General features: G+C 64.4%; 101 protein-coding genes, 2 tRNA genes and 2 pseudogenes (1 of these 105 running past the window's edge). 64 read left to right on the top strand and 41 right to left on the bottom strand.

Annotated elements, in window-relative coordinates:
* From B4394_RS22740 to B4394_RS22725, 4 genes are all read left to right on the top strand, one after another.
* A protein-coding gene (locus B4394_RS22740; protein WP_078316367.1) for a non-ribosomal peptide synthetase crosses the window boundary here: on the top strand, positions 1-119 show its 3' portion. 4,258 nt of this gene lie to the left of the window's left edge; the window shows 119 of its 4,377 coding nt (coding positions 4,259-4,377); its start codon lies beyond the left edge, outside the window; its stop codon occupies positions 117-119.
* Entirely contained in the window at positions 116-1,405 is a 1,290-nt protein-coding gene (gene mbtG / locus B4394_RS22735) for an NADPH-dependent L-lysine N(6)-monooxygenase MbtG (protein WP_078316368.1), read from the top strand. The genes B4394_RS22740 and mbtG overlap by 4 nt, the downstream gene beginning before the upstream one ends.
* Complete coding sequence (locus B4394_RS22730) at positions 1,386-1,601, top strand: MbtH family protein (RefSeq protein ID WP_078312266.1); 216 nt, start codon at positions 1,386-1,388, stop codon at positions 1,599-1,601. Before mbtG ends, B4394_RS22730 begins: the two co-directional genes overlap by 20 nt.
* A gap of 67 nt (positions 1,602-1,668) precedes the next feature.
* Complete coding sequence (locus B4394_RS22725; RefSeq protein ID WP_286142350.1) at positions 1,669-2,472, top strand: class I SAM-dependent methyltransferase; 804 nt, start codon at positions 1,669-1,671, stop codon at positions 2,470-2,472.
* Here B4394_RS22725 and B4394_RS22720 read toward each other — a convergent pair.
* From B4394_RS22720 to B4394_RS22665, 12 genes are all read right to left on the bottom strand, one after another.
* On the bottom strand, positions 2,469-4,217 hold the full coding sequence (locus B4394_RS22720) for an ABC transporter ATP-binding protein (RefSeq protein WP_078316348.1): 1,749 nt from the start codon (positions 4,215-4,217) through the stop codon (positions 2,469-2,471). The genes B4394_RS22725 and B4394_RS22720 overlap by 4 nt on opposite strands.
* The gene (locus B4394_RS22715; protein WP_078316347.1) at positions 4,217-6,814 is read right to left on the bottom strand and encodes an ABC transporter ATP-binding protein/permease; all 2,598 of its coding nucleotides are present in this window, start codon (positions 6,812-6,814) and stop codon (positions 4,217-4,219) included. Before B4394_RS22715 ends, B4394_RS22720 begins: the two co-directional genes overlap by 1 nt.
* 92 nt (positions 6,815-6,906) lie before the next feature.
* Positions 6,907-8,202, bottom strand: a complete 1,296-nt coding sequence (locus tag B4394_RS22710; RefSeq protein WP_078316366.1) for an MFS transporter — start codon at positions 8,200-8,202, stop codon at positions 6,907-6,909.
* A 74-nt stretch (positions 8,203-8,276) separates the two neighbouring features.
* Entirely contained in the window at positions 8,277-9,185 is a 909-nt protein-coding gene (gene thpD, locus B4394_RS22705) for an ectoine hydroxylase (RefSeq protein WP_078316346.1), read from the bottom strand.
* Positions 9,182-9,574 (bottom strand): ectoine synthase, encoded by a 393-nt coding sequence (locus B4394_RS22700; RefSeq protein ID WP_078316345.1) that lies wholly within the window; start codon positions 9,572-9,574, stop codon positions 9,182-9,184. Before B4394_RS22700 ends, thpD begins: the two co-directional genes overlap by 4 nt.
* Before the next feature lie 29 nt (positions 9,575-9,603).
* On the bottom strand, positions 9,604-10,881 hold the full coding sequence (ectB, locus tag B4394_RS22695; protein ID WP_078312272.1) for a diaminobutyrate--2-oxoglutarate transaminase: 1,278 nt from the start codon (positions 10,879-10,881) through the stop codon (positions 9,604-9,606).
* A 28-nt stretch (positions 10,882-10,909) separates the two neighbouring features.
* Positions 10,910-11,371, bottom strand: a complete 462-nt coding sequence (gene ectA / locus B4394_RS22690; RefSeq protein WP_286142348.1) for a diaminobutyrate acetyltransferase — start codon at positions 11,369-11,371, stop codon at positions 10,910-10,912.
* Positions 11,372-11,692: 321 nt separating this feature from the next.
* The gene (locus B4394_RS22685) at positions 11,693-13,336 is read right to left on the bottom strand and encodes an FUSC family protein (RefSeq protein WP_078316344.1); all 1,644 of its coding nucleotides are present in this window, start codon (positions 13,334-13,336) and stop codon (positions 11,693-11,695) included.
* Positions 13,337-13,339: 3 nt separating this feature from the next.
* Entirely contained in the window at positions 13,340-13,963 is a 624-nt protein-coding gene (locus B4394_RS22680) for a MerR family transcriptional regulator (RefSeq protein ID WP_078316343.1), read from the bottom strand.
* An 86-nt stretch (positions 13,964-14,049) separates the two neighbouring features.
* On the bottom strand, positions 14,050-15,258 hold the full coding sequence (locus B4394_RS22675; protein ID WP_078316342.1) for a Dyp-type peroxidase: 1,209 nt from the start codon (positions 15,256-15,258) through the stop codon (positions 14,050-14,052).
* A 2-nt stretch (positions 15,259-15,260) separates the two neighbouring features.
* Positions 15,261-15,725, bottom strand: coding sequence for a copper chaperone PCu(A)C (locus B4394_RS22670; RefSeq protein ID WP_078316341.1), 465 nt, complete (start codon positions 15,723-15,725; stop codon positions 15,261-15,263).
* 6 nt (positions 15,726-15,731) lie between these two features.
* Positions 15,732-16,448 (bottom strand): FadR/GntR family transcriptional regulator, encoded by a 717-nt coding sequence (locus B4394_RS22665; protein ID WP_078316340.1) that lies wholly within the window; start codon positions 16,446-16,448, stop codon positions 15,732-15,734.
* Between the two features lie 135 nt (positions 16,449-16,583).
* Between B4394_RS22665 and B4394_RS22660 the strand changes: the two genes are divergently transcribed.
* Positions 16,584-17,801, top strand: a complete 1,218-nt coding sequence (locus B4394_RS22660) for an MFS transporter (RefSeq protein WP_139360397.1) — start codon at positions 16,584-16,586, stop codon at positions 17,799-17,801.
* A gap of 11 nt (positions 17,802-17,812) precedes the next feature.
* On the opposite strand, the gene B4394_RS22655 is transcribed toward B4394_RS22660, so the two are convergent.
* The 4 genes from B4394_RS22655 to B4394_RS22640 form a co-directional block, all read right to left on the bottom strand.
* Positions 17,813-19,921, bottom strand: coding sequence for a RecQ family ATP-dependent DNA helicase (locus B4394_RS22655; protein WP_078316339.1), 2,109 nt, complete (start codon positions 19,919-19,921; stop codon positions 17,813-17,815).
* An 88-nt stretch (positions 19,922-20,009) separates the two neighbouring features.
* A complete protein-coding gene (locus B4394_RS22650) occupies positions 20,010-21,494 on the bottom strand; it encodes an amino acid permease (protein WP_078316338.1) in 1,485 nt (494 codons plus the stop codon).
* Positions 21,495-21,664: 170 nt separating this feature from the next.
* Complete coding sequence (locus B4394_RS22645; RefSeq protein WP_078316337.1) at positions 21,665-22,108, bottom strand: SRPBCC family protein; 444 nt, start codon at positions 22,106-22,108, stop codon at positions 21,665-21,667.
* Between the two features lie 274 nt (positions 22,109-22,382).
* Positions 22,383-23,729 carry an HNH endonuclease signature motif containing protein gene (locus B4394_RS22640; RefSeq protein WP_078316336.1) on the bottom strand — a complete coding sequence of 449 codons (1,347 nt, stop codon included), beginning with the start codon at positions 23,727-23,729 and terminating at the stop codon, positions 22,383-22,385.
* A gap of 205 nt (positions 23,730-23,934) precedes the next feature.
* Between B4394_RS22640 and B4394_RS22635 the strand changes: the two genes are divergently transcribed.
* Entirely contained in the window at positions 23,935-24,390 is a 456-nt protein-coding gene (locus B4394_RS22635) for a MarR family winged helix-turn-helix transcriptional regulator (RefSeq protein WP_139360391.1), read from the top strand.
* On the opposite strand, the gene B4394_RS22630 is transcribed toward B4394_RS22635, so the two are convergent.
* Both B4394_RS22630 and B4394_RS22625 read right to left on the bottom strand, forming a co-directional pair.
* Complete coding sequence (locus B4394_RS22630) at positions 24,387-25,868, bottom strand: flavin-containing monooxygenase (RefSeq protein WP_078316335.1); 1,482 nt, start codon at positions 25,866-25,868, stop codon at positions 24,387-24,389. The genes B4394_RS22635 and B4394_RS22630 overlap by 4 nt on opposite strands.
* 43 nt (positions 25,869-25,911) lie before the next feature.
* The gene (locus B4394_RS22625; RefSeq protein WP_139360396.1) at positions 25,912-27,045 is read right to left on the bottom strand and encodes a PrsW family intramembrane metalloprotease; all 1,134 of its coding nucleotides are present in this window, start codon (positions 27,043-27,045) and stop codon (positions 25,912-25,914) included.
* 239 nt (positions 27,046-27,284) lie between these two features.
* On the opposite strand from B4394_RS22625, the gene rpsA reads away from it, so the two are divergent.
* On the top strand, positions 27,285-28,736 hold the full coding sequence (gene rpsA / locus B4394_RS22620) for a 30S ribosomal protein S1 (RefSeq protein WP_078292702.1): 1,452 nt from the start codon (positions 27,285-27,287) through the stop codon (positions 28,734-28,736).
* Positions 28,737-28,882: 146 nt separating this feature from the next.
* On the top strand, positions 28,883-30,079 hold the full coding sequence (coaE, locus tag B4394_RS22615; RefSeq protein ID WP_078316333.1) for a dephospho-CoA kinase: 1,197 nt from the start codon (positions 28,883-28,885) through the stop codon (positions 30,077-30,079).
* A gap of 2 nt (positions 30,080-30,081) precedes the next feature.
* Here the strand turns inward: coaE and B4394_RS22610 are convergent, their stop codons facing one another.
* A complete protein-coding gene (locus B4394_RS22610) occupies positions 30,082-30,747 on the bottom strand; it encodes a TetR/AcrR family transcriptional regulator (RefSeq protein WP_078312285.1) in 666 nt (221 codons plus the stop codon).
* 364 nt (positions 30,748-31,111) lie between these two features.
* Between B4394_RS22610 and B4394_RS22605 the strand changes: the two genes are divergently transcribed.
* The 4 genes from B4394_RS22605 to B4394_RS22590 all read left to right on the top strand — a co-directional run bounded on the left by B4394_RS22605 (position 31,112) and on the right by B4394_RS22590 (position 38,692).
* Positions 31,112-31,507 carry an MmpS family transport accessory protein gene (locus B4394_RS22605; RefSeq protein WP_286142344.1) on the top strand — a complete coding sequence of 132 codons (396 nt, stop codon included), beginning with the start codon at positions 31,112-31,114 and terminating at the stop codon, positions 31,505-31,507.
* Entirely contained in the window at positions 31,504-34,458 is a 2,955-nt protein-coding gene (locus B4394_RS22600; protein ID WP_078292699.1) for an MMPL/RND family transporter, read from the top strand. The genes B4394_RS22605 and B4394_RS22600 overlap by 4 nt, the downstream gene beginning before the upstream one ends.
* A gap of 839 nt (positions 34,459-35,297) precedes the next feature.
* Complete coding sequence (locus B4394_RS22595) at positions 35,298-35,714, top strand: MmpS family transport accessory protein (protein ID WP_078312287.1); 417 nt, start codon at positions 35,298-35,300, stop codon at positions 35,712-35,714.
* The gene (locus tag B4394_RS22590; RefSeq protein ID WP_078312288.1) at positions 35,711-38,692 is read left to right on the top strand and encodes an MMPL/RND family transporter; all 2,982 of its coding nucleotides are present in this window, start codon (positions 35,711-35,713) and stop codon (positions 38,690-38,692) included. Before B4394_RS22595 ends, B4394_RS22590 begins: the two co-directional genes overlap by 4 nt.
* Before the next feature lie 138 nt (positions 38,693-38,830).
* On the opposite strand, the gene B4394_RS22585 is transcribed toward B4394_RS22590, so the two are convergent.
* From B4394_RS22585 to B4394_RS22570, 4 genes are all read right to left on the bottom strand, one after another.
* On the bottom strand, positions 38,831-39,307 hold the full coding sequence (locus B4394_RS22585) for a DUF5078 domain-containing protein (protein ID WP_078312289.1): 477 nt from the start codon (positions 39,305-39,307) through the stop codon (positions 38,831-38,833).
* 61 nt (positions 39,308-39,368) lie between these two features.
* Positions 39,369-39,779 carry a hypothetical protein gene (locus B4394_RS22580; RefSeq protein ID WP_078316332.1) on the bottom strand — a complete coding sequence of 137 codons (411 nt, stop codon included), beginning with the start codon at positions 39,777-39,779 and terminating at the stop codon, positions 39,369-39,371.
* A 41-nt stretch (positions 39,780-39,820) separates the two neighbouring features.
* The gene (locus B4394_RS22575) at positions 39,821-40,819 is read right to left on the bottom strand and encodes a Gfo/Idh/MocA family protein (protein ID WP_078316331.1); all 999 of its coding nucleotides are present in this window, start codon (positions 40,817-40,819) and stop codon (positions 39,821-39,823) included.
* A complete protein-coding gene (locus B4394_RS22570) occupies positions 40,812-41,336 on the bottom strand; it encodes a ribonuclease FAU-1 family protein (RefSeq protein ID WP_078316330.1) in 525 nt (174 codons plus the stop codon). Before B4394_RS22570 ends, B4394_RS22575 begins: the two co-directional genes overlap by 8 nt.
* 69 nt (positions 41,337-41,405) lie before the next feature.
* Between B4394_RS22570 and uvrB the strand changes: the two genes are divergently transcribed.
* On the top strand, positions 41,406-43,565 hold the full coding sequence (gene uvrB, locus B4394_RS22565) for an excinuclease ABC subunit UvrB (protein WP_078316329.1): 2,160 nt from the start codon (positions 41,406-41,408) through the stop codon (positions 43,563-43,565).
* Here uvrB and soxR read toward each other — a convergent pair whose 3' ends face one another.
* Positions 43,566-44,018: a redox-sensitive transcriptional activator SoxR gene (soxR, locus tag B4394_RS22560; protein ID WP_078312294.1), complete on the bottom strand. Its 453-nt coding sequence runs from the start codon at positions 44,016-44,018 to the stop codon at positions 43,566-43,568.
* Positions 44,019-44,064: 46 nt separating this feature from the next.
* Here soxR and B4394_RS22555 point away from each other — a divergent pair, with 46 nt between their 5' ends.
* The 3 genes from B4394_RS22555 to B4394_RS22545 all read left to right on the top strand — a co-directional run bounded on the left by B4394_RS22555 (position 44,065) and on the right by B4394_RS22545 (position 47,609).
* Positions 44,065-45,513, top strand: a complete 1,449-nt coding sequence (locus B4394_RS22555; protein ID WP_078316328.1) for an MFS transporter — start codon at positions 44,065-44,067, stop codon at positions 45,511-45,513.
* 13 nt (positions 45,514-45,526) lie between these two features.
* Entirely contained in the window at positions 45,527-46,984 is a 1,458-nt protein-coding gene (locus B4394_RS22550) for a M20/M25/M40 family metallo-hydrolase (RefSeq protein WP_078316327.1), read from the top strand.
* A 184-nt stretch (positions 46,985-47,168) separates the two neighbouring features.
* A complete protein-coding gene (locus tag B4394_RS22545) occupies positions 47,169-47,609 on the top strand; it encodes a universal stress protein (protein WP_078312297.1) in 441 nt (146 codons plus the stop codon).
* A gap of 27 nt (positions 47,610-47,636) precedes the next feature.
* Here the strand turns inward: B4394_RS22545 and B4394_RS22540 are convergent, their stop codons facing one another.
* Positions 47,637-48,314, bottom strand: a complete 678-nt coding sequence (locus B4394_RS22540) for an MBL fold metallo-hydrolase (RefSeq protein ID WP_078316326.1) — start codon at positions 48,312-48,314, stop codon at positions 47,637-47,639.
* A 154-nt stretch (positions 48,315-48,468) separates the two neighbouring features.
* Between B4394_RS22540 and uvrA the strand changes: the two genes are divergently transcribed.
* The gene (uvrA, locus tag B4394_RS22535) at positions 48,469-51,423 is read left to right on the top strand and encodes an excinuclease ABC subunit UvrA (protein WP_078316325.1); all 2,955 of its coding nucleotides are present in this window, start codon (positions 48,469-48,471) and stop codon (positions 51,421-51,423) included.
* A gap of 10 nt (positions 51,424-51,433) precedes the next feature.
* Entirely contained in the window at positions 51,434-52,915 is a 1,482-nt protein-coding gene (locus B4394_RS22530; protein ID WP_078312356.1) for an AMP-binding protein, read from the top strand.
* Here B4394_RS22530 and B4394_RS22525 read toward each other — a convergent pair.
* The 4 genes from B4394_RS22525 to B4394_RS22510 form a co-directional block, all read right to left on the bottom strand.
* Positions 52,872-53,132 (bottom strand): hypothetical protein, encoded by a 261-nt coding sequence (locus B4394_RS22525; RefSeq protein ID WP_078316324.1) that lies wholly within the window; start codon positions 53,130-53,132, stop codon positions 52,872-52,874. The genes B4394_RS22530 and B4394_RS22525 overlap by 44 nt on opposite strands.
* Before the next feature lie 32 nt (positions 53,133-53,164).
* A complete protein-coding gene (locus B4394_RS22520; protein WP_078316323.1) occupies positions 53,165-54,484 on the bottom strand; it encodes an alpha/beta hydrolase in 1,320 nt (439 codons plus the stop codon).
* A gap of 133 nt (positions 54,485-54,617) precedes the next feature.
* The gene (gene lysX / locus B4394_RS22515) at positions 54,618-57,890 is read right to left on the bottom strand and encodes a bifunctional lysylphosphatidylglycerol synthetase/lysine--tRNA ligase LysX (protein ID WP_286142343.1); all 3,273 of its coding nucleotides are present in this window, start codon (positions 57,888-57,890) and stop codon (positions 54,618-54,620) included.
* Between the two features lie 85 nt (positions 57,891-57,975).
* The gene (locus B4394_RS22510) at positions 57,976-58,326 is read right to left on the bottom strand and encodes a DUF1844 domain-containing protein (RefSeq protein WP_078316321.1); all 351 of its coding nucleotides are present in this window, start codon (positions 58,324-58,326) and stop codon (positions 57,976-57,978) included.
* Between the two features lie 287 nt (positions 58,327-58,613).
* Between B4394_RS22510 and infC the strand changes: the two genes are divergently transcribed.
* The 6 genes from infC to B4394_RS22480 all read left to right on the top strand — a co-directional run bounded on the left by infC (position 58,614) and on the right by B4394_RS22480 (position 61,860).
* Positions 58,614-59,228, top strand: a complete 615-nt coding sequence (infC, locus tag B4394_RS22505) for a translation initiation factor IF-3 (protein WP_078312304.1) — start codon at positions 58,614-58,616, stop codon at positions 59,226-59,228.
* A 30-nt stretch (positions 59,229-59,258) separates the two neighbouring features.
* Positions 59,259-59,453: a 50S ribosomal protein L35 gene (gene rpmI, locus B4394_RS22500; RefSeq protein WP_005058702.1), complete on the top strand. Its 195-nt coding sequence runs from the start codon at positions 59,259-59,261 to the stop codon at positions 59,451-59,453.
* A gap of 68 nt (positions 59,454-59,521) precedes the next feature.
* A complete protein-coding gene (gene rplT, locus B4394_RS22495) occupies positions 59,522-59,911 on the top strand; it encodes a 50S ribosomal protein L20 (protein WP_005058700.1) in 390 nt (129 codons plus the stop codon).
* Positions 59,912-59,943: 32 nt separating this feature from the next.
* Positions 59,944-60,696, top strand: coding sequence for a TrmH family RNA methyltransferase (locus B4394_RS22490; protein ID WP_078316320.1), 753 nt, complete (start codon positions 59,944-59,946; stop codon positions 60,694-60,696).
* Between the two features lie 66 nt (positions 60,697-60,762).
* On the top strand, positions 60,763-61,719 hold the full coding sequence (locus B4394_RS22485) for an oxidoreductase (RefSeq protein ID WP_078312306.1): 957 nt from the start codon (positions 60,763-60,765) through the stop codon (positions 61,717-61,719).
* Positions 61,720-61,789: 70 nt separating this feature from the next.
* A tRNA-Cys gene (locus B4394_RS22480) sits at positions 61,790-61,860 on the top strand.
* A 66-nt stretch (positions 61,861-61,926) separates the two neighbouring features.
* Here B4394_RS22480 and B4394_RS22475 read toward each other — a convergent pair.
* The 3 genes from B4394_RS22475 to B4394_RS22465 form a co-directional block, all read right to left on the bottom strand.
* Entirely contained in the window at positions 61,927-62,481 is a 555-nt protein-coding gene (locus tag B4394_RS22475; protein ID WP_078316319.1) for a hypothetical protein, read from the bottom strand.
* A 10-nt stretch (positions 62,482-62,491) separates the two neighbouring features.
* Positions 62,492-63,094, bottom strand: coding sequence for an MspA family porin (locus B4394_RS22470; protein WP_078292678.1), 603 nt, complete (start codon positions 63,092-63,094; stop codon positions 62,492-62,494).
* A gap of 481 nt (positions 63,095-63,575) precedes the next feature.
* A complete protein-coding gene (locus B4394_RS22465) occupies positions 63,576-64,691 on the bottom strand; it encodes an oxygenase MpaB family protein (RefSeq protein ID WP_078316318.1) in 1,116 nt (371 codons plus the stop codon).
* 230 nt (positions 64,692-64,921) lie between these two features.
* On the opposite strand from B4394_RS22465, the gene B4394_RS22460 reads away from it, so the two are divergent.
* Positions 64,922-65,932: an adenylate/guanylate cyclase domain-containing protein gene (locus B4394_RS22460; RefSeq protein WP_078316317.1), complete on the top strand. Its 1,011-nt coding sequence runs from the start codon at positions 64,922-64,924 to the stop codon at positions 65,930-65,932.
* Between the two features lie 54 nt (positions 65,933-65,986).
* A complete protein-coding gene (locus tag B4394_RS22455; protein ID WP_078316316.1) occupies positions 65,987-66,721 on the top strand; it encodes a rhomboid-like protein in 735 nt (244 codons plus the stop codon).
* On the opposite strand, the gene B4394_RS22450 is transcribed toward B4394_RS22455, so the two are convergent.
* From B4394_RS22450 to B4394_RS22440, 3 genes are read right to left on the bottom strand one after another with little or no spacing between them, the layout of a single operon-like run.
* Positions 66,678-67,181 carry a methylated-DNA--[protein]-cysteine S-methyltransferase gene (locus tag B4394_RS22450; RefSeq protein WP_078312311.1) on the bottom strand — a complete coding sequence of 168 codons (504 nt, stop codon included), beginning with the start codon at positions 67,179-67,181 and terminating at the stop codon, positions 66,678-66,680. The two genes, B4394_RS22455 and B4394_RS22450, sit on opposite strands and share 44 nt — an antisense overlap.
* Positions 67,178-68,659, bottom strand: coding sequence for a DNA-3-methyladenine glycosylase 2 family protein (locus B4394_RS22445; RefSeq protein WP_078316362.1), 1,482 nt, complete (start codon positions 68,657-68,659; stop codon positions 67,178-67,180). Before B4394_RS22445 ends, B4394_RS22450 begins: the two co-directional genes overlap by 4 nt.
* Positions 68,660-68,709: 50 nt before the next feature.
* On the bottom strand, positions 68,710-69,135 hold the full coding sequence (locus B4394_RS22440; RefSeq protein ID WP_139360386.1) for a DUF6653 family protein: 426 nt from the start codon (positions 69,133-69,135) through the stop codon (positions 68,710-68,712).
* Positions 69,136-69,219: 84 nt separating this feature from the next.
* Between B4394_RS22440 and pheS the strand changes: the two genes are divergently transcribed.
* From pheS to B4394_RS25845, 13 genes and pseudogenes are all read left to right on the top strand, one after another.
* Positions 69,220-70,275, top strand: coding sequence for a phenylalanine--tRNA ligase subunit alpha (gene pheS, locus B4394_RS22435; protein ID WP_139360385.1), 1,056 nt, complete (start codon positions 69,220-69,222; stop codon positions 70,273-70,275).
* Positions 70,275-72,749, top strand: coding sequence for a phenylalanine--tRNA ligase subunit beta (gene pheT / locus B4394_RS22430; protein ID WP_078316314.1), 2,475 nt, complete (start codon positions 70,275-70,277; stop codon positions 72,747-72,749). The genes pheS and pheT overlap by 1 nt, the downstream gene beginning before the upstream one ends.
* A gap of 252 nt (positions 72,750-73,001) precedes the next feature.
* Positions 73,002-74,045 carry an N-acetyl-gamma-glutamyl-phosphate reductase gene (gene argC, locus B4394_RS22425; RefSeq protein ID WP_078316313.1) on the top strand — a complete coding sequence of 348 codons (1,044 nt, stop codon included), beginning with the start codon at positions 73,002-73,004 and terminating at the stop codon, positions 74,043-74,045.
* Positions 74,046-74,074: 29 nt separating this feature from the next.
* Positions 74,075-75,161 (top strand): annotated as a pseudogene (locus B4394_RS22420) (bifunctional glutamate N-acetyltransferase/amino-acid acetyltransferase).
* A complete protein-coding gene (gene argB / locus B4394_RS22415; protein WP_078312315.1) occupies positions 75,158-76,027 on the top strand; it encodes an acetylglutamate kinase in 870 nt (289 codons plus the stop codon). Before B4394_RS22420 ends, argB begins: the two are co-directional and overlap by 4 nt.
* Positions 76,024-77,214, top strand: coding sequence for an acetylornithine transaminase (locus B4394_RS22410; RefSeq protein WP_078316312.1), 1,191 nt, complete (start codon positions 76,024-76,026; stop codon positions 77,212-77,214). Before argB ends, B4394_RS22410 begins: the two co-directional genes overlap by 4 nt.
* Entirely contained in the window at positions 77,211-78,149 is a 939-nt protein-coding gene (gene argF, locus B4394_RS22405) for an ornithine carbamoyltransferase (RefSeq protein WP_078312317.1), read from the top strand. The genes B4394_RS22410 and argF overlap by 4 nt, the downstream gene beginning before the upstream one ends.
* Positions 78,146-78,634, top strand: a complete 489-nt coding sequence (locus B4394_RS22400; RefSeq protein WP_078312318.1) for an arginine repressor — start codon at positions 78,146-78,148, stop codon at positions 78,632-78,634. The genes argF and B4394_RS22400 overlap by 4 nt, the downstream gene beginning before the upstream one ends.
* Positions 78,635-78,644: 10 nt before the next feature.
* Positions 78,645-79,853, top strand: a complete 1,209-nt coding sequence (locus B4394_RS22395; protein WP_078292666.1) for an argininosuccinate synthase — start codon at positions 78,645-78,647, stop codon at positions 79,851-79,853.
* On the top strand, positions 79,850-81,259 hold the full coding sequence (argH, locus tag B4394_RS22390; protein WP_078312319.1) for an argininosuccinate lyase: 1,410 nt from the start codon (positions 79,850-79,852) through the stop codon (positions 81,257-81,259). Before B4394_RS22395 ends, argH begins: the two co-directional genes overlap by 4 nt.
* Positions 81,260-81,268: 9 nt before the next feature.
* Positions 81,269-82,042 carry a hypothetical protein gene (locus B4394_RS22385; RefSeq protein ID WP_078316311.1) on the top strand — a complete coding sequence of 258 codons (774 nt, stop codon included), beginning with the start codon at positions 81,269-81,271 and terminating at the stop codon, positions 82,040-82,042.
* Complete coding sequence (locus B4394_RS22380) at positions 82,039-82,665, top strand: hypothetical protein (RefSeq protein WP_078316310.1); 627 nt, start codon at positions 82,039-82,041, stop codon at positions 82,663-82,665. The genes B4394_RS22385 and B4394_RS22380 overlap by 4 nt, the downstream gene beginning before the upstream one ends.
* Entirely contained in the window at positions 82,662-83,246 is a 585-nt protein-coding gene (locus B4394_RS25845; protein ID WP_232783322.1) for a hypothetical protein, read from the top strand. The genes B4394_RS22380 and B4394_RS25845 overlap by 4 nt, the downstream gene beginning before the upstream one ends.
* Before the next feature lie 2 nt (positions 83,247-83,248).
* Here B4394_RS25845 and B4394_RS22370 read toward each other — a convergent pair whose 3' ends face one another.
* Positions 83,249-84,571, bottom strand: a complete 1,323-nt coding sequence (locus B4394_RS22370) for a hypothetical protein (protein WP_078316361.1) — start codon at positions 84,569-84,571, stop codon at positions 83,249-83,251.
* Positions 84,572-84,750: 179 nt separating this feature from the next.
* Here B4394_RS22370 and B4394_RS22365 point away from each other — a divergent pair, with 179 nt between their 5' ends.
* The 3 genes from B4394_RS22365 (at position 84,751) to B4394_RS22355 (ending at position 88,518) form a co-directional block, all read left to right on the top strand.
* Positions 84,751-87,723, top strand: coding sequence for an acyl-CoA synthetase (locus tag B4394_RS22365; protein ID WP_078316309.1), 2,973 nt, complete (start codon positions 84,751-84,753; stop codon positions 87,721-87,723).
* Positions 87,724-87,824: 101 nt separating this feature from the next.
* On the top strand, positions 87,825-88,304 hold the full coding sequence (locus B4394_RS22360) for a hypothetical protein (RefSeq protein WP_078312325.1): 480 nt from the start codon (positions 87,825-87,827) through the stop codon (positions 88,302-88,304).
* A gap of 10 nt (positions 88,305-88,314) precedes the next feature.
* Entirely contained in the window at positions 88,315-88,518 is a 204-nt protein-coding gene (locus tag B4394_RS22355; protein ID WP_078316308.1) for a Trm112 family protein, read from the top strand.
* On the opposite strand, the pseudogene B4394_RS25280 reads toward B4394_RS22355, so the two are convergent.
* Positions 88,508-88,609, bottom strand: a pseudogene (locus B4394_RS25280) (TetR/AcrR family transcriptional regulator); the annotation flags it as partial. The gene B4394_RS22355 and the pseudogene B4394_RS25280 overlap by 11 nt on opposite strands.
* 19 nt (positions 88,610-88,628) lie before the next feature.
* Between B4394_RS25280 and B4394_RS22350 the strand changes: the two are divergent.
* Genes B4394_RS22350 through tyrS form a run of 3 tightly spaced genes read left to right on the top strand, consistent with a single transcriptional unit; the run spans position 88,629 to position 91,611 of the window.
* On the top strand, positions 88,629-89,246 hold the full coding sequence (locus B4394_RS22350) for a DNA-3-methyladenine glycosylase (protein WP_078312327.1): 618 nt from the start codon (positions 88,629-88,631) through the stop codon (positions 89,244-89,246).
* Positions 89,212-90,264, top strand: a complete 1,053-nt coding sequence (locus B4394_RS22345) for an ADP-ribosylglycohydrolase family protein (protein WP_139360384.1) — start codon at positions 89,212-89,214, stop codon at positions 90,262-90,264. Before B4394_RS22350 ends, B4394_RS22345 begins: the two co-directional genes overlap by 35 nt.
* 12 nt (positions 90,265-90,276) lie before the next feature.
* Positions 90,277-91,611: a tyrosine--tRNA ligase gene (tyrS, locus tag B4394_RS22340; protein ID WP_078316306.1), complete on the top strand. Its 1,335-nt coding sequence runs from the start codon at positions 90,277-90,279 to the stop codon at positions 91,609-91,611.
* Between the two features lie 6 nt (positions 91,612-91,617).
* Here the strand turns inward: tyrS and B4394_RS22335 are convergent, their stop codons facing one another.
* The gene (locus tag B4394_RS22335) at positions 91,618-93,276 is read right to left on the bottom strand and encodes an ABC-F family ATP-binding cassette domain-containing protein (protein WP_078316305.1); all 1,659 of its coding nucleotides are present in this window, start codon (positions 93,274-93,276) and stop codon (positions 91,618-91,620) included.
* A 365-nt stretch (positions 93,277-93,641) separates the two neighbouring features.
* Between B4394_RS22335 and B4394_RS22330 the strand changes: the two genes are divergently transcribed.
* The 18 genes from B4394_RS22330 (at position 93,642) to B4394_RS22245 (ending at position 111,044) form a co-directional block, all read left to right on the top strand.
* Positions 93,642-94,289, top strand: coding sequence for a hypothetical protein (locus tag B4394_RS22330; protein ID WP_078312360.1), 648 nt, complete (start codon positions 93,642-93,644; stop codon positions 94,287-94,289).
* Positions 94,282-95,286, top strand: coding sequence for an HAD-IIA family hydrolase (locus B4394_RS22325; RefSeq protein WP_139360382.1), 1,005 nt, complete (start codon positions 94,282-94,284; stop codon positions 95,284-95,286). Before B4394_RS22330 ends, B4394_RS22325 begins: the two co-directional genes overlap by 8 nt.
* 49 nt (positions 95,287-95,335) lie before the next feature.
* Entirely contained in the window at positions 95,336-95,545 is a 210-nt protein-coding gene (locus B4394_RS22320; protein WP_078303231.1) for a hypothetical protein, read from the top strand.
* Between the two features lie 2 nt (positions 95,546-95,547).
* Complete coding sequence (locus B4394_RS22315) at positions 95,548-96,354, top strand: TlyA family RNA methyltransferase (protein WP_078312332.1); 807 nt, start codon at positions 95,548-95,550, stop codon at positions 96,352-96,354.
* Entirely contained in the window at positions 96,354-97,307 is a 954-nt protein-coding gene (locus B4394_RS22310) for an NAD kinase (RefSeq protein ID WP_078312333.1), read from the top strand. Before B4394_RS22315 ends, B4394_RS22310 begins: the two co-directional genes overlap by 1 nt.
* 2 nt (positions 97,308-97,309) lie before the next feature.
* Entirely contained in the window at positions 97,310-99,079 is a 1,770-nt protein-coding gene (recN, locus tag B4394_RS22305) for a DNA repair protein RecN (protein WP_078316304.1), read from the top strand.
* Positions 99,080-99,241: 162 nt separating this feature from the next.
* Entirely contained in the window at positions 99,242-100,426 is a 1,185-nt protein-coding gene (gene steA, locus B4394_RS22300) for a putative cytokinetic ring protein SteA (RefSeq protein WP_078312335.1), read from the top strand.
* 7 nt (positions 100,427-100,433) lie between these two features.
* Positions 100,434-101,378 (top strand): copper transporter, encoded by a 945-nt coding sequence (locus B4394_RS22295; protein WP_078312336.1) that lies wholly within the window; start codon positions 100,434-100,436, stop codon positions 101,376-101,378.
* Between the two features lie 143 nt (positions 101,379-101,521).
* Positions 101,522-103,216, top strand: coding sequence for a CTP synthase (gene pyrG, locus B4394_RS22290; RefSeq protein WP_078312337.1), 1,695 nt, complete (start codon positions 101,522-101,524; stop codon positions 103,214-103,216).
* On the top strand, positions 103,209-103,853 hold the full coding sequence (locus B4394_RS22285) for an NUDIX domain-containing protein (protein ID WP_078312338.1): 645 nt from the start codon (positions 103,209-103,211) through the stop codon (positions 103,851-103,853). The genes pyrG and B4394_RS22285 overlap by 8 nt, the downstream gene beginning before the upstream one ends.
* Positions 103,850-104,797 (top strand): site-specific tyrosine recombinase XerD, encoded by a 948-nt coding sequence (gene xerD, locus B4394_RS22280; RefSeq protein WP_078312339.1) that lies wholly within the window; start codon positions 103,850-103,852, stop codon positions 104,795-104,797. Before B4394_RS22285 ends, xerD begins: the two co-directional genes overlap by 4 nt.
* A gap of 116 nt (positions 104,798-104,913) precedes the next feature.
* A complete protein-coding gene (locus tag B4394_RS22275; RefSeq protein ID WP_078312340.1) occupies positions 104,914-105,795 on the top strand; it encodes a ParA family protein in 882 nt (293 codons plus the stop codon).
* 26 nt (positions 105,796-105,821) lie between these two features.
* Positions 105,822-106,688: a segregation and condensation protein A gene (locus B4394_RS22270; RefSeq protein ID WP_139360379.1), complete on the top strand. Its 867-nt coding sequence runs from the start codon at positions 105,822-105,824 to the stop codon at positions 106,686-106,688.
* Positions 106,685-107,455, top strand: coding sequence for an SMC-Scp complex subunit ScpB (scpB, locus tag B4394_RS22265; RefSeq protein ID WP_078312342.1), 771 nt, complete (start codon positions 106,685-106,687; stop codon positions 107,453-107,455). The genes B4394_RS22270 and scpB overlap by 4 nt, the downstream gene beginning before the upstream one ends.
* Before the next feature lies 1 nt (position 107,456).
* On the top strand, positions 107,457-108,197 hold the full coding sequence (locus B4394_RS22260; RefSeq protein WP_078293940.1) for a pseudouridine synthase: 741 nt from the start codon (positions 107,457-107,459) through the stop codon (positions 108,195-108,197).
* Between the two features lie 8 nt (positions 108,198-108,205).
* Positions 108,206-108,880, top strand: coding sequence for a (d)CMP kinase (gene cmk / locus B4394_RS22255; protein ID WP_078316360.1), 675 nt, complete (start codon positions 108,206-108,208; stop codon positions 108,878-108,880).
* Positions 108,877-110,277, top strand: a complete 1,401-nt coding sequence (gene der / locus B4394_RS22250; RefSeq protein ID WP_078312344.1) for a ribosome biogenesis GTPase Der — start codon at positions 108,877-108,879, stop codon at positions 110,275-110,277. Before cmk ends, der begins: the two co-directional genes overlap by 4 nt.
* A gap of 200 nt (positions 110,278-110,477) precedes the next feature.
* Positions 110,478-111,044, top strand: a complete 567-nt coding sequence (locus tag B4394_RS22245) for a LysM peptidoglycan-binding domain-containing protein (protein ID WP_078312345.1) — start codon at positions 110,478-110,480, stop codon at positions 111,042-111,044.
* An 87-nt stretch (positions 111,045-111,131) separates the two neighbouring features.
* Here the strand turns inward: B4394_RS22245 and B4394_RS22240 are convergent, their stop codons facing one another.
* A complete protein-coding gene (locus B4394_RS22240; protein ID WP_078316359.1) occupies positions 111,132-112,496 on the bottom strand; it encodes an HNH endonuclease signature motif containing protein in 1,365 nt (454 codons plus the stop codon).
* A 162-nt stretch (positions 112,497-112,658) separates the two neighbouring features.
* On the opposite strand from B4394_RS22240, the gene B4394_RS22235 reads away from it, so the two are divergent.
* Positions 112,659-112,735: transfer RNA gene (locus B4394_RS22235), tRNA-Pro, on the top strand.
* Between the two features lie 348 nt (positions 112,736-113,083).
* Here B4394_RS22235 and B4394_RS22230 read toward each other — a convergent pair.
* Positions 113,084-114,778, bottom strand: coding sequence for a potassium channel family protein (locus B4394_RS22230; protein ID WP_078316303.1), 1,695 nt, complete (start codon positions 114,776-114,778; stop codon positions 113,084-113,086).
* A 125-nt stretch (positions 114,779-114,903) separates the two neighbouring features.
* Positions 114,904-115,242, bottom strand: a complete 339-nt coding sequence (locus tag B4394_RS22225; RefSeq protein ID WP_078316358.1) for a P-II family nitrogen regulator — start codon at positions 115,240-115,242, stop codon at positions 114,904-114,906.
* Positions 115,243-115,343 lie beyond the last annotated feature (101 nt).

Genomic DNA, 115,343 nt, shown 5'->3' with positions numbered 1-115,343 from the left:
GGCCGTCCATCGGAACGCTGTGGCGGGCGATCCCTGAGGTGCTCGATCGCTCGGAGGTTGCGGAGCTGCAATCGATTTGGCACGAACAGCTGGGGATTCTGGCGAAGGAGCTATGGTGACGTCCACATTGGCAGTGATAGGCGCGGGCGCCAAGGCGGTGGCGGTTGCCGCGAAGGCGGCCGTGTTGCGTGAATGCGGTGTCGACGTACCCGATGTGGTGGCGATCGAACGTCAGCAGGTCGGTGCGAACTGGCAGGCGTGTGGCGGCTGGACGGATGGACAGCACCGGCTGGGGACGAGCCCCGAAAAGGACGTGGGTTTCCCGTACCGGTCCGCCGTGGTCCCGGGGCGCAACGCCGAGATCGATGCCCGGATGATGCGTCTGAGCTGGCAGTCCTATCTCATCGCCACCGGCCAGTTCGCCGAGTGGGTTGACCGCGATAAGCCCGCGCCGACGCACAAGCGCTGGGCTGACTACCTGACGTGGGTGGCCAATACGGTCGACATGAAGGTGGTTCAGGGCGAGGTAACCGGCCTGTCCATCGATGACGACAGATGGGTGGTGGGTACTAACGACTGTTCCATCGCCGCGGACGCGGTGATGGTGACGGGGCCCGGACAGCCGGAACGTTCGGTACTGCCCGAGCATCCGAATGTCCTGTCGATCGCCGAATTCTGGCGTCGCTGTGCCGGCTCAACACGTCTCACCGCCGAACGCGTCGCCGTGATCGGCGGGGGCGAGACAGCCGCCTCAGTGCTCAACGAGCTTTTCGGACATCGAGTTTCGACGATCACCGTCATCTCTCCCGGGGTCACACTGTTTACCCGCGGTGAAGGGTATTTCGAGAACGCACTGTTCAGCGATCCGACCGGGTGGCTGCACCACACCATGGAGGAACGACGCGACGCGTTGAACCGTACCGATCGCGGAGTGTTCTCGGCCCGTGTCCAGGAGTCGCTGCTGGCTGACGACCGTATCCGCCATCTGCGCGGACGCGTCGCCCATGCCGTCGCCCTGGAAGATCGGATCAGGTTGACGCTGCGCAGCGACCGTGCGGGGGAGCCTTCCGAGACCGTTCATGGCTTCGATCTGGTCATCGACGGCGCGGGGGCCGACGCGCTGTGGTTCTTGCCGCTGTTCGACCAGAGTGCCCTCGATCTCATGGAGCTCAAGCTGGGTGCCCCCGTGGACGGAAACGTGTTGCAGGAATCTCTCGGCCATGACTTGTCGGTCAACGGCCTGACTCCCAAGCTCATCCTTCCGACGCTCTCGGGTCTGACCCAGGGCCCGGGGTTCCCCAATCTCAGCTGTCTCGGATTGCTGTCCGATCGAGTGCTCGGTGGGCACAGCAGCACCGAGTCGGCGCGTCGCGAAAGGAAAACAATTGAGTACCAACCCATTTGATGACGAGAGTGGCGCCTTCTACGTACTGGTCAACGACGAGGAGCAGCACAGTCTGTGGCCGACGGCCATCGGGGTCCCGGCGCAGTGGCGTGTGGCCTTTGGCGAGGCCTCGCGTGCGGACTGTGTGGAATACGTCGAGGCCCATTGGACCGATATGCGCCCCAAGAGCCTGCGCGACGCGATGGCGGGCGGCTAGCGGCAGCTGGTAGGAAGATCTGGTGGGCCCCGATAGCTTCAGCACCGGCCAACCCGATCACACCGCCGTGCGCACCGCACTCTGGCGGGCCTTGCATGTGGAACTGGATCCGCCGCCGCATGTGCTGACCGATCGGATCGGCCTGCACCTGGTGGCACCGCCGGAGGATTGGCGCGGGCGCCCCGACATGGACCCGCGGGGTTCCACGGTGTCCCGATTGGGCATGGTGGCGCGGGCTCGTTTCGTCGAGGATCTCGTTGAGCAGCGGGTGGCAGAGGGCTTAGCGCAATATGTCATCCTGGGGGCCGGGCTGGACACCTTCGTACAGCGCCATCCCGAAGCGGGGGAGCGGCTCACCGTTTTCGAGGTGGACCAGCCCGACACTCAAGCGTGGAAACGAAATCGGCTGACCGAGCTGGGATTCGAGATTCCTGACTGGCTGAGGCTGGTTCCAGTTGACTTCGAGATGGGCGGGTCCTGGCGAGATCAATTGCTGATCGCGGGGTTCGACCCCGGCAAACCTGCGGTGGTGGCATCCACGGGCGTCAGTATGTATCTGAGTTGCGATGCCATTGTCGGGACACTGCGCCAGTGTGCCTTGCTGGCACCGGGTTCGGCATTGGCCATGACGTTCCTGCTGCCGTTGGAGCTGCTCGAAGCGGGGGAGCGCCCGATCAGGCAGATGATCATGACCAAGGCGGCCGAATCCGGCACGCCGTGGGTGAGCTTCTTCTCTCCGGACCAGCTACTCTCCCTGGCGCACGACTGCGGTTTCGCCGACGCGTCGTACGTGTCCGGGCGCGAACTGATCGACCGCTATGTGCCCGGCACCGGGTTATCTGCCGAGGAGTTTCTGGTGGCCACCACCTAGTTGGCGGCCGCGGCGATCCGCCACCCGGAGGTGGACTCCTGCTGGCGCCAGAACTCTGCGAAACGTCCTCCCAGAGCACTGAGTTCAGCGATCGAACCCTGCTCCACGATGCGGCCCTCGTCGATGAACAGCACATGATCCGCGTTGCGGATGGCACTGAGCCGGTGGGCGATCATCACCCGGGTGCGAAGACGCGGATCATTCCCGATGGCCTCGGTGACCGCGGTTTCATTCTCGGTGTCCAGGGCACTGGTGGCTTCGTCGATGAGCAGGACGGGGGCGGGCTTCACGAGCGCGCGGGCAATGCTGACCCGTTGGCGTTCACCACCGGACAATGCCGTGCCGGCCTCGCCGACACGAGACTGCTCGGCGTCGGGCAGGCGCTCGATGATCTCGTCGACCCGAGCCAGTGCCATGGCCCGGCGCGCCTCCACGTCTGTCGCCGTGGGATGTCCGACGAGAACATTGTCGCGGATCGGCCCATCGAACAGATAGGGATGCTGGAACACCATGCTCACCAGAGCCCGGCGGGCGGCGGTGTCCAATGTCGCGACATCGGTTCCGTCGACCAGGATTTGGCCGCTCTCTGGCTGCTGCAGCCCGGCGATAAGCGAGAGTATGGTGCTCTTCCCGGACCCGGATGGTCCAACGATCGCAGTCGTGGTTCCCGGTTCCAGCGTGAAGTCAACGCCCTTAAGTACGTGTTCCCGAGCGCCGTCATAGCGGAAGTCGACCCCGCGGAATTCGATACGTGGGGCCGGGGTATCGGCGGATGCGACGGCATCCCCAGGCTGGTCGGCGGCCTCGGTGGTGATGATCGTGTGGAGGCGTTCGAACACGCCGCGTGAGTTTTCGACGGCACCGGCCAGGCCCGCCAGCACGGTGAACGGTTCCAGGAAGCGCACCACGACCACCATGAGCGCGACCGCCTCGGGGGCCCCGATCTCACCGCGTAGCGCCAGCACCGTGGCGGTGCCTGCCAACAGGATCAGGGCGATCTGGCTGACGATGGTGAACAGCAGCTGGCCGGGGATCTGGAACAGCAAGAGCCGCATGGTTGCACCGCGCGCGACGGCCACTGCTTCGCCGGCCTGGCTGCGGGCAGGACTGACGCGACGGCTCGCCCGCAGTGCGGCCTGGGTGCGTGCGAACTCCAGGATCCGTTCGGTAAGGGCGCTGTGCGCCTTGGCATCCGCTTCATCGGCGGCCCGCACGACGCGGATACTGGCCAGCAACGCACCGAGCAGCAGCGGCAGGGTGATGGCGGCCGCGACACCCAGTTTCCAGGAGATGAAGAACAGTCCGAGGGTGATGGCTGCCGGCAGTAATACCGCGCCCACCAGTGGCGTGAGGAGGTTGGCGATGAACCCGACGAGGTCCGGGCCTCCGGACGAGATCGCCTGGCGCGCCATCGCGGTGCGATCCGCGGTGAACCATCCCAGTGGGATATGGGTGAGTCGATCGGCCACACGGTGCTGAGAGTCGTTCAGCAGGGCGAATCCGATGCGGTAGCCGATGCGGGCCTGCACGGTGTCCACGATCCATCCCGCCACGGTGACCGCGGTCAGCACACCGAGCCATGGCAGCGCGGTGGAAGGGGTGCTCCCGAAAAGGGCACCGAGCAGCGGCACCAACAGCAGACAGCCCGCCGCGCGCAGGGCGACGGACAGCACCGACAGCACGGCATAGGCGTAGAGCGGGCCGCGATGCCCGGGCGGAATCAGTCGAATCAGGTTGGAAAGCATCAGATGTTCTCCCCGGCGAGTACCGTCGACGGCTCGTGAAGGCGGCCCTCCCAGAGCCTTTGGTACCTGCCCTCGGTGGCCAGCAGCTCGGTGTGGGTGCCGGTTTCCACGACGTGGCCCTGGTCCAGGACCACGATCTGGTCGGCATCGGCGATGGTGTGCAGTCGGTGTGCGATGACCAGCACGGTCCGATTGTGAACCAGCCTGCCGAGTGCCTGCTGCACCAAGTATTCCGATTCGGGATCGGCGAATGCGGTGGCCTCGTCCAGGATCAGGATGGGGGTGTCAGCCAGGAGGGCGCGGGCGATGGTGAGTCGCTGCTTCTCGCCCCCGGACAGCTGAGTGTTGGTATCCAGGACCGTGTCATAACCATTGGGGAGACGCAGGATTCGCTCGTGGATCTGCGCGTCGCGGGCCGCCGCCACAATGTCGGTGTCGGTGGCCTCGGGCCGGGCAAGTGCGATGTTCTCGCGGACGGTGCCCGCCACCAGCTGCACATCCTGGAAAACGAACCCGACCTTGGTGTACAGCGCGTCAGCCGAGAGGGCGCGGATGTCTGTGCCGTTGATGCGAATGGCGCCGTTATCGACGTCGTGGAACCGCGCCAGCAGGGATGCGAGCGTCGACTTTCCGGACCCGGACGGGCCGACGAGGGCCGTGACCGTTCCGGGCCGCAGCGTCAGGGTGACGTCGTGGATGACGGGCGCTCCCGGCCGGTACCCGAAGGTCACCGCGTCGAAGGACACGGAGGTCTCGCCGGAACGGCCCTCGGAGGCCTGCTCGGTCAGTTCGGCCTCGCTGAGGGCAACCGCGATATGCCGTGCCGCCTCCACGCCGCCGCGAATACCGCCGAGACCGTAGGCGATTCCCAGCAGGCGGGTGCCAAAGGTGGTGCCGAGCATCAGGAATGGCAGCAGGGTGATGGGTTCCATGGTCCCGGCAACGACGAACAACGTGCCGGCCGCTGCGATGAGCCAGAGGAAGGTTGTCGGCCGAGTCGCCAGATCCATGAAGGTCTTCTTCCCGATGAAGGGCCGCTGCCATTCGTTGAGGAAGGAGAGGTATCCATCCAGCTTGCGCTTGAATGAGGACGCCGCTGCGCCACCGAAAATTCGGATCACCGGCTGGCCTTCAAGATAGGCGGCTGATTCTCCGCTCATCCGTTCGCTCCAGCGAGAGGCCTCGATGATTTTCGGGCCGCTCTGGAACATCATGGTCGCCGTCGTGACGATGTGGACCAGGATGGGGATCAGAAGCACGAGTGCCAAGCGCCAGTCGACGACAAATAGGTAGATGAGCACAGCGACCGGTCCGACGACGGCGGCCACGGCATCGGGGATCGCGTGGGTGATCAAGTAGTGCAGCGACAGGGTGTCGTCCTGAATGAGCTTCTTGACCGATCCGGAACCACGCTGCGTGAACCACCCCAACGGAACCCGGGATAGTTTGGCCAGGAGCCGTCGCCGAATACCGGCGCTGAACCGTATGTCGACGACATGCAGCCAGAGAGTCAGGGCCGCGCCCAGGGCGGCACCCAGAACCAGCAGCGTCAGGAAGATCGTTCCGGTGTGCCACAAGCGGGATTCGTCGGCACCGGCGAGCAGTAATCGTGTCAGCTCCACGAGAACCACGAAGGGTGCCAGCTCGATCATGGTGATGACCGCCTGCAGCACACCGCTCGCGATCATCTGCTTCTTGACCGGTGCCAGCAGTTCCCCGGCGGCCTGCGAACGCCATCGGCCTTGGGGGACTACGGGTACCGCGGGGGTTACCGGCGTGTCGGCGGCGGACCTGGCCCCGGAAAGATCCGGTGCAGCGGTCTTCGGCGCCGGTGCCTGATGTGTGTCAGTGTCTCCGCGGCGGCTTCCCATCGCGCGACCGAAGGTCCAATACGCCGCGGCGTGCACGTCGGCCTTCGGGAATCCGAACTGCTCCTTGAGGCGCTTGCGGAGATGCTTGAGCGAGCCTGCCTCCGGACCGGCCCACGCGTACCAGTTGGACCAATCGCGAATCTCGATGGCTGCGGCCAGCGAGGTCTCGTCCGCCCGGTCCACCCAATGCAGCTGTCGCCGTGGATGATCCCGCAGGGGAATAAGCTCATCGTTGGGGTCGTGACGTTCCAGGTATACCTCGACGTCCACGTCGGCGGGCAAGGCAGCCAGGATTGAGTTGATCGCCGGGATGGACGCGGTATCGCCGATGAGGAGGAATCCGGCCGGGAGATCCTCGGGGATCTCGAAACGTGAGGAACCGAAGGACACCACCGGAATCGTCATACCGGGTTGCGCCGCTGTCGCCCACTGACAGGCGGGACCGGCGGGCTCGTGGATCACGACGTCGATCGCGAACTCACCCGCATCGGCATCCGTCGAAACGATCGTGTACGCCCGCTGATGTTCGGTGGCGTTGCCTGCCGGGTCGGGAAACCAGAATCGGAGCCACTCGGTGGGGGCGTGCAAGAGGTCGTCGAAGAGTGTCGGCGCCGACATGGTGACGCGCACGCAATTCGGCGCGACCTGTGCGGTGCCGACCACAGTGGCTAGGTGATCGCGCGCCCCGAGTCCGCGCAGCACCGCACCCTGGAAGCCTCTACCCATGCTGATGTGACCTTTGTTTGTGCTCGATGTGGCTCCGGCTGACACATCCGGGCCATTACTTAGCCCATCCTAACCTAAGCGGCGCTGACGGGTCAGGCACGAAGGGCGGCGCCGTCCGGCGGGGCTGTTCCGGCCTCGTCGGAATCTGCGCAGGGGATGTCCGTTCCGGCGATCGAGGCTCCGGCCGTCTCGATAAGGAACGGTAGGGCGCACAATCCGACGACACAGGCCAGCATGAGATAAGCGGCGGGGAACAGATCCCATCCGGTCCTGTCCACCATGAGGTCGTTCACCAGAGGCGCGGTGCCGCCGAACGCGGCGGTGGACAAGTTGTAAGAGATCGCGAATCCCGCATAGCGCACGTGGGTGGGAAACATACACGGGAAGGTCGCGGTAATGGTGGACAGCTGCGGTATGTACAGCAATCCGAGAGTGGCGAAACCCACTATCGCCCAACCGAATCCCTGCCCCATGAGCCAGAACATCGGCAGTGAGAACAGCAGTAGACCGGTCAACGAGAATGCCCACATGGGTTTGCGTCCCACGCGATCCGACAGTGCTCCGCAGAAGGGCAGGAATGCCATCATGGCGACCTCGCCGATGAGGATGACGATCTGGCCCTGCGTTTCGGTCATGCCGAGCCGCGTCTTCAGGTAGGTCGGCTGGTAGCTAAGCAGGGTGTAGTTGGTGATGTTCAGCGCGATCACCAGCAGCATCATCACGATCATGGGTCGCTTGTAGTCGCGCACCAGATCTCTGAGCCGTTCGAACGCATTCCCCTGACCCTCCGGCTCCTGTTCCTGCATCTCTTTGAACAAGGGCGGGTCATCCAGGCGGCTCCGTAGATACCAGCCGATAAGACCCATCGGAAGTGCGACGAGGAATGGAATACGCCAGCCCCAGGAGTGCATAGCTTCGGCGCTCAGGCTGGCATCGAGGATCAGGACGAAGGCGGCGCCGGTGACAAAGCCGCCCAAGGTGCCGAACTCGAGGAATGAACCGTACTTGCCGCGCTTCTTATCGGGCGCGAACTCGGCCATGAATGTTGCCGCACCGCCGTATTCGCCGCCGGTGGAGAAACCTTGCACCACGCGCAGCAGAATCAACAACGCGGGCGCGGCCGCTCCGATGGTCGCCCACGTCGGCAACACGCCAATGAGTGTGGTGGACAACGCCATCAGCACGATGGTGATGGCCATGACGCTCTTGCGGCCCAATCTGTCGCCAAGTGGTCCCCAGATCATTCCGCCGAGAGGACGCAGCAGGAATGAGATCGCGTATCCCAGCATCGTGAACGCGGTGCCCAGGGTGGGGAAGAAGGCCTGTGTCAGGAAGATGGTCGTGGCGGCGTAGACGCCATAGTCGTACCACTCGGTGGCGTTGCCCATCGCCGATGCCGCGATGGCCCGGTGCAGGATCCGCCGGCCCTCGGGTGACTGGAAGTCCGGGCCGGCGGCCGTCATCAGCGCGTGCCCGGAGATTGGCTATTCAGCGGGGTAAAGGTCCGCGCCGCGATGTACTCCGGACGCGGCTCCGACCCGGCGAAGGGCCGCTCCGGTGTGTTCTGGACCGAGTTGAACACGAGGAACACATTCGACCGCGGGTAGGGGCTGATGTTCGACCCCGACCCGTGCATGAGGTTGCAGTCGAACCACAGCGCGTCCCCCGGCTGCCCGAGGAACAGCTCGATACCGCTGGTGAGGGCGGCCTCCGCGAGGGTCTGCGTGGAGGGAACGCCAATCTCCTGCTCCACCAAAGATTTCCGATGGTTCTCGTGCGGGGTCGTGCCGACGCACGGGTAGAAGGTGCGATGCGTACCCGGCATGACCTGCAGCGTCCCGTTGTAGGCGACGTTGACGGTCAACGCGATCGAGCAGGACACGGTGCGCATCTGGGGGAGCCCGTCCTCGGTGTGCCAGGTCTCGAAGTCCGAATGCCAATAAAAGCCGCGCCCCCTGAACGCGGGCATCGCATTGATACGGGACTGATGTAGGTAGACCGGCCCGCCCAAGAGCTGCTCGGCGACGTCGAGTACCCCCGGCGAGCATGCGACGTCCATGACCACGGAGCTCAGGATGTGTGCCTCGAAGATGGATCGCACCTCCTGCGATCCGGCCTCTTTGATGATCCTGGGATCATCGCCCAGTTGTGATGGCACTCTGTCGATCTCGTTACGCAAGGTCGAGACCGTCATATCATCGACGGTGCTCGGCCGGATCAGGAATCCCTGATCCGACATCTGCGTGAGCGCCGGTGGGGCGAGCGGTCCCTGGTCCGCGGTGCCCCAGACGACAGGCTCCGTCCTGACGATGGGAGGCTGCTCGGTCTCGAGGCGGCTGGGGTAGCGATCCGTGATCGCAGGGGCGCTCATGAGAGTGCGGGCGCGGCCGGGTATGCGCCGGACTCGTCGTGGACCTCCTGCCCGGTGACAGGAGGATTGAACACGCACATCATGCGCATCTCAGTATCGGCGGAAAGTTGGTGCCGCTCATTGCCGTCGAGCAAATACATGCTGCCCGGCGCGAGCGTGAAGGCGTCGCCGTTTTCCAGGTTTGTCAGCGTGCCGGTACCGGCAGTGAGCCATACCGCTTCGATGTGGTGCCGGTAGTGGAAGACGTGCGCGGTTCCCGCGTCGATGGTGGTCTCGTGGAAGGAGAACCCGACTCCGTCATCCGCCAGCACGATCCGTTTGCTATGCCAGCCTTCGCCGCTGACGTCGCGTTCGGTACCCGTAATCTGTTGGGTAGTACGGACGATCACAGTAATTCCTCTCTTGTTGGATTCGGCTTCTAGGCGGACTCGGCGATGGATTCACGCAGGGTGGCAATGCCGATATCAAGCTGCTCGTCGGTTGTGGTCAGCGCGGGCAGCAGTTTGACGACCTCGTCCTTGGGGCCGGAGGTCTCCACGAGCAGGCCGCGCCGGAACGCGGCCTTGCTGACGCGCGAGCCCCGCTCGGTGTCGGCGAATGCGATGCCCTGGACCATGCCGCGGCCACGCACGGTCACCGAATCGTCATCGGCCACCAATGCGGACAGCTCGGTATGGAGGCGGTCGCCCTTACGGCGCACGTCCTCGCTGAACGTGCCATCGCGCCAATACTTTTGCAGTGTCGCGGTGGCTGTCACGAAGGCCGGGTTGTTTCCGCGGAAGGTGCCGTTGTGCTCACCCGGGGCCCACTGATCCAGATCGGGACGGATCAGTGTCAGCGCCATCGGCAGGCCGTATCCGCTGATCGACTTGGACAACGTCACGATATCGGGACGGATTCCCGCGTCTTCGAAAGAGAAGAAGGCGCCAGTACGGCCGCAACCCATTTGGACGTCGTCGACGATCAGGATGATCTCGCGCTTGCGGCACAGATCTGACAGTGCGCGCAGCCATTCGGCGCGGGCGACGTTGACCCCGCCCTCACCCTGCACGGTCTCGACGATCACCGCGGCGGGCTTGTTGAGACCGCCGCCTTCGTCGTCGAGGACCTTCTCGAACCATTGGAAATCCTCGGTGACTCCGCCGAAGTAGTTGTCGTACGGCATCGGGGTGGAGTGCACAAGGGGCACACCCGCACCGGCGCGCTTCATCGAATTACCGGTCACAGCCAGCGATCCCAGTGTCATTCCATGAAATGCGTTGGTGAAGCTGATGATCGACTCGCGCCCCGTGATATTTCGTGCCAGCTTGAGTGCGGCCTCCACGGCATTGGTCCCGGTGGGCCCGGGGAACTGCACCTTGTAGTCCATACCGCGTGGTTGCAGGATGGTCCCCTCGAATTCCTCGAGGAACTGCTGTTTGGCGACCGTGGCCATGTCCAGGCCGTGGACTATGCCATCGGTCGTCAGGTAGTCGATGAGGGCCGTCTTGAGATCCGGGTTGTTATGCCCATAGTTGAGTGCGCCCGCACCGGCGAAGAAGTCGAGGTAACGCTCACCGGTGGTGTCGGTCAACCACGATCCGGAGGCAGAGGCGAAGGTGGTGGGCCAACTCCGGCAATAACTTCGCACCTCGGATTCACGTTCGTTGATGACCCTCGGTAGCCCGGCTTCCTGAGCGGGCAAAGTGGCGGTCATTTCTGTATCCCCTTTCGGCCCAGTGCCTTTAGGCACTGTTACTGGGCGCTTTATGTAGGTCGTGCGGAGTGAGTCGCAGCAGCGGCTCTGCCTCATGTGCATCGGGAAACAGATCCACGCCGAATCCAGCGGATTCGGTGAGTTCCATATCCCGCCGGCGGGCAAATCCGGCGAATAGTGCACGTGAAGCGGTATTTGACCGTGTAACAGTGGTTTCCATAACCAGGGGCTCGCCCTGCAACGTCGCGAGAGAGTCTGCGAGCCAGGCCAGCATGCTGGCGGCCAGACCCTTTCCGCGGTACGCCTCGTCGACTCCGACCTGCCAGATCATCAGTGATCCAGAGGGTCTGAGGTATCCGGTCACGAATCCGACGGGTTTTCCCTCGACGCGTGCGACGGCGGCGGTGGAGGGAAAGTCAGTGCACCACAACAGGTATGCATAAGAAGAGTTGACGTCCAGCACGCCGGAGTCGCGTGCGATGCGCCACATGTGACGCGCGTCCGACTGCGTCGGGTGGCTCATAGACCACACAGGGGTGCAACGTTTTTCAGCCTGCAATTCAGTATCGACCACTAAAAATCACCATCACCACAACATGTTTCGTATCAACTTGGGTTTCGTATCGGCTTTCGTACCGTCCGACCGTAACCACATCGGCACCCGGATGGCCAGGACCGGCGGTGGCGATCCGGGTCAAGTCACGCCGTTTGCCGAGGGTATCCGCCTGTTGTGACCCTCGTCACATTATTGCGTGACGATGAGAACTTGACGGGATCTTGACGAATGTGCATCGAGGTTGCCGGGCAACATTCAGCCATTGCTACTGAAGCAGCGCTCCCAGCGGTCGGGATCGGCGAGCATCTCGCCGGGGGGAGTGGCCCAGCATGCGGCCACCAGGTCGTAACCGTGGTGAATGAGTGCGGCATGCGCCGGCCAGTACGACTGCAGCCATCCGGGTTCGTTGTGTGCGCTGTCCACGCCGGCCCGAATGGCGCCCTCGAGTTCGAAGGACAGGTCTCGGGCCTCTGCGTATGCGGCGTCGTGAGCGGGCTGCACCCGGGCGCTCGCGACCAGCGCCAGCGCCGCTCGCCGGATCCGGGCCTCGGTGAATGCGAAGGTCTGACGATGGGCATGAGGCGCGATCAGGTGCATCGACGCCATGGCGACGGCGACGCCGACCAATGTCTCCGCCAGGCGATCGCGCACGATTGATGTGACGGATCCCTGCAGGGTGACCACGCCCGCCGACAGCAGCGCGATGGGCGTCACGAACATGACGGCGACGGCGTAGTTGCGCGGCAGGAACAGCTCGGTGCAGAACTGCAACGTCGCGATGGCGGCGATGAGCGCGTACCCGGTGAGGGACAGCTGGTACAGCACCGCGAAGAGAACAAGCCCGATCACTGTTCCGGCGAAGCGCTGGAGTCCGCGCACCGTTCCGTGCAGCCGATCGGGACCGAGATGGACGATCACGAGGGCGCTCAGGATCGCCCATTGCGGCCGTGTCAGCCCGATCGCCGCACTGATGGCTCCGGCACCGAGGCAGGCGATGCCGACGCGTCCGGCGGTGATGGTGGCGTGCGAACGGAACCGCACCGAACGGCGCAGCCGATACCAGATGCTGGGGCGAACCACCAGGACGTGGTCGCCCGGGATGACGTGATCAAGCACCATCTTGGCGCCGACAGCGGTTTCGGTGAACCGGCGATGGGTATCGAGCATCGTTGTCACCAGGGGTGAATCTGACTGCGTGGAGTATCCCGCGTCGTGCAGCGCGGTCCATGCCGAGGAGATCGCCAGTCCTGCGGCGTGGCGTGCGTCGACCGTCGCGTTGCCTGGCTGGGCATACCCGTCGACTGCTTCGACTGCCCGCTGTACCGCGACGCGTTCGGGCTTGTGGCGATCGATCGCGGCGCCCGCCATCGAAACGATGACCGCCGCGACCGCTCCCAAGCTCGCGCAGGCGAGAATCCGAAATGGGTCAACGCCCCATTCCGTAGCGCCGAGTGCACCACCGCATACCAGGACGAAGAACAGTGCGCCCGGAGGGCCGAGCCGCAGGGCGTCCACCGTGTAGACGACCGGGACCGCGACCGCTGTCAGGGTGAGGATGATTGCCACCTTGTTGGCGACACCGCCGGGGGCATGGGCCCCGACGAGGGCGCCGAGCGTCGCGACGAGCAGCAGCGCGATACCTGCGGTGGCTACCACGGCGGCGCGCACCCGGTAGGGGCGCCCTTCGCCGTAGAGAACGGCGAAGGCCCCGTAGGTCACATAAAGCGCCGCATTCGGGTATCCAGCGGCGACAACGAGCGCCCCGGGAATGGCGACGGCGGCGCCGGCGCGCAGTCCGATGCTCCACCGCCGACCCGCCGGTGGGGCGGAGAACAAGATGGAGCGGGCCCGGGCGATCTGCGGAAGCGGATCCGGCGATTCAGGCGCGGGCGGGGTCACACGTCATTTCATACCGTGCCGCTGCCGGTAGGCGCGTTGTTTACAGGCAGGGGAGCAGTAGCGCTGTGGCCGTCCCTTCCCGTGGGTGATCAGTTCGGAGTCGCAAAACCGGCAACGTCCGCGCAGTTCGGCGGCTATTTCGTCACGCGCGGGAGAGGATTCGTCACAGGCGCCGCGTGCTGCGGACACCAGATTCGTGCCGGCGGCCCGGCCGCGGGGGGTGCGGATGCGGAGCTCCCCATCGAGGTAGGGGCAATCGACGATGTCCTCGTTCTGGCACGACAGCAGGTGGTTGAGGTAGTCGCGTGCGCGATGGAGCTGCTCGATGCGGGCGGAGATGTCCGCGACCTGCTCGGTGACCGCGCTGCGCCAGGTATCGGGTTGTGCCGAATGTGATGTCACGGCGGCGGCCTGGCGCAGCGGCATCATTCCGGTGATGCAGCACAGGTACGCGATGCCGATGCGACGCAGATCTCGCTCGGTGTAGGTGCGGCGGCCGCTGTGCTGTGTCGGCGAATTCAGGACGCCCTGCTTCTCCCACCATCGCAGGGTCGACGGGGTCAGGCCGTAGAGGGCGGCCGCCTCGCCGATGTTCACCGTGGGTTCCGTGGGGGCGGGTCTTGACATCAAGCTCACTTCACCATTGAAACTTAGGTAACCCTAACTTGCAAGGAGTATCTATGGCCGAGGGTGTGGCGGCCTAGGGGCGCCTACTAGCCCACGAGTGACCGGCCGAGATAGGCGCCCTCGGCGGTGCCCGGCGGCATGACGAAGACGGCGGATCCGACCGCGGTGTTCCACTGATTGAACTCGTCCCGTTCGGCCAGCCGTCGTTGTACCGGGACGAACTGCGTGGCGATATCGCGTTGGTATGCGGCGAAAATCAGACCGGAGTTCGACGATGTTCCCGGTAACGGTGCGTCGTCGAAGTTGTACGGACGGCGCAGGAATTTCTCGTGCGGATTGCGGTGGCGGGCTAGCGCGATATGCGCGGTCGCCGGGATGACCGGGATACCGCCGCGGGTCATCTCGAGGTCGGGTTCGTCGGACTCCTTCTCGCCCGTCAGCGGCGCGCCGTTGTCCGTTCTTCTGCCCATCACCAGGTCGCGGAGCTTGGTGTCCAGCTGGTCCCATCCGTCCAGATCCATCGTGATCCGGCGGAGGACCAGAAGCGTTCCGCCCCTGAGCCACTCATGATCTTCACCCTGGTGCCACAACAGGCTGTCGAGCTCGGGCAAGCTGGGGTTCACCGTCCCATCGACCTGTCCCATGAGATTGCGCATGGTGCCTCCCGAGGGATCTTCCGCACGCGGCGTGCGAAATCCGGTCTGGCGCCACCGTTCGGTGGCCAGGGAGCGCACATTCTTGAGGAGAACTCGGGCAGCATGCGCCACCACGAGCATGTCGTCGGCGCATATCTGCAGTAGGAGATCGCCTCCGCACCAGCGCTTATCGAGTTTGTCAGTGGAGAATGCCGGGAAGTCGCGTGCCGAGGCCGGGCATTTGTCGGCCAGGCCCGTCTTGGTGAACGCCGACGGCCCCAGGCCCGCCGTGATCGTCAATCGTGCTGTGGTCGTGGCCAATTCCGGCTCGGTGTCGGCGAGTGCGGGCAGGCCTTGAGTTAGCCTGGCGGCGTCGGTGGTCCACAGACGCAGGATGGACCGCAGGTTTTCGCGGGCGACGCGTTCATCTGTGCTGCTGCCGGGTAGCAGATCCAGTGCGAGGAACAGCGCGTGTGACTGCGGTGCGGTGGTGATCCCCGCCTGGTGCTCGCCGTAGAAAGGTTCGACAGCGGGAACGCCTTGCGGTCGCGCCGCTTGCGATTGCGCCGACCACGCCGACAGTCCGGCGCCCGCAGTGAGGGCGGCCGCGGCACCGCCGCCGACAATGAGTCCCCGTCGGGACAAAGAACGACGCGTCATGCTCAGGGCTGGTAGTTCTCGTTGCCGCCTGCGAAGTCGCGGATCTGGGCGGTGAGGGGCTTGGTCGAGCCGTCCTGGAAGGCCAGCGTGATGACGACGTCCTGACCTGGGCGCAGGGGAGTGGTCAGCCCCATGAGCATGACGTGATCGCCGCCCGGGGACAGCTTGTGCTCACCGTTGGCGGGAATGACGACCCCGCCCTCCTTGGGGCGCATGAGTCCGCCGGGAGTCACCTCGTGGAGCTCGACCGACGTCGCGGCCGGTGAGGTGGCGGACACAATGCGTGCCTCGCTGGAGCCGTCGTTGTGCACGGTGCCGAATACCGAAGTCATGGAGCCGTCAGGGGCGGACTTGGCCCATTGATCGGTGATGGTGACCTCGGAAGCCTGCTCGGCAGGAGTGGATTCATGCGCCGAACAACCGGCGAGCAATGACAGCGCGACAGCTGCCGGGATGACGATCTTCACGTTCAGCTAGTCGTGTGGATCGTGACGAAAGTTCCGGCTGGACGGCATTCGACTCAGGCTCAGCTCCGTGAAGAGCTTCTCGGTGGCGGACGTGGCGGCCTCGACATCGCCGGCGATGACACCCTCGACGAGCGTGGTGTGTTCGTTCTCGAACGAGCACTCCGCGCCGATCGGGTTTCCGCGCATGTAGTGGTCCATCAAACCGAGCAGCGAGTCATAAAGTTCCAGGTAAAGGGCATTATGACTCGCCGCGACCACTGCTCGGTGGACGGCGATGTCGGTGGCGATGGCGTCCTCGACATTCTGGGGTGCGACATGCCGGGGCGCCCACAGCTCGTTGCGCCGCTGCAACAGGGCGCGCAGCTGCTCGATGTCATCCTCGTCACGTCGCTGCGCGGCGAGCCCGGCGGCGGTCACTTCGAGGGTCTGCCGCAGCTCGATCAGATCGCGGTCGTTGGCGGCGGCGAAGTAGTCGGCGATGGCCGAGCCACTGCCGCCGACGGAGAGCACGTAGGTGCCGGAGCCCTGACGCCGTTCCAGCATTCCGGCGTGTACCAGGGCCTGGACGGCCTCTCTAATTGTGTTGCGGGAGGTTCCGGTGAGCTCGCACAATTCAGGTTCAGTGGGGATGCGTGCACCGATGGCCCAGCGTCCCGACTGAATCTCCTCGCGGAGTTGCTCGGTGACCTGGCCAATCAGTGTTTGGCGACGGACCGGCTGCATGACGGCTCATCGTAGCGTGCGGCGGAAATCACCTTGAAGATATTCATCCATTCATCCTATGATTTGCCGGGGCTTAGAGGAGGATGAATGTTGACCGCGACCGCGCAGGACACCGGAACCGCTACGCACGATTCGATGCGGGCCGTATCGGCAGCCGCGTTGCGCCGTGGGCGCCTCATGGTGCTGGTCGCGATCCTGCTGTTCGCGTTGTGCCTTCGTTCCGCGGTCACCTCGCTGACCCCGCTGCTGACTCAGATCTCTCACGAGGTCGGGTTCGGTTCCGCGGTGATCGGCGTGTTCGGGATGCTGCCGACGGCCATGTTCGCCGTCGCCGGGCTGGTGACACCCGCACTCACCGAGCGATTCGGTCTGGAGCGCACGACGCTGGCCGCGGTGGTGGCCACTGTTATCGGTATGGCGGCCCGGCCCGCGATGAACTCAACCGGCGGGCTGCTGGTGCTGTCCTGCGTGGCGCTGCTCGGTATGGGCATTGGCAACGTGGTGATCCCACCGTTGGTCAAGCGGTACTTCTCGCATCGCGTCGCGCTGATGAGCGCTTCCTACCTCACGGTGTTGCAGATCGGTACCACGGTTCCTGCGCTGACGGCGGTGCCGCTGGCCGATGCCTACGGATGGCGATTCTCGCTGGCGGCGTGGGTGCTTGTTCCGATCGCCGCGCTATTGCCGTGGATCGGTGTGATCATCGCGCGCCGCGGCCATGATGTTGTCGACCATTCGGCCGAGCCGCATGCGGATTCGTCTGCGGTGGGGCAGGTTTGGCGCTCACCGCTGGCATGGGGCATGGCCGGCATGTTCGGCATGACGTCCCTCGTGACGTATTCGATGTTTACCTGGATTCCGGCGATCCTGACCTCCGCTGGTGGCAGCGCCGGGTTGGGCGGCGTGATGGTGGCCGTCTTCTCGGCAGTGGGATTCGTTGGCACGCTGACCATCCCGCCGTTGGCCGCGCGCATGCGCAATCCGTTCCCGCTGGTGGTGGCGTGCCTGGTGTGCTTCCTGGTCGGGTTCGCCGGGCTGTTGTGGATGCCGATGACCGCGACGGCCGTGTGGGTGGTCGCACTGGGATTCGGTCCGTCCACCTTCCCGCTGGGATTGACGCTGGTGAATCTGCGTACCCGCACTCCGGCTGGTTCCGCGGCGTTGTCCGGCTTTACCCAGGGGGTTGGCTATGCCGTTGCGTGTTTGGGACCCTTGCTTTTTGGCGTGCTGCACGACCTGAGCGGCAGTTGGTATGCGCCGTTTGGCCTTCTGCTCGTCGCGATCACCGTGCTCGGCATCGGCGCCTTCCAGGCGTGCAAGCCGCGCATGCTGGAAGACACTTGGAGTCGCTGAGTCAAGCAGGATCAGGCTGGGTGGTGGATGAGCAGTGGCAGTACCGCGAGCGCTCCGGCCTTCCGCAGATGAGCGGCGGCAACGGTGACGGGCCATCGGGTAGACGTCGAGTCTGTGACTAGCAGCACGCACCGGCCATTGATCATGTCCCGGAGCGCGTCGTCTGTACTGATCGCATCACGCCAGTAGGCGGCTTCCTCCCCGCCGGATGAATCACGGCCAGGAGCCGTACCCACAACCGCTGGCATCACTGCGTGCGGTAGGCGACCGACCGTGGCAATGCGGTCGGTCACCGGCCGCACCGGATTGGGGGTACCGGTCAGCTGTAGCGACACCGCGATTTCGGGGCGGGCGACCCATTCGTCGCGCCATCGAGCGAGAGTGGAAACCGCGGCCTGGGCCAGGACCTCGATCGCCTCGGGCTCGCCCCCGACCGCAGCGGTGATTACCCCGCTCCACTCTGGCGCGTCGGCATGGACCAGCACGCGGCCCGGCTCGGCGAGCAGGTCCGATGGAATCTTGCCGCGTGTACCAAACTCACCGCCAGGCCACATCTTTCGGGGTTCAAGCACCGTGGAGTCGGTGCGCAGGGTGGCGGCGACCGTCTGCATGAGCTCGGCGGACGCGGGCAGTCCAAGCCCATCGGGTGTGTGACCGAGGCACACCGAGCAGTGTCCGCACGATGCGGCCTGCGGATCGTCGAGCGATTCTGTGAGCAGCTGCATGAGGCAGCGTTCTCCACGTGTATAGGCCTTCATGATGTCGGCCTCACGGCGCCGAGTGGCAATGATGCCTTCGTAGTGTTCCGCATCGAAACGCCAAGGGCTACCGGTAGATCGCCAGCCGCCGTCGACCCGCTCCACCGCACCGTCGACGGCGAGCTGTTTGACCATGAGCTCGATTCGGGTGCGCCGAATTCCTGTCTTGGCCTCGAGTGCGTTTACCGATACCGATCCCTCACCCTCGTGTGTCTCACCGGCCAGAGCGGTGAGCACTGTGTCCATCTGCTGGGAGTCTGGAATGGAGGCGGTGGTGAAGTAGTCCCAGATACCGGCGTCGGATTCCGACGGAAGCAGCACGACTGCCGCATGGTCGATGGCACGGCCGGCGCGCCCCACCTGCTGGTAGTAGCCGACCGGTGAGGGCGGTGAGCCGATGTGGACGACGAACCCGAGGTCCGGCTTGTCGAAGCCCATCCCCAGGGCAGAGGTGGCGATCAGCGCTTTGATCCGGTTCTCACGTAGCGCGTCCTCCAGCCGGGCGCGCGTGTCCGCATCGAGTTGACCGGTGTACGCGGCGACTTTCGCCTGTGGGTGTACCGCGTGGATGGCGTTCACTAGCCGTTGCGCATCGGCGACGGTAAGTACGTAGACGATGCCCGACCCTGGTAACTCGTCCACATGCTGAGCGACCCAGGCATAGCGTGCCAGCGGCGACATCGGTGGCAACACGTTGAGCTGCAACGAGCGACGGGCCAGCGGTCCCCGGAGAACCAGGGTGGCATCGCCCAGCTGGCTGGCTACGTCATCGGTGACCCGCGCGTTCGCGGTGGCAGTGGTGGCCAGTACCGGTGTATCCGGATTCATCCGCGTGAGCACATCGGACACCCGGCGGTAGTCGGGACGAAAATCGTGCCCCCAGTCCGACACCGCGTGCGCCTCGTCGATGACCAACAGCCCCATAGAGCCTTCGAGCGCCGACAGCACCCTACGGCCAAACGACGGGTTGGCCAGCCGCTCAGGGGACACCAGAAGCACATCGATATCGCCGGCCACAAGCCGCGCCTCGATCGCACTCCAGTCGTCGAAGTTCGACGAGTTGAGCGTCGCGGCTCGCAGCCCCGCCCGAGCGGCGGCAGCGACTTGATCGCGCATCAGGGACAGCAGCGGCGAGACGATCAGTGCCGGACCGGCGCCCTCGGAACGTCGGATCGCTGTCGCGACCCAATACACCGCGGATTTACCCCAACCGGTGGCTTGCACCACCAGCACCCGAGCGGCGGGCTCCAAGAGAGCTGCCACTGCGGTCTCTTGATCTCCCCGCAGGACCGCACCGGGACCGGCCAGCGCCTCGATCACTTTTCGGGCCTGATCTGCCCTGGCGCCATTCAGCTGGCCCATGACTCACGTCCCCCTCGCGTCCGACTACCGGTTGAACGCAACCTACAAGGCCGCTCCGACTTCTCGCGGTGGGGTGGGTTCGCTCCTGCTACTTGTCCCGTCCGCCCGGTGGGTCGTCGAGCATGGGAGTGTGCGCTATCACCGGGTAGGCGCCGGTGTATCCGATGCGCTCACGCGCGAGCTCCAGGACGCGGCCACGGCAGAGATACCACCCCGCGGTGAGCACGGGGATGAGTACCGCGATCGCGATCAGGTTCCACGCGTTCTCGTAACACATCAGCACCACCACGGCTGCCAGGAACGCCAGCGTCAGGTACCCGGTGTACGGCGCTCCGGGCATCCGGAAACTGCCCCGCCGCAGGATGCCTCGCTGCGACCACCGGTACAGCTGGATCTGGCAGATCACGATGGTGGCCCATGACGAGATGATTCCCAGTGCCGCCAGATCGAGCGCGGTTTCGAAGGCTTCGGCGGGAATGACCAGGTTCATGAATATGCCGACAAGTGTGAGGGCACCGGTGACGGCGATGCCCATGAACGGCACTCCGCCGGAGGTCATACGTGACAACACTTTTGGTGCACTGCCATTCATCGCCAGAGATCGCAGAATTCGCCCCGTGCTGTATAGGCCCGCGTTCAGGCTGGACAGTGCGGCCGTCAGCACCACAAAGTTCATGACATCGCCGGCGTACGGCACGCCTATCCGGGAGAAGAAGGTGACGAAGGGGCTCTCGCCGGCTTTGTAGGTTCCATAGGGCAGCAGCAGTGCCAGCAGGATGAGCGAACCCACGTAGAAGACCGCGACCCGGAACACGACTGAGTTGATGGCCCGGGGCATCACCTTTTCCGGGTTCTCGGTCTCGCCGGCGGCTATGCCGACCAGTTCGACAGCGGAGTACGCGAAGACTACTCCCGAGGTGACGATGACCAGAGCCATCAGGCCGGCGGGCAGCAGGCCGCCGTTATCCACGATCACCGATGGTCCTGTGCTGGCGCCCTCGACGGTGAAGCGGCCCGCCAGGAAGACCGTTCCGATGACCAGGAACCCCATGATGGCAACCACTTTGATCAGAGCGGCCCAGAATTCCATCTCCCCGAACAGTTTGACGCTGATGGTGTTCATGGTGAGCACGATGACCAGAGCAATGAGTGCGATGGACCACTGCGGGATGGCCTTGAAGGCGCTCCAGTAGTGCATGTACAGCGCGATGGCTGTGACGTCGACGATGGCGGTGGCGGCCCAGTTGAAGAAGTACATCCAGCCCGCGACGTATGCCGCCTTCTCGCCGAGGAATTCGCGGGCGTACGACACGAAGGACCCTGAGGACGGTCGGTGCAAGATCAGCTCGCCCAACGCACGCAGGATGAAGAACACGAACACGCCGCAGACCGCATAAACCAAGAACAAGCCCGGTCCTGCGCTGTGCAACCGGCCACCGGCTCCCATGAACAGCCCCGTGCCGATGGCACCCCCGATGCCGATCATTTGGACTTGCCGATTCTTCAGCCCCTTGTGGTATCCCTGTTCCTCGGGGGCGGGAGCTGAGGTGTCATATGTTGCCGGGGACGTCATCGTGCGACCGTATCGACCGGAAAGTTGCTGACTGGAACAACGATGTTACGAACATGCTGCGCGATTCGGCCTGATGCTTGATCAGTACTGTGCAGCTGGCTGCCGGGGTGGTGAGTGCTCAAAGATCGCTGAGCCGCAATCGCGGTTGATGTGGTGGACCGGATCGCGCCTCAGGGGCAAAGCTGTGGCAGGCCCTTGATGATCGCCGCAGTCAGCGCCTTGGCCGTAATCGCGGCTGTACCCGGTATGGTCATGTCGAAGCGGATTGTGTAATTCAGTCGCGTTCCGCCATCGGGAAGAGGCGTTAGCTCCTGACGACCCGAATGCCGCTTGAGTGGCGAACCTTTGATGATTTTGTATTCGATCAAGGTAGGTCGTTCGGCGGTTATGGTCGCCTCCCAGAACTCTGGTAGCAGGCCGACCTTGAGCCCGCGGGCCGACCCGACGCCGTAGCGTCCGGTGTCGCCGTCTCGCACTTGGGTTACCTTCAGCCCGAACAACTCGTAGCTCTCATGTTGGACGAGCTTGTCAAACACCACCTCCGGGGCTGACGTGAAGGTGTGTACGACCTGCACACGAACGGGAGCCGCCGGAATGGTGCCGTCGATAGTCATAGGTTCCTTTCAAGAGCGACGAGCTCGTCGCCATACGACCTGCGGTACGCCGTCTACGTAGACCGTTCGGTGTATGCGCTGATTCGGCGAGGTTACCTGCTCTGTCACGAGGGGCAATACCTAGGCGCGGAATCATTCAGTGATTCGGGTAGCCGACGCAGCGCCTGGTGCACGACGCTCTTCCTCGGGACTGACCTCAGGCATCCGGCTTCCGGGGTGAAGTTCGGCTCGTCCAGGACGAAATGGTGGTCATGCTGACGCGCTATCTCACCGGCTAGAACGGTGGTGGATTGGCCTCGGCGTGTGCGGCTTGTGCGTGCTTGCGCTGGAGTCGTCGCTGTTGGTTGAGGTTTCGTTCGGCGGCGAGGCGCCGTTGGCGGTCTTGAGCGCGGGTGCGCGCTCGCGTTAGGTTGTTGAACAGGAGCCCTCCGGCGGGGGTGGTGAGGTAGGTGTGGCCGGTGGGTGCTTTCCAGATGATGGTGCCGTCGGGCTCCTGGATTTCGCGCCATCCGCAGAAGGTCTTGAGTAGGTGGTGCTTGCGGCACAACGCTTTCAGATTCTCTGCCGCGGTGCGGCCGCCGTCGGCGTACGCCACGCTGTGGTCTAGGTCGGCGGTCTCGGCCGGGTGTGAGCAGCCAGGGAAGCGGCACAGCTGATCGCGGCAGCGCACGTAGGTGTCGAGGGCGCGGGTGGGTCGGTATCGGTCGGTGTCCTTCGCGCGCAGGGTGCGGATCCGGGTGCCGGGCTGGGCCGCGATCTGGCGTGCCTGCGACGCGGTGATGACGCCAAATCCGGATACCGTAACGGGCTCAAGGCATTCGGAGTCTTCGATGGTGTTCTGGTTGGCGACTAGGTGCACGATGACCTGCGTATCAGCGATGCTGCGCCCAGCGCAGCCGGCATCATCGCAGGTGCATCGCATCCGATCCAGGCCCTGAGTCAGGGCGCCGATGGCGTCGGCACGTAACTGCGTTTTGGTGCGCGGGTCGGCGGGGCAGACGGTGGTCACCAGCTGCTCGAGACGCTTGTCGAGTGCGACCGCGTGTGGAGTCTGCAGCACACCCCAGATCTCGGCCAGTGGGTCGCCGCTATCGAGGGGGCGGATCTCAAGATGCCGGTCATCGGTAGCGGTTTTGGTGCGGCGCACCGCATCACGATCATGGCGGTAGATCAATGCGTCCAGGGCTGCCGTGACCCGTTTGATCGACCAGCGTTCCCAGCGGGGCAGCGCGGCCACGATCGCCGCATCCACGGCGGTGACCACGGCCTCGTCTTCGAGGAGTTCGGTGCGCCCGATGATCAACGCGACGGTGCGAAAGTCGATGTCTCCGGCGGCGAATCGCTCGGCCACGGCCCGCAGGCGGTGCCGCAGCACGTAGGCGTAACGCATCTGACTGGATGCCAGCGCGTGCGTTATGCCCTGCGCGGCGGCCACTTGTGCGGCCACCTCATCCCAGCGGTCCACCGCGAACCGATCACGAGGATCCTCCCGGTGTGGATCGGCATGTCGATCCACCAGTGCAGCGATCGCCGAGAGCCGACGCGAGGCCGCCTGAGCCTCGGCGCGCTGGGATGAGGTGATCACGTCGATCAGATCCCCATCGGCCATCGCATCGAACATACGTTCGATAGTAATGCGGGAATGTCTCCGGCGCAATGAATTCCACAAAATGGAAGTCATTCTGGAGAAACGGCGTCTTTCACGTTCGCTGGCGTCGATTCGGTGCCCGTTCCCGGCCGCCCCCCCGGGTAGTGCCGAAATAATATGCATGCACCTATGATTGAACATGGATTACGATCGTGCTGCGTCGTCTATTCTGATGCTCGTGGCGCAAAAGAACCCAGGTGGCCGACCCGACCTCGCGGCACTGATGGTCCCGCTCAGCCGATCGTTGATGCGTGCGGAGCTGCCGCTGCTGGAGGCGCACGGTGTGACGATGTGGGCGTACGCCGTACTGACAGCGCTGCGAGATAACGAGGCAAGCAGCCAGGCCAGTCTGGCCGACGCCATCGGCGCCGACCGCACGCGCATCATCGCCGTGCTCGACGACCTGCAGGATCGGAAGATGATCAACCGTCAGCCCGACCCCGGTGACCGGCGCAGCAATCTATTGTCATTGACTGCCATCGGCCGCAAAACAGTTACCGCAGTGCAGAAAGCGATCCAAGACAATGAGAAGCGGATCCTCGCCGGGGTGTCCGCGGCCGATCGCGACACCTTCCTTCGAGTGCTCATGCACCTGGCATCGCTTGATGATGCGCAGATCGAGCCCAAGAGTTAGGCGGCCGAGGACACGGCCTTCGATTTCGCAGTACCGAATCGCATGTTCTCGTCCATTCGATCACGGTGGAACGCAAGCAGATCCAGCACATAGTTGTGCCGGATTGCCCACGGGCCCTTTACCCCGGAACGCGGCATATGGTCCTCCCCGCGACTTACGTAGCCAGATGACAGGTTGAAGAACGGCCGGGCTTCGAGTTCCTCACCGTGCCGATCTGGATACGCATGGGTGGAACCGAGGCGATCCATATAGTCGAGAAGCCGTACGACGGCCCGTGCGCTCAGATCAGCACGAAGCGTCCACGACGCGTTGGTGTAACCGACGCTCCATGCGGCGTTCGGCACTCCTTCGATCAGATATCCCTTGTAGATGAACCTATTCGGGGAATCGATGGGGGAGCCGTCCACGCTCAGCGCGATACCGCCGAATATCTGGAGGTTGAGGCCGGTCGCCGTGATGATGACATCGGCGCGCAGTTCCTCACCTGACCCCAGCCGGACGCCAGACGGCGTGAAGGAGTCGATGGTGTCGGTGACCATGCGGACACCGCCGGCACTGATGGCCTCGAAGAGATCCCCATCGGTGTCGGCGCACACCCGTTGATCCCACGGGTTGTAGCGCGGCTTGAAGTGAACGTCCACCGGGTAATCGGTGGGCAGCCGTTTGGAAATCCGCCGCCTGATAAACCATTTCGCGAATCCTGGCGCTCGACGGCACACGTGGTACATGACCCAGCTGAACCCGCCTAGCCAGATCCGGGCGAAATGCTGAACAAGGTTGGGCGGAAGCACTTTTCGAACCACTCCGACAACGCGATCGGCTCGATCGATGGGGTAGACGTAGCTGGGTGAGCGCTGCAGCATGCTCACCTTCGCGCCCGCGCGCGCCAATGAAGGCACCAGCGTGACCGCCGTCGCGCCGCTGCCGATGACCGTCACCTCCTTGCCGGAGCAGTCCAGATCCTCCGGCCAATGCTGGGGATGGATCAGCTGTCCGGCGAAATCGGCGATGCCCGGGAATTCCGGTGTGTAGCCGTCGTCGTAGTTGTAGTAGCCCGTGCACAGATAGAGGAATCGGGCCCGGTAGGTCGTCGGGCCCGTGGGTGTGTCCACGCGCACCGTCCACGTATCGGTATCGGTGCCGAAGTCGGCTCCAGTCACCTTGGCGGAGAAGGTGATGTGTTGGTCAATGCCGTAGTCCCGGGCAGCGTTTTCGAGGTAGTCACGGATGTCGGCACCATCGGCGATGGTGTTGCGCTCGTGCCATGGGTGGTATCCGAAGCTGAGTGTGTAGATATCACTATCGGAGCGAATTCCCGGGTACCGGAAGAGGTCCCAGGTTCCCCCGATACGTTCTCGGCGCTCGACGACATGAAAGCTGCGGCCCGCCGCGCTCAATCGGACAGCGGCGTTGACGCCGGATATTCCGGCGCCCACGATGAGAACGTCTATCAAGTCGTGCTCCGAGATGTCGGCCATGATGCTCCTGATCGTCTTTGACTAGACAACACCAGTGGTAACGCTACCCCGTGACGGGAGCGCGATACCCCGAGAGTGTTTGCAACACCGGAGCGGCGGCCCGAGCGGCCATGACCGCATACGCCTCCTCGGTCTGCATAGCGAAATCTCGCGGGTCGCGAGAGCCTCGTTCGATGCGATCACGCACGAACGCCAGCTCTACGACCTGCGCCGCGAAGTTCTTCACCGCGGCGCCGCTCAGAGCCCCGCCGATTCGTTTGGCCTCGGCGATGGCGTGCTTGCGATCCTTGATCGAACCCAGCCACGTGGATTCGTTGGGGGTGACCAATCCGGCCGCCACCATTCCGGGCAGCTTCGCGGCGACGACATGCTGTTCCTTGCGTCGGCTACGCACTCCGACCACGATCATCAGCACAAAGATCGGGACCATCCACAGCACGTATACGGCGAGGTAACCCTCGAACCCGAGGAATGACGAGCCGTTCCAGAGGCCATGCATGAGCACGGCCGCGAGGTAGCCGACCAGGATGCAGAAAAATTTCGCGACGGCGCTACGTTGCCGCATCGAGTAGTAGACGCCGATTCCCGTCATGGTGGTGAACAACGAGTGAGCGAAGGGACCCAGCCCCAGCCGCAGGATGGCGGTGAGCACCGACTCGCCGACGGTGTTGCCGCTGCCGATGTAGGCGATGTCTTCGAGCCACGCGAACCCGGCGGCGGTAATGCCCGCATACACGAGGCAATCGGTCAGCGAGTTGACCTCGTGGCGACGGCGGCCAGTCAGCATCAGGAGCAGAAAGGCACCCTTGGCGGCCTCTTCGATGAAGGGTGCGCGAATAGCGACCGCCCCGAAGGTGGTGGCGCCGTCCGGGTCAAAAACCGATCCAAAGGCCAGTTCCAGGATCATCGAGACCACGACGGCCAGCGACGCACCCCAGACGAAGGCCAGCACAAGGAGCCGTGAGGGCTCCGGCTCCCACCTGTCCAGCCACAGATAACACAGGACAACGATCCCGATCGCGATGCTCGACAGGACCAGCCCGATCATCGCGCCGGCCGGATTGGAGACCAGCAATCCGGTAAGGATCAGCCCCGTTACCAGCGCAAGCGCGATAATGACGCCAATAGGCGCCCCGACCTTCTTGATCCGCTGAGGAAATCCGGGCAGGGGCGGCATGGGTGCGGGCGCGGGCGCGTAGGACACCACCGAAGAGTAGCTGCGAGCTCATTTATGGGTGCGGTAACCGCCATGCGCCCGCGACCGGTGAGTGGACCGGGTTTGTCCTGGTGGAGGGCAGTCGAGTAAGGTGATGTGCATCTCTGCCGCACGCGCGGAGGTCAAAGCACGCCCACAGCTGAAGCTAGCTGCAGGCAGAACTGTCCCTACTACACAACCTGTCCGGAGCAACCCAACACATGCCAAGTCCCACCGTCACCTCGCCGCAAGTAGCCGTCAACGACATCGGCTCGGCCGAGGATTTTCTCGCCGCTATCGACAAGACGATCAAGTACTTCAACGATGGCGACATCGTCGAAGGGACCATCGTCAAGGTTGACCGCGACGAAGTTCTTCTTGACATCGGTTACAAGACCGAAGGTGTCATCCCGTCCCGCGAACTGTCGATCAAGCACGATGTCGACCCCAACGAGGTCGTTTCCGTGGGCGACGAGGTCGAGGCCCTGGTCCTCACCAAGGAGGACAAGGAAGGTCGCCTGATCCTGTCCAAGAAGCGCGCTCAGTACGAGCGGGCGTGGGGCACGATCGAGGAGCTCAAGGAGAAGGACGAGGCCGTTAAGGGCACCGTCATCGAGGTCGTCAAGGGCGGCCTGATCCTCGACATCGGCCTGCGCGGGTTCCTGCCCGCATCGCTGGTCGAGATGCGTCGTGTCCGCGATCTGCAGCCGTACATCGGCAAGGAGATCGAGGCCAAGATCATCGAGCTCGATCGCAACCGCAACAACGTGGTGCTGAGCCGCCGCGCCTGGCTGGAGCAGACTCAGTCCGAGGTGCGCAGCGAGTTCCTCAACCAGCTCACCAAGGGCGCCATCCGCAAGGGTGTCGTGTCCTCGATCGTCAACTTCGGCGCGTTCGTCGATCTCGGAGGGGTTGACGGCCTGGTTCACGTGTCCGAGCTGTCGTGGAAGCACATCGACCACCCGTCCGAGGTGGTGCAGGTGGGCGACGAGGTCACCGTCGAGGTTCTCGACGTCGACATGGACCGCGAGCGGGTTTCGTTGTCGCTCAAGGCAACCCAGGAAGACCCGTGGCGCCACTTCGCTCGCACTCACGCCATCGGCCAGATCGTTCCCGGCAAGGTCACCAAGCTGGTGCCGTTCGGTGCGTTCGTCCGTGTCGAGGAGGGCATCGAAGGCCTGGTGCACATCTCCGAGCTGTCCGAGCGTCACGTCGAGGTGCCGGATCAGGTTGTGGGTGTCGGTGACGACGCGATGGTCAAGGTCATCGACATCGACCTGGAGCGTCGCCGCATCTCGCTGAGCCTCAAGCAGGCCAACGAGGACTACACCGAGGAGTTCGATCCCTCGAAGTACGGCATGGCCGACAGCTACGACGAGGCCGGCAACTACATCTTCCCGGAGGGCTTCGACTCCGAGACGAACGAGTGGCTCGAGGGCTTCGACAAGCAGCGTGAAGAGTGGGAGGCCCGGTACGCCGAGGCCGAGCGTCGTCACAAGATGCACACCGTTCAGATGGAGAAGTCCGCAGCCGCTGCCGAGGCGGAGGCCGCTGCCGTGGCGAACGGCTCTTCCAGCTCGTCGCGGTCCGATGATTCGGCCTCGCAGGGTGGTTCGCTCGCCAATGACGAGCAGCTCGCCGCACTGCGCGAGAAGCTGGCAGGCAACGCCTAAGCACGTGTTCTGAAGGAGGGCCCCGGTCATCATGACCGGGGCCCTCTTTTTGTTGACGGTGAGCTCAGCGCGACGATATCTGGACAATCCGAGAGGGCAACGCCCCCAACGCATAGTGAACGCGCCGAGGGTGACAGACTGCGGGCATGTTGCGGATCGGCCTGACCGGAGGAATCGGAGCGGGGAAGTCCACGGTGTCACGGACGCTCGCGGAATATGGTGCGTTCATCGTGGACAGCGATGTCATCGCGCGTGAAGTGGTCGAACCCGGAACACCTGGCCTGGCTGCGCTCGTGGAGGCCTTCGGTGATTCGATTCTGCGGCCCGACGGCGCTCTGGATCGCCCCGCACTGGCCGCCATCGCATTCCAGGATGACACGCACCGTGCCACTCTCAACGGCATCGTGCATCCGCTGGTCGGAGCGCGCCGAGCCGAATTGATGGCCGCTGCGGGTGAGGATTCCGTTGTGGTGGAAGATATTCCATTGCTCACCGAGAACTCGTTGGCCCCCTTCTACCACCTGGTGCTGGTGGTGCACGCAGAAATCGAGACTCGGGTGGCGCGACTCATCGCGCATCGGGGCATGGACGAACAGGACGCCCGCGCACGTGTGGCTGCGCAGGCCAGCGATGAACAACGCCGCGCGATTGCCGATGTGTGGCTGGATAACTCAGGCGACACCGAAGCACTCGCACAGACAGTTCGTGATCTCTGGGCTACTCGCCTGTCGCCCTACGCGCATAACCTGCGTACACGGCGACGGGCACCCTGGGCGCCGGTGCTGGTGCCCGCCGATCCCACCTGGCCTGAACAAGCGCAGCGCGCGGTAAACCGGATCGCGGTGGCGTGCGGGTCGAAGGCACTGCGGATCGACCACATCGGCTCCACCGCGGTACCTGGGCTCGACGCCAAGGACGTGATCGATATCCAGGTAACTGTCGAGTCACTCGAGGTGGCAGACGCCCTGGCCGATCCGCTGGCGGGGATCGGGCTGCCCCCGATCCCCGGCATCACCTCAGACGACCCGCACGACACCGACAAGGCCAAATGGGGCAAGCGAATTCACGCCGCCGGCGATCCAGGGCGGGCGGTTCTGGTACATCTGCGGGTCGACGGGTGGCCAGGACAGCGGTTCGCTCTGGTCTTCAGGGATTGGCTGCGTTCCGATCGGCAGGCGCGAGACGAATACCTTGCCGTAAAACACGCGGCCGAGTGCGCGGCCACTGCGTCGGGTGGCGATCCGGCCGCCTATGTGGATGCCAAGGAACCCTGGTTTGCGCAGGCCTATCCGCGCGCACTGGCGTGGGCAGATAAGAGCGGGTGGACGCTCTCGACGCGCTGAACTCAGTGCGTGTTCGCGACGATACCGACACAGGTTGCCGTCAGCAGCCGTGTCAATGCCGGCTCGAAGTCGAGACTCCAGTCAGGCGGGACACCCGGTTCATTCTGATAGTCGTGGTCAAGGCCCTCGGGTGGGTGCGCGACCTGCCACAGCATGGCTGCCAGCGAGAACGCTGCCACCAAGATGTCCAGTGAACCCTTGCGGCCGATCTCGGGGAGCGTTTGTTCGATCGATTCGGCGATCGCCATCACGGCGGCGTTACTGATCTGCTTGACCTCAGCGACGCGCTCGACGTCGACCTCGTGTTCCAGGTGAAGATGCTGGTTCGCCAGGAGGTCGCAAAACAGCGGATCGTCGACGAGCCCGTGCACCAGAGCCTCGGCCACGCGAGCGGGGGAGTCGGGGCCGGGCTTGGCCAGCGCGGCGCATACCGTGTCCGACCAGCGGGTCCAACCCTCGGCGGCCAGGTGCAACAACACTTCCTTATGCGAGCTGAAATAGCGCCGAACCGCGGAGTAGTGCACCCCGGCGCGATTGGCGACCGCAGTCAGCGTCACCGAGGTGACACCCGATTCCACAGCGAGCGACCGTGCGGCTTCCACGATCGCTGCCGCCCGCTGACGCTTCTTTTCGTCGGTGCGGGCGCGTTGGAATGTCAGTTGCGCCACGTGCCGAGGATAACGCACGGCGTGTGATTTGCGAGGCAGCGAACCACCCGGTAGCGTGCGTTACGCACGTCATATGCGTTAAAGATCCTGATGAACGCGCTGGAAGGGAGTCAACTGTTCCGCACTTAGGCATGGTTTACTTCGAGAAACGTCTGGGTGCGCGCACCTAGGCATCGCAGGCTCGAAGCAGCCATCACGCGGCGATTGCTGCGACGCCCTTGTCAATGGGGCGGACGGGTGCGGGTATCCGATCAGTAGTTGCGTCAGGTTCGGGCCAGTAGGTGGCGTCGCCTTGCGAAACGCCAACGGGTGAAGGGGTTTTACGATTCTCAGCGCATTGAAGCGGGCTTGGATCCCGGTGGTGATGGTGCTCGTCCTTGCCATCGCAGGCTTCGCGGTATGGCGGATTCGCGGCATTTTCGGCTCTCATCAGCTGCCCACCTACGCCGGCAGCATGACCGACGACAAAAACAACTCCAAGCCCAAGCATGTGGTCTACGAGATCTTCGGCCCGCCCGGAACCATCGCGGACATCAACTACATCGACAAAGAGGGCGAACCGCATCAGATCAACGGTGCGGTCTTGCCGTGGTCGATCGAGATCGTCACGACGGCACCGTCGATGACGGGAAACATCCTGGCGCAGACGCGTAATGCCGATGGTCTGGGCTGCCGCATCACGGCCAATGATGAGAAAAAAGATGAAAGGTATACCAACGAGGTGAGCGCCTACGTCTACTGCTTTGTGAAGTCCGCATGAGCGGGGCACACGGCGGAGGCGAGCCCACCTTCATCGCCAAATGGATTCGGCGCCTGTCGATCCCCATCGTCATCGGCTGGTTGGCCATCGTCTTTGCTCTGAACACCTTTGTTCCGCAGCTGGAGCAGGTGGGCAAGGAGCACACCGTTTCACTCAGCCCGCAGAGCGCCCCCGCGATGCAGGCGATGAAAAACATGGGCAAGATGTTCAAGGAGTCCGACTCCGACAGCGTCGTCATGGTGGTGCTCGAAGGGCAGGAGCGGCTCGGCCCCGGCTCGCACAAGTTCTACGACGAGATGGTGACGCGGCTGCGGGCCGATACCAAGCATGTCCAGCACGTCCAGGATTTCTGGGGCGATCCGCTCACTGAGGCTGGCGCGCAAAGCACCGACGGCAAGGCCACCTATGTCCAGGTGAACCTCGCCGGAAACATGGGCGAGACCCTCTCCAACGAGTCCACCGAAGCTGCCCGCAACATCGTCAAACAGCTCGAATCGGAGTGGACCAAGGACGGCGGCAAGCTTCCCGATGGGCTCACGGTGTACGTCACCGGCCCCGGTGCGCTGCAGACCGATATGAACCACGCCGGTGACGGCAGCCTGAAGCTCATCACGGCGCTCACCTTCGTGGTCATCGTGGTGATGCTGCTGTTCTTCTACCGGTCGATCTTCACCGTGATCATGGTCTTCATGCTGGTGGGCATTCAGCTGTCCGCGGCACGGGGAGTCATCGCCTTCCTGGGCAACACCGAGATCATCGGCTTGTCTACCTTCGCGGTGAACCTGCTCGTGATGCTCTCGATCGCAGCCGGAACCGACTACGCCATCTTCTTGATTGGCCGTTATCAGGAAGCCCGATCTATGGGCGCCGATAAAGAGGCCGCGTACTACGAGATGTTCCACGGCACGGCGCACGTCATCCTGGGTTCGGGCATGACTATCGCCGGCGCCATGTACTGCCTGAGCTTCACGCGCATGCCGTACTTCCAGACCCTGGGTGTGCCGTGTTCGGTAGGCCTGCTCGTGGGCGTGCTCGTGTCGCTCACCCTGGGACCGGCGCTGATCACCATCGGAAGCCGCTTCGGACTGTTCGAGCCCAAGCGCGCCATGCGAATTCGTGCCTGGCGCAAGATCGGAACCACGATCGTGCGCTGGCCCGGCCCGGTGCTCGCGGCCGCGTTGTCGATTGCCATCATCGGTCTGGCGGCACTGCCCGGATACCGGACCAGCTACGACGACAAGAAGTACATCCCCAAGGAGATCCCCGCCAACGCAGGTTTCCAGGCCGCGGACCGGCACTTCTCGCAGGCCCGGATGAACCCCGAAATGCTGCTCATCGAGGCCGATCACGATATGCGGAACTCGGCGGACTTCCTAGTCATCGACAAGGTCGCCAAGGCGGTGTTCCGCGTTCCGGGAATCGCTCGTGTGCAAGCGATTACGCGCCCGCAGGGCACGCCGATCGAGCACAGCTCCATCCCGTTCCTCATCAGCATGCAGAGCGTGGGTCAGCTGCAGAACATGAAGCTGATGAAGGACCGGATGGCCGATATGAAGGTCCAAGCCGACAAGATGGGCGAGAACGTCGTCATCATGAAGCGGACCCTCGCCAACATGACCACGATGGCGGGCATCACGCACTCGCTCGTCGGCGATATGCACACCCTGCAAGGAACGATCCACGAGATGCGCGACAGCATCTCGAACTTCGACGACTGGTTCCGCCCAATTCGCAACTACCTGTACTGGGAGAAGCATTGCTTCGACATACCCATGTGCTGGGCCATGCGTTCGATCTTCGACACCCTCGACAAGATCGATGAGATGACCGAAACCATGGACGGCATGGTGGTCAACATGGAGCGAATGGATCAGCTGATGCCCAAGATGGTGTCGGATATGTCCGCAATGGTTCCGATCATGGAAGACATGCAGAAGATGATGCTGACGCAGCACAGCACCATGTCTGGCTTCTACAACCAAATGGACGAGATGAGCCAGAACTCGACCGCCATGGGTAAGGCGTTCGATGCCGCCAAGAACGATGACTCGTTCTATCTCCCGCCAGAGATCTTCGACAACGCCGACTTCAAACGCGGCCTGAAGTCGTTCCTATCGCCGGACGGTAAGGCGGTCCGGATGATCATCTCGCATCGCGGAGATCCCGCGACGCCTGAAGGCCTCGCGCACGTTGAGCCGATCAAGCAAGCCGCGATCGAGGCCGTCAAGGGCACGCCCCTTGAAGACGCCAAGATCGAATTGGGTGGCACCGCGGCCGTGTTCAAGGACATGTCCGACGGCGCCCGATACGACCTGATGATCGCCGGCATCTCCGCCCTGTGCCTGATCTTCCTGATCATGCTGCTCATCACGCGAAGCTTCGTGGCCTCGCTGGTCATCGTGGGTACGGTTGCGCTGTCCCTGGGCGCCTCGTTCGGTTTATCGGTCATCATCTGGCAGTACATACTCGGCATCGAATTGCACTGGCTCGTCATGCAGATGGCCATCATCGTGCTGCTCGCCGTGGGCTCCGACTACAACCTGCTACTGGTCTCCCGACTCAAGGAAGAACTCCATGGCGGGCTGAAAACCGGCATCATCCGCTCCATGGGCGGTACCGGCAGCGTGGTGACCTCCGCCGGCCTGGTGTTCGCCTTCACGATGGCCGTGATGGTGGTCAGCGACCTGCGCATCATCGGGCAGGTCGGAACGACGATTGCGTTGGGCCTGTTGTTCGACACGCTCATCGTGCGCTCGTTCATGACCCCGGCCATCGCGACCATCCTCGGCCGTTGGTTCTGGTGGCCGCTGAACGTACGTACGCGACCGCTGCCACCGCCGAGGACTCCTCAGTCGCCAACGACCGTGCCTCCATCTCCTCAACCGGCGCCAGTCGGTTCGGGGCCGGGGGATGACCCGGTGACGACCGAATTCCCAAGGCCAGCGGTCTAACCGTTCGGCCGTTCGCTGGCGGGTTCATCTCAGCTGCCTAGGCGCTGACCGCAGGTAGACCGCTGTGCCCAGAGTTTGTACCGGCGCGTGGATAACTCGCGCTGCTGCATGGTGGGATCGCCTGGTTATCGACGCCGCCACGGGGTGGGTCGGGCGTCGAATAGCACGCAAATAGTTTGCTGAATTCGCCGTCGCTGTGGGCCTGCGACGGTGAGCCCCGCGTTGCTAGTGGACAAATGTCTCGTAATGTGGCGAAGGACACGCCCTTCCGAATCGCCCGGTCTTAGTCACCTTTACCCGCCACGACACGAGCGGGGCTCGCGTGCGCTTGAGGCTTGCGAGCCCACGTCGGACAACCCGCCGAAAGATAGCAGTGGCAAACACTGGCTAGGTCCAGTAGCTGGTGCGATTCTTAGGCCAGTCACCAATTCATATGTGCGAGCTGGCGCTTTCGTAACATTGACGAAAAGAAGCAGGGAATAGATCCGTGTCACCGGTTGTTGACATTTTCTTGTAGCTAACTAGGCTGTTTCGGGTGTCCAGGGGAAGAAATGCGCAAGTTGTGACTGATGACACATGTACAGTTCCCTGACAAACGTATGTAGTATCCCTTACGAATTACTGAGAAAACGGGTATGAGCGGAGCCGGGTGGGATGAACGGATGTTGTGACCGGGCACCCCACGCGCTCGCTGGTTCCGCAAAAACAACACGGTGTCGTACTGGCTGGTAACTATTTGCGCGCAAATCACGGACATGCACGGCCGGACGCGATAGGCAGAGTCGAGTTGTTGGCCCCCGGGCCACACGGGTGAAGGGGATTGGACCATTTTCAAGGTATTGGCGCGGGTATGGGTCCCGCTCGTCGTTCTGGTGGTGATCTCGGCCGCCGCTTTTGGTGTCTACCGGCTTCACGGCGTGTTCGGCTCGACCAACATCAATCAGGCGATCGGCATCAAGGATGACTCCAAGAACATCATCCCGAAAGACATCGTCTACGAAATCTTTGGTCCCGCAGGGACAAAGGGCGAGGTCAACTATCTCGATGACCGGGCACAGCCGCAGCGCGCCCAGTTCACCACACTGCCGTGGACATTAACCATCACGACGACGATGACTTCCGTCTTCGCCAATGTCGTCGCGATGGGGGATAGCGATGAAATCGGCTGCCGCATCCTGTCCAACGGTGAAGTAAAGGACGAACAGACTGTGTCCAACCACAACGCCCAAGTCTTCTGCATGGTGAAATCCGCATGAGCACACATAGCGCTTCCACGAATGGCGCAACCCAAAAGCCTTCGCGCATAGCGCGGTTCATCCACACCTTCTCCGTACCGATCATTCTTGCCTGGCTGGTGTTGACGGTCATCGTCAACGTCGTCGTGCCGCAGCTCGAAGAGGTCGGCAAAGAGCACTCGGTGTCGTTGGCGTCCAAGGACGCGCCGTCGTATCAGGCCATCAAGCGTCAAGGTGAGCTGTTCCAGCAGTTCAAGGACGACAGCATGGTGATGGTCCTGCTGGAGAGCGACACCAAGTTCTCCACCGATATGAACGACAAGGCGCACACGTTCTACCGCGAGTTGGTCAAACGACTGCGTGCCGATACCAAGCACGTGGAATACGCCCAGGATTTCTGGGGCGACCGCATCACCGCCGGTGGCGCGCAGAGTGTCGACGAAAAATCTGCTTACGTTCAGCTGAATCTCCGTGGGGACCAAGGCACGACGGAAGGCAAGGAATCCGTCACGGCGGTCCAGGACATCGTCGCCAAGCTCATCGACGAGAGCAAGAAGAACAGCACATATCCCGACGGGCTCAAGGTCTTCGTCACCGGCCAGGCCGCGCTGACGATGGACATGAACGACGCCGGCGACAAGAGCATGCTCAAGATGACGGGTATCACCTTCATCGTCATTGCCGTGATGCTGCTCCTCATTTACCGGTCCATCACGACGGTGCTGCTCATCCTGTTCATGGTGTTCGTTGAACTGGGTGCCGCTCGTGGCGTGGTCGCGATCCTGGGCAATGCCGAAATCATTGGCCTGTCGACATTCGCGGTAAACCTGCTGACGTCCTTGGCCATCGCGGCCGGGACCGACTACGCGATCTTCCAAATCGGCCGCTATCACGAGCTACGGGCCGAGGGCAGGGACCGGCTCGAATCCTTCTACATCATGTATCACAGTGTCTCGCACGTGATCTTGGGTTCGGGCCTCACCATCGCGGGCGCCACATTCTGCCTGAAATTCACTCGCCTGCCGTACTTCGAGTCGCTGGGTGTGCCGTGTGCGATTGGCATGCTGGTGGTGGTCGCCGCCTCGCTCACCATTGGTCCTGCGGTGATTCTGATAGCGACGAAGTTCGGGCTGCTGGAGTCCAAGCGCACCATTAAGAGCCGGGGATGGCGCAAGATCGGCACCGCCATCGTGCGCTGGCCGGGACCGATTTTGGCGGTCACGATGATCATCGCGATCGTCGGCTTGGGCATCCTGCCCACGTATTCGGTCAACTACAACGACCGGTACTACATCCCGACTGGCCTGCCGTCGATTCAGGGCTTCCAGGCGTCCGACCGGCACTTCTCGAAAGCGAGAATGAACCCCGACATCCTGATCGTCGAGGCGGACAAGGATCTGCGCACCCCGGCCAACATGTTGGTGCTGGACCGGATCGCCAAAAACGTCTTCCGCACCGAGGGCATCAACAAGGTGCAGAGCATGACCCGCCCGATGGGCGCACCCATCGACCACAGTTCTGTGCCCTTCCAGGTGAGTATGCAATCGGTATCGATGACCGAGAACATGAATTACTTGAAGAACAGCATGGCCGATATGTTGAAGATGGCCGACGATCTGGGTTCGATGATCGCGATCATCGAACGCATGTACAGCATTATGAAAGAGCTAGTCGACGTGACGCATGATCTCGCGGGCGTCAGTACGGAATTGCAAGGCACCGTTCACGAAATGCGGGATAACATCTCGAATTTCGATGACCAGTTCCGGCCGTTGCGCAATTACTTCTATTGGGATAAGCACTGCTTTGATATTCCGATGTGCTGGTCGATGCGATCAATATTCGACACTCTTGACGGCATCGACAAAATGGCCGAAAACATGGATGGCATGGTCAAGGACATCAACAAGATGGACAAGCTGATGCCACAGATGGTGGAGCAGCTTCCACCGATGATTGCCATCACCAAGAACATGCGGAACACCATGCTGACCATGTACAGCACGATGAACGGCATGATCACGCAGATGGACCGCATGACCGACACCGCGACGGTGATGGGTCAGGCGTTCGATGAGGCGAAGAATGACGACTTCTTCTACCTGCCGCCTGAAGCCTTCGATAACGAGGACTTCAAGAAGGGCGTCAAGCTGATGATGTCGCCGGATGGCAAGGCCGCGCAGTTCATCATCACGCACGAGGGCGACTACGCCAGCAAGGAGTCGCTCGCCAACACCGAGGTCGAACTCAAGGCCGCCAAGAACGCCATCAAGGGCACCCCACTGGACGAGGCCAAGCTCTATCTCGGCGGCACGGCACCGACCTATCACGACATCGGCGAGATGGTGAAGTACGACCTGATGATCGCGGTCATCGCGTCGCTATGCCTGATCTTCGTCATCATGCTGGTCATCACGCGAAGCATCGTGGCGGCGTTCACGATCGTCGGGACCATCGCGATATCGTTGGGGGCATCCTTCGGCCTGTCGGTGTTGCTGTGGCAGCACATTCTTGGCCTGCAGCTGCACTGGTTCGTGCTGCCGTTCACCGTCATCATCTTGTTGGCGGTCGGATCGGACTACAACCTGCTGCTGGTGTCCAGATTCAAGGAAGAGCTGCACGGTGGTCTGAACACCGCGATCCTTCGAGGTGTGGGCGGATCGGGAAGTGTGGCCACCCAGGCCGGCCTGGTGTTCGCGTTCACCATGGGCTCGATGATCACCAGCGATCTGATCGCGATCGGCCAAGCGGGATCGGCGATCTGTCTGGGTCTGCTCTTCGACACCTTCATCATCCGGGCGTTCATGACACCGGCCATCGCTGCCCTCATGGGTCGATGGTTCTGGTGGCCCATGAAGGTCAGCAAGTACGCCACCGATCCACCACCGCCGCCCGTGCCGGTTGTGCATCAGGCTCCACCGCCGGCTCCGGTTCCGGTGGGGTCGGGTCCCGTACATGATGATCCGGTCACCGCGGAGTTCCCACGACCTGCGGTCTAACCCGTGAGTGCACGTTCGGCCCCCATGCTCAAGGCATGGGGGCCGAACTCTTTGCCGAGGTTTGTGCACCATTGATATACAGACAGAAAAACGCCCCGCCGGTATGGATCACCGCGGGGCGTTTTACTGCGCGCTTGGTTAGGGTCCGTCCCACACCGACATGTCGGACGGGTACTTGCTGCAATTCTCGGTGCCCTTGGCGACGACACCTTTGTTGTTGAAGAAGATCTTGCCCCAGTTGGGCCACTGAGACGTCAGGGCCTCGGGCGGGTAGTTCACCGCGAAGACCTCAGACTCGGCGCGGCGACCCGCGTAGTCCTTGGCAAAGAACTCATGAATCCGGTCAATTGTCGCCTGCTGCACATAATCGGGCTTGTTGTTCTTATCGATCATGTATCGCGTGTAGTAGATCGGGTCATAATCGCGGACCGCGGCCAGGTACTGTTCGGCAGTACACGTGGTCTTCAGCATCCGGCGGGGAATTGGGTAGTCATCGGTGGAGTCCGCGGACGCAATCGCGGGGAATGTGCTCGCGGCGATTCCCGCGGTGACTATCGCAATTCCGGCAGCGCGGAATGGACCGCGAATATTGCTACGAATGGAGTTCAGGCGCATGGCGCCATTGTAGCGGTTTTCACGCAGGTCCGGGGTGCGAAAGTGACTAATTTGACTCTTGTTATGAGTTGAAGTGACCGCAGGTGACAGAGTCGTTGACGGGCCCATTGAAGATCCCCAGAGCCGGGGGCACCGTGAGGTCCTGGGAGTCGACCACGACGTCGTCGACCTGCACTTCACAGTGCAATCCGACGCCGTAGGGAGGTAGCACCCGAACGGTCATCCCGGCCTGCGCGGGGTCCTCCATCACGAGGTTCACCTCCCAGGATTCACCCGGCCCCAGACGGGGTTGCTCGGTCCGCCGATCCACCGGATCGGTCTTGAACGTCACGGAGATACCGCGGCCGAGCCCATCGACGCGGGCGATGTAGCTGATGTTGTGCAGCTCGGCTGCGGAGACTGGTGCTGCCGGAAGCGCGAGCGTGACCGCCGCTGCCCCGGCAGCGCCTAGCCCTCGGAGGAGGTGGCGCATACCGGTATCCTACCGGCGCCCAAGAAGCGGAGGCAACGCGATCACTCCAGGTCAGCAGGGTCTTCGGTGTGATGCACGCCGAGTTGCTCGCAGGCCGTATTCAGCACCCGCTGCACAGCCAAGGTGTCCGCGAGAGGCATCACCGTGCTCTGTGTTCGGCCGTCGAGCAGGCATCTGGTGACCTCGGCGAGTTCGTGACTGTAACCGCCGCCAACGGGCGGTTTCACGATTGCCTCGGGATCAGATCCCTTGCGGTGCAACACGATCTCGCGCGGGTGATGGAAACGGGGGAGAATGTCTATCCAGCCCTCGGTACCGAAGATGCGGGCTTGACCCGGCGTGAAATGCAGCAGTGAGCACAGCAAGGTGGCGGTGCGTCCGTCGTCGTAGCGCAGCAACAGACCGGCCTCGGCGTCCACCCCGGTGGGAGACAACGAACCGTGTGCCACCACCGCCGCTGGATCGCCGAGGAAGTACTGGGCAAGGGAAACCACGTAAACGCCAAGGTCCAGTAGTGCTCCGCCGCCCAGCGCGGGATTGAACAACCGGTCGTCGGGATCAAACGGGCGGTCGACCCCGAGGTCCGCCTGCACCTGACGGACCTCGCCGATGGCCCCGTCATCGACAAGTTTCTTGGCCGCGACGATCGCCGGCTGAAACCGTGTCCACATCGCCTCCATCGCAAAAACGCCACGGGCCCTTGCGATGTCGATGATCTCTTGGGCTCCGGACACCGTCGCGGTGAAGGTCTTCTCGACCAGGATCGCCTTGCCTGCGGTGAGCGCCGCGATGGCGGCCTGCCGATGCTGGGGGTGAGGGGTGGCGATGTACACAGCGTCGATATCGGGGTCGGAGAGCAGCTCCCGGTAGGAGCCGAAGGCACGTGGAATTCGGTGTGTTTCCGCAAAGTCCCGGGCGCGCTGGACCGACCGGGAGGCAACGGCCACCAGCTCGGCTCCCGGTGTGAGCGGGAAGTCGCGGGCCACACTTCCCGCAATACGGCCCGGTCCGATGATTCCCCAGCGAATGGCTTCAGGCATGAGCGGCTCCGTTCGGGTCGCGCCAGGTCAACGGCATTCCGGCCGCGGCGAGCCATGCGTTCAAGTCATGCCCGTGCCTAGCGAGGTGGCTGATGGTCGTGGCCGCCCGGCGGACGGCGAGTTCTGTTGTGGCAGTGGATAACAATCCTGCCTTATGCGCCTCGAGCAACTCGTCTACATCCGTCAATTCGGTTTCACGTCCGCAGCGCACCACGAGGTCAAGATAGTGGTCGACAGCCACCCATTGTGACGGCCCGGGGACGAAGTCGCCGACATCAAGATAGAAGTCCTGATCGCGCTCGTAGCCCGGACTGAAGTGGAAGATGTTCGCACGCAGTCCCAGCGTCGGGAGCAGCCAGGATTCCAGATAGTGAAACTGCGCCCGGCCGGGCGTCGGGCGAGCCATGAAGAGTCCCCAGGGCTCTATCCGGTACTCGTCCACAGACCGCACGATTCCCTTGGGGTCGGTGTTCGTCATCGCATCGAGGTCGAAGACCTCGCGTTTGGGCGGGTGCACGCTGGTTTCCTACCTGCCTTCCGCATTGGTAGTAGAGGGGATGTCGGACCCTCGGCTTACTCTGGGCTCATGGCTTTCGCAACAGAACACCCCATCGTTGCGCATTCCGAGTACCGCCCAGTCACGGACATCCTGCGTGCCGATGCGCGATTCGAGGTCGTCAGTGAGTATGAGCCCGCGGGTGACCAGCCCGGTGCCATCGCCGAGCTCGAACGCAGAGTCCGGGCGGGGGAGAAGGATGTCGTGCTGCTCGGTGCCACAGGCACCGGTAAGTCGGCGACCACGGCCTGGCTCATCGAGCGGCTGCAACGGCCGACGCTCGTCATGGCGCCGAACAAGACTCTCGCCGCGCAGCTGGCCAATGAGCTCCGGGAGATGCTGCCGCACAATGCTGTCGAGTACTTCGTGTCGTACTACGACTACTACCAGCCAGAAGCGTATATCGCCCAGACCGACACCTACATCGAGAAGGACAGCTCCATCAACGACGATGTGGAGCGCTTGCGGCACTCCGCGACGTCCAACCTGCTGTCCCGGCGGGACGTGGTGGTGGTGGCATCGGTCTCGTGCATCTACGGTCTGGGCACCCCGCAGTCCTATTTGGATCGCTCCGTGCAATTGGATGTCGGGCTCGAAGTGCCCCGGGACGCGCTGCTGCGGTTACTGGTCGACATGCAGTACAACCGCAATGACGTGGCATTCACGCGGGGCACCTTCCGGGTCCGCGGCGACACCGTCGAGATCATTCCCTCGTATGAGGAGCTGGCGGTCCGTATCGAGTTCTTCGGTGACGAGGTCGAGGCGCTCTACTATCTGCATCCGCTTACCGGAGACGTTGTGCGTCAAACTGATTCGTTGCGGATCTTTCCGGCCACACATTATGTGGCGGGGCCGGACCGGATGGAGAAGGCGCTCGTTGGTGTCGAGCGGGAGCTTGAGGAACGCCTATCCGAGCTGGAAGGCCAGGGCAAGCTGCTGGAGGCCCAGCGACTGCGGATGCGCACCAACTACGACATCGAGATGATGCGCAATGTTGGCTTCTGCTCGGGTATCGAGAACTACTCGCGGCATATCGACGGGCGCGGCGCCGGTACGCCACCCGCCACGCTGCTGGACTACTTTCCGGACGACTTTCTGCTCGTCATCGACGAGTCGCATGTGACGGTTCCGCAGATCGGCGCCATGTACGAGGGCGACATGTCGCGTAAACGGAACCTGGTGGACTTCGGCTTCCGGTTGCCGTCGGCGGTGGACAACCGTCCCCTTACCTGGGAGGAGTTCTCCCAGCGAATTGGGCAGACCGTGTATCTGTCAGCGACGCCCGGGAACTATGAGCGCAGCGCCGCCGGCGGCGAGTTCGTGGAACAGGTGATCCGGCCCACCGGGCTGGTGGATCCGAAGGTGATCGTCAAACCCACCAAGGGACAGATCGACGATCTCATCGCCTCGATTCGTCAACGCACCGAGGCCGATGAGCGCGTGCTGGTCACGACGCTGACGAAGAAGATGGCCGAGGACCTCACCGACTACCTGTTGGAGATGGGTATTCGGGTGCGTTACCTGCATTCGGAGGTCGACACCCTGCGGCGGGTGGAGCTGCTGCGTCAGCTCCGGCTCGGCGAGTACGACGTCCTCGTCGGTATCAACCTCCTTCGGGAGGGTCTGGACCTGCCCGAGGTGTCGTTGGTCGCTATTCTCGACGCCGACAAGGAGGGATTCCTGCGGTCCAGCAGGAGTTTGATTCAGACCATCGGACGCGCCGCGCGCAACGTCTCCGGTGAGGTGCACATGTACGCCGACACCATGACGGACTCGATGAAAGAGGCCATCGACGAGACCGACCGGCGGCGTGCCAAGCAGGTCGCCTACAACGAGGCGAACGGGATAGACCCACAGCCATTGCGCAAGAAGATCGCTGACATTCTCGACCAGGTATACCGCGAAGCCGAAGACACCGAGGAAGTGGCGGTGGGTGGATCCGGCCGCAACTCCAGTCGCGGTAGGCGGGCACAGGGCGAGCCGGGTCGCGCGGTGAGTGCCGGGGTGTTCGAAGGCCGCGACACCAAGAGCATGCCCCGCGCGCAGCTGGCCGACCTGATCAAGGACATGACCGAGCAGATGATGGCGGCGGCGCGTGATCTTCAGTTCGAGCTCGCGGCGCGCTTCCGTGACGAAATCGCGGATCTGAAGAAGGAATTACGCGGTATGGACGCCGCGGGCCTCAAGTAATCAGCACGGCTCGGCGAGCAGGAGCGCACCGGTCGACCCGTCCTCGGCAAGTACGTCGGCGGGATTGAACAGTGTGCACTTGGTCATCGAAAGACACCCGCAGCCGATGCACCCGGTGAGCTTCTCCTGCATATCTGCGATGGCGTTCTTGCGCTCTTCCAGATGCGAATGCCACTGGCGCGAGATTCGTTGCCAGTCACGAGTACTCGGTGCCCGGTCATCCGGGAGGCTCGACAGCACCTCGGCGACCTCCGATAACGGGATGCCGAATCCTGTGGCGACCCGGATCAGTGAGATGCGGCGCAACGCATGGCGGCGGAACACCCGTGCGTTGCCGGACGTGCGCTCGGCGGGGATCAGGCCGATGTCGGCGTAGTACCGCACCGCGGATACCGCGATTCCGGAACGCCTGGCCACCTCTCCGATCGGCAACAGCTCGGCCTTGTCCTTCATCAGGCCTCCTTGATCTCAAGTGCACTTTAGCTCATAGCGTGTCGGCATGACCCACGACGTGGCGACCGGCAGCTGGCGGGATCTGTTGTGCGGGCGACAACTCGGCATTGTTACGGTGCTCGCCGGGGGAGTGGCGCTGTACGCGACCAATGTGTACCTCACCACCAGTCTGTTGCCGAGCGCCGTTGCCGATATCGGTGGAGAACGTTTCTACGCGTGGGTGACAACGCTGTATCTGATTGCCTCGGTGAGTGCCGCCACGGTGGTGAGCCCCCTTCTTGGCTGGGCCGGCCCACGCGGCTCCTATCTACTCGCGTTCAGTGCGTTCGCTGCAGGCACCGTCATATGTGCGGTAGCTCCAGGAATGCAGGTCATGCTTGCCGGGCGCGCGGTCCAGGGCGCGGCGGGCGGGCTGCTGGCCGGACTCGCCTATGCTGTCATCAATCTTGCACTGCCACAGCGGCTATGGACACGCGCTTCGGCGCTCACGTCGGCGATGTGGGGCGTGGGTACCTTTGTGGGCCCCGCGGCCGGTGGGCTGTTCGCGCAATTCGGGTTGTGGCGGTGGGCGTTCGTGTCGTTGACGGTGATCACCCTCGGCATCGCCGCCATGGTGCCCTATGTGCTGACGCGACCGGAGAGTGCGAACACCGAGGCTGCCCGGTATAGCGTTCCGGTGCGGTCCCTGCTGGTGCTCACGACAGCTGCCAGCCTGGTGGCCGTGGCCGGGCTCCAGTCCTCGCTGCCGGTCATGGTGGGCCTGATCGCCGGCGCGGCCGCACTGGTGGTCCTGTTCGTCACACTCGATCGCCGCTCTACGGCGTGGGTACTGCCCAGGGCGGTCTTCGCACGTAACCCGCTGAAGTGGATCTACCTGACCATCGCGGTGCTGGCGGTGGCCTCGATGGTCGAGACGTACATTCCGTTCTTTGGTCAGCGCCTCGGACACCTGGTCCCTGTTGCCGCCGGATTCCTCGGGGCCACCTTGGCATTCGGGTGGACCGTCGGCGAAATGATCAGCGCATCGGCCACGGCACGGACCGTCGCACGTGTGGTGACGGTCGCGCCCTTGGTGGTTGCCGCAGGGCTGATCCTGGCCGGTGTACTGCAGCGTGATGGCGCCAGCGTCCCGGAGATAACACTGTGGGCGGTCGGTTTCGCGGTGACGGGTGCCGGTATCGGCATGGCCTGGCCGCACCTGGCATCCGCGGCGATGTCGGTGTCGTCCGATCCGGCCGAAAGCGGTGCGGCCGCAGCCGCCATCAGCACCGTGCAGCTGATCGCCGGAGCCTTCGGTGCCGGCCTGGCCGGAGTGCTCGTCAATCTCGGTGGATCGGCCACGCGCGGTGCGCACCTACTGTTCCTGGGGTTCGCCGCATTGGTGCTCTCGGGTGTTGTGGTGTCCTCCAGGGTGTTTCGCGCAGGCCCCGGTCCCGGCCGGACAGCTGACGTGACGGATAAGCTAGCGGAAGGCACGGTTCGGGTCCCTCGGTGAGCGTCACGGGTGTATGAACGAAGCCATGCATCGGATTCTCGCCCTGACCGCCGCCGTGCTCACCATCGCCTCCTGCGGGACACCGCAGAATGAGGGCTCACCGGCAAGTAGCGCTCCCTCCGCCACCGACGATCGCGGGGCGTTTCGCGATCTGTATCGGGAGTTGATCGAGACCAATACCACCGCATCGCAGGGGAGTTGCACCGAGGCCGCACAGAAGATGGCCGACCGTCTCAAGTCCGCCGGATACACCGACAAGGACCTGGTGCTGTTCAGCCCGCCCGATCACCCCAAGGACGGCGGACTTGTCGCGACGCTTGCCGGGTCCGATGCGGGTGCCAAACCCATTCTGTTGCTGGCACATATCGATGTTGTCGAAGCCAAACGTGAGGACTGGAAGCGTGATCCGTTCACCCTCGTCGAGGAGAACGGATACTTCTATGCCCGCGGTGCCGAGGACGACAAGGCAATGGCCGCGATCTTCGTGGACAGCCTCATGCGGTACCGCGCAGAGAACTTCGTGCCGAAACGCCCGATTCGCGTGGCCCTGACCTGCGGTGAGGAAGGTGGTGGGCAGGTCAACGGTGCCGAGTGGCTCCATCAAAACCGGCCCGAGCTCGTGGACGCCGAGTTCGTCGTCAATGAAGGTGCCGGGGGCGACCTCGGCGAAGACAACAATCCCATCCTGCTGGAGATCCAGGCGGGCCAGAAGATCTACCAAGACTTCACCCTGGAGGTCACCGACGAGGGTGGACACAGCAGCCAGCCCCGGCCGTTCAACGCGATACAGGCACTCGGGGCCGGCCTGGACCGGCTCGCCGCCGCGCCGTTCCCCGTCCAGCTCAACGACGTGACCCGGGCCTACTTCACGGCACAGGCCCCGCTGCAACCGGGAGAGGTGGGTCACGCGATGTCGGCGATTGTCGCCAACCCGCAAGACCCGGCGGCGGCATCTGTGCTGTCCAGGAACCCGTTGTACAACGCGATGCTGCGCACCACCTGCGTCCCCACGAAAATCGAAGGCGGACATGCCAACAACGCGCTACCGCAACGCGCCACCGCGAATGTGAACTGCCGCATACTGCCCGGCAGCGGCGCCGGGTCGGTTCAAGAGGCGGTTCAAGGGGCCATCGTGAAGGCCGTCAATGACCCCAAGATCACGGTGAAGCCCACCGAGGCCTTCCGCACCAACGTGGCCAGTGTTCCCCCGCTGACGCCACGGATCGTCGATCCCATCAAGGCCGTCGCCGGATCGATGTGGCCCGGTGTACCGCTGGTCCCCACCATGTCCACCGGAGCAACCGATGCCATCTACTTCGGGAAGACTCCGGTGTATGGCCTCAGTGGCATATTCGCCCAGCCCGGAGAGACCCACGCGCATGGCCTCGATGAGAGAATCCAGGTGAAGTCCCTGTACGACGGACGGGCATTTCTCTATCAAATCGTCAGGCTTTACTCCAACGGTGCATGACCGCGTGGCGTAATGACGCGTGATCGTCCTCATATCCGGATTGAGGCGCAGGCCATACCTGTACGCGCACCCGGCGAGGGAAAATCACGCGCATAGCCCGACACAATCAGCCAAATGGCGCATGGCCGGGGCCCTTCCCGGCTAATCTCATCTGGCCTGGTCAAATGGAACTGGAGGACCTTTCATGAGTGCATACAGCACTGTCGTTGTCGGTACCGACGGATCGGATTCGTCGTACCGGGCGGTCGACCGCGCTGGAGCCATCGCGGGCGCTGCCGGTGCCAAGCTCATCGTCGCGACCGCGTACTTCCCAGAGAACAACCCACACTCGGCCGATGTACTCAAGGATGACGCGTACAAGGTCACCGGCAAGGCACCCGTCTACGACATCCTGCGCACCGCTCGCGAGCGCGCCGGAGCGGCGGGCGCGACGAGCGTGGAAGAACGCTCGATCGAGGGAGCGCCGGTGGACGCGCTGCTGGATCTGGTGGTGGATTCCAAGGCTGATCTGCTGGTCGTCGGCAATGTCGGTCTGAACACCATCGCCGGACGCCTGCTGGGTTCGGTTCCCTCCGATGTCGCGCGTCGCTCCAGGTGCGACGTACTGATCGTTCACACCACCTAAGACCCGGCGCGCGCGAACGGGGCCGGCTTACCAGCCTCGTTCGCGCCACTCGCCGAGCGATCCGCGCTCGGCGCCCAGGGTGGTGTCATCTCCATGTCCGGGGTAGACCACCGTGGAATCGGGGTATGCGCCGAATAGGCGCTCGCCGACATCGTCGAGCAACTGATTGAAGTCTTCGGGGCTGAAGGTCTTTCCGACACCACCTGGAAAGAGCGAATCCCCGGTGAACAGGTGGGTCACACCCCCGGCGGTGAACGCCAGGGCCACCGAGCCCGGCGTGTGCCCGCGCAGGTGGATCACATCGAAATGCAGGTCGCCGATATCGAAGCTGTCGCCCCCTGCCAGCAGCGTCGCGGGGGGCACCGGAAGCGGTCCGGCATCCAAATCATGCGCGGCACTAGGGGATTGGGTCTTGTCCACGATCGCCTCAAGGGCCTGCCAGTGATCAAAGTGTTGATGTGTGGTGACAATGAGTGCGACGTTCGGGGCGTTCTCGTCCAGCAGAGTGGCCAGCCGTTCCGCATCGTTGGCGGCGTCGATCAGGAGTGACTTGCCGGTGTTCGCGCATGTCACGATGTATGCGTTGTTGTCCATCGGCCCCACCGAGGCCTTGATGATGGTTGCGCCGTCCACGGTGCGACGAGCCACGCCGGAGCCCGGCTCGATGTGGCCCGAGTAGTCGTCATCGATGGTGATCGAGGTCATGGTTTCACCGTAGTGGCCCCTCGTGACGCGAGGGTTGTCGGTGCCTCGTCCTAGCATGGAGTCGACGACTCGGCCCGCCTGGATTCCGCATGGGACTACAGGGGCTGAGCGATGCGAAAACACCTGCACATTGGGGCAGTGTGAAAGGAGACAGGTGGCCGACCGTCTGATCGTGCGGGGCGCGCGTGAGCACAACCTGCGCGGTATTGACCTTGACCTACCCCGAGACAGCCTTATCGTCTTCACGGGTCTCTCCGGATCCGGGAAGTCGAGCCTGGCCTTCGACACCATCTTCGCCGAGGGACAACGCAGGTACGTCGAGTCGCTGTCCGCGTATGCCCGCCAGTTCCTGGGGCAGATGGACAAGCCCGATGTCGATTTCATCGAGGGGCTGTCTCCCGCGGTCTCCATCGACCAGAAATCCACCAACCGCAACCCGCGGTCCACCGTGGGCACCATCACCGAGGTCTACGACTACCTGCGTCTGCTGTACGCGCGGGCCGGCACACCGCATTGCCCGGTATGCGGGGAGAAGATCGCCAAGCAGACCCCGCAGCAGATCGTCGACCAGGTGCTGGACATGGAGGAGGGCCTGCGATTCCAGGTGCTCGCTCCCGTGGTGCGCACACGTAAGGGCGAGTTCGTCGATCTCTTCGAACAGCTGAACTCCCAGGGATACAGCCGCATTCGGGTTGACGGCGTGGTGCATTCGCTCACCGATCCGCCCAAGCTCAAGAAGCAAGAGAAGCACGACATCGAGGTGGTCATCGACCGTCTCGCCGTCAAGAGCAGCGCCAAACAGCGCCTGACGGACTCGGTGGAGACGGCCCTGCGCCTTGCCGACGGCATCGTGGTACTCGAGTTCGTCGATGCCGATGAGGACTCTCCGCAGCGCGAACGCAGGTTCTCCGAGAAACTCGCCTGCCCCAATGGCCACCCGCTCGCCGTGGACGATCTTGAACCACGGTCGTTTTCCTTCAACTCGCCCTACGGCGCCTGCCCCGAGTGCACCGGGCTGGGAATCAAGAAGGAAGTCGACCCGGACCTGGTGGTCCCCGACCCGGACATGACCCTCGCCGAGGGCGCCATCGCGCCCTGGTCGATGGGCCAGAACGCCGACTACTTCGTCCGGCTCATGGCCGGGCTGGGCGACGCCCTCGGATTCGACGTGGACACCCCATGGAAGAAGCTTCCGGCCGCGGCCAAAAAGGCGCTCCTGGACGGCTCGTCCGAGCAGGTCCATGTCCGATACAAGAACCGGTACGGCCGCACGCGTTCCTACTACGCCGAATTCGAAGGCGTACTGGCCTTTCTGCAACGGCGCATGGAGCAGACAGAGTCGGAATGGGCCAAGGAGCGCTATGAGGGTTTCATGCGGGACATCCCGTGCCCCGAGTGCAACGGGACCCGGCTCAAGCCGGAAATTCTTTCCGTCACTCTGACCGCCGGAGAGCACGGCACCAAGTCGATCGCAGAGGTCTGTGACCTGTCCATCGCCGAGTGCGCGCAGTTCCTCAACGGGTTGACACTCGGGCACCGTGAACAAGCCATTGCCGGGCAGGTGCTCAAGGAAGTCCAGTTCCGGCTGGGTTTTCTGCTGGACGTCGGCCTGCAGTACTTGTCGTTGTCGCGCGCTGCGGGCACGTTGTCCGGTGGCGAGGCACAGCGCATCCGCCTGGCCACTCAGATCGGCTCGGGGTTGGTGGGCGTGCTCTACGTGCTCGACGAGCCGTCGATCGGTCTGCACCAGCGCGATAACCGCAGACTCATCGAAACACTCACGCGGCTTAGGGATCTCGGCAACACGTTGATCGTCGTGGAGCACGACGAGGACACCATCAAACACGCCGATTGGGTCGTCGATATCGGACCGGCCGCGGGGGAGCACGGCGGGCAGGTGGTGCACAGTGGCACCTACGCCGAGCTGCTGAAAAACAAGAACTCCGTCACCGGCTCGTATCTTTCTGGCGCGGAAAGCATTCCGCTGCCTCTGATGCGTCGCACGATCGATTCCAAGCGTCAGGTCACGGTGGTCGGCGCGCGTGAGCACAACCTCAAGGACATTGACGTCCCCTTCCCGCTCGGGGTACTGACCTCGGTCACCGGAGTGTCCGGTTCGGGGAAGTCGACACTGGTCAACGACATCCTCGCCACCGTGTTGGCCAACAAACTCAACGGTGCACGCCAAGTGCCCGGGCGGCACACCCGGGTGACCGGTTTGGACCAGGTTGACAAGCTCGTACGGGTCGACCAGTCGCCGATTGGCCGCACACCGCGTTCGAATCCCGCGACCTACACCGGGGTCTTCGACAAGATTCGTACGCTGTTCGCGGCGACCACCGAGGCCAAGGTGCGCGGTTACCAGCCCGGCCGGTTCTCCTTCAACGTCAAGGGCGGTCGCTGCGAGGCCTGCACGGGTGACGGCACCATCAAGATCGAGATGAACTTCCTGCCGGATGTGTACGTGCCATGCGAGGTGTGCCACGGCGCCCGCTACAACCGGGAAACGCTCGAGGTCCACTACAAGGGCAAGACCATCGCGCAGGTGCTGGACATGCCCATCGAGGAAGCCGCCGAATTCTTCGAGCCCATCACCTCTATCCACCGGTATCTGAACACGCTGGTGGAAGTCGGCCTGGGCTATGTGCGGCTGGGACAGCCGGCTCCGACGCTCTCCGGCGGTGAGGCGCAGCGCGTCAAGCTGGCCGCCGAGCTGCAGAAGCGCTCAACGGGCAAGACCGTGTACATCCTCGACGAGCCCACCACCGGTCTTCATTTCGAGGACATCCGCAAGCTGCTCACCGTGATCAACGGTCTGGTCGACAAGGGCAACACCGTCATCGTGATCGAGCACAACCTGGATGTCGTCAAGACGTCGGACTGGGTCATCGACATGGGCCCCGAAGGCGGATCGGGCGGCGGCACCGTGGTGGCGCAGGGCGCACCCGAGGCGGTGGCACAGACCGCGGGCAGCTATACCGGTGAGTTCCTGGCAGACCTATTGCCCAAGCCAGTCAGGAACGGTAAGACCCCCGCGAAGGCCCCGGCCAAGAGCACTGGAAAGCCGCCCGCCAAACCGCGTACCAGGAAGGTTGTCACGCCGGTCTAGGGTGGCATTCATGACTGACGCGGCAGTTGGTGAACCGTTCGTTCGTATCCTCGCCAACCTCGCGGAATCGTCGCCGGATGCCCCGGCGATTACCTGCGGTACCGAGTCGGTCACGAGGGCGGAACTGGAGCGTCGTGCCACCGCCCTGGCACACGCGTATCACCGCCTCGGCGTACGGCAGGGCGACCTCGTCACCATCGGATTGCCCAACTCGGTGGAGTTCTTCGCCGCTCAGATCGCGGTATGGAAGCTCGGCGCCACCCCTCAGCCGGTGTCGTGGCGCCTGCCGCTCGCGGAACGCCGGGCAATCGTCGAGCTCGCCGATTCCGCTCTCGTGGTGGGGGTGGATCCGGCCGATCATCCGGATCGCGTGTGTGTGCAGGCAGGATTCGAACCCCTAGCCGAAGATCAGGCCGCCGGGCCATTGCCTGAGGTGGTATCGCCGGCCTGGAAGGCGCCGACCTCCGGAGGCAGTACCGGGCGCCCCAAGATCATTCTCGCCCCCAGTCCCGCAGCCATCACCGGCCCGGCTGCCGGTGAGATGATGGGCATGCTGCCGGGTGATGCCCAGCTCGTCGCTGGTCCGCTGTATCACAATGCGCCGCTGATGTTTTCGTCATACGGGCTGCTGCTGGGCCATCATCTGATCGTCCAGCCGAAGTTTGACGCGCTGCAAGCGCTCGAACTGATCGACACACACAAGGTCACCTGGTTGCAGGTGGTACCCACGATGATGTCGCGAATACTGCGTGAGGTTCGGCAGCATCCCGGTCAATTCGACCTGTCCACCATTCGGGTGCTGTGGCACATGGCCGCTCCGTGTCCGGTGTGGCTGAAACAAGCATGGATCGATCTGCTGGGCCCCGAGGTGATCTGGGAGTTGTACGCCGGCACCGAGGCCATCGGCGGAACCATCATCACCGGACCGGAATGGCTGGCCCACCGCGGCTCCGTCGGCAAGCCTGCGCTCGGTGAACTGACGATCCTGGACGAGGAGGGAAATCCGTTGCCTTCCGGGGAGGTGGGGGAGATCTTCATGCGCCCGTGGGAAGGGACTCCCAAGCCCTACAAATACCTTGGCGCTGAGATCAAGCGGGTCGGAACCTGGGAATCCATCGGCGATCTCGGCTGGCTTGATGACGACGGCTACCTCTACATGAGTGATCGCCGTACCGACCTGATCGTGACAGGCGGAGCGAATGTGTTTCCCGCGGAAGTGGAATCCGTCATGAACGGTTACCCCGGAGTGGTCGACAGTGTCGTCGTGGGCCTACCCGATGACGACCTCGGGCAGATCGTGCACGCGGTTGTACACGCCGAGGGAAACGTGACCGAAGACCAGCTGCGCGACTACCTGCTCGACGAGATTGTCCGGTATAAGGTTCCGCGCACCATCGAGTTTGTCGCGGAGCCGCTGCGTGAGGACTCAGGCAAGGTGCGGCGCAGCCTCATTCGCGAGCAGGCGATTGCCCGTCGGGCCGCGACGGGCTAGCTTCCTCACGCATCGATCTGCGGATTTCCTCGAGCCGCTCGGCCGCTGCGCGGGCCCTGGCGTCGAACTGCTCCTCGACCGCGCGGCCCTCGTCGCTTTCGGCGTCCAGCTCAGCGGACCCGGCGGCCGTGCCGGATCGGGTTTCGATCTTCTCGCGCACCGACTCGAAGGTCGGCACACCGCTGTCGGTGTATCCCGGATCAGGCGTTTCGGACATACCGCTCGACGCTACTCCGCCGCGCAGAACAGTCAGCGCGGCAACGGCACATCGGGCACCGTGGGCGTGCCGATCCGGCCCGCCATCCAGGGGAGTGCCGAGGTGAACGCCGTCTGCGCGAACGGCCATTTGTGTTCGCCGGGCTTGTGCTGCACCGTGCATGAGATCCCTTGCGCCGCACCGATCTCGCATAGGCGGTGCGCGGCGCGGTCCTGATCGCTCAGTGGAACGGAGGCCGAGGCGCCCGGTGCCGCTCCGGTACTGGTGAGCGCTCCGGACCCCGCTCGGTGCAGTCCGTTGACGTCGAACCATCCGGCGGTGTTCGCATACCGCCCGTGACGTAACATCACCGTTGCCGGATCGAACTGCTCCCACGCCGACGTGTCACCGCCGAAAAGACGGGCAATGGTCTGCGTCTTGTTGCCGGTATTCGGCGACATGTCACCGGCGATGTCCTCGAAGGTGCTGAACAATTCGGGGTGTTTGACGGCAAGCGTTACCGCGCACGTGCCACCCATCGACCAGCCCACCACGCCCCAGTTCTGCGGCCGTGGACTGACTCCGAAGCGCGACACCATGAACGGGACAACGTCCTTGGTGAGATGGTCGGCGGAGTTGCCGCGCGGGCCGTTCACACATTCGGTGTCGTTGTTGAACGAGCCACCGGCGTCGACGAACACCATGACGGGCGCATTCCCGCCATGCTGGCTGGCGAAGGCATCCGCCGCCTCGACCGCGTTCCCGCTGCGAATCCAGTCACTCGGGGTGTTGAACTCGCCGCCGATCATCATGATTGTCGGCAGCTGGGTGCGGGTGGAATCGAACCAGGCCGGGGGCAGGTAGACGATCTCCTGACGATGGCGAAATCCACTGGCATCGGCCGGGATGTCCACCGGTACGAGCTTGCCCTTCGTCATCGTCGGACCGCGGCGCTCCTCGCGAGCGGCCGTCACCGTGGCCATATCGGCCTGGTTGGGCAGCGGGCCGGCGGTCAACTGTGCCCAGCCGGACTGGACGCTGCGCACGTATCCCGTCCATTGATTCAGCATCAGCGATCCGGAAAGGAGCGCGAGCGGCACCGCAGTGATCGCGACCGCGCGACGCCACCAGTGCGCCGTGCGCCAGCCCACCAACAGGACCGTGGCGGCCACTCCGGTGAGTGCGATCCACACCCACAGCATGAGAGGGGCGGGATTTCCCCTGTCGGCCCAGCCCTCGGAGTTGATGTACCAGTACGCCCACACGGCAAGCATGGCGCCGACGGCCACCGCTACGGGTAACCAGCGCTGAAACCACTGACGACTACGCAGTCCTATCGCGATAACGAGCGCGAAACCGGCAATGACCTGCATGGAGACGGGGAAGCTCCCATGTAACAACGAGATGTCATGACCGGACACGCACCCATGATGGCCTAGTTACCTGTGAATTGTCTGTCAGGTATTTGACGAGTCCGGATACGGAATGGGAACGGATTCGCCGTGGTTACCGGGGTTTGGCGAGCGGGAAGGGCAGGGTCTCGCGAATGCTGCGCCCCGTGATGAGCATGACCACGCGGTCGACCCCCATACCCATACCGCCAGTGGGCGCCATCGCGTACTCCATCGCACGCAGGAAGTCCTCGTCGAGTTCCATGGCCTCGGCGTCACCACCCGCCGCGAGAAGTGACTGCTCGTACAGGCGTCGCCGCTGCTCCACCGGGTCGGTCAACTCGGTGTATGCGGTGCCGAGCTCGACACCCCAGGCCACCAGATCCCACCGCTCAGCGAGACCGTCGATGCTCCGGTGCGGGCGCGTCAGCGGGGACACCGACACCGGAAAATCGCTGTAGAACGTGGGTGTGGTGGTGTGCTTTTCGACGAGCTGCTCGTAGAGCTCGAGCGTCAGGTGCCCGGCATCCCATCGCGGATTGAACTGCACCTCCGCTGACCGGCAGAACCTTTGCAGCGTAGGCACTTCCGTTGTGGCATCGACCTGTTCGCCGAGGGCTTCCGAGATCGCGTGGTGCACCGGGATGATCGGCCATTCGCCGCTGACGTCGACGGGGATCAGCTTCCCGTCCGCGCCTTCTCCGCCCGCCCGCATCACCACTTCGCTGCCATGCGCCGCCTTCGCGGCGTTCTGGATCAGCTGTTGGGTTGTCTTGGCCCAGGTCAGATAATCGGCATGAGCCTGATATGCCTCCAGCAGGGTGAATTCGGGATTGTGGCTGAAGTCCACACCCTCATTGCGGAAGGCCCGGCCTAGTTCGAAGACCCTTTCCACGCCGCCCACGCAGAGACGCTTGAGATACAGCTCGGGCGCGATGCGCAGATACAGGTCCAGGTTGTAGGCGTTGATATGCGTCAGGAATGGGCGAGCGTTGGCTCCGCCGTGCACCTGCTGCAGGATCGGCGTCTCGACCTCTAAGAATCCCTGTGATAGCAAGGTGTTGCGCAGCGACGTGATGATCGCGCTGCGCGCCGCGATCTGATCTCGGGCCTCGGGGTTGATCGCCAGATCAAGGTATCGAGCGCGCACTCTTGCCTCGGGGTCGGTGAGACCCTTTCGCTTATCGGGCAACGGATGCAAGCACTTACCGATAATTCGCCACGATCGCACCAGCACGGACCGCGTGCCATTGTGCGACTGACCCATGACCCCACTGGCCTCGACCAGGTCGCCGAGATCGATGGCAGCGGTGAACTCTTCATGCAGGAGTGGGTCGTCGATGAGTAGCTGTACCTCTGCCGACCAGTCGCGCAGCTGCGCGAAAAGCACACCGCCATAGTCACGGATGCGCAGCAGGCGACCGCTGACGACGACCTCGGTACCGTCGGCGGCGGCCAGCGCCTCGGCAACGGTGTGGCTGGGCGGCGAGCCGACCGGATAGGCGTCGATTCCTCGCTCCTGCAAGGCCGCAAGCTTGCCAAGCCGCACCTTCACCTGCTCGGGTATCCGCTGCAGTGCCGTTGGCTGAGGCGGCAGGTCGGGCGCGGTGCCATCGTGGTGCAGCAGTCCGGTGGCCACGATGGCCTGCGGCACCGCACTGTATTGACCGGTGTGCCTTGGCTTGTCGCGGTTGCCGAACGGCAAGACCAGGAACCCCTCGGCGATCACCGAAGCGATGCCGATCCGGGGGATGAGCCGGGCGTCCTCGTAGCAGGCGAATCGGGGCACCCATTCGGGTTGATACTTCACGTTGGAGCGGTACAACTGCTCGAACTGCCAGAACCGTGAGGCGAACATCAACACCGAGCGCCACAGCCGGAGCACCGGGCCCGCTCCGATACGGGAGCCGTCCGCGTAGACCGAGCGGAACATCACGAAGTTGAGAGAAACCCGGGTGATTCCCATGGCCTCTGCCCGGGTGAGTAGCTCGGTAACCATGAATTCGATGGTGCCGTTGGGCGATTGACGCGAACGGCGCATCAATTCGAGGGACACCCCATTGGCTCCCCAGGGCACCAGTGACAGCATGGCGACGGCGTTGCCGTCGGGGTCGACCGCCTCCACCAGCAGGCAGTCACCGTCGGTCGAGTCACCCAATCGCCCGAGGGCCATCGAGAATCCGCGTTCGGTGTTGCCGTCGCGCCACATGTCGGCGTTGGCGATGATCTGTTTCGCCTCGTCCGCCGTCAATTCACGATGGCGGCGGATACGCACCGACAGTCCCGAGCGCCGGGCGCGGTTGACGGCCTGGCGGACCGCCGCCATGTGCGGACCTGATATCGAGAATGACCGCGGGTACAGGATTGCCTCGTCGCCGAGTTCGAGTGCGTTCAGGCCGTGTTCGCGGTAGGCAAGCGCACCCTCGGCGCTCGCGCCCATCACCGCGGGCGCCCAGCCGTACGCCTGGCATACCTGTAGCCATGCGGCAATGGCCTGGCTCCATGCTGTTTTGTCCCCGATGGGGTCCGCGCTGACCAGGCAGACGCCGACCTCCACGCGATATGTCACGGCCGCACGGCCGTTGGGCGCGAAGATCACCGCCTTGTCGCGCCGTGTCGCGAAGTATCCGAGGGAATCGTCCTGCCCGTACCGATCCAGTAGCCCCCGAATCAGGGATTCGTCGTCGCCGGTCAGCGCATTGACCGCGCGCTGGGAGCGGAAGAGCACCACGGCCGCGGACATCAGGGCCAGAGCCCCAAACAGACCGAAGAGCCAGTTGAGGAACAGATGCGGATGACCGTCGAAGAACTCGTGGCCGGCGAGGGAGAACCCGGCCACACGGTTCAGCGCCCACCAGAAGCGATCGGATCGCGCCAAGGTCCCCGGAAACATCTCGGTGAGACTCCAGGCGACGACTGTTCCGGGCGTCAATCCACCGATGAGCACGGCAACGGCCTTGACCGTCGCACCGCGCCGCACCTTCGCGTAAAACTCATGCCGCGCGAGGATCAGCAGGATGATCGTGCCGCCGTGGAGCACCAGCCCAAGGATCTCGACGGTGTCGCGATGCTGAATGAAACCGCCGATATTCAGGGCCGACAGCACCGACAGGTTGATCAGCAGGATCCACCACGCCATGCTCTTGCGCACCGCGAGTGCCGCCGCCAGCAGTGACAGCACGAAGGCCCACGCGAGGCTGGTGTCCGGCCAGTCGAACAGATACTCGTCGATAAATGCCCGGGGAACCTGTGTCAGGTGCCGGATGATCGGCGAGATACTCGACAGGAAGATCATCGCCGCGAAGACCCCGACGAGCCACCCGAAGAAGGTCGGTACCCAGTGCAGTGTCGAGGTGGGTGAGGGAATCGGCTTGGGGGTCTTGCCAATTCCCGGGCCGGCTAGTGGCGGTGAGACAGAAACCTCAGATGTCACCTAGCGAGGATAGGCCGTGTAGCTGGGAGTTCACTGACGCTCAGCGCAAGTACTTCTCGCCGGGCCCCTGGCCGGGTTCGTCCGGGACGGCGCTGGCTTCGCGGAACGCCTTCTGCAGACTCTGCAATCCATCGCGGATCGGCGCGGCGTGCGGGCCCAGGTATTCGACCGAGGCCGCCACCAAACCGGCGAGTGCGGTGATCAGCCGGCGGGCCTCGTCGAGATCCCGATGTGGGCTTTCGTCGGGATCGGGGGAGGACAGGCCCAGTTTCTCGGCACTGGAGCTCATCAGCATCACAATGGCCTTGGTGATCACCTCGATCGCCGGGATATCGGCGAGCTCGCGGATCGACTCGGTGAGGGGCACGTCGTGGTCAAGGTCATCGGTCACGGCTGCTAGACTGTCATGCGCGACCGTTCCCGGCTCCGTCGGGGACATCAAGTGGAGTCCCGCTCCCACCGCTGGCCATACGGTACAGCGGTCCGGTCCAGCCACCTCCGGGTGGTTGTTCTGCGATCTGCAGAACGGCGTATGTCGTCGTGACCGGTCGGCTTCGGGCCCTGCCATGAGCAGGGCTTTTCTGTTCGTAATGAGCAGAGTGCTGATGGACCCCGCTTTATGTCCCTGTCGATCTGTGTTTCGGTCACGACAGTTAGAGGACGAGCCAGGGAGGCCACATCAGCACTGAGACCCGCATCAATGAACGCATCCGCGTACCCGAAGTCCGCTTGATCGGCCCGAAAGGCGAACAGGTCGGCATCGTGCGGATCGAAGATGCGCTTCGCGTCGCCGCAGACGCCGATCTCGACCTTGTCGAGGTAGCCCCAGACGCCAGGCCCCCGGTCTGCAAGATCATGGACTACGGCAAGTTCAAGTACGAGACGGCTCTGAAGGAGCGTGAGTCTCGCAAGAACCAGCAGCAGACCGTTGTCAAGGAACAAAAGCTTCGGCCGAAGATCGACGATCACGACTACGAAACCAAGAAGGGCCACGTTGTGCGCTTCTTGGAAGCCGGATCCAAGGTCAAGGTGACGATCATGTTCCGCGGACGCGAACAGTCGAGGCCCGAACTGGGCTACCGGCTGTTGCAGCGGCTCGGCGCAGACGTCGCCGAGTACGGCTTCGTGGAGACCTCCGCGAAGCAGGACGGCCGCAATATGACGATGGTGCTGGCGCCACACCGGGGTGCGAAGACCCGGGCCAAGGCGGCTCAGCAGGCCGAAGCTCCTGCAGGGCCGGCCCCAGCCCAGGCGGCCCCAGCGGCCGAGCAAGCGCCCACCGAACAGACCTAGTACGGAAAACGAAGGACAGGGAACACCAAGATGCCCAAGGCCAAGACCCACAGCGGTGCGTCGAAGCGCTTCCGCACCACCGGTAGCGGAAAGATCGTGCGCCAGAAGGCGAACCGTCGCCACCTGCTGGAGCACAAGCCCACCAGCCGCACCCGTCGTCTCGACGGCCGCGCCGTGGTTGCAGAGAACGACGCCAAGCGCGTCAAGAAGATGCTGACCGGCTAGCAGCCGCGTTCACGACCACCCCAATACACAGCACCTGCATCACTAGAAATCACTAATAAGGAATACTTATGGCACGCGTGAAAAGGGCCGTCAACGCCCAGAAGAAGCGCCGGACAATCCTGAAGGCCTCCAAGGGCTACCGCGGTCAGCGGTCGCGCTTGTACCGCAAGGCCAAGGAACAGCAGCTGCACTCGCTGACCTACGCATACCGGGACCGTCGCGCCCGCAAGGGTGAGTTTCGCAAGCTGTGGATCGCGCGTATCAACGCCGCGGCTCGCGCCAACGACATCACCTACAACCGATTCATCCAGGGCCTGAAGATCGCGGGCGTCGAGGTTGACCGCAAGAACCTCGCCGAGCTGGCTGTCAGCGATGCGGCCGCGTTCACCGCGCTGGTCGAGGTCGCCAAGGCCGCGCTGCCTGAGGACGTCAACGCTCCAGCCGGGGAAGCCGCCTGAGCAACTCGGCTCTGACTGAGCGGTCACAAACAGTGATCGACGCGGTCAAGCTGCACCGGCCCGCCGCCCGTCGGCGGGCCGGTCTTTTTCTGGCGGAGGGCCCCAACCTGGTCGAGGCCGCACTGCGGTCCGGCGCGGTAGAACGTGTCTTCGCGACCGAGGCTGCGGCAGAGCGATTCGCGGGCCTCTTGGTTGACGCACCCATACATCTGGTGACCGAACGTGCCGCGAAAGCATTGTCCGACACCGTGACTCCGGTCGGGCTGGTAGCCGAGTGCCGTTCCATCGCGGCCACGTGGCCTCAGATCGTCGCGCTTTCACCACGGTTCGTCGTTGTCGCCGTTGATATCTCGGAGCCGGGCAACGCGGGCACCCTGATTCGCGTTGCCGACGCGATGGGCGCCGACGCCGTGCTACTGGCTGGTAACAGCGTCGACCCGTTCAACGGCAAGAGCCTGCGTGCCTCGGCGGGCAGCATTTTCAACATCCCCGTCATACCGGAGGGAGATGCGGCGTCGATCGCCGCGGACCTCACCGCGCGGGGTGGGGCAGTGCTGGCCACCACCCTCGACGGCGAGCTGTCGCTCGACGATGCCGATCCGGTGCTGGCCGGGGCCTGTGCCTGGATCTTCGGAAACGAAGCGCACGGGCTCGACAGCGCGACGGCCGCACTGGCGACACATCGGATCAGCATCCCGATGCGCGGGGGAGCCGAAAGCCTCAACCTGGCGAGCGCCGCGTCGATTTGCCTATACGCCACGGCGCGGATGCATCGCGGTCAATAGCCTCCAGTACTATCCGACAAAGCCGTAACGACGAGTACTAGTAACTTCCACGGATCGAGGAACCTAATGCCCGCACCCCTGCAGATCAGGCACTTTCGTGAGTCGGATGTTCCCGACCAGACCGGTAAGACACACGTCATCACCGGCGCGAACAATGGCCTAGGTCTCGTCGCCGCCGAGGCGCTGGCCCGCGCCGGTGCCCGCGTCGTGCTGGCCTGCCGCAACCAGGAGACCGGGCGGGCAGCGCTGGATAAGGTGCGCTCACTGGGGCCCAACGCCGATCATGCGCTGGTCGAACTGGACCTCACCAGCCTTGCCTCCGTGCGGTCCGCCGCGGACGCGATCCGCACCCAGGCGCCCACTGTCGATGTACTGATCAACAACGCCGGCGTCATGGCGATCCCGCTGCGGCGTACCGCCGAGGGATTCGAGATGCAGATCGGTGTCAACCACCTCGGTCACTTCGTCTTGACCGACGCGCTGCTGCCCTCGCTGCTCGCTGCCGACGCACCCCGGGTGGTGTCGCTGGGAAGTGTCGCGCACGCGCAGGGACGCAATCAGCTGAAGGTCGATGATCTGAACTTCACTCAGCGTCGGTACAACCGGATGACCGCATACCGCGCCTCGAAGCTCGCCTGCATGCTGTTTGGCTCGGAGCTGGCCCGCAAGGCCGCCGCCGCAGGATCCTCACTGGTGTCGGTGAATGTGCACCCCGGGGTGGCCGCCACCAACCTGTTCGACTCCATGATCCCGAAGATCCCAGGGCTGCATAAGGCCTTCTACTTCGGCATGGGTCTGGTGCTCCAGGACGAGCGTCAGGGCGCCGAGGCTGAGCTGTACGCGGCGTCGATGCCCGATGTGCAGCCCGACGACTACCTTGGCCCCACTCAACTGACGGGTGCGCGCGGTCCGGTGGCTCGTGCGCCCCGATCCAGCGAGGCACGTGATGCGCAGCTGGCGGCGCGGCTATGGGAGAAGTCGGTAGAGCTCACCGGCGCGAACTACTCCCGCCTCACCGGCTAGGCCCCGCTGCGATCACTCTGAGTGCAACACTCGTGTCGCGCATCGTGGTTCGGCATGATCGGTGCTCGACGCGGGTGTGGCTGAGAGGCTAGGCACCGGCCTGCAAAGCCGTTCACACGGGTTCGAGTCCCGTCACTCGCTCTATTTCGTCGACAAAGAGGCCCCCTGTTCAACAGGGGGCCTCTTTGTCGACATTGGTCCGGGCGCCTAGCCGGCGGCCGGCTCCTCCGCGGCTTTCGGCGGTTGACCATCCGGCGACTCGAGAACCGGAGGGGTTGGCGCTCCCGGCGTCACCGTCGGGGCGGTCGCCTCGATCCCGGCCGCGCTCTGCGGCGGTGCACCGTGCGGATCCTCCAGCGCGGGGTTCTCGTTCCCCGCACCGAACTGCACCCCCGTGGTGCTGGCAGGGGCGGCGGGCGTCGTGCCGCCCTGAATCCCGTACCGCGTGCTGGAAGAGGTCAACACGTTCGCGGGATGAGCGGCATTGCCCAACTTGCTGCCCGGCAGTCCGGCAGCGCCGGCCGCGGGATCGGCGTTGGCGGCGATCTTCACGCCGCGCGCGTCCACCGCGGCCGGCGCCACCGCCGGGAAGTTGTTGTAGATATACGTGTAGCTGCCGGGGGTGGCGGGCAGTGGTGCCGGTACGCCGGGCACGAAAGGTATTCCCGGTGGGTCAGCGAGCGCGGTGGGCGCCGGGAGCGCTCCCAACGCGAGCGCTCCGGCGACACCTGCCATGGCGGCAACGATCTTCCTTTTCGGCACAAGTACCTCCCTAGATCTTGATTGGGTCGCCGTAGATGGCGAACTCAGTGTGCGCCGAGGCGGTCGAGATCCTCAAGTAGACATACGAGCGGATGGTGACATCGCCGCCGCACGCGTCGGCCTTGATGTGCAGATTATCGACATCGAGCATCGCCTTGCCGCTATCACTCAACGCCATGTTGGCCAGGGGGAGGTCGGTGATCACACCAGGCTGCAAGATGGTCTGCACAAACCCGGCGAGACCACCCGAACCACCGACCGACGGACCACCGCTGTAGCCCACAGACCCGGCCAGACCGCCGGTGCCACCGATCTGCAGACCGCTGGAAACGTCTGTCTGACAACCTAGTTGGTATCCCGCGATGAACAGGCTGTCGGTGATCGGGGCGGACCCTCCGGTGGCGATCGCCGTCGCGTCGAAGGTCACGAACGCCTCGCGGGAGTTGGAGGCCTCGGCCAGGTTGGGTACCGAGTTGATGGTCTCGTGGTCGATCCGGATCATCAGCGTCCACCCGTCACGACTTACCTTGGTGTACGTCTGCGGCGCCATGGACACCGGATCGGCCTGGGCCGGAGCCGTAGCCAAGGTACAGATCGCGGTGAACAACGCCATGACGGCGCCGACTCGCTTACGTACTGCCATCTGAGTGCCTCGTTTCCCCTTGCGGATGTGAATGGTGGTGAACCTGTGTCTGAGTTTGGGAGCTATTGCGGCGTCGTCGATTACCGGTCGGTGTGATAGGTCCGTTATCAAGCTGACGGAAAGATACGCCTGCGAAAACACCGCCGCTGATCAAAACTCACAGCCCGTTCACAGGAATCGCCTTGGGGGACAAGCGTCCTCACCCCTGAATTTCCTTCACGGTGAGTTGATGATGTGTTGCTGGACGCCGACAATCGACAAAAGACAGGCTGTCCGAACTAGTTGGTGCGCTGGGCTAATCGCCCGATGAACACCGCGTGTCGGGCCGCTCACGGCACGGTGAACCCGTTGTCCGGACGACGCAGTTTCGTCTGTCAGGCGATAGGAATTTCGCGGCCGAAAATGTGGTCTACGCCACAGAAGTGCCCTGTAAAAGCTGCGTAAACAGGTGTTACGCGACCTCGCGACCACCCCGGATGGCCCACCGGGGAGAGGCCAACGAGAAGGCGGCATGCAACAGCTCGCCCGCACGCGCGCGTACCGCCGTCGGCTGGACCGACGGCGGTACGTAGTGCATGGGCATTCCCCGCCTGTCCCGCGGTGGTGCGGTGATCTTGGGTGCCTCGACGAGGGGTGCATCAGGCGGCAACTCTCCCCGTGCGCGCTTGTATGCCGATACCGCACGCGGATGGAGCCGGATGTCCTCCGGCAGGGGACTGAACGCCAGCTGCACCACTTTGCCAAACAATCGCAGGAGCACTTCGTCACCAGGGGTCCAACGCATGCCGGCCTTCTCGCGCACCGAAGAACTGAACACTCCGGTGGCGACCCAGTTCTGAAATACTCTGGCCGGGGCCCAGATCTGCTGCCAGAGGAAGTCCGGCATCAGTACGTACTTCGGCTTCGGGATCTGAATGTGGAAGATGTCCAACGCGGCCCGATTGATCTCCAGTTGGTCATCACAGACCCGCGCCCAGTACTCCTGGAATTCTTCCCAGGAATTGGGCACCGGCCGCATGCTCATGCCGTACATCCGGTACCACTGGACGTGCTCGGCGAACAGCTGCCGCTTTTCTGCCTCGGTAAGCCCGCCACAGAAGTACTCGGCGGTGTTGATGATGAGCATGAAGAACGTGGCGTGAGCCCAATAGAAGGTCTCCGGATTGAGGGCGTGGTACCGCCGTCCCTTGCCATCGACACCTTTGATGGTGTCGTGGTACCCCCGAATCTGGCGCCCGGTGTCCGCGGCGCGGTCGCCGTCGTAGACCACGCCCATGATGGGAAAGACCGAACGCGTGACCCGTTGCAGAGGTTCGCGCAACAGGATCGAATGATCCTCGACACCGGCGCCCAACTCCGGGTACATGTTCTGGATGGATCCGATCCACACGCCAAGCAGCCCGGTGCGCAGATCTGCGAAGTACTTCCATGTCAGCGAATCTGGGCCCAGCGGTTGCGGTGCGTCGTCCTGATCGATTTCATGCGCTGGCTCGGCGGGCGATCGCGCTCCGGACGCGTGCTCGCGCGCAGATCGCCGAGCACCTCGGCTGGCAGTGGCGGATGTCATCGTTGACCCTCCTGTGTGGTGCCTATCACGCACGATATGGGTGACAACCGACGTTGTCCACGAGTCCCCCTGGGGTATCGGGAACCGTTTGCCAACCGTGTCCGAAGCTCCACGCTGCCGCTACCAGCGCCGACCGACTGTGACCAGGCAGTTGAGGAGGGGCGCCCAGCCATCGCGACACTGGCAACGACGAGATTGCCGCCGCACACCCCAGCACATAGGCTGATGCGGTGGATGTCGAGCCGTCAGGCCTCGATGCCGATCCGGACCGTGAGCACGACACTGGAATCCGTAAGCGCAGGCGAGGCCGCACCCGTGGGCCTGTGCGGCATGACCTCGCCGCGGAGTCGGCAGACAACGCGGTGCCGGCGGAAGACTCCGATCCCACCGAACCCACGTCTCGGCAGATCGCGCGCGCGTCACGTACAGCCGGTGACTGGTTTCGCAAGATGGATCGGGATCCCACCGTCGTGGCGGCGGTACGCCGCGCCCGCCGTTCACTGCCCGGCGACCCATACTTCGGTGATCCTTTGTCCACAAGCGGTTTTGGTGGGGCGAGTGCGGTGGCGCGTGCGGCCGACCGGTTGGTGACCGACAGGGATACCGCGTTCCGCGAGTTCGGGTTCGGCGCGCTGCAGATCTGGCAGGCCTTCACCGAGAAAGTCAGCAAGCAACCGGCCAATCGGGAGGTCACGCTGGTCTTCACCGACCTCGTCGGATTCTCGGGATGGGCACTTGAGGCCGGCGACGAGGCGACCCTGAAATTGCTGCGCCGCGTGGCATCGGTCGCCGAGCCACCCATGCTCAACGCCGGGGGCCAGGTGGTCAAGCGTATGGGTGACGGCATCATGGCCGTCTTCGACGACCCGGTGACGGCCCTACGTGCTGTCCTTCCCGCCCGCGAGGCATTGAGAAACGTTGAAATCCAGGGATATACGCCGCTGATGCGGATCGGCATCCACACCGGGACGCCTCAGCGCATCGGATCGGACTGGCTTGGCGTCGACGTGAACATCGCGGCCCGTGTCATGGAGAGCGCCACCAAGGGTGGCTTGGCGATCTCGCAACCCGCTCTGGCCAAGGTGCCCCTGGTGCTTCTCGATCACTTGGGCCTCTCACCCACGCCCGTCCGGAGACCGCTGTTCTCCAGCAGGCCCGCAGGCGTGCCCGAGAACATGAAGATGTACCCGCTCGAAACTCGCAGGGAACTACCAGCGGCGGGAGATGACGGTCGCGTCTAGACGGTGCGATCATGGGTCATGCGGAGAGTCTGGGCCGCGCTAGTTCGGCTACGAGTGACGATCGCTTATGCGGTCGCGCTGGTCGCGGTGGCCACGGTGCTGGTTGTGGAAGGTCCGCGCGTGCAAGACCGAGTTGTCGCGCATGCCAGTACCAATCTGCACAATCTTCATCAGGGACGGCTGGGGACGCTCATCGGCAGTGCCTTTGTCACCGACGCGGGGCCGATCTATCTATGGCTTCCCGGCTTGATCTGCATTCTCGCCCTCGCTGAGCTTCAATGGCGCAGCGGACGTTTGGCATTGACCTTTGCCCTCGGGCACATAGGCGCAACCCTCATCGTCGGGGTCGGAACGGCGCTGGCGATCTGGATGCACTGGGCCCCGGTATCCCTCGCACGGGCCAGTGACGTAGGGATGAGTTATGGAACGGCCGCCGTCGTCGGGGCACTGACGGCATCGATCCCGCCGCGCTGGCGCGCCTCCTGGATAGCGGGCTGGATCTCCGTCGGCGCCGTGTCCATCGCATGCAACCAAACCTTCACCGAGGTAGGACACCTCACAGCACTTCTCCTCGGAGTGCTCGCCGCACAGACACTTTCCCTGCGCGCACCACGTTGGTCCGCACTTCGATTGGTGCTCTTAGGGTTCGGCGGACTCTTCGCCCTCATGATGTTCTCCGAAGATGGCCAGACCCTCGCCGCGGCGGTACCCACCGCGCTGGCGGCAGTACTCGTCACCCAGTGGGTCAGGTTGCGGCGGAAGCCTCGTGATCAAGTAGCCATCGCTTGATAGGAAGCCCATAGCGGAAGCCTCCCAATGCGCCACCGACTCGGTACACCCGGTGACACGGGACGAACAGCGCCGCCGCGTTACGCGCGCACGCACTGGCGGCGCCACGGATGGCAGCGGGTCGCCCAGCGCGCGCGGCGAACTCGCTGTAGGTGATGGGTGCCTCCGGATCGACACTGCGCAACACGTCCCAGGCATGCATCAGGAAATCTCCGGACTGCTGGGTGACGGGAATCGGGTCGATGGCGGTCAGATCGCCCGCGTGGTAGTCGGTGACAGCCTTGGTGACTTTCCCGAGGTCACGCTTGCGGCTGAGGGTCTGCGGGCGCAACGTCGGATGAATCAGCGCGCGCAGCAGGTCGGGGGAGTCCGTCCACCCCGAGGCCAGGACCGCGCCCGACCCGTCGACGATGGCGGTGAATGGTCCTACCGGGGTGGTCAGTGTCGTGTAGTCGCTCATGAGTTTCCTTTCCGCGTGCGGTTGCGTTGACGTGTCTGCGCGGCGATCCCCTTGCGCCACAGGTGCATAGATACATACGAACGCCACGGCGAGCAGTCACGGGCGGCCGCGAGGTCGATCCCCTCGGCCAACGCGCCGCGGCGCAGCACCAAATCGTGTTCGAGCAGGACATCTGGATCAGCGAGTTGACGCATCACCACGTAGTCCGCGGTCCAGGGTCCGATTCCCTTGATTTCCAACAGCTGCCTACGCATGTCGGCGGCGGCCATGCCCTGATGCAACTCCAGCTTACCCGTCGCAAGCCTGTCCGCTGCTCCGACAATTGCGCCGATCCGTGCCGCTGGACCAGCCAATACCCCCGCGCCCGCTGCGGCGACAGATTCGGTGGTGGGAAACAGGTGAGTCACCCGCCCCGTCATGTCCGTCACTTCCTCACCGAGCGCGGCAACCAGGTTTGCTGTCGCCGTGTTGGCCGCGGACACCGAGATCTGCTGACCGATCATGGTGCGTAACAGCAGCTCTGAACCGTCGACCGTTCCGGGCACCCTGATTCCGGGAGCCTCGGCAACGAGGGGGGTCAGCGCGGGATGCGACGACAATGCGTCATCGACCGCGGCGGGGTCGGCGTCGAGATCAAGAAGGTGACGCAGGCGCGCTACCGCAGGTGCCAAGTCGCGCATATCGGTGAGCTGCAGGTCCGCCCGTACCTGATCGGCGGCCACCGTCAGGGTCACGACGACCGGACCGTGAGGCATCCGCAGTGCCCGGGTGTAGCGCCCCTCGGAAAAGTCTTCGACACCGTGCGCGCAGTGATGTTCCAGCAGCCAGGTGGACCACGCGACGTTATGAGGCTGCCGCAGGGGAAGTTTGAGACTGACACCGCTAGGTGTCGGAGCCGATGTCAGGTCTTCCCGGCGGGGCAACTCGGTCCGCAGCTTCGACGGTGTGGTTGCGAACACCGCCGCAATCGTGTCGTTGAACTGCCGGATACTGGAAAACCCTGCCGCAAAAGCGATATCGGACATGGCCAGCCCGGTCCGCTGAATCAGCAGACGCGCGGTGGTGGCCCGATTCGCCCGTGCCAGGGCCAGCGGGCCCGCGCCGAGCTCAGCCAGCAGGACCCTGTTGAGTTGGCGACTCGAGTATCCCAGGGCACGAGACAAGCCCTCGACACCTTCACGCTCGACTACACCATCGCCGATGAGGCGCATCGCGCGAACAGCTAAGTCGGATTTGACATTCCACAGCGGCGATCCCGGCGCCGCGTCCGGCAGACACCGTCGGCACGCCCGATAGCCATCGGCCTGCGCGGAGGCGGCGGTGGGATGGAATGAGACATTCTGCCGTTTTGGTGTGATGGCAGGACAGGACGGTCGGCAGTAGATTCCCGTGGTGCGAACCGCCGTGTAGAACTGCCCGTCGAATCGGGTGTCACGGGACTGCACGGCCCGGTAGCAGGCCTCCGCGTCAAGTTCCATGCATTCGAGCATGCCTGCCACCACGCCACCGTGCTAGCGGAAATCAGACATTACCGTCGGCTCGGGGTTGTCGCCCAGATTCGGGCGTAGCGACGCCAGGCCAGCAGCGTGATCACCATCGATATCGCGGTGCCCGCTGTCGCCCCGGCCCACCTATGGCGCCATGCGGCCACCAGCGCCGAGACCAGGGCGGTGCTGCCGAGGAGGCTCAACGTGGTGAGGGCGCTATCCGATGTGGGTTTGGTCATCCAGATCTCCTCGCCACGTATGGCGCGAGTGGCAAACGACCTGTCATCCCGGGGCGGCGGTGTCACGACCGGGTTGATCACGAGCCAGACGCCGATGGGGATTGCCCACCGCCACTGCCGGGTCCATACCGGTACGAGCAACAGCGGTGTGCTCGCCCATCGCGACCACGCGCTCACCGGGTGACAATGTCTTTCGAAGATCCAGCGGCGCACTGCTTCGCCATTCACATCGTCGACACTAGGCCGCGCCGGTCATGCCCGTCTGGCATGACCGGAAGGTGGTTAACGCGTCTTACCCTATGATCGGCATCCGTGGCTGATCACTCGCAGGATCCTTCAGTGGACCCATCAGAGAGAACTCTGACGAGCGCCGTTGATGCGGCGCGGGCGGCATTCGACGCCGCGGGCGACCTGGACGCACTCGCGCAGGCGAAGATCGATCATCTGGGGGAGAAGTCGCCCGTGGCACTGGCCCGTCAGGCTCTCGGCGCTCTGCCGAAGGAGCAACGGGCCGAGGCCGGCAAGTTCGTCAACGCCGCGCGCACCCAGGCGCAACAGGCGTACGACGCCAGGCTGGAAGCACTGCGTGCCGAACGTGACGCGGCGGTACTCGTCGCGGAACGTGTCGATGTGACGTTGCCGTCGACACGGCAGGCCATCGGCGCGCGCCATCCGATCACGATTCTCTCCGAACACATCGCGGATACCTTCGTCGCGATGGGCTGGGAGGTGGCCGATGGCCCCGAGGTGGAAACCGAGCATTTCAATTTCGATGCCCTCAACTTCCTGCCCGATCACCCGGCGCGTAGTACGCAGGACACCTTCTACATCGCCCCTGAGGATTCCCGGCAGGTGCTGCGCACACACACCTCACCGGTGCAGGTCCGCACCCTGCTGGCACGCGAGCTGCCCGTCTATGTGATTTCGCTGGGCCGTGCCTTCCGCACCGACGAGATCGACGCCACCCATCTGCCCGCCTTCCATCAGGTAGAAGGGCTCGCGGTGGACCGCGGACTCACCCTGGCCAATCTCAAGGGCACCCTCGACGCATTCGCCCGGGCGATGTTCGGGGCGCAGGCACACACCCGGATGCGTCCACACTTCTTCCCGTTCACCGAACCGTCCGCCGAGGTGGATGTCTGGTTTGAGAACAAGAAGGGTGGTGCGGGCTGGGTTGAATGGGGTGGCTGCGGCATGGTCAACCCGAATGTCCTGCGAGCCAGCGGTATTGATCCCGACGAATACAGCGGTTTCGCATTCGGCATGGGATTGGAGCGCACCCTGCAGTTCCGTAACGGCCTTCCCGACATGCGCGACATGATCGAAGGCGATGTGCGCTTCAGTCTTCCGTTCGGGGTGAGTGCCTGATGCGTATTCCCTACAGCTGGCTTATCGAGGTGCTGCGCGCCGGTGCCCCGGAATTCTCCGCCGCTCCCGCGGATATCGAGGAAGCGCTGATCCGCATCGGCCACGAAGTGGAAGAGGTCATCGTTCCCGGACCGGTTACCGGTCCGCTCGTGGTCGGAAGAGTCGCCCAGATCACCGAGCTCACCGAGTTCAAAAAGCCGATCCGATTCTGCCTGGTCGACGTCGGTGAGGCGGAGCCTCGTGAAATCGTCTGTGGTGCGTCCAACTTCGCGGTCGATGACCTCGTGGTGGTGGCACTTCCGGGTGTCACGTTGCCCGGCGACTTCGCTATCGCGACACGAAAGACCTACGGACACACCTCGGACGGGATGATCTGCTCGACGACCGAGCTCGGGCTCGGGTCGGAATCGGCCGGCATTCTGGTGCTGCCCCCGGGGACCGCCAAGCCTGGTGCCGATGCCATCGAGGTCGTCGGACTTGACGATGCCGTCTTCGATCTGTCGATTACGCCCGATCGTGGATACTGCCTGTCCGTTCGCGGACTGGCACGCGACCTGGCGTGTGCGTACGACCTGGAGTTCGTCGATCCCGCTGCGGTACAGCCGCTCCCGGTCGACGGGCCGTCGCTGCCCGTGCATATCGATGCCGGAACCGGAGTCAAGCGCTTCGGGTTGCGTCCCGTCATCGGCATCGATCCGGCGGCGGTATCGCCATGGTGGCTGCAGCGCCGGCTGATGCTCTGCGGTATCCGGACCATCTCGCCGGCGGTGGACGCCACCAACTACGTGATGCTCGAAATCGGGCATCCCATGCATGCGCACGACAACGCCCGGATCAGCGGGGATTTCCGGGTGCGGTTCGCCACACCCGGTGAAACGGTGGTCACCCTCGACGACGTAGAACGCCCGCTCGAACCCGGCGACGTCCTGATCGCAGACGACGCCGGTGTCACCGCCATCGGTGGTGTGATGGGCGCAGGTAGCACCGAAATGCGCGACGACTCCACGGACGTGCTCCTTGAGGCCGCGGTGTGGGATCCGGCCGCGGTGCTGCGCACTCAACGACGGTTGCACCTGCACAGCGAGGCGGGGCGCCGTTACGAACGTTCCGTCGATCCTGCGATATCCGTTGCTGCGCTTGATCGTTGCGCGTCTCTGCTGCGTGAGATCGCTGGCGGCAGCACGCCTGCCGAGCTCACCGACTGGTCCGCGGACGCGGAAGCCCGGTCTGAGATCGTCATCGCCGCCGACCTGCCGGAACGCGTCGCCGGAGTCACCTACGCCGCGGGAGTGGCAGAGCGCCGGCTCCGTCAGATCGGCGCCGAGGTGGTTGCCGAGGGCGACACACTGCGGGTGACACCGCCGAGCTGGCGCCCCGATATTGTCGAGGGTGCCGACCTGGTCGAGGAGGTACTGCGACTCGAAGGCCTGGAAGACATCCCGTCGATTCTGCCTGCGGCGCCACAAGGCGGCGGTCTCACCCCGACGCAACGCCGTCGCCGTGCGGTAGGGAAGTCGTTGGCCCTCAGCGGATACACCGAGATCTTGCCGATGCCCTTCTTGCCGGCTGGGGTATTCGACGCATGGGGGCTGGACGGCGACGATGCGCGCCGCCGCACCACTAAGGTTCTCAACCCGCTGGAATCCGATCGCCCCGAGCTGGCCAGCACCCTATTGCCTGGTGTGCTCGAAGCCTTGTCGCGCAACATTTCTCGCGGGACCCCCGATGTAGCACTGTTCACCATCGGTCAGGTCGTGCGGCCCACCGCGGACACCCGGGCGATCCCGCTGCTCGATGTCACCGATCGCCCCTCCGAGGCCGAGCTGACCGCACTGCTCGAATCCCTGCCCGCGCAGCCGGTCCATGTGGCGCTTGTGCTGGCCGGGATGCGCGAGCCGAGTGGGCCGTGGGGGCGTGGACGTGCCGCGGATGTCACCGATGCTCTGGAGGCGGCGCGGATCATCGGGCGTGCTGCTCACGTGGATCTTTCGCTGCGGGCCGGCGATGAATTGCCCTGGCACCCAGGGCGGTGCGCAGAGATTGTGGCCGACGGCCAGGTTGTCGGGCATGCCGGTGAGCTGCATCCGGCGGTGATCGAGCGGCTCGGGCTGCCCAAGCGCACATGCGCTCTGGAACTCAACCTCGACGCGCTTCCCGTCACTAATCCGCTTCCCGCGCCAAGGATTTCGCCGTTTCCAGCGGTTCTTCAGGACGTCTCGCTGGTGGTCGCCGAGACGGTGCCTGCTGATGCGGTCACCGAGGCGCTGCGTGACGGCGCGGGTGAGCTGATCGAAGATGTACGGCTCGTGGAGGTCTACACCGGACCGCAAGTGGGCGAAGGCAACAAATCGTTGAACTTCCGGCTGCGTTTCCGGGCGGCTGACCGCACCCTGACAGAAGACGAGGCCACCGCCGCACGGATCACGGCGGTGGCCTCTGCGGCCGAGCGCGTCGGGGCAACCCAACGCGCCTAGCAGGTCTTACTGTCCCCGGCGCTGGTCAGCCTGCTCGCGGTGCTGCTCCTGGCGCTGACGATCGGCACGATCCGACATGGAAGGCTCCCTTCTCGCTCGTTATCGACTGCTGGCGCTATTCGCCAGCTACCTCCACCGTAGCCGTGGGAACGGGGCATTACACCGTTTAGCTCAAGTTGAGGTTGACCGCGAATTCCACGGGATCCTCGAATATATTTGCGCTTGTCTGCATAATGATACAGAATTGGTCTCATGACTACTGGGTTCTCGGTCGCGGTCGCCGGTGCCAGCGGCTACGCCGGCGGTGAGATCTTGCGTCTGCTGCTCGCACATCCGGCGTACGCTGCGGGCCGCCTACGCATCGGGGTGCTGACCGCTGGCTCAAATGCCGGCACCAGCCTCATCGAGCATCACCCGAATCTGACACCTTTGGCTGACCACAAACTACAGCCCACCGATCCCAAACTGTTGCGGGGTCATGACGTGGTGTTTCTCGCGCTCCCGCACGGTTCCTCGGCCAAGATCGCCGATGAGCTGGGGCCGCAGACCCTCATCATCGACTGCGGTGCGGACTTTCGGCTGACCGATGCCGCCGCGTGGCAGCGCTACTACGGCTCAAAGCATGCCGGAAGCTGGCCGTACGGCTTGCCCGAGCTTCCAGGCAAGCGCGATGCCCTGCACGGCACCAGGCGTGTGGCAGTTCCCGGCTGCTATCCGACGGCGGCACTGTTGGCGTTATCTCCCGCGGTGACGGCGGGCCTCGTGGAACCCTCGGCCACCGTGGTGGCGGTGAGTGGCACCACGGGCGCCGGACGTGCCCCCAAGGCCGATCTCTTGGCCTCCGAGGTGATGGGATCCGCGCGCGCCTACAACGTTGCCGGTGCGCATCGGCATACCCCGGAAATCGCTCAGGGACTGAATCATCCTTCGGGCAAGCCGGTCACCGTCTCCTTCACCCCTGTGCTCGTCCCCATGCCCCGCGGCATCCTTGCCACGTGTACAGCGCCGACCACGGCAACCCTGGCTCACATCCGGGAGGCCTACGAGGAGGCATATCGCGATGAGCCGTTCGTCCATGTACTTCCCGAAGGGCAATTGCCCACCACCAAGGCGGTATCGGGGAGCAACGCCGCACACATCGGCCTCGCCGTCGACCCCGATGCGGGTGTGTTGGTGGCGATCGCAGCCATCGACAACCTCGTGAAGGGCACCGCCGGGGCCGCGGTTCAATCCATGAACCTCGCCCTCGGTTGGCCCGAGGGCGACGGTCTGACCTACGTGGGGGTGGCACCGTGACCGATGGTCTTCGCGCCAGCGGCTCATCCGTGACCGCTGCGACGTCACCTCTGGTGCGCACCCAGGGTGTCACCGCGCCCGCAGGTTTCAAGGCGGCCGGAATCGCCGCCGGCATCAAGGCGTCCGGTAGGCCCGATCTTGCCCTGGTCTTCAACGAGGGGCCGGACTACGCCGCGGCGGGCGTATTCACCCGCAACAAGGTGAAGGCCGCACCGGTGCTCTGGTCACAGCAGGTACTCACCACGGGCCGTCTGCGCGCCGTGATTCTCAATTCCGGCGGAGCGAATGCCTGCACCGGACCGCTCGGATTTCAGGACAGCCACGCCACCGCGGAAGAGGTTGCGAAGACCCTCAGCGACTGGGGCACCGAGACCGGGGCCATTGAGGTAGCCGTGTGTTCCACCGGGCTCATCGGCGACCGGCTGCCCATGGACAAGGTGCTGGCCGGGGTGCGGGAAATCGTGCACGAGCTGGCCGGAGGCCTGGGCGGCGGTACCGATGCCGCGCACGCCATCATGACCACCGATACCGTGCCCAAAGAGGCTGCGCTGCACCATAAAGGCGGCTGGACGGTGGGCGGCATGGCCAAAGGCGCGGGCATGCTCGCGCCTTCGCTGGCGACCATGCTCGTGGTCATCACGACCGACGCCGCCGTGCCTGCCGCGCAGCTTGATTCCGCGTTGCGGGCGGCGCGCCCGGGTCTGCGACGACCTGGCCGCGCAGCTGCAGTCCGATGCCGAGGGTGTCACCAAACGGATCCTGATCACCGTCACCGGCGCCGTCAGCGAGGACGACGCGGTCGCCACCGCGCGGACCGTCGCTCGCGACAGTCTTGTCAAGACCGCCCTCTTCGGTTCAGACCCCAACTGGGGTCGGGTGCTCGCAGCGGTGGGAATGGCTCCGATAGACCTCGACCCGGATCGCGTCACCGTGTCATTCAACGGAAACCTGGTATGCGCCAACTGCACCGGCGTCCAGGGTGCCCGTGATATCGACTTGTCCGGGCCGGATGTCGAAGTGCTTATCGACCTCGGCGCCGGAGATCAGACGGCGACCATCCGGACCACCGATCTCTCGCATGCCTACGTCGAAGAGAATTCGGCGTACAGCTCATGAAGGCCCCGAAAAAAGCACGGGTGCTGGCCGAGGCGCTGCCGTGGCTCAAGAAGCTGCACGGCGCCATCGTCGTGATCAAATACGGCGGCAACGCCATGACCGACGACGCCCTGAAAACGGCCTTCGCCGAAGACATGGTCTTCCTCCGCAATTGCGGTATCCATCCTGTCGTCGTACACGGCGGCGGCCCGCAGATCACGTCGATGCTGAAAAAACTCGGCGTGTCCGGCGAGTTCAAGGGCGGTTTCCGGGTCACCACGCCGGAGGTGCTGGACATCGCACGCATGGTGCTGTTCGGCCAGGTCGGCCGCGAGCTCGTCGGGTTGATCAACAGCCACGGACCCTACGCGGTGGGGATCACCGGCGAGGACGCGCAACTGTTCACGGCCGTGCGGCGTACCGCGACCGTAGATGGCGTCGAGACCGATATAGGACTGGTCGGTGATGTGGCACAGGTAAATCCGGAAGCGATCCTCGACTTGATCGATGCCGGACGCATCCCAGTGGTATCCACCCTTGCCCCCGACGCGGACGGTGTGGTCCACAACCTCAATGCCGACACGGCGGCCGGTGCGCTCGCCGAAGCCCTTGGCGCCGAGCGCCTCCTGATGCTCACCGATATCGAGGGGCTGTACACCGACTGGCCGGATCGGGGATCGCTGGTTACCGCTATAGCCGCCGAGGATCTGCGTGGGCTCCTTCCCGCCCTGGAATCGGGGATGATTCCCAAGGTCGAGGCATGTCTGCGTGCGGTAGACGGTGGAGTGCCCAGCGCCCACATCATCGACGGGCGCGTGGAGCATTGCGTCTTGGTCGAACTATTCACCGACGAGGGTGTCGGGACAATCGTCAGGAGCCAATCATGAGCAGTACCAGTGAGACTCAGCAGCGCTGGGAAAACGTCATGATGAACAACTACGGCACACCGCCGGTCGTCCTTGCCGAGGGCGACGGCGCCGTCGTCACCGACGTCGACGGCAAGCGGTACCTGGATCTGTTGGGCGGCATCGCCGTCAACGTATTAGGCCACCGCAACCAGACCGTCATCGATGCCGTCGCACATCAACTCTCCACGCTCGGCCACACGTCGAATCTGTACGCGACGGGTCCTGGCATCGAGCTGTCCGAGGCGCTCATCGCGCGGCTGGGTGTTCCCGGCAGGGTGTTTCTCTGCAACTCCGGCACCGAAGCCAACGAGGCCGCGTTCAAGCTGACCCGCCTGACCGGACGCACGAAAGTCGTAGCGGCCGAGGGCGCCTTCCACGGCCGAACCATGGGGTCGCTCGCCCTCACCGGCCAGCCGTCCAAGCAGGCCCCGTTCGAGCCGCTGCCCGCAGGGGTGGTTCACGTACCCTACGGCGACCTGGCTGCCATCGAGGCTGTAGTCGATGGGGACACCGCCGCGGTCTTCCTGGAACCGATCATGGGTGAAGGCGGAGTGGTGGTTCCGCCGGAGGGCTACCTCGCCGGGGTACGGGAGATCACCGCCCGCCACGGTGCGCTGCTGGTGCTCGACGAGGTACAAACCGGAATTGGGCGTACCGGAACATTTTTCGCGCACCAACAGGTGGGTATTACCCCCGATATCGTCACCCTGGCCAAGGGGCTCGGCGGCGGGCTGCCCATCGGCGCCTGTATCGCGACCGGGGCAGCCGCGGAGCTGCTCACTCCGGGTCTGCACGGCAGCACATTCGGCGGCAATCCCGTGTGTGCGGCGGCGGCTCTGGCGGTCCTGCGGGTCCTCGACGAGCAGAACCTCGTCGACCATGCTGCCGCGGCCGGAAAGTCGTTGAGTCACGCCATCGAAGGGCTGAACCATCCGTTGGTCGCACGGGTGCGTGGCGCCGGACTTCTCCTGGGCGTAGTCCTGACGGAACAACGCGCCAAGGCCGCCGAGGCCGCGGCACGCGAGGCCGGCTTCCTTCTGAACGCCGCCGCACCCGATGTGCTGCGGCTGGCCCCACCGCTGATCATCAGCGATGAACAGATCGGGGAGTTCGTCGCCGCGCTGCCCGGCATCCTCGATACCGCGGCAGGACAGGAGCTGGCATGAGTAATTCGAGGTCAATTCGCCATTTCCTCAGGGATGACGATCTGTCACCGGCCGAGCAGGCCGAAGTCCTGACGCTGGCCGCCGAGCTCAAGAAGGCGCCGTTTTCGCGGCGGCCGCTTGAGGGGCCCCACGGGGTCGCCGTCATCTTCGAGAAGAACTCCACCCGAACCCGCTTCTCCTTCGAGATGGGCATAGCGCAGCTGGGCGGGCACGCCGTGGTCGTCGATAGCCGTACCACGCAGTTGGGTCGCGAGGAGACTCTCGAGGACACCGGACAGGTGCTGTCCCGCTACGTGGAAGCCATCGTATGGCGGACCTACGCACAGGAACGCTTGACCGCCATGGCTTCCGGGTCCACGGTGCCGATCGTGAACGCCCTGTCTGACGACTTCCATCCCTGCCAGGTGCTCGCGGATCTGCAGACGCTGGCCGAACGTAAAGGCTCGCTGGCCGGGTTGCGGCTGACGTATCTGGGTGACGGCGCGAACAACATGGCGCACTCACTGATGGTCGGTGGCGTCACCGCCGGCATCCACGTGACGATCGCAGCGCCCAATGGGTTTGCGCCACATGTCAAATACGTCAGCCAAGCCGAGCGGATCGCCGCCAGCACCGGCGCTTCGGTGACCGTGACCGCTGATCCTCGGACCGCTTCGGCCGGCGCAGATGTGCTTGTCACCGACGCCTGGACCTCCATGGGCCAGGAGAATGACGGGCTCGACAGGGTCCGGCCGTTCCGGCCGTTCCAGGTGAACGAGGATCTGCTCGGCGTGGCGGACTCAGAAGCCATTGTCCTGCACTGCCTTCCCGCCCACCGTGGCGAGGAGATCACCGATGAGGTGATCGACGGTCCACGGAGCGCCGTCTGGGATGAGGCCGAGAACCGTCTGCACGCCCAGAAGGCCTTACTGGTGTGGCTGCTGGAGCAGCGATGACGGCCTCACATGCGGCCGACACCCGGGCGGGGCGCCAAGCGCGCATCGTCGCGCTGCTGTCCACCCAGTCGGTGCGCAGCCAGAGTGAGCTGGCAGCGCTGCTGGCAGCCGAGGGCATCGAGACCACGCAAGCCACCTTGTCGCGAGATCTCGACGAGCTCGGTGCCGTCAAGCTCCGCGCCGCCGACGGCGGCGTCGGGGTGTACGTGGTGCCCGAAGACGGCAGCCCTGTTCGCGGGGTGTCCGGTGGCACCGACCGGCTCTCCCGGTTGCTGGGGGAGCTGCTGGTAGCGACCGACTCCAGCGGTAATCTCGCGGTACTGCGCACACCGCCGGGTGCCGCACACTACCTCGCCAGCGCGATCGATCGCGCTGCGTTACCCGACGTTGTCGGGACCATCGCGGGGGATGACACCATTGCGGTGATCGCCCGCGAACCCTTGACCGGAGCCCAGCTCGCCGCACAGTTCGAACAGCTTGCTTAAAAGGAGAATCATGACAACCTCTGACCGCGTAATCCTGGCCTACTCGGGTGGGCTCGATACGTCGGTGGCGATCAGCTGGATCGGCAAGGAGACCGGCCGCGAGGTGGTTGCCGTCGCGATTGACCTCGGCCAGGGCGGCGAGGACATGGAGGTGGTGCGCCAGCGTGCCATCGACTGCGGCGCCGTCGAAGCGGTTGTCATCGACGCCCGCGACGAATTCGCCAACGAGTACTGCTTGCCGACTGTGCAGTCCAACGCGCTCTACATGGATCGGTACCCGCTGGTGTCGGCCATCAGCCGCCCACTGATCGTCAAGCATCTGGTGGACGCCGCACGCGAGCACGGCGGCGGGATCGTCGCGCACGGCTGCACCGGCAAGGGTAACGATCAGGTTCGGTTCGAAGTCGGGTTCGCCTCGCTGGCGCCGGATCTGGAGGTGCTCGCCCCGGTGCGCGATTACGCCTGGACCCGCGAAAAGGCCATCGCATTCGCCGCCGAGAACGAAATCCCGATCAATGTAACCAAGAAGTCTCCGTTCTCCATTGACCAGAACGTGTGGGGTCGCGCAGTGGAAACCGGTTTCCTGGAAGACCTTTGGAACGCTCCTACCAAGGACGTGTACGACTACACCGAAGATCCGACGCTCAATTGGGGGGCACCCGATGAGCTGATCATCACCTTCGACAAGGGCGTGCCCACCGCGATCGACGGCAACCCGGTCACCGTGTTGGAGGCCATCGTCGAACTCAACCGGCGGGCGGGTGCGCAGGGCGTTGGCCGTCTCGACGTCGTCGAGGATCGTCTGGTCGGCATCAAGAGCCGCGAAATCTACGAAGCCCCGGGCGCAATGGTCCTCATCACCGCGCACGAGGAGCTGGAGCACGTCACCCTGGAGCGCGAGCTCGGCCGGTACAAGCGGCACACTGACCAAAAGTGGGCCGAGCTGGTGTATGACGGCCTGTGGTATTCGCCCCTGAAGCGCTCGCTGGAGGCATTCGTCGCCGACACCCAGCAGCACGTCTCCGGTGATATCCGCCTGGTGCTGCACGGCGGAAACATCGCGGTGAACGGTCGCCGCAGCGCCGAGTCTCTGTACGACTTTAACCTGGCCACCTACGACGAGGGCGACAGCTTCGACCAGTCGAGCGCCAAGGGCTTCGTGCATATCCATGGACTGTCGTCGAAGATCTCCGCGCAGCGGGACTTGTCCGGGAAGTGAGTACCAACGAGGGATCACTGTGGGGCGGCCGGTTCGCCGGTGGGCCCGCGCCCGCGCTGGCCGCGCTGAGCAAGTCCACCCATTTCGATTGGGTGTTGGCGCCGTACGACATTCGGGCGTCGATTGCACATGCGCGGGTGCTCCGCAAGGCGGACCTGCTCACCGATGAGCAGTTGTCCGCCCTGGTGGACGGGCTGCAGCAGCTAGACCGCGACGTCGCGTCGGGACAGTTCGTCCCCGCCGACACCGACGAGGATGTGCACGGCGCGCTGGAACGCGGCCTGATCGAGCGTGTCGGGGCGGATGTCGGTGGCCGTCTGCGCGCCGGCCGGTCTCGAAATGATCAGGTCGCCACGCTGTTTCGGATGTGGCTGCGTGATGCGGCCGGGCGAGTGTCCGACGGCGTACTCGACGTGGTGCAGGCGCTGGCTGATCAGGCCGGTGCTCACCCGCAGGCGATCATGCCGGGCAAGACGCATCTGCAAGCCGCACAGCCGGTACTGCTCGCACACCATCTCCTCGCACACGCACAGCCATTGCTACGCGACGTGGACCGGCTCGTCGACTGGGACAGGCGCACCGCCGTCTCGCCGTATGGGGCCGGCGCACTGGCGGGCTCCTCACTCGGCCTGGATCCCGACGCCATCGCATTGGACCTGGGATTCACTGCCGCCGCCGAGAACTCGATCGATGCGACATCGGCCCGCGACTTCGCGGCCGAAGCCGCCTTCGTGTTCGCGATGATCGCAGTCGACCTGTCGCGCCTGTCCGAGGACATTATCCTCTGGAGCACAACGGAATTCGGGTACGCCGAACTCGATGACTCCTGGTCGACCGGTAGCTCGATCATGCCCCAGAAGAAGAACCCCGACATCGCCGAGCTGGCCCGCGGAAAGTCGGGGCGGTTGATCGGAAACCTCACTGGCCTACTCGCCACGTTGAAGGCGCAGCCGTTGGCGTACAACCGGGACCTGCAGGAAGACAAGGAGCCGCTGTTCGACTCGGTGGCTCAGTTGGAGCTGCTCTTGCCCGCGACGGCCGGACTGGTCGCCACGCTGCGGTTCCGTACGGAACGCATGGCGGCACTCGCCCCTGCGGGGTTCACCCTCGCCACCGACCTGGCGGAGTGGATGGTGCGCCAGGGCGTACCGTTCCGCATCGCGCATGAGGCGGCAGGGGAGGCGGTTCGTGTCGCCGAAGCCCGCGGCGTCGGCCTGGAAGATCTCACCGATGACGAGCTCGCGGCCATACATCCGGACCTGACGGGACAGGTGCGCGCAGTGCTCACCACGTCCGGATCCGTGGCCTCGCGCAGCGCGCGGGGCGGCACCGCGCCCGAACGCGTTGCCGAGCAGCGTGAACTAGTGCTGGCCCGCCTCAACGTGCTGCGCGGCGAGAGCCGCTAATATCCAGCCATGGACGGCGAGCCGGACCCGACATCGTCGGGCCCCGGTCCGGGGGGAGATACACCGGACGACCCGAACGCGGCATGGCGGCGACCGGTGGGCACTGAACCGCCGCAGGCCGGCGTCGCGATCGAGGAGAGCCCAACGCGGTCGGCACCACATGGTGTGATCGGTCGGACCATCGATTGGGTCCGTACGTGGTGGAACGAACTTGAGTTCGTGCAGATGTGGCATGTGGTCACAGTGCTCGCGATTGTGACGACCGCCGGATTCGGTGGCTTGGACGCCGTGGACAAGACTCCGCAGACATTCGATCTTGGCAAGCCTTTCGACAATGGTGAATTCACCATCACTGTGCAAAAGGCCGTTCTGCGATCGGAAATCGTCGGCGGTGGAGCGGTGATCGCAAAAGAGAAGCCGGGACGCATGTATCTTGCGGTCCTTGCGGAGGTCACCAACAACTCCGATCGCGTCGACGTGGTCAGCAGCCAGTTTTCCCTGCCGAATGTGCCCGATGTACAAGACATTTCTCAGTTCCAGGGCCAGCGCGCCGTGACTCTCCGGATCGAAGACGGCAGCTTTTTGGTCGGGCTGCAACCTGATATCACCGAGAAGGTGGCAGTGGTGTGGAGCGTCCCTTCTGCCGCTGTACTACCCGGATCCACGGTGTCGGTTCAGGTGCCATACCGGAAATTTAGCCGTGGCCTGGTGCTCTATGGCGAGGGCTGGGTTGATGACGGCAAGAGCGCAACAACCATCGTGCCTGTGGAGGTGTCTTCGTGAACTTCCCGAAAAAACTCTTGCCTTTCCGGGCCTCCTCGCCGCTTCTGCGCATATCCATGACGGCTGCGGTGGTGGCTGTTTTACTTTCTGCCTCCGTCTACGTCTGGAATCGCCTTCCGTCAGCCGCCGAGACTCAAAATGCCTTTGATGTTCACGGCACGATGGGAAGTTCGGTAACCGGCCGGTTGTTCTCGGCCACGGTGACCAAGGTCGGGATCGGGCCAGTCGTCAAACACACCGGTTTTTCTCCGCGTCAGCGAAACATCAAGTCCGCCGGTCAATGGGTCGTCGTCAAACTCACCATCACATCAATGACGGAGGCCTCACAGGCTGACGCGATACTGGCGCTCGGCGATAAGGGCTACACACCTGACAGCCGACTTGAGGGATCCACGTTACTGGGTGCACGTCTGACTCCGCTGATCCCCGAAACCGGCGTTTTTGTTTTCGAGGTCAGCTCAAGTGTGCTTGAGGATGCCCGCTCAGCGAAGTTGTACATTTTCTACGCCGCCGGACAGTACAAATGGGATTCACGGCTCGTGATCGATATTCCGCTCGACAACGAGCATGCACCCCGGGCGTCCGTTATCGCGCTTCCCAAAACGGTGGTGGGCAAGCAATGAGCGAAATGCAAACCAGCACCGATGCCCCGCGGCACCGACGCGAGCACGCCCCGGACCAACTGCCGTTACGTTCGCGCCTGTGGTTTCGCAATGCCGTCGCGGGAGTGATTGTCATCGCGGTGTTCTCCGGGGTATGGGCTGTCTCGTTCCGTGATTCGTGGCGGGACTATCGAGCGAGTGTGGTCCCACTCCATCTGATCGCGACCGGCCAGTCGGGAGAGGCGTACGGACAGACGTGGCGCCTCGCTGGAGTCAGACGTCTCGGCAAGGCCCCGCACGGCGCCAATGGGGTCATTCCGAAAGGAGCCGAGCTGGCGGTGGTCACGATAGAACGCTCCGGTCCCGTTCCTCAGAATTTCTTCTGCGACGGAAGAATCACTGACGGTGAACATCAATGGCCGGAGGCCCCGTTCCTGTTGTATACGGTGCCGCCCCCAGACGGCGTCGTCGATCATTGCGACAAACCGGGAAACCTTCAGTTCACCTTCCTGGTGCCCGACGATGTCACGCTGACCGCCATCGATCTGGTGAACCCCGTAGGCGGCAGTGCCCAAATCTTGGTCAGATTTGAGCTGTCTTAGTTCTACCGATCGGCGACAACGGGATTTTCCGCGAGAGCGTCTTCCGAGTCGGCTGGGTAGTCGACAACCTCGTTGTCATGTAGCGCCGCCGCTTCCGCCTCTGCCTTTTCGACGCAATGGGCGAAGACAGATGCGATGACGCATACCCTCAGGGAGGAAACAAGAACACCTGAAATCGCCGTCAATACAGGCGCGACACCATTCCAGAACGACAGCGGATGTGGGCCCAATATCCAGGCAAAACCACGGGTCAGGTATCCGCCGACCTGCATTTGCGTGGTGAGGAAACTGTCGGACATGTCCAGCCACGCCAAGCAGAGATACACCAGTACATAGCCAGACAGCAGGACTAGTCCTCCGTGCAACACCAGGCGCGCCGAATCGACAATAGGTTTAGCGCTGCCGAACTGCGAGAGCAGCCAATCCTTGGCCTTATCCCTGGTCTGCTCGGACACCCTGCTAGTCATCCGACGCTGGACCTGATCTCGGGTGGGTGCGAGTCTGTCGGCCACCACCTGGCTGTCAATACCCGCTAGCCGCCGAAGCACTCCCCGCCAGCTGGCGTTACTGGACGAGCCATAAATGATGCCGGCGATAGCCAGCCAGATCAGCGGTACGGCCGCTGCTCCCCAGACGATATGCCACGCGTCACTAACAAAGCCCCAGAGAACCTCCAAAGGGCGAAAATGCGAGAACAGTTCGCTGCGCATTTCGTCAAACCAGACCACGATGCGCCGTTCCTTGAACCAGGCCGATGGGCTCAGGAAGAAATTCACGCCCTTGCTGGCAGAGAAGGACAACACCAGGAAGACCCACAAGGCATCCAGGTACACCCTGATGAAAACAAACCACCCGGGCAGCCTGTTCTTGATGAATTTGAGGTTCAACACGAGCCGTAGTGCAAATGCACCGGCGATCAGTACCCAGACGTAATTCGTCACCGGAACATCCCCCAAGTTGACCACCTTGGTGCCGGTCGTCATGTGGGCGCCCACGCGGTGCCACATCGCCTTCTGCTCGTAGGTCAGCCAGTCGTCCTGGAACATCTTCCACGCCAGGTAGATAACAAAGAACGGCAGTACAACATTGGCGAATATGTCGACATTGCGCAGGGAGATCCTGGGCATGGCCGCCAACACCGGAATCGCCGAGCGCAGGACCAGGAACATCGCGATGATCGACCCCAGCCGGGCCAGACCCGCGAAGGGCATCAGTAGGTCGACCACGAGATAGTTGTTCCACGCATATTTGGCGGCCAGCTCGATGACGATATTGCGCCCCAACAGACCCAGCAGATAGCACGCGGCCAGTTGAGGCAGGTACATCACCCACAGGCGTAGCGGCCGCAGCAACAGATTCCCCACCGCGTCATCGTAGAGGCTCGCATCGCGACGTCGCTTCCTATCCGGTGACGGGGATTCGGTCAGCCCGATACGCCCGTTGTGACAGGATATGCAGGCCCTCACCTGGGCAATATCGCGGATGATCGGTCTAAGGAGTAGCTGTGTCCTTCAATCTCTCCTCCTTGACCAAGCCCGTCGCGCGCCTGGCTGCCACCGCGCAGAACGGGCTGGAGGTTCTGCGTCTCGGCGGACTGGAGACCGGCAGCACCGCCTCTTCGCACCAAATCGTCGAGAGCGTGCCGATGTACCGGCTGCGCCGGTACTTCGCGCCGGGGTCCACCGAGGCGGCGGACGCCGGACCGGTGGTCCTCATGGTGCACCCGATGATGATGGCCGCCGACATGTGGGACGTTACTCAAGATGGCGGCGCCGTCGGCATCCTGCATCGCGCTGGTATCGATCCATGGGTCATCGACTTCGGCAGCCCCGACCGGATGGCCGGCGGCATGGAGCGCACGCTGTCCGATCACGTGGTGGCCGTCAGCGACGCCATCGAGACCGTGCATAGGATCACCGGCCGTCAGGTCCACCTCGCCGGATACTCCCAGGGCGGCATGTTCTGCTATCAGACTGCGGCACTGCGCAAGTCGCGGACCATCGCGAGCATCATCACCTTCGGTTCGCCGGTCGACGCCAACGCCGCCATGCCCATGGGACTGCCCGCCGGGCTTTCGGCCGATATCGCCGAGTTCATGGCCGACCATATCTTCAGCCGGTTCTCCATCCCAGCGTGGTCGGCGCGAATCGGATTCCAGATGCTGGACCCGGTCAAGACCGTCAAGGGTCGCCTCGATTTCTTGCGGCAGCTGCATGACCGCGATGCCCTGCTGCCGCGCGAACAGCAGCGCAAGTTCCTCGCCAATGAGGGGTGGATCGCCTGGTCCGGACCCGCGATCGCCGAGCTGCTGCGCCAGTTCGTGGTGCACAACCGGATGACCACCGGCGGCTTCACCGTCAATGACCGCGTGGTCACGCTCAGCGATATCACCTGCCCAGTCCTGGCGGTGGTGGGCGAGGTGGACGACATCGGGCAGCCCGCTTCGGTGCGCGGCATCCTGCGCGCCGCGCCGAAGGCCGACGTGTACGAGTACCTGATCCGCGCCGGTCACTTCGGTCTTGTCGTCGGCTCGACCGCCGTGGCCCAGACGTGGCCGACGGTCAGCCAGTGGGTGCAGTGGCGGGAGGGCGAGGCGACAAAACCCCCGTCGGTCGACCTCATGTACGAGCACGAAAGCGGCCAGCTCGACGGCGGCGGTGTCCCGCTCACGTCCCGGGTAGCACATGGTTTGAGCACCACCACCGAGGTCGCCATCGCAGCCGCCCGAACCGCGGGCGCAGCCGCGGCGGCCGCGAACAAGTCAGTGAAATCCATTGCCGTCGAAGCGGTTCGCACGCTGCCACGGTTGACGCGTCTCGGGCAGATTCACGATCACACCCGCATCTCCCTGGGCCGGTTGATGACCGAACAGGCACGCCGCACGCCGCATGGTGAGAGCTTCCTGTTCGACGGCCGGCTACACACCTATGAGGCGGTGGATCGCCGCATCAACAACGTGGTCAGGGGCCTCATCGAGGTGGGCGTGCGTCAGGGCGTCCGGGTGGGTGTTCTGATGGAGACCCGGCCCAGCGCCCTGGTGGCGATCGCCGCGCTGTCCCGGCTGGGGGCCGTTGCGGTGCTGCTGCCTCCCGATGCCGACCTTGAGGTCGCGGTGAAGCTGGGTGAGATTTCCGAACTACTCACCGATCCGCCGAATCTTCCTGCCGCACAAGATCTTCCCGTGCACATTCTGGTACTCGGCGGTGGCGAGTCGCGCGACCTGTCCATACCGGACGACGGCTCGATCATCGACATGGAGAAGATCGACCCCGACGCGGTCGAGCTGCCCGGGTGGTACCGGCCCGATCCAGGGCAGGCCCGCGATCTGGCCTTCGTGATGTTCAGTGGGTACGGGTCCCGCCTGGTGCCCAAGCAGATCACCAACCACCGGTGGGCGTTGTCGGCGTTCGGTACCGCGTCGGCGGCCGCACTTAACGCCAATGACACCGTGTACTGCCTCACACCGCTGCACCATCAGTCGGGGCTCTTAGTGAGCCTGGGTGGGGCAGTGGCAGGTGGGGCGCGAATTGCGTTGTCACGCGGGCTCAATCCCGATCGATTCGTGCAAGAGGTGCACCAGTACGGCGTGACCGTCGTCTCCTACACCTGGGCGATGATGCATGAGGTCATCGACGATCCTTCCCTGGAGTTGGGCGCCCATCATCCGGTGCGGTTGTTCATCGGTTCGGGTATGCCCTCGGGCCTGTGGCGGCGTGTCACCGAGAGGTTCGCACCCGCTCATGTCGTCGAGTTCTTCGCGACCACCGACGGGGAAGCGGTACTGGCCAATGTGTCCGGTACCAAAATCGGCAGCAAGGGCCGACCGCTTCCTGGTGGCGGCAAGGTGCGGCTCGCCGCCTACGACCCCGTCGACGACGTGATCATCGAAGGTGAAGACGGATTCGTCCAGATCGCCAGGCCCGGCGAGGTGGGGTTGCTTTTGGCGAAGCCGCCTGGAGACGTGGACCCCGCCGCGGCGGTCCGGCGCGGCGTGTTCGCCCCGGGCGACACCTGGGTATCTTCGGAATCTCTCTTCCGCCGCGACGAGGACGGCGATTTCTGGATGCTCGACGGCCGAAACACCGCGATCCGCACCGCACACGGCGTTGTGTACGCCGAAGCCACCAGTCACGCACTGGGTTCGGTGAGCGCCATCGATGTGGTCGCGACATATCCCGTCGAGTCCGGTGAGACCAACGTCGCGGTGACCGCGGTGGTTCTCCGGCCCGGCGAAGCGATATCGCCTGCCGACCTGGCGGAAGCGTTTGCCTCCGTGCCGATCTCGGAACGCCCCGATATCGTCAAGGTGGTACCGACCCTGCCGCTGAGTGCCACGTATCGCCCGTCCACCACACACCTTCGGGCGTCCGGGTTCCCGAAACCGGGGCGGCAAACCTGGTATCTCGACCCAGAATCGGGTGCCTACCATCGGTTGACCGCCGCGACGTATGACGCGCTGCAGGGAGCAGCGCAGTAGCCCGCATCGGGGCTGCACCAGCGCGGTTCCCCGCGCCTTCCGCTGCTGATGTGGCGGGTTGTTGTTAGGCTGACCTCCGCGACACCCGGAAGGAACTCGTCATGCCGACACGCCTACGTGCCCTCACTGGCACCGCACTGGCTGCCGCCGGTCTCTCCGCAGCCCTGGTGTTCGGACCCGGTGTCGGCACCGCCAGCGCGGATGTGCTGGACGACATCGCGCACGAGTACTCCACCGGAACCAGTGGCGGTCAGGTGTCCAACCTGGTGCGTACGGCGCTTCAGCTGCGCGCCAGGGGCGCCCAGGTGAGCTCCGCGCAGAATGACGCCCTGAAGGCCGCGCTCGACAAGCGGCCCAGCCAGATGCCCCTGATCAACTCGCTGAAGTCGGTCATCGCCACGCAGTCCCAGTTCCTCAAGGCTGCTCAGAAGCCACAGCAGCCCGTCCATATCGGCATCAGCGGCACCAACGGATCCAACAATCCGAACGGTGGGCCGCCCAATGTCAGCCCGGGACCGGGTATCGGCGTCAGCGGAGGCGGGGGCCAGCAGATCTTCAACGAGAACATCCCGCTGGGCTGATATCACCGCCATGCCACTTGACGCCGCACTCCTCGACATCCTGGTCTGCCCGATTGACCGCGGAACACTCCTGCTCATCGGCAGTGAGACCGATGGCACTCTCTACAACCCGCGCCTACACAAGGCCTACCGGATCGAGAACTCCATCCCGGTGCTCCTGCCCGACGAGGCGCGCGACGTGACCGACGCGGAGCACCAGCGCTTCACCGAGTGATACTCGGCAGCTCGCCCGTCAGATACCGCTGAATGTTCGGCCCCACGGTGAGGGCTATCCCCTCAGCCGTCAGTGAGGCCAGCGGCTCGAGTGTCAAGGACAATCGAGGGGTGAGTGCCGAGATCCTGACGACCCACCCGGTCAAAGCCGCACAGCGCCTCCTCGGTGCCACTATCGAATCCCGCGGAGTTCGAGCGGTGATCGTCGAAGTAGAGGCCTACGGGGGCGTGCCCGACGGGCCGTGGCCCGATCCCGCCTCACACTCGTTTCGCGGGCCTACGAATCGCAATCGGGTCATGTTCGGGCCCGCCGGTCACCTGTACGTGTATCGAAGCCATGGAATTCACTTGTGCGCCAACGTGGTCTGCGGCCCGGACGGTATCGCCGGCGGGGTACTGATGCGGGCCGCAGCGATCGTGGACGGTGCGCCCACATGCTGGCAGCGGCGCCCCACCGCCCGGGATGACGCGGGTTTGGCCCGCGGCCCCGGAAACCTGGGTGCCGCTCTCGCCGTCACCCCCGAGGACAACGGCGTCGATATCTTCTCCGCGCCCAGTCCGGTACGTGTCACATTGAGCCGACGGCAGAAGGCGCAGTCGGGGCCGCGAGTGGGTGTCAGCGTGGCCGCGGACCGTCCCTGGCGGTTCTGGCTGCCCGGATATCCGGAGGTTTCCGCATACCGGCGTAGTCCCCGTGCGCCGCAACCCGATACTGAGCTGTATGCCTGACGGACGAGTACGCGCATCGCTGCTCGGCGGTGCACTCGGTGACGCCCTCGGTGGGTTCGTCGAGTTTGACAGCGTCGAGCAGATCCGGCTGCAGTTCGGGCGTGACGGCATCGCCGAACCCGCACCGGGGCGGCCGATACTCATCACCGACGACACGCAAATGACGCTATTTACGGCAGAGGCGCTCATCCGGGCTCGCCGTGACCCCACGAACGCCCCGGCCGGCATCGCGCATCGTGCCTACCTGCGCTGGCTACATACCCAAGGCGGCCAGGTGCCTGTGGATGTCATCGATGGATGGCTGATCACGGTCGCCGAGCTGCACTCGCTGCGCGCGCCCGGGAACACCTGCCTATCGGCGCTCGAGTCCACCAGTTCGCCTGCCCGCGAGCGCGGTTCGCGCACGCACTCGCTGAACAATTCCAAGGGATGCGGGGCCGTGATGCGAGCCGCACCGGTGGGACTCGCCGAGGGTGACCCGGCCGTGGCCTTCGAGCTGGCCGCGGATATGGGCGCGCTCACCCACTCGCATCCCAGTGGTTACCTCAGTGCCGGGGCGCTCGCGGTGATCGTCAATCGATTGGCCGCTGGGGCATCGCTGGCGGAGGCCGTGCGGAGCGCACTGGATCTGCTCACCGCACATTCCGGATACGAGGAGACACACGAAGCCCTCAGCCGGGCTGTCGAGCTCGCCGCGCAGGAACGGCCCACGCCGGAACGGATCGCATCCCAGCTGGGTGGCGGATGGGTCGGGGAGGAAGCGCTGGCCATCGGTGTCTGTGCGGCCGCACGTGCGCGCGACTTCAAGGACGGAATCCGATTGTCGGTGAACCATTCCGGCGACTCCGACTCCACCGGGTCCATCACCGGAAACATCCTCGGCGCGATGTGGGGCATGCGGGCGTTACCCACGGATTGGCTGGATCGGCTCGAGCTGCGCGAGGTCATCGCCACCGTCGCCGACGATCTTGTCGGGCCTTCGGGGCCGCGATGGGATGAGCGGTATCCCGCACGCTGAACCCGATAGGGGATGATCGTTGCCGTGGTTTCTACAACTGACGGTCTTCGCGCCAGCGGCTCATCCGACATCCTCGATGAGCTCACATGGCGCGGCCTCATCGCGCAGACGACCGACCGCGACACACTCGCGGCCGATATCGCGAAGGGGCCAATCAGCGTCTATGGGGGTTTTGACCCCACCGCCGCGAGTCTGCACGCCGGGCATCTGGTGCCGCTGCTGACACTGAGCCGATTCCAGCGGGCGGGGCATCGGCCGATCGTGCTGGCCGGAGGAGCCACGGGCCTCATCGGAGACCCGCGCGACACCTCCGAACGCAGCCTGCACGGCGCGGACACCGTGGCCGAGTGGGCCGATCGAATCCGCGGGCAACTCGAGCGGTTCGTCGAATTCGATGACACCTCAACCGGAGCCGTCGTCGCGAACAATCTCGATTGGACCGGCCAGCTGTCCGCCCTGGAGTTCCTGCGGGATCTGGGCAAGCACTTCTCCGTCAACGTCATGCTCGACCGGGACACCATCCGCCGCCGACTGGAGGGCGATGGCATCTCCTACACCGAGTTCTCGTACATGCTGCTGCAGGCGAATGACTACGTGCAGTTGCACCGAAAGTACGGCTGCTCGTTGCAGATAGGCGGCTCGGACCAGTGGGGCAATATCGTCGCCGGCGTCCGGCTGGCCCGCCAGCTCGACGGCGCCTCCGTGCATGCGTTGACCGTTCCATTGGTGACGGCGGCCGACGGCACCAAGTTCGGCAAGTCCACCGGGGGCGGCAACCTCTGGCTCGATCCCGACATGACGAGTCCATACGCCTGGTACCAGTACTTCATCAACACCGCCGACGCCGACGTAGTGCGCTACCTGCGCTGGTTCACCTTCCTGTCCGCCGATGAGGTCGGTGAGCTTGAGGCCGCGACGGCCGAGCGGGCGCACGAGCGTGCCGCACAGCGTCGGCTGGCCGCAGAGGTCACCACCCTCGTACACGGCGAAAGTGCCACCCAAGCAGTCGAACTCGCCAGCGGCGCGCTGTTCGGTCGCGGCGAGCTGGACCGTCTCGACGAGGGCACACTGACCGCGGCGCTCACCGAGGCCGGCAACGGAGAGCCCGCCCGGCTCGCGGACGGGCAACCCGACACCATCGTTGATCTCCTGGTCAGCAGCGGACTTTCGGAGAGCAAGGGCGCCGCACGCCGCACCCTCAAGGAGGGCGGTGTGTACGTCAACAACACCCGGGTGGACGCCGAGGAGTGGACTCCGAGCGACGGCGACTACCTCACCGGCGGTTGGCTGGTGCTTCGTCGCGGAAAGCGCAACATCGCCGGGGTGCAGCGGGTACGCGGGTCGTAGATTTCGCTACACCCATTGGGGTTCAACGGATTCCTTCACCTTGCCGTCCACGCCGAAGACGAGGTAGCGCGTGAAGGTCCGGGCGAACCATCGATCGTGGGTGACCGCGATCACCGTCCCATCGAAGGCCGCCAGCGCATCTTCCAATGCCTCCGCCGAATGCAGGTCCAGGTTGTCGGTCGGCTCATCGAGTAGCAGCAATGTCGACCCCATCAACTCCAGCAGCAGGATCTGGAATCGGCCCTGCTGTCCACCGGATAGCGAGCCGAAGGTCTGCTCGGCCGACGGCGCCAGACCATAGCGATCCAGGATCCGTGAGGCCTGCTCACGTCCGTGTCCTGGGCGCCGTTCATCCCCGTGATGCAGGATGTCCAGCAGTGTCCGATCCATCAGCGCCTCGTGATGGTGCGTCTGCGCGAACCAACCCGGCCGGACTCTCGCGCCGAGCCGCAATCGCCCGTCGTGGCGCACCGCTTCGGGAATCATGTCGCCCACCGGCAGCTGGTCTGGCTCCGGATCGCTGCCCCCGCAGGCCAGCAGCCGCAGGAAATGCGACTTGCCGGTGCCGTTACCGCCCAGCACCGCGACCCGATCCCCATACCACAACTCGGTATCGAATGGCTGTGTGAGACCAGTCAACTCGAGGTTCTCCGCAATCACGGCACGCTTGGCGGTGCGACCACCGGTGAGACGCATGCGAACGTTCTGCCGCAGCGGGACTGCTTCGGGTGGCCCCGCCTCGTCGAATCGACGCAGCCGGGTCTCGGCTGCCTGTAGGCGGCTGGCCATATCGGAGTTGTAGGCCGCCTTCTGCCGATACATCAACACCAGATCACGCAGCGCCGCACGCTGTTCGTCCCAGCGGCGGCGCAACTCGGCGAGTTTGGCGTTCCGGTCTGCCCGCGCCTGGTGATACGTCGCGAACGACCCCGGATGCACCCACAGCGAGGACCCGGACCGGGTGGGTTCCAACGTGGCGACTTGGCCGGCAACGCGATTGATCAGCTCCCGATCATGGCTGACGAACAGGACAGTCTTGGGCGACTCCGCCAGCCGCTCCTCAAGCCACCGCTTGGCCGGAACATCCAGATAGTTGTCGGGCTCGTCGAGCAGCAGCACCTCGTGCGGACCACGCAGCAGCGATTCGAGGACCAGTCGCTTCTGCTGACCTCCCGAAAGTGTGTTCACGCCGCGAAATCTGGCCAGTTCGAACGGGATTCCCAGCGCCGCCATGGTGTGCACGTCACATTCGGTCTCGAACTCGTATCCGCCCACATCGGCCCAGTCGGCCAGCGCCTGCGCATAGGCGAGCTGATCGCGTTCGCTGTCATGCTCCATGAGTGCCAGCTCGGTGCGGTCCAGACGACCGGCGGCTGCTCGGATGCGATCCGGTGCTACCGATAGCAGCAGATCGCGGACGGTCGAGTCGTCACGAACGGAACCGATGAACTGTCGCATCACGCCGAGCTGCCCGCCACGCGTGACGGACCCGTCGTGCGGATCCGTGTCGCCGGCGATGACGCGCAACAGCGTCGTCTTACCGGTCCCGTTGGGGCCGATCAACGCGGTTTTGCTGCCTTCGCCGACGCGGAGGCTGACATCGTGAAGAAGTGCTCTGCCGTCCGGGAGGTGGTAGCCGATGGCATCGAGCTGCACATGGCTCATAGCGTTCAGTCTGCGCAACGGATCACCGCGATTGCCACCGAATTTCCGGCGAAGGGCCTGTTACCGGCATACTCGCGCTGTAATACATGGTCTTCGCGCAAGCTGGGGGCACCTCCCATGCGTGGGGGACTCATCGATCAAAGGAGGTGCCCGTGGACCAGCGAGGACCCAGGCAACAGGGGCCCAAAAAGCACGGCACGAGTCGCCCCGCCCAGGATTCAGGTGCGCGGCGCGACGACCGCGGCGGCGGCGCAGCGCGTCCGCGCCGGTCGGACGAGCGCGGCGGTGATCGATCTCAGCGAAATCAGGCACCGCGGCCTCGGCGCACCGACGACCGCCAGGCCCCACGAAACTTCGGCCCGACCATTCCTGACGAGGTCGAGGCCAAGCAGCTGGCCCACGATGTGCGCGCCGAGTTACTCAGCCTCGACAAGAACACCGCCGACACGGTGGCCCGGCACCTGGTCGTGGCGGGCAACCTGCTCGACGAGGACCCGGAGGCCGCGCTGGAGCACGCCAAGGCCGCCAAGAGCCGTGCGGCCCGTATCGCCGGAGTGCGCGAAGCGCTCGGCATCGCCGCCTATCACTGCGGAGACTGGGCGCTGGCATTGTCCGAGTTGCGCGCGGCCAAGCGCATGGGCACGCGGTCGCCGCTGCTGGCGCTGATCGCCGATTGTGAACGGGGAGTCGGTCGACCCGAGCGCGCCATCGAGCTCGCCCGTGGCGATGAAGCCAAGGCGCTCACCGGCGATGCCGCCGACGAACTGCGCATCGTCATCGCCGGTGCACGCGCCGATATGGGTCAGCTCGATCAGGCGTTGGCGGTGCTGTCCACGCCCGCACCCGATCCGAAGCGTGTTGGTGTGGTCGCGGCGCGGCTGTTCTACGCCTACGCCGACATTCTCCTGGCTTTGGATCGCAAACCCGAAGCAGTGCAATGGTTCCTGCACTCCGCGGATGCCGATGTCGAAGGCCACACGGACGCCGAGGATCGGGCTGCCGAACTTGCCTGACACACTCGCCGGCGCCCACGACTGCCTGCTCCTGGACCTCGACGGCACGGTGTTCCGGGGTGCCGAACCCACCCCGAACGCCATCGCAGCGTTGTCGGCGGCCGGCGACGCGCGGCAGCTGTACGTCACCAACAATGCGAGCCGGTCCGCGCCCGAGGTAGCTGAGCACCTCACCTCCCTGGGATTCGCCGCTACCCCCGGTGACGTTGTCACCAGCGCACAGAGTGCGGCGAGGCTGCTCGCCGAGGCGCTCGAGCGCGATGACGCGGTACTCGTGGTCGGCACCGAGGCGCTGGCCGCCGAGGTGGCCGCCGTGGGTCTCACCCCGGTGCGCAGCTTCGACAGGGCCCCACGCGCCGTGGTGCAGGGGCATTCACCGGACACCTGTTGGACCACCCTTGCCGAGGCCGCACTCGCCATCCGGGCGGGCGCCTATTGGGTGGCGGCCAATGTGGATGCCACATTGCCCACCGAGCGCGGTCTGCTGCCCGGAAACGGGTCCATGGTCGCCGCCCTGCGCACCGCCACCGATGCCGATCCCATCGTGGCCGGCAAGCCGGGGCGTGCCCTCATCGAGGACGCGTTGGCACGCGGCAACTTCACGCGGCCTCTCGTTGTCGGGGACCGGCTCGATACCGACATTTCCGGAGCCAATGCCGCGGGCCTGCCCAGTCTCCTGGTGCTCACCGGCGTGAACAGCGCCATCGACGCGATCTGGGCGGACACCGCGCACCGACCGACGTTCCTGGGGACCGATCTGGCGGCATTGCACCTACCGCAGTCCGAGGTGCGTATCGAACCAAAGCCGTCGTGGCGGGTGACCGTGGATGTCGGCCAGGTGTCGATCGGTGCCGTCGGTGACGCGGGGTCGCCCTTGTCGCTGGCACAGGCCCTGGCAGCGGCGGTGTGGGCGACGGACTCCGCCCCGGTCATCAGGCCCATCGTGCCTGCCGATGACCTGGCAGAACGAGTCTTGCAGCAGCTTTCTGCCGGATAGTGTGTCGCCGCCCCTGCCACTCCGGGGAGATCCACTAGCCTTGAGCGCGATGACCACCCCGAACGATGTCGCCCGCCAGGCTGGTGGACCTGACCCCGATGAGGTCCGGTCCCAGGTTCAGGCGCTGCTGGGTCAGCTCGACCCACCCGCCGGCTTCGGCGAATCCGAGGCTGAACTGGATCTCGAGACCCAAGCCCAGGTCCTGGAGCAGGCACATGATGTGTTGGTCCGAGCACTGGAATCCGCGGAGCAGGGATAGCCATGGCCCGGCACGCCAGGGTCGACGCCGAATTGGTGCGCCGAGGACTCGCGCGTTCGCGTCAGCAGGCAGCTGAACTGATCGACGCGGGCCGGGTGCGTATCGACGGCATACCGGCCGCCAAGGCCGCGACAGCCGTGCCGGCGACGGCATCCCTTGTGGTGCAGGGGGAGCCCGGGGACAAGTGGGTATCGCGCGGCGCTCACAAACTTCTCGGGGCACTTGACGCCTTTGGCCCACAGGGGCTTTCCGTCGACGACAAGCGCTGCCTGGACGCCGGGGCATCGACGGGCGGGTTCACCGAGGTACTCCTGCGCTCGGGCGCACGCGAGGTGGTGGCCGCCGATGTCGGGTATGGACAACTGGCCTGGTCCCTGCAGTCCGACGACCGGGTCACGGTTCTCGATCGGACCAATGTGCGCACCCTGACCCCCGAGCTGATCGGCGGACCAGCGCAACTGATCGTCGCCGACCTCTCCTTCATATCGCTCGCTTTGGTTCTCGATGCGCTGATCGCCTGTGCCACAACCGATGCCGATATCGTGCCGATGGTCAAACCCCAGTTCGAGGTGGGTAAGGAGCTAGTCGGCACCGGAGGAGTGGTGCGTGATCCGCAGCTGCGCGCCGATGCTGTGGTGTCCGTTGCCCGCCGCGCGCAGACGCAGGGTTGGCACACCGCGGGAGTGACGGCCAGCCCGCTGCCCGGGCCGTCCGGAAACGTCGAGTACTTCCTATGGCTACGGAAAACAGATTCCGGCCTGGATGTTGAGGCAGCCGTTGCCGAAGCTATTACGAAGGGGCCGCAGTGATGACCCGCGCGGGCGAAGAACATCAGACGCAGGCGACCGAACGCAAAATCCTGCTGGTCGCTCACACCGGCCGTGAGGAGGTGACCGAGACCGCCCGCCGCGTCGCGAAAACGCTGGGGGAGAACGGCATCACGCTGCGGGTGCTGTCCGCGGAGGCCATCGATCGCGGACCGGTACACCTGGACCCGATTGAGTTTCGCTCGCTCGGCGTAGGCGTCGAGGTTGTCGACGCCGATCAGGATGCCGCCACCGGCTGCGAGTTGGTTTTGGTTCTGGGCGGGGACGGCACCTTCCTCCGGGCAGCCGACCTCGCACGCAGCGCGACCGCACCCGTACTCGGAGTCAACCTGGGCCGCATCGGTTTTCTCGCCGAGGTGGAGGCCGAGGCGATCGACGCCGTCCTCACCCATGTGGTGGAGGGCACCTACCGCGTCGAGACCCGGATGACACTGGACGTGCTGGTCCGCATCGGCGGCGACGTGGTGGAACGCGGCTGGGCACTCAACGAGGTGAGCATCGAAAAGGGTCCCCGGCTTGGCGTGCTCGGCGTGGTACTGGAGGTGGACGCTCGTCCGGTATCGGCGTTCGGGTGCGACGGAGTTCTCGTCTCCACCCCAACGGGATCCACCGCCTACGCGTTCTCGGCCGGTGGACCGGTTGTCTGGCCCGACCTGGACGCGATTCTCGTGGTGCCCAACAACGCTCACGCATTGTTCGCTCGGCCGATGGTGACTAGCCCCGCCTCCACCGTGGCCGTCGAGATCGAGGCCGACGGGCATGACGCACTGCTCTTCTGTGACGGCCGCCGCGAGATTCGGGTACCGCCGGGCGGGCGGGTCGAAGTGGTGCGCGGCCATCAGCCGGTGCTGTGGGCACGCTTGGACAGCAAGCCATTCGCGGATCGGGTCGTGCGTAAGTTCCACTTGCCCGTCAAGGGCTGGCGGGGAAGGTAGTCGTGCTCACCGAGATTCGCATCGAGTCCCTTGGCGCCATCCCTGCTGCCACCGCGGAGTTCGACAGCGGGCTGACCGTGCTGACCGGCGAAACCGGCGCCGGTAAGACCATGGTGGTCACCAGTTTGCATCTGCTCGGCGGCGCGCGCGCGGACGCCAACCGGGTGCGGGCGGGTGCGGACCGTGCCGTGGTCGAGGGCCGATTTCTCACGACCGATCCGCTGGGCGCCGAGCCCACCGATGTCACCGAGGTGCTGGATTCCTCGGGAGCGCAACGGGACGACGACGGCAGCGTGATCGCGGCGCGCTCGGTGACCTCAGATGGCCGCTCCCGCGCGTACCTGGGTGGACGCAGCGTGCCCGCCAAGTCACTCGCTAGCTTCACCGCGGGTCTGCTCACGGTGCACGGCCAGAACGACCAGCTGCGTCTGATGCGCCCCGAGCAGCAGCTCGCGGCATTGGACAGATTCGCCTCGGACGGTCCGGCCAGTATCGAGGCGTTACTGACCACCTACCGCAAGCTGCGCGAGGAATGGCTCACCGCGCGGCGCGACCTCATCGACCGCACCAACCGGGCGCGTGAGCTCGCGCAGGAAGCCGACCGACTTGGATTCGCGCTCAACGAGATCGATGCCGTCGACCCCAAACCGGGGGAGGACGATCAACTCACCGCCGAGATCCATCGCCTGTCCGAACTCGACGCGCTGCGTGATGCGGCGGCCTCCGCGCGTGCGGCGCTGGCGGGCTCGGATTCGAATGGCGCGGCCGACGATTCCCATTCGGCGATCGATCGCATCGCGAAGGCCAAGGTTCTGCTGGAGGCCACCGACGATGCCGCACTGCGGGCTCTGGCGCCACAATTGGCCGAGGCGCTCGCGGTGGTCAGTGACGTATCCCGTGAGCTGACCGCGTTTACCGACGAATTGCCGAGTGATGCAAGCACGCTCGAGGGGAAGCTGGCACGCCAGGGACAGTTGCGCACGCTGACCCGCAAGTACGCCGCCAACCTCGATGGGGTGATCGCGTGGGCGCAGGAGGCACGCGGCAGGCTGGCCGAGGTCGACACCTCCGAAGAAACACTCAATGCCATCTCCGCCCGCGTGGATCGACTCGCCAGCGAACTGGCCACCGCCGCAACAGGTCTGACCAAGGCACGTTCCAAGGCAGCCAAGGCGCTGGGCAAAGCCGTCACTGCCGAGCTGGCGGGTCTGGCGATGGACCGAGCCGCGTTCACCATCGCCGTGGAGCCCATTCCGGCTCGCACCGATGATGTGGCGCCCTTGACGCTGCCGTCCGGGCAGACGGTGCACGCCGGATCAGCGGGTGCCGATGCCGTCGAATTCGGATTCGCCGCGCATCGCGACAACCCCATGCTGCCGCTGGCCAAGAGCGCATCCGGTGGCGAGCTCTCGCGCGTAATGCTGGCCCTCGAGGTGGTGCTTGCCGCCTCGACTGCCGGGACCACCATGGTGTTCGACGAAGTCGATGCGGGTGTGGGCGGCCGTGCGGCCGTGCAGATCGGCAGGCGGTTGGCCAAGCTGGCGCACACCCACCAGGTGATCGTCGTGACGCACCTGCCCCAGGTCGCCGCGTTCGCCGATATCCACCTCACGGTCGACCGGGTAAGCAGCAAGGGCAGCGGCGTGCGCCGTCTGGACGACGAGGATCGGGTTGCCGAGCTGGCCCGGATGCTCGCCGGGCTCGGCGACTCCGACACCGGCCGGGCGCATGCGCGTGAGCTGCTGGACGCCGCCCGCTCCGAGCGAGGCTGAGTCCTACTCCACGAGCAGAGGCTTGTGGTACGCAAACCGCAGGTGACCAGCGCGATACGCGCCCGCTCGGCCTCGATTCCAGGGGTGCTGGAGTGACTAATGTGACAGGTGTTACGGCGCGCCTCCACTGCCTGAGCTGCCCCGCGAGCCATCATCAGCTGTATGAACTTGACCACGATGCTCACTCGAAGCAGCAGCTCCCGGCCTGGCATCGTCGGAACAGTACGGACCGACAGGGACATCAACCGGCTGCTCCAACGCCTCAATCCGGGTGATATTGCCGTCATCGACATCCTGGATCTGGATCGGATCACGGCAGACGCTCTCGTCGACGCGCGCGTCAGCGCCGTCGTGAACGTCTCACCGTCGATCTCCGGTCGCTACCCGAATCTGGGGCCCGAGGTGCTGGTCGCCAACGGCATCATCCTCATCGACAGCATCGGACCCGAGGTCTTCAAAAAGGTCAAGGACGGCTCCACGGTTCGCGTGCACAACGGCGGCATCTACAACGGTGACCGCCGCCTCATCGCCGGGACGCCGCGCACCGATGCGGATGTGCACCACCTGATGACCGAGGCCAAGACCGGATTGGTCGCGCACCTGGAGGCCTTCTCCGGCAACACCATCGAGTTCATCCGCAGCGAGAGTCCGCTGCTGATCGACGGCATCGGTATCCCGGACGTCGACATCGACCTGCGTAATCGCCATGTCATCGTCGTGTCCGACGGCGTGGGTGCCGCCCACGACCTGAAGAACCTCAAGCCGTTCATCAAGGAGTACCAACCGGTTCTCATCGGAGTCGGGACCGGCGCCGACATCCTGCGCAAGGCCGGCTACCGGCCGCTCATCGTGGTGGGGGACCCGCTGCTGATGAGTAACGATGTCCTGAAATCCGGCGCGCAGGTTGTTCTTCCCGCCGACGCCGACGGGCACGCCGCCGGGCTCGAGCGCATCCAGGACCTGGGAGTCGGCGCTGTGACCTTCCCGGCGGCGGGTTCGGCCGCCGACCTGGCGCTGCTGCTGGCCGATCACCACGGCGCATCGTTGATCGTGACGGTGGGGCATACCGCATCCATCGAAGAGTTCTTCGATCGCGAACGCCAGCAGTCCAATCCGTCAACCTTCCTGACCCGGCTCAAGGTCGGTGCCAAGCTTGTCGACTCAAAGGCCGTTGCGACGCTGTACCGCAACCGGTTCTCCGGTGGGGCGATCGCCTTGTTGATCCTGGCGGTACTGGTCGCCGTGATCACGATGCTGTGGGTCACCAGCGCGGGCGACAGCGCGGCCGAATGGCTGCTCGCCTATTGGAACCGGCTGACGGTGTGGGTGCAGAACCTAGTCAGCTGAGCTACCCGTGATCACTCTGCGCCAGCACGCAATATCCCTCGCTGCGGTCTTCCTCGCCCTGGCGGTCGGCGTCATACTCGGTTCCGGCTTGCTCAACGACACGCTCCTGTCGGGTCTACGCGACGACAAGCGCACCCAGCAGCGGCAGATCGAAGACCTCAATCAGGACAAGAACGCTCTCAACGAGAAGCTCAACGCCGCAAGCAATTTCGATGCCACCATGGCGCCTCGAATGGTCAAGGATGTCCTGAGCGATCGAAAGGTGGTGTTGTTCACCACCCCGGAGGCAGACCGTTCCGATGTCGACGGGATCGCCCAGCTGATATCCACCGCCGGCGGATCGGTATCGGGCCGAGTCGGGCTGACCGACCAGTTCACCGACGCCAATCAAGGTGAGCGGCTGCGCACCATCGTGAACTCATCGATCCTGCCCGCCGGGACCCAGCTGCGCACCGATGTCGTCGACCAGGGATCGCAGGCCGGTGACCTGGTCGGCATCGTGCTACAGATTGCCCCGCACAAACCGGAGGAACCGGCACCGCCGGTGACCGACGAGCAGCGTGACATCGCATTGTCGGCGCTGCGTCAGAGCGGATTCATCACCTACACCGACGGACAGGTGTCGGCGGGGAACCTCGCGGTGATCGTGACCGGGGGAGCACTACCCGACGATGCCGGGAACAAGGGGTCCAGCGTGGCGCGATTCGCTGCCGCGCTGGATCGGCGCGGCTCCGGCACCGTCCTCGTCGGCCGCAGCGGATCGGCCAATGGCATCGCATCGATCGCGGTGACCCGGGCTGACGGTTCCATGGCCTCGGCGGCGAGCACCGTCGACGACGTGGAGATGGCCTCGGGCCGCATCACCACCGTCCTGGCGCTGCGGGAACAGTCTGACGGCCACTCGGGCCGGTACGGACTTGGTCCCGGAGCTACCTCCATCACGGTGCCCTAGACGGCCACAAAAAGGGGATCTAGGCCACACCGCGCGGCGTGTTCGGCGCCTGTTGTCGGTGTCTTTGTTAGGGTGAGGTTCCGTGGGTCAGCAGGGCCCCGAGCCAGTCAGAATTGCCCTGCGCAGTCGTCACGGGAGCCTTCTTGCCAGGTCTACGCAAGCATCCTCAATCCGCCACTCGGCACCTCTTCGTCAGCGGCGGAGTTGCCTCCTCGCTGGGCAAGGGACTGACCGCCTCGAGCCTCGGGCAACTGCTCACGTCACGCGGTTTGCACGTGACCATGCAGAAGCTCGACCCGTACCTCAATGTGGATCCGGGCACCATGAACCCGTTCCAGCATGGCGAGGTCTTCGTGACCGAGGACGGGGCCGAGACCGATCTCGATGTCGGGCATTACGAGCGCTTCCTGGACCGCGACCTGTCGGGATCGGCGAATGTCACGACGGGACAGGTCTATTCGTCTGTCATCGCCAAGGAGCGCCGCGGTGAGTACCTCGGTGACACCGTGCAGGTGATCCCGCACATCACCGATGAAATCAAGAGCCGCATCCTGGCGATGGCCGAGCCCGACGCCAATGGCAAGCGGCCCGACGTGGTCATCACCGAGATCGGCGGCACCGTCGGCGATATCGAATCGCAGCCGTTCCTGGAGGCAGCGCGCCAGATCCGGCATGACGTCGGCCGTGACAACGTCTTCTTTCTGCACGTCTCCCTGGTGCCGTACCTCAAGCCGTCCGGTGAGCTCAAGACCAAGCCGACGCAACACTCGGTCGCCGCGCTGCGCAGCATCGGTATCACCCCCGATGCGCTGATCCTGCGCTGTGATCGGGAGGTGCCCGAGCCACTCAAGAACAAGATCGCGCTCATGTGCGACGTCGATGTCGACGGCGTGATCTCCACGCCGGACGCCCCGTCCATCTACGACATCCCGAAGGTTCTGCATCGCGAGGAGCTCGACGCGTATGTGGTGCGCCGGCTCAATCTGCCCTTCCGCGATGTCGATTGGACAGAGTGGGGCGATCTGCTGCAACGCGTGCACGAGCCCAGTGAGTCGGTGCGAATCGCCTTGGTGGGCAAGTACATCGATCTGCCTGATGCCTATCTGTCGGTCACCGAGGCACTGCGTGCCGGCGGGTTCCGGCACCGCACAAAGGTGGACATCAAATGGGTGCCCTCCGACGATTGTGAGACAGAGGCCGGCGCGCAGTCCGCGCTCGGTGATGTCGACGGGGTGCTGATCCCCGGCGGCTTCGGCATCCGGGGCATCGAGGGCAAGCTGGGCGCCATCTCCTACGCACGTAAGCGGCGCATCCCGATGCTCGGCCTGTGCCTCGGACTGCAGTGCATGGTGATCGAGGCGGCGCGCTCGGCCGGTCTCGCCGATGCCAACTCCGCGGAATTCGATCCGAACACCCCGAGCCCGGTGATCGCCACCATGGCAGATCAGGTGCGGGCGGTCGCCGGTGAGGCAGACCTGGGCGGAACGATGCGCCTCGGTGCCTATCCGGCCGTTCTGGAAGCCGACTCCATCGTTGCCGAGGCGTACGGAACGACCGACGTGTCCGAACGACACCGGCATCGGTATGAGGTGAACAACCCCTACCGCGACAAGATCGCCGAGAGCGGCCTGCGGTTCTCCGGGACGTCGCCCGACGGGCACCTGGTGGAGTTCGTGGAGTATCCGAGGGATGTGCACCCGTTCGCGGTGGCCACCCAGGCCCATCCCGAGCTCAAGAGCCGCCCCACTCGTCCACATCCGCTGTTCGTCGCGTTCATCCGCGCTGCGATGGAATACAAAGCGGCCGAGCGCCTTCCGCTGGACCCTGACAGTGAGTAGCGGGACTCCCGGGGAGGGAGAACGCCATGAGTTCCTCACCCTGGAGTCCGAGCCCGTGTACATGGGCGGCATTCTGGCGTTGCGCCGCGATCGTGTCGCGATGCCCGGCGGCGGCAGCGCGATCCGCGAGGTAGTCGAGCATTACGGGGCGGTGGCCGTCGCCGCCGTCGACGAGGTCGGACGGGTCGCGCTGGTGCATCAGTACCGCCATCCGCTCGGGCACCGGCTCTGGGAACTGCCCGCCGGCCTGCTGGATATCGCGGGGGAGGACACCCAACTGGCGGCCGCACGTGAACTGCAGGAAGAGGCCGGCGTCGAGGCCACCACCTGGCGGGTACTCGTGGACGCCGCCGCCTCACCCGGGTTCACCGACGAGGTGGTCAGGGTCTTTCTGGCCACCGGACTGTCGCATCCGGGCCGCGGCGAAAGTCATGACGAAGAGGCCGATATGACGGTGCACTGGGTGCCGTTGGCTGAGGCGGTGTCCATGGTGCTTGCCGGTGAGATCGTGAATGCCATTGCCGCGGCGGGCATTCTGGCCGCGCATGTGGCCCTCGCCGGTCATCACACACGCGCTTCGGACGCCCCCTGGCCGGATCGGCCCACGGCCTTCGCGCAACGTAAGGCCCGAATGTGACGGTGGCGGTCCGGCTCCTGGACGGTGAGATCCAGTCTTATCTGGATCACCTCGACGTGGAACGCGGCGTCGCCGCCAACACACTGAGCTCATACCGTCGCGACCTGCGCCGCTATCGGCAGCATCTCGCCGACCGCAAGATCGACCGCCTCGCCGACGTGTCCGAATCCGATGTGAGCGATTTCGTGGTCACGTTGCGCCGGGGCGACCCCGACAATGGCGTGCCGGAGCTGTCCGCGTCCTCGGCCGCCCGCGCGCTGATCGCCGTGCGTGGACTGCACCGGTTCGCAGCCCTCGAAGGGCTGGCCCCGACCGATGTCGCTCGCGCCGTCAAGCCGCCGACCCCCAATCGGCGGCTGCCCAAGAGCCTGACGATCGACCAAGTAGAGGCCCTGTTGGCCGCGGCGGGCGGAGGTGCCACGGACGGCCCGCTCGATCTTCGCAACCGCGCGCTCCTGGAACTGCTGTATTCGACCGGGGCACGCATTTCCGAGGCCGTGGGGCTCGATGTCGACGATGTCGACGTCCAGGCCCGCTCAGCCCTGCTCTGGGGCAAGGGCGGCAAGCAGCGGCTGGTGCCCGTGGGGCGCCCCGCGGTGGAAGCGCTTCAGGCCTATCTCGTACGCGGCCGTCCGGATCTGGCGCGACGAGGACGCGGTGGCGTGCCCGCGCTGTTCCTGAACTCACGGGGTGGGCGATTGTCACGCCAAAGCGCCTGGCAGGTGCTCGCCGACGCTGCCGAGCGGGCCAAGATCAGTGCCGCGGTGTCCCCGCACACGCTGCGACATTCGTTTGCAACGCACCTCTTGGAAGGTGGTGCCGATGTTCGCGTCGTGCAGGAATTACTCGGCCACGCCTCGGTGACGACGACACAGATTTACACGCTGGTCACCGTCAGTTCGCTGCGTGAAGTGTGGGCTGGTGCGCATCCCCGGGCCCGTTAGTAGTCGCCACATGCGCGGGTTGCCGCTACCGAGAGGCGTAACCCCACTAGACTTGCCCGAATGCCTTCGATGAGCCGGGTGCGCGAAGAGGGTCAAGCAGATGACCGGGAGGTGACGTGACGGACGGCAGTCTCGACGCTGACTTCCCCGCCGGCGACGGCGACCTTGACCTCACCGGTCGTCCTCACCAAGACATCCCCGAACCAAAGCCGCTGACCAGCCATGGGCCGGCCAAGGTCATCGCGATGTGCAACCAGAAGGGCGGGGTGGGTAAGACCACGTCGACCATCAATCTGGGTGCCGCGCTGGCTGGGTACGGCCGACGGGTGCTGCTCGTCGACCTGGACCCGCAGGGCGCTTTGTCGGCCGGCCTGGGAATCGCCCACCACGAACTCGAAACCACGGTGCACAACCTGCTGGTCGAGCCCCGCGTATCGGTGGACGACGTCCTCATGCGTACTCGCGTCGAGGGACTCGACCTGATCCCCAGCAACATCGACCTGTCTGCGGCCGAGATTCAGCTGGTCAACGAGGTGGGCCGGGAACACTCGCTGGCCCGCGCGCTGCACCCGGTACTCGACCGCTACGACTACGTGCTCATCGACTGCCAGCCGTCGCTCGGTCTGCTGACCGTGAACGCGTTGGCGTGCTCCGAGGGCGTCGTCATCCCGATGGAATGCGCGTTCTTCTCGCTGCGCGGGCTGGCGTTGCTCACCGACACCGTGGCCAAGGTGCGCGATCGGCTCAACCCCAAGCTGTCGGTGTCCGGAATCGTCATCACCATGTTTGACGCCCGCACCCTGCACGCGCGTGAGGTGATGGCCCGGGTCATCGAGGTATTCGGTGACCAGGTCTTCCACACCGTCATCACCCGCACGGTCCGCTTCCCGGAAACCAGCGTGGCGGGGGAGCCCATCACGACGTGGGCACCCAAATCCTCCGGTGCCCAGGCGTACATCTCGTTGGCTCGCGAGGTAATCGACCGGTTCGAATCGTGACGGTTGAGGTACCGGAAGCGCTGACTATGTCTGATCCGGTCGCGACTTCCATGGAGCCCTCAGTCTCCGACTCCGCTGCGCTGGAACCGGAACCGAAGGCCGCCGATACGCACGGCTTCCGGATTCATCTCACAAACTTCGAGGGTCCGTTCGACCTTCTGCTGCAGCTCATTTCGCAGCATCGGCTCGACGTCACCGAGGTCGCGTTACATCAGGTGACCGATGAGTTCATCGCTTACACCAAGACGTTGGGCGACACCTACAGCCTGGACGAGGTCACCGCCTTCTTGGTCGTGGCGGCCACCCTGCTGGACCTGAAGGCGGCGCGGTTGCTGCCCTCGGGCCAGGTGGACGACTCCGACGACCTGGCCCTGCTGGAAATTCGTGACCTGCTGTTCGCGCGGCTGCTGCAATACCGGGCGTTCAAGCATGTGGCGGAGATGTTCGCCGAACTGGAGGCTGCGGCGCTGCGCTCGTACCCGCGCGCGGTGGCGTTGGAGGAGCGGTTCAGCGAGCTGCTTCCGCCGGTCCACCTCGGGCTCGATGGGGAGCAATTCGCCCAGCTTGCCGCCGGTGCGTTCACCCCCCGGCCGGTGCCGACGGTGGGTCTGAGCCATCTGCATATTCCCCGGGTTTCGGTGCCTGAGCACGCCAAACGGATGGTCGAACTGCTGTCCGCGCGGGGCGCCGGACAGTGGATGACGTTCACGGAGCTGGTCGCCGAATGCGCGGCACCGATCGAGATCGTGGCCCGCTTCCTGGGCGTCCTCGAGCTCTACCGCTCCAAGGCGGTACTATTCGAGCAATCCGAACCGCTTGGACCGCTCCAAGTTTCATGGACCGGTGAGCGCCCGGCGCAGGATGATCTAGAAAAGGCAGTGGACTACGCATGAGTGAGCAGACGATCCCTGTCGAGGGGTCGCGGGAGTCCACTGATCTCGACGCCCCCGTCGACACCGAGATCAGCGCCCTGGAATCCGACTCGGAAGCCTCTGGCGACGCCGAATCGGGTGCGGACGAATTCGTCCCGATGGCCGATGAGGAACTCATCAGCACTCTCGAAGCCCTCTTGCTGGTGGTGGACACACCCATCAGTGCCTCGGCGGTGGCAGCGGTCGTCGCCCAGCCACTGGACCGCGTAGCCGAAGCGCTGCAACGGATTTCCGAGATCCTGACCGATCGCGCCAGCGGAATAGACCTTCGTGAGACCGTGGACGGCTGGCGTATGTACACCCGTGCCCAGTACGCCCCCTACGTCGAGAAGCTGCTGCTGGACGGTGCACGTTCCAAGCTGACCCGTGCCGCACTCGAGACCCTTGCCGTGGTGGCCTATCGACAGCCGGTGACCAGATCCCGCGTCAGTGCCGTCCGCGGCGTGAACGTCGATGCCGTGATGCGGACGCTGCTGATGCGCGGGTTGATCGCCGAATCCGGCACCGATGATGAATCCGGCGCTGTGATGTTCCGCACCACCGAGCTGTTCCTGGAGCGGCTCGGGCTGACCTCATTGACGGACCTTCCCGATATCGCACCGCTTCTTCCCGATATCGACGTGATCGACGACCTATCCGAAAACCTCGGCGACGAGCCGCGGTTCGCGCGGCTCGACCGGACGCCCGCTGACGGCGCCGCACCCGCCTTTACTGTTGATCAGGACTGAAATGAGCGAAGAGGGAATTCGACTCCAGAAGGTGTTGTCGCAAGCGGGAATTGCGTCACGCCGGGTAGCCGAGCGGATGATCTATGAGGGTCGCGTCGAAGTGGACGGTCAGATCGTGACCGAACAGGGCAGGCGAATCGATCCGGCGGTCAACGTGGTTCGTGTCGACGGCGCACGCGTGATCATGAACTCCGAGCTGGTGTACCTGGCGCTCAACAAGCCCTACGGCATGCTGTCGACCATGTCGGACGACCGGGGTCGCCCCTGCATCGGGAAGCTGATCGAGGAGCGGGTGCGAAGCAATCAGGGCGTCCGCAATGTGGGGCGCCTCGACGCCGAGACCGTCGGGCTGATCCTGCTCACCAATGACGGAGAGCTGACTCACCGTCTTATGCACCCCTCCTACGAGGTGCCCAAGACGTATATCGCCACGGTGGCAGGCACGGTGCCGCGTGGCCTCGGCAGACAGCTGCGTGATGGCGTGGAGCTCGCCGACGGACCGGCGAAGATTGACGATTTCAAGTTCCTCGGCACCGTGGACGGCCAGACCATGATCCAGCTGACCCTGCATGAGGGACGCAATCGCATCGTGCGGCGGATGCTCGACGCCGTGGGTCATCCGGTGTTGGAGCTGGTGCGCACCAAGATCGGCGATGTGGTGCTGGGCAATCAACGTCCCGGGAGCCTGCGCGCTCTGGGCCGCGACGAGATCGGCTCGCTGTACAAGGCGGTGGGCTTGTGACGCGCGTCGTGGTCGCCATCGACGGCCCGTCCGGCACCGGAAAATCTTCGGTGGCCAAGGAATTGGCCCGGCAGCTCGGCGCCGCATATCTGGACACCGGGGCCATGTACCGGATCGTGACGCTCTGGGTGCTGCGCGCCGGTATCGACCTCGACGATCCCGCAGCCATCTCCGCTGCCACCGAACAGGTTCCCATGTCGGTGGGATCCGATCCCGATGCGCAGACAGCTCTGCTGGCGGGAGAAGATGTTTCAACTCCCATCCGGGGAACCGAGGTGACCGGCGCGGTCTCCGCGGTGTCTGCGGTACCGGCAGTACGCGAGCGGCTAGTGCGGCGGCAGCGCGAGCTGGCCGAGGGCAGTGGTGGCGCGGTGGTGGTAGAGGGCCGCGATATCGGTACCGTCGTGCTCCCCGATGCCGACGTAAAGATCTATCTCACCGCATCGGCACAGGCCCGGGCTCAGCGCCGTAATGCGCAGAACGTTTCCGGCGGCGGAGCCGACGAGTACGAGCGCGTGCTCGCCGACGTGCAGCGCCGCGATCATTTGGACTCGACACGAGCGGTGTCGCCATTGCGTCCGGCCGAGGACGCGGTGGAGATCGACACCAGCGATATGACACAGGACCAGGTCGTGGCCCACCTGCTGGACTTGGTGCGAACAAAGGCAGGGGCATCCCGATGACCGACGGCACATGGGTCGATGAAAGCGAGTGGGAACTCGACGAATTCGCCGAAGACGAGGCGGCCGAGGAACCGAGTGCCCCGCCCGCCGTGGTGGCGGTGGTCGGCCGCCCCAATGTCGGCAAGTCGACATTGGTGAACCGGATCATCGGGCGGCGCGAAGCGGTTGTCCAAGACATACCCGGGGTGACCAGGGACCGTGTCTCGTATCCCGCCGAATGGATGGATCGCCGATTCACCGTGCAAGACACCGGTGGGTGGGAGGCCGATGCCTCCGGCCTGCAACAGCTCGTAGCAGAACAGGCGCGGCACGCGATGGCGACCGCGGATCTCATCATCCTGGTGGTCGACGCCACGGTCGGTGCAACCTCAACAGACGAAGACGCGGCGAAGCTGCTGCGCCGCTCGGGTAAGCCAGTTTTCCTGGCCGCCAACAAGGTTGATAGCGACCGGGCCGAGGCCGACGCGGCAACGCTGTGGTCTCTGGGATTGGGTGAGCCCTTTCCCATCAGCGCTATGCACGGGCGTGGGGTCGCGGATCTGCTCGACCGCGTGGTCGCGGACCTGCCTCAGGTGTCCGCACGCGGATCGGGGGAGGGTGGCCCGCGACGCGTGGCTCTCGTCGGAAAACCCAACGTGGGCAAGAGCTCTCTGCTGAATAAGCTCTCGGGGGACCAGCGGTCGGTGGTGCACGATACCGCCGGAACGACCGTTGACCCCGTGGACACCTTGATCGAACTCGACGGCAAGACTTGGCGTTTCGTCGATACGGCCGGTCTGCGCCGCAAGGTCGGACAGGCCTCCGGTCATGAGTACTACGCCTCGCTGCGCACCCATGGGGCCATCGAGGCCGCCGAGGTCGCGATCGTGCTCCTGGACGCATCCCAGCCCATCACCGAACAGGACCAGCGAGTGCTGTCCATGGTGGTCGAGTCCGGGCGCGCATTGGTACTCGCGTTCAATAAATGGGATCTGGTGGACGAGGATCGTCACGACCTCCTTGAACGTGAAGTAGACCTTCAGCTTTCGCAGCTCAGCTGGGCGCAACGCGTGAACATTTCGGCGAAGAGCGGCCGGGCACTCCAGAAATTGGTGCCCGCGCTGGAGTCTGCGCTGCGCTCCTGGGATTCGCGAATTTCCACCGGTCAGCTCAATACCTGGGTCAAGGAAGTGGTTGCCGCGACGCCGCCTCCGGTGCGCGGCGGGAAGCAGCCGCGCGTGTTGTTCATCACGCAGGCCACGTCACGGCCACCGACCTTCGTGCTCTTCACCACCGGTTTCCTCGAGGCGGGGTACCGCCGATTCCTTGAGCGCAGACTGCGCGAAAGCTTCGGCTTCGAAGGCACTCCCATCAGGGTGAATGTTCGGATGCGCGAGAAGCGCGGACCCAAGCGCTAGCTGCCGATGAGATAGCAACGGGCGCAAGCTAAAAGACCTCATGCACATTGCCTTCTCAGGCTCCGTTCACCGAATATTCGCGCTCGTGTTGAGATCTACCCGATCGGAATCGCCCACTTTTTCGGTTTGCCGACCTAGGCTGGTTTGACCGTCTACCATCCTGCGGCGGTAGCAAAACCACCTACGAAAGGCGCAACACAGTGGCGGACACACTCACCCAGGGTCAGAAGCTGGATTCGGGACAGAGCCTCACCTCGAACAACGGCGCGTACACGCTGACTCTGCAGGATGACGGCAACCTGGTTCTGACTGACGGCGGCAGCCCCGTTTGGGCCTCGGACACCAGCGGACACACCGCTGGCCACGCAGAGGTGCAGGGCGACGGCAACTTCGTCGTCTACGACAACGGTGGTGGCGCGCTGTGGAGCAGCAACACCGAGGGTCGCTCCGACGTGAAGCTGGTTCTGCAGGACGACCGCAACCTGGTGCTTTACGCAGGCGCGGATTCCGTCTGGTCTTCGGGCACTCAGACCGACACCCCGGTCGCACCGGCCACCGAGTCCGTTGAGGTTGCTCCTGCAGCCGTGGAGGAGCCTGCTCCTGCCCCGGAGCCCCGCACCTACACCGTCGTGTCGGGAGACACCCTGTGGGCCATCGCCGAGCGTTTCTACGGTGACGGCAACCAGTACCAGAAGATTGCCGACGCGAGCGGGGTTGCCAACCCCGATCTGATTCAGCCGGGTCAGGTTCTGACCATCCCGGAGTAATCACGCCGGCTTAAGCAAGCAGCTTGATGTAAGCCTCTTGGCCCCATCGGCCCCGTCGGGTTAACCCCCGGCGGGGCCGATGTCGTTCTACTCCCGTAAGTAGCCGTCGGGGTGGTGGAACCAATTGATCCGCGGGACGCGCGCCGGATCAACATGTACCGGTGGAATCCACCACGTACGGCCGTCTGGACCGCGGATGGCCCGCCAGTGGTGATCCTTGGGCCCCAGAAGCTTGTGATGTCCCTCGCAGCTGAGGGTGAGTGCGTCCACGTCGGTCTTGCCGCCGTAGGCCCACTCGTCCATGTGGTGCACCTGGCAGTGATACGCCGACCGGTCACATCCTGGGTAGGTGCAGCCACGGTCCTTGGCGGTCAACACGATTCGCTGGTCCTCGCTGGCAATCCGTTTCGCCCGGCCCAGATGCAGAGCGCGCCCGTCGTCGTCGAAGATGGCCAGGTAGTGATGGGCGTGACCGGCCATCCGGATGAGATCTGTGATCGGCAGCAGTGACCCTTCGCCGCCTACGGCGTGGCCCGCCCCCGCTTCGAGTTCCCGCAGTGTTGTCGTGATGACCGTCGTCACCGGCAGCCCGCGGTGGCGGCCCAGCTCGCCCGATGACAACACAGACCGACACACCGCCTTAAGCGCGTCGTGTTGCCGCTGGGCGACCGATCGGGCATCGCGTCGCACTGCTTCGGCATCGGGATTGCCATCTATGCAAGGTGTTTCGCCTTCGGAGTTGCATACGCCGGGTGCTGCGTACTTGGCGAAGATCGCGTCGAGGTAGGAACGCAGTTCGGGATCCAGGTCGAATGCCCCGGGCGTCATGAGATCCGCACCTTGACGCCCCATCCGGAACCCTCGTCGTCGGGCCCGGTCAACGTCCCCGGTAAGACTGCCATCGGGATCCAGATAGGCCAGGAGGCGCTCTGCGGCCCGGCGCAGCTCGTCCGGCCGGAGTGTTCCCGTGAGCCCGGCGAGCTGCTTCTCGGCGGCCGCTCGCGTTACCGCATCCACCGCATGGGGGAGTCGATCCCAGAACTGCCGGATGACCGCAATGTGGTCATGTCCCGCGGTACCCGCTTGTTGTGCCGCGGCGGTCGCCGCGAGCACCGGCTCGATCGGTTCGCCACTGAGAGATGCTGTGGGGGCCAACTCCGCGGCATCCCGAATGCGCCGACGCGCCTCCGAACGAGTGATCCGCAGCGTGTCGGCGAGCACATCCACCAGACTGGTTCCACCGAACTGGCCCGGGACATGCTCCGCCACCAGCCCATTGACGATTCCATGCGTTGTGGCGGGGATTCTCCGAACGATCCTCTCGACCTCGCGAAGAATGGTTAGTCGTTCATAGTGGGTCAGAGCCCGCGCATCGAGTTCGGACAGCGCGTCAACAGCAGCGGCCAGCCCCGCGAGGGCTCCATCTGCATCGATATCCACTGTCGAACTCATGTTCGAATAATAGGGCGCCACTCCGACAATCGGCCGCCAAATGTTGCGGATGTTTTTGTTGTGACACAAGTGATTTCAGGATCTGCGCACCGCCGAGGGGAATCCGAGTTCAGGATCTCGCCAGACCTACGGTAGGCTTCCGTCTGCTGCTCATAGCGGCGGCGGGCTGTGGCGCAGCTTGGTAGCGCACTTGACTGGGGGTCAAGTGGTCGCAGGTTCAAATCCTGTCAGCCCGACCAGGTACGAGGTGGTTTTCATGCCCCAACTGACGTCAGTTGGGGCGCTGCGGGGTCAGCGACGACTCGGGTTGAAGCTCTTATGGACGATTTCCAGGTGGTTGCCGTCGACGTCGCCGATGTTGGCCGGGTAATAGCCCCGACCGTAGTAAGTTCGCACGGCCGGCTCGCCCTCGCTGTCTGCGACGACTCCGATGTACAAGCCGGTCGGGCACGCTGTCAGGCCCACCTGCCGACGCTTAGTTTCCAGGCTCGCGCCAATCCAGGGGTCTCAGTGTCGTTGCATAGAACAAGAGCGAACGGGTGGGGTCTGTCACCGCAATGTAGACGTGGTCGATCAAGAATGTCTGCTCACGTGAACCGTGTTGCCTGACTGCTCGCACGCCCCATGCGGAGTGTCTCCAGCAGCTGCCGGTACGGTCCGACGACGTAGGCGGTATCCCCGGCCGCCAGCCGGGTGTCTCGACGCGGGTGCAGCCGGATTGGCGTACCGTTCCGGCTGATCGCTACAACCCTTGTCCGCGTCGATAAATCGGCCATCCGCATACCGTCCAGCTCGCTGCGGTCTTCCACGAACACCCCACCGACGGTGAAGGATTGCTGACCGACCGAGAACGTGCTCAGCACATGCAGCCCCATGGCGGCACCGATGAACCACGGCGCCGCGAGATCGACGGTTGAGCGGACGTTACCGAACCCGAACCGCTGAGCCACCGCAGTGCTGAGATTGCGGTCGAAGATCCGCAACACCACCGGGACATCAGACCATCTGGCGCCCAACCGGTTCCGCAACACGATGCCTGTCTCGATATTGACCATATCGTCGTGGGTGAGCACCGCAACCGCCTGCGCCCCATCGATCTGCGCCGCATCCCATGTCTGCGGCAGGGTCGCGTCGCCGAATATGACGGGGATTCCCAGATCGGCGACAGTCGCCAGATACCTGTTGTTCTCGGACTGTTCGATCACGGCGACGTCGTGCCCGGCGGCCTTCAGGTCCTGCGCCACCCGGATGCCGAACGACCCCAGGCCGACCACGATGACATGGTTGGTGAGATTCCGGACCTTACGCCGTCCCGAATTCTGGGCGATGCGCTGCGATAACAGCAGGTCCACGACGAACGCCATGACCACCGCCGTCGTCGCAATCCCGGCGAACATCAGGAAGATGCTGAACAATCGCAACCAGGTCGGCTGGTTGGCGAAGCTGAAGTCCCCGTAGCCCACCGTCGCGATTGTTTCGGTCGAAAAATACAGCGCATCCACGTAACTCATTCCGGGCCGCTGATACGTGTACCGCAGCAGCACCGTGGCCCCGGCCAACAATGCCATCGCAATCCCCAGCGCGCGGAAGAAGATCGGGTTCATGTCCTCCCGGAACGCACGGATGCCGAGCAGTAGCCGCGACACTCCAGAGCGCCGGCCCCCGGACGACATCGTGCCTGATGCCGGCGTCATGCCTTGGGCGGCGAGCTCGTCGACGGTTCCGATCATGGCAGTCCAGTCGCCGCGGCGCACCTGCAAATCCCGTCCTGGGCACGCCACCACTTGGTCGGGAGTGGACGAGCCGTGCCCGTGCACCACGGCAACCGGAGCCAGGTCGCCGTACAACTCGCGCAACGTACCGTCACGCGGCGCATCGGTTCCGGAAATGATGAAGTCCGTACCGGCCGCTGTGATGGTGTGAGTAGTGCGGCGCAGACAGGCCTCGACTACCGAAGGAGCAGCCAGGTCGGCGACACCGAGCACCGCGCCCGGTCCTCCGTCCACCGCGACGGCCTCGCGAAGTACGTCATTGACCATACGGATAACCACACGCACTGTCGGGTTGAGTTGTCGCGCCAGCAGGGCGATTTCGAGATTCTGGGCATCATCAGACCCGGCACACACGATCGCTGCGGCGGCCGCGATCTCCACTTCGCCCAGACCACCGACGCTGTCCAACGCGGCGACGACGACACCGGCGGTCCAGAGCTCTTCCGCGATCCGGATCGCCAGTGCGTCTTTGCCAAAGACGATGGTATGTCTCTCCACCCTTGGTGACATTAGCGCGTAGAGACCGCCTTCACACGACAGACCGCACGACTATCCGCAATAGAAGCTGCACGGGCGCAGAGTGGCCGGGGAACGAAACCAACTGAGCGCAAATATCATCCGGTGTTGTGCGAATGTCAGAGAGCGTCGGCACCCTGCTCGCCGGTGCGCACCCGCACCACCGAGTCAACCGGGCTCACCCATACCTTGCCGTCGCCGATCTTGCCGGTGCGTGCGGCGGTCAGGATGACCTCGACGACCTTGTCGACAGCATCATCGTCAACAAGGACCTCGATCTTGACCTTCGGCACGAAGTCGACCGAGTATTCGGCGCCGCGGTACACCTCGGTGTGGCCCTTCTGCCGGCCGTAGCCCTGCACCTCGCTGACCGTCATGCTGGGGTTACCGGTTTGTCCGAGTTGGGTCTTGATGTCCTCGAGCGTGAACGGTTTGACTATCGCTGTAACGAGTTTCACGTCCCTCATGCCTCTCTATGGGAGATGAGGGGGCGTCCCTCTGTCTGCGCGACTCCGAAATTCCCGATGACTGATCCGACGCCGAGCGCGACGAAGTCGTA

Source organism: Mycobacterium sp. D16Q16, assembly GCF_002013745.1.
GTDB lineage: Bacteria > Actinomycetota > Actinomycetes > Mycobacteriales > Mycobacteriaceae > Mycobacterium.
The sequence above is the reverse complement of the archived record's forward strand: the minus strand, read 5'-3'. Positions and strand labels throughout refer to the sequence as shown.

Excerpts from the sequence above, each read along its gene's own strand:
- B4394_RS22720 (WP_078316348.1), bottom strand. The coding sequence starts at position 4,217 with ATGCTTTCCAACCTGATTCGACTGATTCCGCCCGGGCATCGCGGCCCG.
- B4394_RS22715 (WP_078316347.1), bottom strand. The coding sequence starts at position 6,814 with ATGGGTAGAGGCTTCCAGGGTGCGGTGCTGCGCGGACTCGGGGCGCGC.
- B4394_RS22710 (WP_078316366.1), bottom strand. The coding sequence starts at position 8,202 with ATGGGCAACGCCACCGAGTGGTACGACTATGGCGTCTACGCCGCCACG.
- thpD (WP_078316346.1), bottom strand. The coding sequence starts at position 9,185 with ATGAGCGCCCCTGCGATCACGGATCGCTACCCCAGCCGCCTCGAGACC.
- ectB (WP_078312272.1), bottom strand. The coding sequence starts at position 10,881 with ATGACCGCCACTTTGCCCGCTCAGGAAGCCGGGCTACCGAGGGTCATC.
- ectA (WP_286142348.1), bottom strand. The coding sequence starts at position 11,371 with ATGTGGCGCATCGCACGCGACTCCGGCGTGCTGGACGTCAACTCTTCT.
- B4394_RS22680 (WP_078316343.1), bottom strand. The coding sequence starts at position 13,963 with ATGTCAAGACCCGCCCCCACGGAACCCACGGTGAACATCGGCGAGGCG.
- B4394_RS22675 (WP_078316342.1), bottom strand. The coding sequence starts at position 15,258 with ATGACGCGTCGTTCTTTGTCCCGACGGGGACTCATTGTCGGCGGCGGT.
- B4394_RS22665 (WP_078316340.1), bottom strand. The coding sequence starts at position 16,448 with ATGCAGCCGGTCCGTCGCCAAACACTGATTGGCCAGGTCACCGAGCAA.
- B4394_RS22660 (WP_139360397.1), top strand. The coding sequence starts at position 16,584 with ATGCGGGCCGTATCGGCAGCCGCGTTGCGCCGTGGGCGCCTCATGGTG.
- B4394_RS22655 (WP_078316339.1), bottom strand. The coding sequence starts at position 19,921 with ATGGGCCAGCTGAATGGCGCCAGGGCAGATCAGGCCCGAAAAGTGATC.
- B4394_RS22650 (WP_078316338.1), bottom strand. The coding sequence starts at position 21,494 with ATGACGTCCCCGGCAACATATGACACCTCAGCTCCCGCCCCCGAGGAA.
- B4394_RS22645 (WP_078316337.1), bottom strand. The coding sequence starts at position 22,108 with ATGACTATCGACGGCACCATTCCGGCGGCTCCCGTTCGTGTGCAGGTC.
- B4394_RS22640 (WP_078316336.1), bottom strand. The coding sequence starts at position 23,729 with ATGTTCGATGCGATGGCCGATGGGGATCTGATCGACGTGATCACCTCA.
- B4394_RS22630 (WP_078316335.1), bottom strand. The coding sequence starts at position 25,868 with ATGGCCGACATCTCGGAGCACGACTTGATAGACGTTCTCATCGTGGGC.
- B4394_RS22625 (WP_139360396.1), bottom strand. The coding sequence starts at position 27,045 with ATGCCGCCCCTGCCCGGATTTCCTCAGCGGATCAAGAAGGTCGGGGCG.
- rpsA (WP_078292702.1), top strand. The coding sequence starts at position 27,285 with ATGCCAAGTCCCACCGTCACCTCGCCGCAAGTAGCCGTCAACGACATC.
- coaE (WP_078316333.1), top strand. The coding sequence starts at position 28,883 with ATGTTGCGGATCGGCCTGACCGGAGGAATCGGAGCGGGGAAGTCCACG.
- B4394_RS22605 (WP_286142344.1), top strand. The coding sequence starts at position 31,112 with ATGGTGCTCGTCCTTGCCATCGCAGGCTTCGCGGTATGGCGGATTCGC.
- B4394_RS22600 (WP_078292699.1), top strand. The coding sequence starts at position 31,504 with ATGAGCGGGGCACACGGCGGAGGCGAGCCCACCTTCATCGCCAAATGG.
- B4394_RS22590 (WP_078312288.1), top strand. The coding sequence starts at position 35,711 with ATGAGCACACATAGCGCTTCCACGAATGGCGCAACCCAAAAGCCTTCG.
- B4394_RS22585 (WP_078312289.1), bottom strand. The coding sequence starts at position 39,307 with ATGCGCCTGAACTCCATTCGTAGCAATATTCGCGGTCCATTCCGCGCT.
- B4394_RS22580 (WP_078316332.1), bottom strand. The coding sequence starts at position 39,779 with ATGCGCCACCTCCTCCGAGGGCTAGGCGCTGCCGGGGCAGCGGCGGTC.
- B4394_RS22575 (WP_078316331.1), bottom strand. The coding sequence starts at position 40,819 with ATGCCTGAAGCCATTCGCTGGGGAATCATCGGACCGGGCCGTATTGCG.
- uvrB (WP_078316329.1), top strand. The coding sequence starts at position 41,406 with ATGGCTTTCGCAACAGAACACCCCATCGTTGCGCATTCCGAGTACCGC.
- soxR (WP_078312294.1), bottom strand. The coding sequence starts at position 44,018 with ATGAAGGACAAGGCCGAGCTGTTGCCGATCGGAGAGGTGGCCAGGCGT.
- B4394_RS22555 (WP_078316328.1), top strand. The coding sequence starts at position 44,065 with ATGACCCACGACGTGGCGACCGGCAGCTGGCGGGATCTGTTGTGCGGG.
- B4394_RS22550 (WP_078316327.1), top strand. The coding sequence starts at position 45,527 with ATGAACGAAGCCATGCATCGGATTCTCGCCCTGACCGCCGCCGTGCTC.
- B4394_RS22545 (WP_078312297.1), top strand. The coding sequence starts at position 47,169 with ATGAGTGCATACAGCACTGTCGTTGTCGGTACCGACGGATCGGATTCG.
- B4394_RS22540 (WP_078316326.1), bottom strand. The coding sequence starts at position 48,314 with ATGACCTCGATCACCATCGATGACGACTACTCGGGCCACATCGAGCCG.
- B4394_RS22530 (WP_078312356.1), top strand. The coding sequence starts at position 51,434 with ATGACTGACGCGGCAGTTGGTGAACCGTTCGTTCGTATCCTCGCCAAC.
- B4394_RS22525 (WP_078316324.1), bottom strand. The coding sequence starts at position 53,132 with ATGTCCGAAACGCCTGATCCGGGATACACCGACAGCGGTGTGCCGACC.
- B4394_RS22520 (WP_078316323.1), bottom strand. The coding sequence starts at position 54,484 with ATGCAGGTCATTGCCGGTTTCGCGCTCGTTATCGCGATAGGACTGCGT.
- rpmI (WP_005058702.1), top strand. The coding sequence starts at position 59,259 with ATGCCCAAGGCCAAGACCCACAGCGGTGCGTCGAAGCGCTTCCGCACC.
- rplT (WP_005058700.1), top strand. The coding sequence starts at position 59,522 with ATGGCACGCGTGAAAAGGGCCGTCAACGCCCAGAAGAAGCGCCGGACA.
- B4394_RS22485 (WP_078312306.1), top strand. The coding sequence starts at position 60,763 with ATGCCCGCACCCCTGCAGATCAGGCACTTTCGTGAGTCGGATGTTCCC.
- B4394_RS22470 (WP_078292678.1), bottom strand. The coding sequence starts at position 63,094 with ATGGCGTTGTTCACCGCGATCTGTACCTTGGCTACGGCTCCGGCCCAG.
- B4394_RS22465 (WP_078316318.1), bottom strand. The coding sequence starts at position 64,691 with ATGACATCCGCCACTGCCAGCCGAGGTGCTCGGCGATCTGCGCGCGAG.
- B4394_RS22450 (WP_078312311.1), bottom strand. The coding sequence starts at position 67,181 with ATGAGCGACTACACGACACTGACCACCCCGGTAGGACCATTCACCGCC.
- B4394_RS22445 (WP_078316362.1), bottom strand. The coding sequence starts at position 68,659 with ATGGAACTTGACGCGGAGGCCTGCTACCGGGCCGTGCAGTCCCGTGAC.
- pheT (WP_078316314.1), top strand. The coding sequence starts at position 70,275 with ATGCGTATTCCCTACAGCTGGCTTATCGAGGTGCTGCGCGCCGGTGCC.
- argC (WP_078316313.1), top strand. The coding sequence starts at position 73,002 with ATGACTACTGGGTTCTCGGTCGCGGTCGCCGGTGCCAGCGGCTACGCC.
- argB (WP_078312315.1), top strand. The coding sequence starts at position 75,158 with ATGAAGGCCCCGAAAAAAGCACGGGTGCTGGCCGAGGCGCTGCCGTGG.
- B4394_RS22410 (WP_078316312.1), top strand. The coding sequence starts at position 76,024 with ATGAGCAGTACCAGTGAGACTCAGCAGCGCTGGGAAAACGTCATGATG.
- argF (WP_078312317.1), top strand. The coding sequence starts at position 77,211 with ATGAGTAATTCGAGGTCAATTCGCCATTTCCTCAGGGATGACGATCTG.
- B4394_RS22400 (WP_078312318.1), top strand. The coding sequence starts at position 78,146 with ATGACGGCCTCACATGCGGCCGACACCCGGGCGGGGCGCCAAGCGCGC.
- B4394_RS22395 (WP_078292666.1), top strand. The coding sequence starts at position 78,645 with ATGACAACCTCTGACCGCGTAATCCTGGCCTACTCGGGTGGGCTCGAT.
- B4394_RS22385 (WP_078316311.1), top strand. The coding sequence starts at position 81,269 with ATGGACGGCGAGCCGGACCCGACATCGTCGGGCCCCGGTCCGGGGGGA.
- B4394_RS25845 (WP_232783322.1), top strand. The coding sequence starts at position 82,662 with ATGAGCGAAATGCAAACCAGCACCGATGCCCCGCGGCACCGACGCGAG.
- B4394_RS22370 (WP_078316361.1), bottom strand. The coding sequence starts at position 84,571 with ATGTACCTGCCTCAACTGGCCGCGTGCTATCTGCTGGGTCTGTTGGGG.
- B4394_RS22360 (WP_078312325.1), top strand. The coding sequence starts at position 87,825 with ATGCCGACACGCCTACGTGCCCTCACTGGCACCGCACTGGCTGCCGCC.
- B4394_RS22355 (WP_078316308.1), top strand. The coding sequence starts at position 88,315 with ATGCCACTTGACGCCGCACTCCTCGACATCCTGGTCTGCCCGATTGAC.
- tyrS (WP_078316306.1), top strand. The coding sequence starts at position 90,277 with ATGATCGTTGCCGTGGTTTCTACAACTGACGGTCTTCGCGCCAGCGGC.
- B4394_RS22335 (WP_078316305.1), bottom strand. The coding sequence starts at position 93,276 with ATGAGCCATGTGCAGCTCGATGCCATCGGCTACCACCTCCCGGACGGC.
- B4394_RS22320 (WP_078303231.1), top strand. The coding sequence starts at position 95,336 with ATGACCACCCCGAACGATGTCGCCCGCCAGGCTGGTGGACCTGACCCC.
- B4394_RS22315 (WP_078312332.1), top strand. The coding sequence starts at position 95,548 with ATGGCCCGGCACGCCAGGGTCGACGCCGAATTGGTGCGCCGAGGACTC.
- B4394_RS22310 (WP_078312333.1), top strand. The coding sequence starts at position 96,354 with ATGACCCGCGCGGGCGAAGAACATCAGACGCAGGCGACCGAACGCAAA.
- steA (WP_078312335.1), top strand. The coding sequence starts at position 99,242 with ATGAACTTGACCACGATGCTCACTCGAAGCAGCAGCTCCCGGCCTGGC.
- B4394_RS22270 (WP_139360379.1), top strand. The coding sequence starts at position 105,822 with ATGTCTGATCCGGTCGCGACTTCCATGGAGCCCTCAGTCTCCGACTCC.
- scpB (WP_078312342.1), top strand. The coding sequence starts at position 106,685 with ATGAGTGAGCAGACGATCCCTGTCGAGGGGTCGCGGGAGTCCACTGAT.
- B4394_RS22260 (WP_078293940.1), top strand. The coding sequence starts at position 107,457 with ATGAGCGAAGAGGGAATTCGACTCCAGAAGGTGTTGTCGCAAGCGGGA.
- der (WP_078312344.1), top strand. The coding sequence starts at position 108,877 with ATGACCGACGGCACATGGGTCGATGAAAGCGAGTGGGAACTCGACGAA.
- B4394_RS22240 (WP_078316359.1), bottom strand. The coding sequence starts at position 112,496 with ATGAGTTCGACAGTGGATATCGATGCAGATGGAGCCCTCGCGGGGCTG.
- B4394_RS22230 (WP_078316303.1), bottom strand. The coding sequence starts at position 114,778 with ATGTCACCAAGGGTGGAGAGACATACCATCGTCTTTGGCAAAGACGCA.